This is a genomic window from Pantoea sp. X-Soil-ISGK-355 (genome assembly GCF_059730805.1).
Map to the genome: position 1 here is coordinate 3784561 of NZ_AP035971.1, position 115343 is coordinate 3899903.

The 115343-nt window shown below is 56.6% G+C and carries 97 protein-coding genes, 4 tRNA genes, 3 rRNA genes and 1 riboswitch (2 of these 105 only partly in view); of the genes, 43 read left to right on the forward strand and 61 right to left on the reverse strand.

From position 1 onward, the window contains the following. Together iolG and iolD are read right to left on the reverse strand one after the other, a co-directional pair. Nucleotides 1–786, reverse strand: partial view of a bifunctional inositol 2-dehydrogenase/D-chiro-inositol 1-dehydrogenase gene (gene iolG, locus AC6I8J_RS17485; RefSeq protein ID WP_440829898.1) — the 5' portion only. 225 nt of this gene lie to the left of the window's left edge; only the first 786 of its 1011 coding nucleotides appear in the window; it begins with the start codon at nucleotides 784–786; the stop codon falls past the left edge of the window. A gap of 62 nt (nucleotides 787–848) precedes the next feature. After that, the gene (gene iolD / locus AC6I8J_RS17490) at nucleotides 849–2789 is read right to left on the reverse strand and encodes a 3D-(3,5/4)-trihydroxycyclohexane-1,2-dione acylhydrolase (decyclizing) (RefSeq protein ID WP_161735560.1); all 1941 of its coding nucleotides are present in this window, start codon (nucleotides 2787–2789) and stop codon (nucleotides 849–851) included. Between the two features lie 543 nt (nucleotides 2790–3332). On the opposite strand from iolD, the gene AC6I8J_RS17495 reads away from it, so the two are divergent. After that, nucleotides 3333–5246 (forward strand): bifunctional 5-dehydro-2-deoxygluconokinase/5-dehydro-2-deoxyphosphogluconate aldolase, encoded by a 1914-nt coding sequence (locus AC6I8J_RS17495; protein WP_222924885.1) that lies wholly within the window; start codon nucleotides 3333–3335, stop codon nucleotides 5244–5246. Nucleotides 5247–5818: 572 nt separating this feature from the next. Then, nucleotides 5819–6661, forward strand: coding sequence for a MurR/RpiR family transcriptional regulator (locus tag AC6I8J_RS17500; protein WP_010253340.1), 843 nt, complete (start codon nucleotides 5819–5821; stop codon nucleotides 6659–6661). Nucleotides 6662–6759: 98 nt separating this feature from the next. Here the strand turns inward: AC6I8J_RS17500 and iolB are convergent, their stop codons facing one another. Together iolB and AC6I8J_RS17510 are read right to left on the reverse strand one after the other, a co-directional pair. Then, entirely contained in the window at nucleotides 6760–7578 is an 819-nt protein-coding gene (gene iolB, locus AC6I8J_RS17505; protein WP_161735564.1) for a 5-deoxy-glucuronate isomerase, read from the reverse strand. Between the two features lie 112 nt (nucleotides 7579–7690). Beyond that, nucleotides 7691–9196, reverse strand: coding sequence for a CoA-acylating methylmalonate-semialdehyde dehydrogenase (locus AC6I8J_RS17510; RefSeq protein ID WP_161735566.1), 1506 nt, complete (start codon nucleotides 9194–9196; stop codon nucleotides 7691–7693). 420 nt (nucleotides 9197–9616) lie between these two features. Here AC6I8J_RS17510 and AC6I8J_RS17515 point away from each other — a divergent pair, with 420 nt between their 5' ends. Then, nucleotides 9617–10432 (forward strand): TIM barrel protein, encoded by an 816-nt coding sequence (locus AC6I8J_RS17515; RefSeq protein WP_285087170.1) that lies wholly within the window; start codon nucleotides 9617–9619, stop codon nucleotides 10430–10432. 75 nt (nucleotides 10433–10507) lie between these two features. On the opposite strand, the gene AC6I8J_RS17520 is transcribed toward AC6I8J_RS17515, so the two are convergent. Continuing rightward, on the reverse strand, nucleotides 10508–11731 hold the full coding sequence (locus AC6I8J_RS17520; protein WP_222924882.1) for an MFS transporter: 1224 nt from the start codon (nucleotides 11729–11731) through the stop codon (nucleotides 10508–10510). Between the two features lie 276 nt (nucleotides 11732–12007). Here AC6I8J_RS17520 and AC6I8J_RS17525 point away from each other — a divergent pair, with 276 nt between their 5' ends. Next, on the forward strand, nucleotides 12008–13063 hold the full coding sequence (locus AC6I8J_RS17525) for an AI-2E family transporter (RefSeq protein WP_161734145.1): 1056 nt from the start codon (nucleotides 12008–12010) through the stop codon (nucleotides 13061–13063). Here AC6I8J_RS17525 and AC6I8J_RS17530 read toward each other — a convergent pair. Then, nucleotides 13052–13735, reverse strand: coding sequence for a FadR/GntR family transcriptional regulator (locus AC6I8J_RS17530; RefSeq protein ID WP_285087164.1), 684 nt, complete (start codon nucleotides 13733–13735; stop codon nucleotides 13052–13054). The genes AC6I8J_RS17525 and AC6I8J_RS17530 overlap by 12 nt on opposite strands. Nucleotides 13736–13883: 148 nt before the next feature. Here AC6I8J_RS17530 and uxuA point away from each other — a divergent pair, with 148 nt between their 5' ends. The 5 genes from uxuA to AC6I8J_RS17555 all read left to right on the forward strand — a co-directional run bounded on the left by uxuA (nucleotide 13884) and on the right by AC6I8J_RS17555 (nucleotide 21072). Next, complete coding sequence (gene uxuA, locus AC6I8J_RS17535; RefSeq protein ID WP_285087161.1) at nucleotides 13884–15068, forward strand: mannonate dehydratase; 1185 nt, start codon at nucleotides 13884–13886, stop codon at nucleotides 15066–15068. Between the two features lie 287 nt (nucleotides 15069–15355). Beyond that, complete coding sequence (locus tag AC6I8J_RS17540) at nucleotides 15356–16963, forward strand: EAL domain-containing protein (protein ID WP_222924880.1); 1608 nt, start codon at nucleotides 15356–15358, stop codon at nucleotides 16961–16963. Nucleotides 16964–17389: 426 nt separating this feature from the next. Then, entirely contained in the window at nucleotides 17390–18895 is a 1506-nt protein-coding gene (gene proP / locus AC6I8J_RS17545; RefSeq protein ID WP_161734137.1) for a glycine betaine/L-proline transporter ProP, read from the forward strand. Between the two features lie 127 nt (nucleotides 18896–19022). Beyond that, the gene (gene hemB, locus AC6I8J_RS17550; RefSeq protein WP_033734324.1) at nucleotides 19023–20000 is read left to right on the forward strand and encodes a porphobilinogen synthase; all 978 of its coding nucleotides are present in this window, start codon (nucleotides 19023–19025) and stop codon (nucleotides 19998–20000) included. 103 nt (nucleotides 20001–20103) lie between these two features. Continuing rightward, nucleotides 20104–21072, forward strand: a complete 969-nt coding sequence (locus tag AC6I8J_RS17555) for a sensor domain-containing diguanylate cyclase (protein WP_222924879.1) — start codon at nucleotides 20104–20106, stop codon at nucleotides 21070–21072. Nucleotides 21073–21098: 26 nt separating this feature from the next. Here the strand turns inward: AC6I8J_RS17555 and AC6I8J_RS17560 are convergent, their stop codons facing one another. Then, nucleotides 21099–22121 carry an alpha/beta fold hydrolase gene (locus tag AC6I8J_RS17560; protein ID WP_222924878.1) on the reverse strand — a complete coding sequence of 341 codons (1023 nt, stop codon included), beginning with the start codon at nucleotides 22119–22121 and terminating at the stop codon, nucleotides 21099–21101. A gap of 347 nt (nucleotides 22122–22468) precedes the next feature. On the opposite strand from AC6I8J_RS17560, the gene AC6I8J_RS17565 reads away from it, so the two are divergent. Continuing rightward, complete coding sequence (locus AC6I8J_RS17565) at nucleotides 22469–22969, forward strand: helix-turn-helix domain-containing protein (RefSeq protein ID WP_013359375.1); 501 nt, start codon at nucleotides 22469–22471, stop codon at nucleotides 22967–22969. On the opposite strand, the gene AC6I8J_RS17570 is transcribed toward AC6I8J_RS17565, so the two are convergent. Continuing rightward, entirely contained in the window at nucleotides 22970–23629 is a 660-nt protein-coding gene (locus AC6I8J_RS17570) for an epoxyqueuosine reductase QueH (protein ID WP_150011223.1), read from the reverse strand. A gap of 270 nt (nucleotides 23630–23899) precedes the next feature. Between AC6I8J_RS17570 and AC6I8J_RS17575 the strand changes: the two genes are divergently transcribed. Beyond that, nucleotides 23900–25288 (forward strand): sugar porter family MFS transporter, encoded by a 1389-nt coding sequence (locus tag AC6I8J_RS17575; protein WP_161734131.1) that lies wholly within the window; start codon nucleotides 23900–23902, stop codon nucleotides 25286–25288. 15 nt (nucleotides 25289–25303) lie between these two features. On the opposite strand, the gene AC6I8J_RS17580 is transcribed toward AC6I8J_RS17575, so the two are convergent. After that, complete coding sequence (locus AC6I8J_RS17580) at nucleotides 25304–25981, reverse strand: SDR family oxidoreductase (protein ID WP_222924877.1); 678 nt, start codon at nucleotides 25979–25981, stop codon at nucleotides 25304–25306. A 227-nt stretch (nucleotides 25982–26208) separates the two neighbouring features. Here AC6I8J_RS17580 and AC6I8J_RS17585 point away from each other — a divergent pair, with 227 nt between their 5' ends. After that, on the forward strand, nucleotides 26209–27228 hold the full coding sequence (locus AC6I8J_RS17585) for a LacI family DNA-binding transcriptional regulator (protein ID WP_161734127.1): 1020 nt from the start codon (nucleotides 26209–26211) through the stop codon (nucleotides 27226–27228). A 57-nt stretch (nucleotides 27229–27285) separates the two neighbouring features. Here AC6I8J_RS17585 and AC6I8J_RS17590 read toward each other — a convergent pair whose 3' ends face one another. Continuing rightward, nucleotides 27286–28113, reverse strand: coding sequence for a hypothetical protein (locus AC6I8J_RS17590; protein WP_161734125.1), 828 nt, complete (start codon nucleotides 28111–28113; stop codon nucleotides 27286–27288). Nucleotide 28114: 1 nt separating this feature from the next. Continuing rightward, a complete protein-coding gene (locus tag AC6I8J_RS17595; protein WP_161734151.1) occupies nucleotides 28115–28312 on the reverse strand; it encodes an anti-sigma-F factor Fin family protein in 198 nt (65 codons plus the stop codon). A gap of 292 nt (nucleotides 28313–28604) precedes the next feature. On the opposite strand from AC6I8J_RS17595, the gene AC6I8J_RS17600 reads away from it, so the two are divergent. Next, nucleotides 28605–29591, forward strand: coding sequence for an aldo/keto reductase (locus AC6I8J_RS17600; protein ID WP_260059433.1), 987 nt, complete (start codon nucleotides 28605–28607; stop codon nucleotides 29589–29591). A 7-nt stretch (nucleotides 29592–29598) separates the two neighbouring features. Here the strand turns inward: AC6I8J_RS17600 and AC6I8J_RS17605 are convergent, their stop codons facing one another. Beyond that, nucleotides 29599–30783 (reverse strand): BaiN/RdsA family NAD(P)/FAD-dependent oxidoreductase, encoded by a 1185-nt coding sequence (locus AC6I8J_RS17605; protein ID WP_222924875.1) that lies wholly within the window; start codon nucleotides 30781–30783, stop codon nucleotides 29599–29601. Nucleotides 30784–31026: 243 nt separating this feature from the next. On the opposite strand from AC6I8J_RS17605, the gene pitA reads away from it, so the two are divergent. After that, nucleotides 31027–32529: an inorganic phosphate transporter PitA gene (gene pitA / locus AC6I8J_RS17610; protein WP_150011381.1), complete on the forward strand. Its 1503-nt coding sequence runs from the start codon at nucleotides 31027–31029 to the stop codon at nucleotides 32527–32529. A gap of 36 nt (nucleotides 32530–32565) precedes the next feature. Here pitA and uspB read toward each other — a convergent pair whose 3' ends face one another. Further along, the gene (uspB, locus tag AC6I8J_RS17615; protein WP_150011237.1) at nucleotides 32566–32901 is read right to left on the reverse strand and encodes a universal stress protein UspB; all 336 of its coding nucleotides are present in this window, start codon (nucleotides 32899–32901) and stop codon (nucleotides 32566–32568) included. A 415-nt stretch (nucleotides 32902–33316) separates the two neighbouring features. On the opposite strand from uspB, the gene uspA reads away from it, so the two are divergent. Together uspA and AC6I8J_RS17625 are read left to right on the forward strand one after the other, a co-directional pair. Then, nucleotides 33317–33754, forward strand: a complete 438-nt coding sequence (uspA, locus tag AC6I8J_RS17620; protein WP_161734119.1) for a universal stress protein UspA — start codon at nucleotides 33317–33319, stop codon at nucleotides 33752–33754. A 441-nt stretch (nucleotides 33755–34195) separates the two neighbouring features. After that, nucleotides 34196–34438 carry a hypothetical protein gene (locus AC6I8J_RS17625; RefSeq protein WP_253420362.1) on the forward strand — a complete coding sequence of 81 codons (243 nt, stop codon included), beginning with the start codon at nucleotides 34196–34198 and terminating at the stop codon, nucleotides 34436–34438. A 190-nt stretch (nucleotides 34439–34628) separates the two neighbouring features. On the opposite strand, the gene rsmJ is transcribed toward AC6I8J_RS17625, so the two are convergent. Both rsmJ and prlC read right to left on the reverse strand, forming a co-directional pair. Next, entirely contained in the window at nucleotides 34629–35387 is a 759-nt protein-coding gene (gene rsmJ, locus AC6I8J_RS17630) for a 16S rRNA (guanine(1516)-N(2))-methyltransferase RsmJ (protein ID WP_222924873.1), read from the reverse strand. 8 nt (nucleotides 35388–35395) lie between these two features. Then, the gene (gene prlC / locus AC6I8J_RS17635; protein ID WP_161734112.1) at nucleotides 35396–37438 is read right to left on the reverse strand and encodes an oligopeptidase A; all 2043 of its coding nucleotides are present in this window, start codon (nucleotides 37436–37438) and stop codon (nucleotides 35396–35398) included. A gap of 407 nt (nucleotides 37439–37845) precedes the next feature. Here prlC and AC6I8J_RS17640 point away from each other — a divergent pair, with 407 nt between their 5' ends. Both AC6I8J_RS17640 and AC6I8J_RS17645 read left to right on the forward strand, forming a co-directional pair. Continuing rightward, nucleotides 37846–38688: a 23S rRNA (adenine(2030)-N(6))-methyltransferase RlmJ gene (locus AC6I8J_RS17640; protein WP_161734110.1), complete on the forward strand. Its 843-nt coding sequence runs from the start codon at nucleotides 37846–37848 to the stop codon at nucleotides 38686–38688. A 7-nt stretch (nucleotides 38689–38695) separates the two neighbouring features. Then, on the forward strand, nucleotides 38696–39514 hold the full coding sequence (locus tag AC6I8J_RS17645; RefSeq protein ID WP_497825602.1) for a CPBP family intramembrane glutamic endopeptidase: 819 nt from the start codon (nucleotides 38696–38698) through the stop codon (nucleotides 39512–39514). On the opposite strand, the gene rnz is transcribed toward AC6I8J_RS17645, so the two are convergent. Then, nucleotides 39511–40422 (reverse strand): ribonuclease Z, encoded by a 912-nt coding sequence (rnz, locus tag AC6I8J_RS17650; protein WP_161734106.1) that lies wholly within the window; start codon nucleotides 40420–40422, stop codon nucleotides 39511–39513. The genes AC6I8J_RS17645 and rnz overlap by 4 nt on opposite strands. Before the next feature lie 128 nt (nucleotides 40423–40550). Here rnz and gorA point away from each other — a divergent pair, with 128 nt between their 5' ends. Beyond that, nucleotides 40551–41903 (forward strand): glutathione-disulfide reductase, encoded by a 1353-nt coding sequence (gene gorA, locus AC6I8J_RS17655; RefSeq protein ID WP_161734104.1) that lies wholly within the window; start codon nucleotides 40551–40553, stop codon nucleotides 41901–41903. 109 nt (nucleotides 41904–42012) lie between these two features. On the opposite strand, the gene AC6I8J_RS17660 is transcribed toward gorA, so the two are convergent. The 4 genes from AC6I8J_RS17660 to AC6I8J_RS17675 all read right to left on the reverse strand — a co-directional run bounded on the left by AC6I8J_RS17660 (nucleotide 42013) and on the right by AC6I8J_RS17675 (nucleotide 46055). Next, the gene (locus tag AC6I8J_RS17660; protein WP_161734102.1) at nucleotides 42013–42909 is read right to left on the reverse strand and encodes an alpha/beta hydrolase; all 897 of its coding nucleotides are present in this window, start codon (nucleotides 42907–42909) and stop codon (nucleotides 42013–42015) included. A gap of 168 nt (nucleotides 42910–43077) precedes the next feature. Further along, a complete protein-coding gene (locus AC6I8J_RS17665) occupies nucleotides 43078–43422 on the reverse strand; it encodes a hypothetical protein (RefSeq protein WP_033784234.1) in 345 nt (114 codons plus the stop codon). A 22-nt stretch (nucleotides 43423–43444) separates the two neighbouring features. Then, nucleotides 43445–44791: a cation:proton antiporter gene (locus AC6I8J_RS17670; protein WP_161734100.1), complete on the reverse strand. Its 1347-nt coding sequence runs from the start codon at nucleotides 44789–44791 to the stop codon at nucleotides 43445–43447. A 61-nt stretch (nucleotides 44792–44852) separates the two neighbouring features. Next, on the reverse strand, nucleotides 44853–46055 hold the full coding sequence (locus AC6I8J_RS17675) for an MFS transporter (protein ID WP_497825603.1): 1203 nt from the start codon (nucleotides 46053–46055) through the stop codon (nucleotides 44853–44855). 93 nt (nucleotides 46056–46148) lie between these two features. Here AC6I8J_RS17675 and AC6I8J_RS17680 point away from each other — a divergent pair, with 93 nt between their 5' ends. Further along, on the forward strand, nucleotides 46149–47117 hold the full coding sequence (locus AC6I8J_RS17680; RefSeq protein WP_260059437.1) for a LysR family transcriptional regulator: 969 nt from the start codon (nucleotides 46149–46151) through the stop codon (nucleotides 47115–47117). Nucleotides 47118–47151: 34 nt separating this feature from the next. On the opposite strand, the gene AC6I8J_RS17685 is transcribed toward AC6I8J_RS17680, so the two are convergent. The 9 genes from AC6I8J_RS17685 to AC6I8J_RS17725 form a co-directional block, all read right to left on the reverse strand. Further along, nucleotides 47152–47655, reverse strand: coding sequence for a TIGR00645 family protein (locus tag AC6I8J_RS17685; RefSeq protein WP_010253431.1), 504 nt, complete (start codon nucleotides 47653–47655; stop codon nucleotides 47152–47154). A gap of 54 nt (nucleotides 47656–47709) precedes the next feature. Further along, a complete protein-coding gene (kdpD, locus tag AC6I8J_RS17690; RefSeq protein WP_161734094.1) occupies nucleotides 47710–50385 on the reverse strand; it encodes a two-component system sensor histidine kinase KdpD in 2676 nt (891 codons plus the stop codon). A gap of 16 nt (nucleotides 50386–50401) precedes the next feature. Next, nucleotides 50402–50968 carry a potassium-transporting ATPase subunit KdpC gene (gene kdpC, locus AC6I8J_RS17695; protein WP_285087127.1) on the reverse strand — a complete coding sequence of 189 codons (567 nt, stop codon included), beginning with the start codon at nucleotides 50966–50968 and terminating at the stop codon, nucleotides 50402–50404. A 10-nt stretch (nucleotides 50969–50978) separates the two neighbouring features. Further along, nucleotides 50979–53027, reverse strand: coding sequence for a potassium-transporting ATPase subunit KdpB (gene kdpB / locus AC6I8J_RS17700; protein WP_161734090.1), 2049 nt, complete (start codon nucleotides 53025–53027; stop codon nucleotides 50979–50981). Beyond that, nucleotides 53024–54712 (reverse strand): potassium-transporting ATPase subunit KdpA, encoded by a 1689-nt coding sequence (kdpA, locus tag AC6I8J_RS17705; RefSeq protein ID WP_285087124.1) that lies wholly within the window; start codon nucleotides 54710–54712, stop codon nucleotides 53024–53026. The genes kdpB and kdpA overlap by 4 nt, the downstream gene beginning before the upstream one ends. Continuing rightward, nucleotides 54712–54801, reverse strand: a complete 90-nt coding sequence (kdpF, locus tag AC6I8J_RS17710) for a K(+)-transporting ATPase subunit F (RefSeq protein ID WP_010253443.1) — start codon at nucleotides 54799–54801, stop codon at nucleotides 54712–54714. The genes kdpA and kdpF overlap by 1 nt, the downstream gene beginning before the upstream one ends. Nucleotides 54802–54909: 108 nt before the next feature. Next, nucleotides 54910–56076: an HD-GYP domain-containing protein gene (locus AC6I8J_RS17715; RefSeq protein WP_161734086.1), complete on the reverse strand. Its 1167-nt coding sequence runs from the start codon at nucleotides 56074–56076 to the stop codon at nucleotides 54910–54912. Between the two features lie 157 nt (nucleotides 56077–56233). Next, entirely contained in the window at nucleotides 56234–57190 is a 957-nt protein-coding gene (locus AC6I8J_RS17720) for a 2-hydroxyacid dehydrogenase (protein WP_497825604.1), read from the reverse strand. Further along, nucleotides 57171–58562, reverse strand: a complete 1392-nt coding sequence (locus AC6I8J_RS17725) for an MFS transporter (RefSeq protein WP_497825605.1) — start codon at nucleotides 58560–58562, stop codon at nucleotides 57171–57173. The genes AC6I8J_RS17720 and AC6I8J_RS17725 overlap by 20 nt, the downstream gene beginning before the upstream one ends. A 419-nt stretch (nucleotides 58563–58981) precedes the next feature. Between AC6I8J_RS17725 and AC6I8J_RS17730 the strand changes: the two genes are divergently transcribed. Next, entirely contained in the window at nucleotides 58982–59899 is a 918-nt protein-coding gene (locus AC6I8J_RS17730; RefSeq protein ID WP_161734080.1) for a sugar ABC transporter substrate-binding protein, read from the forward strand. A 35-nt stretch (nucleotides 59900–59934) separates the two neighbouring features. Here the strand turns inward: AC6I8J_RS17730 and AC6I8J_RS17735 are convergent, their stop codons facing one another. Beyond that, nucleotides 59935–60435, reverse strand: coding sequence for a GNAT family N-acetyltransferase (locus AC6I8J_RS17735; RefSeq protein ID WP_161734078.1), 501 nt, complete (start codon nucleotides 60433–60435; stop codon nucleotides 59935–59937). Nucleotides 60436–60507: 72 nt separating this feature from the next. On the opposite strand from AC6I8J_RS17735, the gene AC6I8J_RS17740 reads away from it, so the two are divergent. Then, nucleotides 60508–62340: an ABC transporter ATP-binding protein gene (locus AC6I8J_RS17740; protein WP_161734076.1), complete on the forward strand. Its 1833-nt coding sequence runs from the start codon at nucleotides 60508–60510 to the stop codon at nucleotides 62338–62340. Here AC6I8J_RS17740 and AC6I8J_RS17745 read toward each other — a convergent pair. Continuing rightward, entirely contained in the window at nucleotides 62337–63461 is a 1125-nt protein-coding gene (locus tag AC6I8J_RS17745) for a GNAT family N-acetyltransferase (protein ID WP_161734074.1), read from the reverse strand. The two genes, AC6I8J_RS17740 and AC6I8J_RS17745, sit on opposite strands and share 4 nt — an antisense overlap. A gap of 141 nt (nucleotides 63462–63602) precedes the next feature. On the opposite strand from AC6I8J_RS17745, the gene AC6I8J_RS17750 reads away from it, so the two are divergent. From AC6I8J_RS17750 to AC6I8J_RS17760, 3 genes are all read left to right on the forward strand, one after another. Further along, on the forward strand, nucleotides 63603–64502 hold the full coding sequence (locus AC6I8J_RS17750; RefSeq protein ID WP_497825606.1) for a LysR family transcriptional regulator: 900 nt from the start codon (nucleotides 63603–63605) through the stop codon (nucleotides 64500–64502). A gap of 98 nt (nucleotides 64503–64600) precedes the next feature. Beyond that, the gene (locus AC6I8J_RS17755) at nucleotides 64601–65542 is read left to right on the forward strand and encodes a glutathione S-transferase family protein (RefSeq protein ID WP_161734070.1); all 942 of its coding nucleotides are present in this window, start codon (nucleotides 64601–64603) and stop codon (nucleotides 65540–65542) included. An 11-nt stretch (nucleotides 65543–65553) separates the two neighbouring features. After that, nucleotides 65554–66159 carry an alpha/beta hydrolase gene (locus tag AC6I8J_RS17760; RefSeq protein ID WP_161734149.1) on the forward strand — a complete coding sequence of 202 codons (606 nt, stop codon included), beginning with the start codon at nucleotides 65554–65556 and terminating at the stop codon, nucleotides 66157–66159. Here AC6I8J_RS17760 and AC6I8J_RS17765 read toward each other — a convergent pair. Beyond that, nucleotides 66156–66971, reverse strand: coding sequence for a sugar phosphate isomerase/epimerase family protein (locus AC6I8J_RS17765; RefSeq protein ID WP_161734068.1), 816 nt, complete (start codon nucleotides 66969–66971; stop codon nucleotides 66156–66158). The two genes, AC6I8J_RS17760 and AC6I8J_RS17765, sit on opposite strands and share 4 nt — an antisense overlap. A 121-nt stretch (nucleotides 66972–67092) precedes the next feature. After that, the gene (gene crcB / locus AC6I8J_RS17770; protein ID WP_150011351.1) at nucleotides 67093–67470 is read right to left on the reverse strand and encodes a fluoride efflux transporter CrcB; all 378 of its coding nucleotides are present in this window, start codon (nucleotides 67468–67470) and stop codon (nucleotides 67093–67095) included. An 87-nt stretch (nucleotides 67471–67557) separates the two neighbouring features. Next, nucleotides 67558–67633: riboswitch (Fluoride riboswitch) on the reverse strand. 117 nt (nucleotides 67634–67750) lie between these two features. Here crcB and AC6I8J_RS17775 point away from each other — a divergent pair. Then, a complete protein-coding gene (locus AC6I8J_RS17775; RefSeq protein ID WP_222924863.1) occupies nucleotides 67751–68671 on the forward strand; it encodes a nucleoside hydrolase in 921 nt (306 codons plus the stop codon). A 6-nt stretch (nucleotides 68672–68677) separates the two neighbouring features. Here AC6I8J_RS17775 and AC6I8J_RS17780 read toward each other — a convergent pair whose 3' ends face one another. Next, on the reverse strand, nucleotides 68678–69706 hold the full coding sequence (locus tag AC6I8J_RS17780; RefSeq protein ID WP_161734064.1) for a zinc-binding alcohol dehydrogenase family protein: 1029 nt from the start codon (nucleotides 69704–69706) through the stop codon (nucleotides 68678–68680). A 137-nt stretch (nucleotides 69707–69843) separates the two neighbouring features. Between AC6I8J_RS17780 and AC6I8J_RS17785 the strand changes: the two genes are divergently transcribed. Next, nucleotides 69844–70746 carry a GntR family transcriptional regulator gene (locus AC6I8J_RS17785; protein WP_497825607.1) on the forward strand — a complete coding sequence of 301 codons (903 nt, stop codon included), beginning with the start codon at nucleotides 69844–69846 and terminating at the stop codon, nucleotides 70744–70746. A gap of 170 nt (nucleotides 70747–70916) precedes the next feature. Beyond that, nucleotides 70917–72269, forward strand: coding sequence for an MFS transporter (locus AC6I8J_RS17790; protein ID WP_222924860.1), 1353 nt, complete (start codon nucleotides 70917–70919; stop codon nucleotides 72267–72269). A 16-nt stretch (nucleotides 72270–72285) separates the two neighbouring features. Here AC6I8J_RS17790 and AC6I8J_RS17795 read toward each other — a convergent pair whose 3' ends face one another. Together AC6I8J_RS17795 and AC6I8J_RS17800 are read right to left on the reverse strand one after the other, a co-directional pair. Next, complete coding sequence (locus tag AC6I8J_RS17795; RefSeq protein ID WP_222924859.1) at nucleotides 72286–73677, reverse strand: hypothetical protein; 1392 nt, start codon at nucleotides 73675–73677, stop codon at nucleotides 72286–72288. Then, nucleotides 73670–74581, reverse strand: a complete 912-nt coding sequence (locus tag AC6I8J_RS17800; RefSeq protein WP_497825608.1) for an alpha/beta fold hydrolase — start codon at nucleotides 74579–74581, stop codon at nucleotides 73670–73672. Before AC6I8J_RS17800 ends, AC6I8J_RS17795 begins: the two co-directional genes overlap by 8 nt. A gap of 168 nt (nucleotides 74582–74749) precedes the next feature. Here AC6I8J_RS17800 and AC6I8J_RS17805 point away from each other — a divergent pair, with 168 nt between their 5' ends. After that, entirely contained in the window at nucleotides 74750–74935 is a 186-nt protein-coding gene (locus AC6I8J_RS17805; protein ID WP_202604949.1) for a hypothetical protein, read from the forward strand. A gap of 193 nt (nucleotides 74936–75128) precedes the next feature. Here AC6I8J_RS17805 and cspE read toward each other — a convergent pair whose 3' ends face one another. Both cspE and AC6I8J_RS17815 read right to left on the reverse strand, forming a co-directional pair. Beyond that, nucleotides 75129–75341, reverse strand: a complete 213-nt coding sequence (gene cspE, locus AC6I8J_RS17810) for a transcription antiterminator/RNA stability regulator CspE (protein WP_161734054.1) — start codon at nucleotides 75339–75341, stop codon at nucleotides 75129–75131. Between the two features lie 659 nt (nucleotides 75342–76000). Continuing rightward, a complete protein-coding gene (locus AC6I8J_RS17815; protein ID WP_497825609.1) occupies nucleotides 76001–76264 on the reverse strand; it encodes a DUF2798 domain-containing protein in 264 nt (87 codons plus the stop codon). 128 nt (nucleotides 76265–76392) lie between these two features. On the opposite strand from AC6I8J_RS17815, the gene AC6I8J_RS17820 reads away from it, so the two are divergent. Continuing rightward, complete coding sequence (locus AC6I8J_RS17820) at nucleotides 76393–77295, forward strand: LysR family transcriptional regulator (protein ID WP_480343725.1); 903 nt, start codon at nucleotides 76393–76395, stop codon at nucleotides 77293–77295. A 415-nt stretch (nucleotides 77296–77710) separates the two neighbouring features. On the opposite strand, the gene azuC is transcribed toward AC6I8J_RS17820, so the two are convergent. Both azuC and mntP read right to left on the reverse strand, forming a co-directional pair. Next, a complete protein-coding gene (azuC, locus tag AC6I8J_RS17825; protein ID WP_123809971.1) occupies nucleotides 77711–77788 on the reverse strand; it encodes a stress response protein AzuC in 78 nt (25 codons plus the stop codon). Nucleotides 77789–77904: 116 nt separating this feature from the next. Then, on the reverse strand, nucleotides 77905–78480 hold the full coding sequence (mntP, locus tag AC6I8J_RS17830) for a manganese efflux pump MntP (RefSeq protein ID WP_161736898.1): 576 nt from the start codon (nucleotides 78478–78480) through the stop codon (nucleotides 77905–77907). A gap of 316 nt (nucleotides 78481–78796) precedes the next feature. Here mntP and AC6I8J_RS17835 point away from each other — a divergent pair, with 316 nt between their 5' ends. Then, nucleotides 78797–79039, forward strand: coding sequence for a DUF1158 domain-containing protein (locus tag AC6I8J_RS17835; protein WP_161736897.1), 243 nt, complete (start codon nucleotides 78797–78799; stop codon nucleotides 79037–79039). Here the strand turns inward: AC6I8J_RS17835 and pdxR are convergent. Beyond that, nucleotides 79029–80465, reverse strand: coding sequence for a MocR-like pyridoxine biosynthesis transcription factor PdxR (gene pdxR, locus AC6I8J_RS17840; protein ID WP_161736896.1), 1437 nt, complete (start codon nucleotides 80463–80465; stop codon nucleotides 79029–79031). The two genes, AC6I8J_RS17835 and pdxR, sit on opposite strands and share 11 nt — an antisense overlap. 57 nt (nucleotides 80466–80522) lie before the next feature. On the opposite strand from pdxR, the gene AC6I8J_RS17845 reads away from it, so the two are divergent. From AC6I8J_RS17845 to AC6I8J_RS17860, 4 genes are all read left to right on the forward strand, one after another. Continuing rightward, a complete protein-coding gene (locus AC6I8J_RS17845) occupies nucleotides 80523–80978 on the forward strand; it encodes a carboxymuconolactone decarboxylase family protein (RefSeq protein ID WP_497825610.1) in 456 nt (151 codons plus the stop codon). A gap of 510 nt (nucleotides 80979–81488) precedes the next feature. Continuing rightward, on the forward strand, nucleotides 81489–83105 hold the full coding sequence (gene mqo / locus AC6I8J_RS17850) for a malate dehydrogenase (quinone) (RefSeq protein WP_161736894.1): 1617 nt from the start codon (nucleotides 81489–81491) through the stop codon (nucleotides 83103–83105). A gap of 370 nt (nucleotides 83106–83475) precedes the next feature. After that, nucleotides 83476–83817, forward strand: coding sequence for a hypothetical protein (locus AC6I8J_RS17855; protein ID WP_222924853.1), 342 nt, complete (start codon nucleotides 83476–83478; stop codon nucleotides 83815–83817). Nucleotides 83818–84295: 478 nt separating this feature from the next. Beyond that, nucleotides 84296–86680: a phosphoketolase family protein gene (locus AC6I8J_RS17860; RefSeq protein WP_497825611.1), complete on the forward strand. Its 2385-nt coding sequence runs from the start codon at nucleotides 84296–84298 to the stop codon at nucleotides 86678–86680. On the opposite strand, the gene AC6I8J_RS17865 is transcribed toward AC6I8J_RS17860, so the two are convergent. Continuing rightward, nucleotides 86677–87264 (reverse strand): LysE family translocator, encoded by a 588-nt coding sequence (locus AC6I8J_RS17865; protein ID WP_161736397.1) that lies wholly within the window; start codon nucleotides 87262–87264, stop codon nucleotides 86677–86679. The two genes, AC6I8J_RS17860 and AC6I8J_RS17865, sit on opposite strands and share 4 nt — an antisense overlap. Before the next feature lie 134 nt (nucleotides 87265–87398). On the opposite strand from AC6I8J_RS17865, the gene AC6I8J_RS17870 reads away from it, so the two are divergent. Continuing rightward, nucleotides 87399–88886 (forward strand): aminotransferase-like domain-containing protein, encoded by a 1488-nt coding sequence (locus AC6I8J_RS17870; protein ID WP_161736398.1) that lies wholly within the window; start codon nucleotides 87399–87401, stop codon nucleotides 88884–88886. Here AC6I8J_RS17870 and AC6I8J_RS17875 read toward each other — a convergent pair. Further along, on the reverse strand, nucleotides 88853–89476 hold the full coding sequence (locus AC6I8J_RS17875) for a glutathione S-transferase family protein (protein ID WP_161736399.1): 624 nt from the start codon (nucleotides 89474–89476) through the stop codon (nucleotides 88853–88855). The genes AC6I8J_RS17870 and AC6I8J_RS17875 overlap by 34 nt on opposite strands. Nucleotides 89477–89582: 106 nt before the next feature. On the opposite strand from AC6I8J_RS17875, the gene AC6I8J_RS17880 reads away from it, so the two are divergent. Continuing rightward, entirely contained in the window at nucleotides 89583–90428 is an 846-nt protein-coding gene (locus AC6I8J_RS17880) for a PhzF family phenazine biosynthesis protein (RefSeq protein ID WP_497825612.1), read from the forward strand. 39 nt (nucleotides 90429–90467) lie between these two features. On the opposite strand, the gene AC6I8J_RS17885 is transcribed toward AC6I8J_RS17880, so the two are convergent. Next, nucleotides 90468–91226, reverse strand: coding sequence for an SDR family NAD(P)-dependent oxidoreductase (locus AC6I8J_RS17885; RefSeq protein ID WP_161736401.1), 759 nt, complete (start codon nucleotides 91224–91226; stop codon nucleotides 90468–90470). Between the two features lie 115 nt (nucleotides 91227–91341). Here AC6I8J_RS17885 and AC6I8J_RS17890 point away from each other — a divergent pair, with 115 nt between their 5' ends. From AC6I8J_RS17890 to AC6I8J_RS17900, 3 genes are all read left to right on the forward strand, one after another. Next, nucleotides 91342–92241 carry a LysR family transcriptional regulator gene (locus AC6I8J_RS17890; protein WP_279771831.1) on the forward strand — a complete coding sequence of 300 codons (900 nt, stop codon included), beginning with the start codon at nucleotides 91342–91344 and terminating at the stop codon, nucleotides 92239–92241. 45 nt (nucleotides 92242–92286) lie between these two features. After that, a complete protein-coding gene (gene yhjD, locus AC6I8J_RS17895; protein ID WP_033784266.1) occupies nucleotides 92287–93306 on the forward strand; it encodes an inner membrane protein YhjD in 1020 nt (339 codons plus the stop codon). Between the two features lie 272 nt (nucleotides 93307–93578). Beyond that, complete coding sequence (locus AC6I8J_RS17900) at nucleotides 93579–94910, forward strand: MFS transporter (RefSeq protein WP_480343691.1); 1332 nt, start codon at nucleotides 93579–93581, stop codon at nucleotides 94908–94910. 587 nt (nucleotides 94911–95497) lie between these two features. Here AC6I8J_RS17900 and ilvC read toward each other — a convergent pair. Continuing rightward, nucleotides 95498–96973 (reverse strand): ketol-acid reductoisomerase, encoded by a 1476-nt coding sequence (gene ilvC / locus AC6I8J_RS17905; protein WP_161736405.1) that lies wholly within the window; start codon nucleotides 96971–96973, stop codon nucleotides 95498–95500. Between the two features lie 162 nt (nucleotides 96974–97135). Between ilvC and ilvY the strand changes: the two genes are divergently transcribed. After that, nucleotides 97136–98017: an HTH-type transcriptional activator IlvY gene (ilvY, locus tag AC6I8J_RS17910; protein ID WP_497825613.1), complete on the forward strand. Its 882-nt coding sequence runs from the start codon at nucleotides 97136–97138 to the stop codon at nucleotides 98015–98017. Here ilvY and ilvA read toward each other — a convergent pair whose 3' ends face one another. The 6 genes from ilvA to ilvL form a co-directional block, all read right to left on the reverse strand. Continuing rightward, entirely contained in the window at nucleotides 98018–99565 is a 1548-nt protein-coding gene (ilvA, locus tag AC6I8J_RS17915) for a threonine ammonia-lyase, biosynthetic (RefSeq protein ID WP_161736406.1), read from the reverse strand. It lies immediately after the preceding gene. Between the two features lie 2 nt (nucleotides 99566–99567). Beyond that, nucleotides 99568–101418, reverse strand: coding sequence for a dihydroxy-acid dehydratase (gene ilvD / locus AC6I8J_RS17920; protein WP_095706524.1), 1851 nt, complete (start codon nucleotides 101416–101418; stop codon nucleotides 99568–99570). Between the two features lie 62 nt (nucleotides 101419–101480). Continuing rightward, the gene (locus AC6I8J_RS17925; protein ID WP_161736407.1) at nucleotides 101481–102410 is read right to left on the reverse strand and encodes a branched-chain amino acid transaminase; all 930 of its coding nucleotides are present in this window, start codon (nucleotides 102408–102410) and stop codon (nucleotides 101481–101483) included. An 18-nt stretch (nucleotides 102411–102428) separates the two neighbouring features. Next, nucleotides 102429–102686 carry an acetolactate synthase 2 small subunit gene (gene ilvM / locus AC6I8J_RS17930; protein ID WP_008926359.1) on the reverse strand — a complete coding sequence of 86 codons (258 nt, stop codon included), beginning with the start codon at nucleotides 102684–102686 and terminating at the stop codon, nucleotides 102429–102431. Further along, nucleotides 102683–104329, reverse strand: coding sequence for an acetolactate synthase 2 catalytic subunit (gene ilvG, locus AC6I8J_RS17935; protein WP_161736408.1), 1647 nt, complete (start codon nucleotides 104327–104329; stop codon nucleotides 102683–102685). The genes ilvM and ilvG overlap by 4 nt, the downstream gene beginning before the upstream one ends. A gap of 150 nt (nucleotides 104330–104479) precedes the next feature. After that, nucleotides 104480–104578 carry an ilv operon leader peptide gene (gene ilvL / locus AC6I8J_RS17940; protein WP_072101316.1) on the reverse strand — a complete coding sequence of 33 codons (99 nt, stop codon included), beginning with the start codon at nucleotides 104576–104578 and terminating at the stop codon, nucleotides 104480–104482. A 330-nt stretch (nucleotides 104579–104908) separates the two neighbouring features. On the opposite strand from ilvL, the gene AC6I8J_RS17945 reads away from it, so the two are divergent. Beyond that, a complete protein-coding gene (locus tag AC6I8J_RS17945) occupies nucleotides 104909–106432 on the forward strand; it encodes a YifB family Mg chelatase-like AAA ATPase (protein ID WP_222924848.1) in 1524 nt (507 codons plus the stop codon). A 25-nt stretch (nucleotides 106433–106457) separates the two neighbouring features. On the opposite strand, the gene AC6I8J_RS17950 is transcribed toward AC6I8J_RS17945, so the two are convergent. Continuing rightward, entirely contained in the window at nucleotides 106458–106796 is a 339-nt protein-coding gene (locus tag AC6I8J_RS17950; protein ID WP_010253568.1) for a MaoP family protein, read from the reverse strand. Between the two features lie 120 nt (nucleotides 106797–106916). Between AC6I8J_RS17950 and hdfR the strand changes: the two genes are divergently transcribed. Further along, on the forward strand, nucleotides 106917–107750 hold the full coding sequence (gene hdfR, locus AC6I8J_RS17955; protein WP_161736410.1) for an HTH-type transcriptional regulator HdfR: 834 nt from the start codon (nucleotides 106917–106919) through the stop codon (nucleotides 107748–107750). Between the two features lie 120 nt (nucleotides 107751–107870). Here the strand turns inward: hdfR and AC6I8J_RS17960 are convergent. From AC6I8J_RS17960 to btuB, 9 genes are all read right to left on the reverse strand, one after another. Then, nucleotides 107871–107946 (reverse strand) — tRNA-Trp (locus tag AC6I8J_RS17960). A 7-nt stretch (nucleotides 107947–107953) separates the two neighbouring features. After that, nucleotides 107954–108030: transfer RNA gene (locus AC6I8J_RS17965), tRNA-Asp, on the reverse strand. An 87-nt stretch (nucleotides 108031–108117) separates the two neighbouring features. After that, a 5S ribosomal RNA gene (gene rrf, locus AC6I8J_RS17970) occupies nucleotides 108118–108233 on the reverse strand. Between the two features lie 197 nt (nucleotides 108234–108430). After that, nucleotides 108431–111339 (reverse strand): 23S ribosomal RNA (locus AC6I8J_RS17975). Between the two features lie 207 nt (nucleotides 111340–111546). Then, a tRNA-Ala gene (locus tag AC6I8J_RS17980) sits at nucleotides 111547–111622 on the reverse strand. Between the two features lie 141 nt (nucleotides 111623–111763). Then, a tRNA-Ile gene (locus AC6I8J_RS17985) sits at nucleotides 111764–111840 on the reverse strand. 73 nt (nucleotides 111841–111913) lie between these two features. Continuing rightward, nucleotides 111914–113453: ribosomal RNA gene (locus tag AC6I8J_RS17990) — 16S ribosomal RNA — on the reverse strand. The 16S, 23S and 5S rRNA genes sit together here with 4 tRNA genes alongside, the layout of an rRNA operon. A gap of 396 nt (nucleotides 113454–113849) precedes the next feature. Beyond that, the gene (gene murI, locus AC6I8J_RS17995; RefSeq protein WP_161733040.1) at nucleotides 113850–114701 is read right to left on the reverse strand and encodes a glutamate racemase; all 852 of its coding nucleotides are present in this window, start codon (nucleotides 114699–114701) and stop codon (nucleotides 113850–113852) included. Next, nucleotides 114646–115343, reverse strand: partial view of a TonB-dependent vitamin B12 receptor BtuB gene (btuB, locus tag AC6I8J_RS18000; RefSeq protein ID WP_161733038.1) — the 3' portion only. 1180 nt of this gene lie beyond the right edge of the window; the window shows 698 of its 1878 coding nt (coding positions 1181–1878); its start codon lies beyond the right edge, outside the window; its stop codon occupies nucleotides 114646–114648. Before btuB ends, murI begins: the two co-directional genes overlap by 56 nt.

Sequence of the window (115343 nt, forward strand, 5' to 3'; positions counted from 1 at the left end):
GGCATCTTTGCGCAGCTGCACCGAAGAAGGCTCTGGCAGGCGGGCAATGCCCTCTTCACCGACCACTTCACACTGAATGTCATAGCCGTAAGCGCAGTTAACAAAGATCTCGACGTCAATGCGGACCCCTTTGTGAGTTTCGAACAGGACGATCTGCGGGTCTTTCAGCTGACCATGGGACTTTGACGTCACGCGCGGGAAAATCACCTGCACCGTTTTATAGTCGTCACTGGTCAGCCAGCGCAGCACATCCAGCTCGTGGATCAGGGTATTCGTAATCGCCATCGGCGTGGTGTAGTTTTCTGGCACGGTCGGGTTGCGGTGCGCGCAGTGCAGCATCAGCGGTTCACCGATATCGCCATCGGTGATCACTTTTTTCAGGGCGCGATAGCCCGCATCGTAAGGGCGCATAAAGCCAACCTGCACCAGGCGTTTACCCGCCTGAATCTCTGCATCCACTACCCGGCGGCAGCCCTCGGCGCTCATCGCCAGCGGCTTCTCACAGAAGACCGGTTTACCGGCGGCAATTGCCGCTAAGGTGAACTCTTCGTGGGTCGGATCCCATGAGGTGACCAGCACCGCATCGACGTTGGATGACTGAATCACATCATGACCATTTTCAAACACCTCCGCCTCTATGTTCAGGCGTTGCAGTGCAGCCCGCGCGCCGTCAACATTGATGTCAGAGACGGCAACCACCTGAGCCCCCTGCAGCACATGGCTGCAGCGGCGAATATGTTCCTGACCAATTGCACCTGTACCGATGACGCCAAGTTTCAAAGTCATAATTACACCTGTGTAGGGTTCGTACGGAGAAGAGGAAAACGGGCCGCAGCACGGCCCGGAAATCAGTATTTGCGCGCCTGATCCAGATGGCTGTTGAGCTTGTCCGCCACCGCCTGAGCGCGTTCGGTTTTCGACGCCTGTGCTACGCCGACGTGCCACCAGCTGAAATATTTGTGGATCATGGTTTTTGGCAGCACTTTGATGTCGATAAGGGTAGAAACCGTCTGGGTGCGGGCATCTTCCAGCGCCGCTTTAAGCTGCTCCAGGCTGGTGACGCGATAAGTTTTGCAGCCATAACCGGCAGCAATGGCCGCGAAATCGACCGGGATAAAGCCACCGTCCAGCCTGCCGCTTTCCGCGTTACGGAAACGGAACTCGGTGGTGAAGCTGTCCATACCGTGTTCCATCTGCAGGTTGTTGATACAGCCGTTAGTCATGTTATCCAGCAGCACGACATTGATCTTCGCCCTTTCCTGAATCGAAGTGACCAGCTCAGAGTGCAGCATCATAAAGGAGCCGTCGCCGACCAGCGCATAGACCTCGCGTTGCGGCTGCGCCAGTTTTGCACCCAGCGCGGCATTCACTTCATAGCCCATGCAGGAGTAGCCATATTCGACGTGGTAGGCGTTGTAATCTTTGGTGCGCCAGACGCGCTGCAGGTCGCCCGGCAGGCTGCCTGCGGCGGCTACCACGACCGCATCTTTCGGCAGTTGCTCATTTAAGGTGCCGAGCACGCTGCTTTGCGTCAGCAGTGACTGAGTCAGGCGGTTAAATTCTGCGAACACCGCTTCGCGATCGAGATGGTCAGCAATCTCCGGCACAAAGTCGCCATCGTGATATTCCACCTGATAGACGCGCTGCGTCTCTTTCAGCAGCTGACTCTGCGCCTGCTCAATCTGATTGCCCCAGTCATTGCTGTAGTGCTGTGAGGCCAGCGCAGCAGTGAGCGCGGTCAGCCCTTCACGGGCATCGGCCAGCAGCTGCACACCATCGAGCTTGTAGCTGTCGAAGTTGCTGACGTTGATGTTCAGGAAGCTGACATCGGGATGCTGGAAAATCCATTTGGATGCGGTGGTGAAGTCGGTGTAGCGGGTGCCGATGCCGATGACTAAATCGGCCTCTTTCGCCAGCAGGTTAGCGGCCAGACAGCCGGTTTCGCCTACGCCGCCGACATTCAGCGGATGGTCAGAGACCAGCGTGCCCTTGCCCGCCTGCGTCTCGGCAAAGGGAATCTGATAGCGTTCGGCAAACTGGCGCAGTGCCTCGCCCGCTTCGGAATATTTTACCCCGCCGCCGCAGATAATTATCGGCTTGCGCTTACGGTTAATCAGCGTCAGGGCATCCGCCAGCTGCGCCGCGACCGGCAGGCGACGATCCAGACGGTGCACGCGTTTCTGGAAGAAGTAGTCCGGGTAATCCCAGGCTTCGCCCTGCACATCCTGCGGCAGCGACAGCGTGACCGCGCCGGTTTCGGCCGGATCGGTCAGCACGCGCATGGCATTGATACAGGCGGACATCAGCTGCTCAGGGCGGCTGACACGATCCCAGTATTTGCTGACGGCGCGGAAGGCGTCGTTAGTGCTGATGCTGAGATCGTAGCTCTGCTCAATCTGCTGCAGCACCGGATCGGGCTGGCGCGTGGCGAAGACGTCGCCGGGCAGTAGCAACAGAGGAATGCGGTTAGCGGTCGCAGTGGCGGCGGCAGTAATCATGTTAGCCGCACCCGGTCCTACAGACGAACTGCAGGCGATAATCTGACGGCGCAGCGACTGACGGGCAAAGCCAGTGGCAGCATGGGCCATGCCCTGCTCATTACGCCCCTGCCAGACCACCAGATCGCCGCTGTCCTGTTCCAGCGCCTGGCCCAGCCCCAGCACGTTGCCATGGCCGAAGATGGCGAAGATGCCTTTGACGAACTTCGTCTCAACGCCATCAACATCGATGAATTGATTATCAAGAAATTTAACCAGCGCCTGTGCCGTGGTCAGTCTGATTGTGCCCATGTTCTTCCTTACATGCTGGTGGACCCCGACTTCCGCGACAGCGCGCCAGGCGTTGTCATTGGCGGAAAAGCGGCCGGAATAACTGAAACGTGAGGCGATTATAAACAAATATATTTTTCATAAAACACGATTACAGAAGAAACATTTCATTTTGCGAGTGAGATCAAATTTAACGATGGCAGCAGGACTGGCGAGCGATCACGACGGGGAAATCTGGAACGTTTAGCAGAGAGTGGTTCATGATGAAAAAATTCATTTCAATGCAGCAGCTTGCCTGACTGGCGTGCTGATTCCTGCGATCGCCTTCACAACCCTGACATACCGCACATCGTAGCAGCAGAGATCGTGCAGGTGGGCGGCAATCAGGAGTTTTACCTGGTTCACAAAATTGCGATGGATATTTCATTTCATATTGAATATGGAATTTTTATTCCTCATACTCCCCTCATAGTCAGCCAGATACCCACAGACCCGGAAGCAGAGCCTGCCTGGATCGGTTTTTTCGCCCACCAGCTCTGCGAATCACAGAAGGAAACCACAGGTATGAGTACACAACAGAAGCCGCTTGATGTGATTTGTATCGGGCGCATCGCCGTTGATTTTTATGGCCAGCAAATCGGAGCGCGGCTGGAAGATGTCACCTCCTTTGCTAAATATCTGGGGGGATCGTCGGGCAACGTCGCTTATGGCACCGCGATTCAGGGGCTGAAATCAGCGATGCTGGCGCGGGTGGGAGATGAGCATAATGGTCGCTTTCTGCGTGAGGAATTGCAGCGCGTGGGCTGTAACACCGATGCCCTGATCACCGATGCAAAACGCCTGACTGGCATGGTGATCCTGGGGATTAAAGATGAAGAGACTTTTCCGCTGATTTTCTACCGTGATAACTGCGCTGATATGGGTCTGGTGCCGGACGATATCGACGAAGCCTTTATTACCTCGTCCCGCGCGGTGGCGGTCACCGGCACGCACTTATCCCATCCGCAGACGCGTGAAGCGGTGCTGAAAGCACTGGATATCGCCCGCCGCAATGGCCTGCGCACGGCGCTGGATATCGATTACCGCCCGGTGTTATGGGGACTGACCTCTCTGGGCGACGGTGAAACACGTTTCATTGAGTCCTCTCAGGTCACGCAGCAGTTGCAGGAAGTGGTGCACTATTTCGATTTGATCGTCGGCACCGAAGAGGAGTTTCATATTGCCGGTGGCAGCACCGATACTCTGACTGCGCTGAAAAACGTGCGTCAGGCGAGCCAGGCGACGCTGGTCTGCAAACGCGGTCCGCTGGGTTGTGTGGTGTTTGAAGGTGAAATTCCGGATAGCTGGGAACAGACTCAGCTGCACACCGGCGTGCGCGTCGACGTGCTCAACGTGCTGGGCGCGGGCGATGCCTTTATGTCTGGCCTGCTGCGCGGCTGGCTGAATGATGAAGGCTGGGAGCAGGCGTGCCGTTATGCCAATGCCTGTGGCGCGCTGGTCGTGTCGCGCCACGGCTGTGCCCCTGCCATGCCAACCAAAGCGGAGCTGGATGATTTCCTGAGCCGCGACACAGAGGTGAAGCGTCCCGATCTCGACAGTCGTCTGAACCATCTGCACCGTGTGACCACCCGTAAGCAGCAGTGGCCGGAGCTGAACGTTTTCGCCTTTGACCATCGCAAACAGCTGGCGGATATGGCGCAGGAAGCGGGCGTTGATGAGAGCCGCATTCCACAGCTTAAACTGCTGCTGCTGGAAGCCGCTCAGCAGGCGGCCAGTGAGGCGGGACTAGAGAACAAAAGTGGCATTCTGGCGGATACCACGTATGGTCAGAAAGCGCTGAATGCCATCACGGGTAAAAAGTGGTGGATTGGCCGCCCAATCGAGCTGCCCAGCTCACGTCCACTGCGTCTGGAGCATGGCAACATCGGCTCGCAGCTAATCGACTGGCCCGCCGAACATGTCGTGAAATGTCTGGTCTTCTATCATCCACATGACAGTGCTGAACTGCGCAAAGAGCAGGACGATCTGGTGCTCGACGTCTGGAAAGGCTGCAATAAAAGTGGCCATGAGCTGCTGCTGGAAGTGATTCTTCCCGAGAGTAACCCGGATAAGAATGAAGCCTATTACCTCGATATACTGAGCCATTTTTACAGTCTGGGCATCCAGCCGGACTGGTGGAAACTGCCCCCGCTATCCGCAGAGAGCTGGCAGGCGATCAGCGGTCTGATTGAGCAGCAGGATCCTCACTGTCGCGGCATTCTGTTACTCGGTCTGGATGCGCCCGAAGAGAAGCTTAAAGCGGGCTTCGCCGCGGCGGCCAAAGCGCCCTGGGTGAAAGGTTTTGCGGTAGGCCGCACTATCTTTGGTCAGCCTTCCCGCCAGTGGTTACAGGGGGAGCTGGACGATCAGGCGCTGATTGAGACGGTTAAAGGCAACTATCTGCGACTGATTGAGTACTGGCGCGCTGCCCGCGCCTGATTTCCTGCTCTGCCAGAGGCTGTCTCAACCGGGATAGCCTCAGACTGCTGACTCATTCAAAGCAGGGTGAATGTTGCCGCAACGAATAAGCTCAATGCGCAGGTAACACGGTCAGAGGAGGAAAGCGTCCCGCCGCCCGGATAAAAACGCCAGGCGTTTTTGAACAACGCAACGCGTTGGCCCGGCTACGGGCGCACCTCAGGGATGAGGTGCGTAATTGCGCGGGCCGAGCGGCCAGGGATGGCTTTAGCGACTTTCCGATCTGACCGTGTTACCTGAGCCTGCACAGTCTTACAGCGGGAAGGGGCACACTTTTCAACAATCTCACGCCATCCCAGCCGGGATGGCGTTTTTACTCGCATCCCTCTTCCCCTCACTGACTTTCCACGCCGGTTTTCATCCTGTTATGACCTGTGCAGAGGCGCGCCTCGGGCGCTGAGGCTAATCTGTGAACCATTTCATAAAGCCATGAAATAAACCGCATCGTTGACGCAAAGAAATGAAATTTTCCATCCATCTGATACTATAGCGCTCATTATGCAGCCATTATTCTAAAGATACGGGCAGAAGTGATGAACAATAATCCCACCCAACTTTCTCTCTTGCAGGACGATATTCGTCGCCGCTACGAAACGCTGAGCAAGCGTCTTAAACAGGTTGCGCGCTACATCCTTGATAACAGTAACAGTATTGCTTTTGATACCGTCGCCTCAATTGCTCAGCAGGCCGATGTGCCGCCGTCGACGCTGATCCGTTTTGCGAATGCATTTGGCTTCAGCGGCTTCAACGAAATGAAACAGGTTTTTCGTCAGCACCTGATGGAAGAGACGGTCAATTATACCGAGCGCGCGCGTCTGTTTCGTCAGACCTCAACGGACGACAGCGCCAGTGCGCCTGAAAGTCCGGCGGAGATCCTTAACGTCTTTACCATGGTGAACAGCCAGGCGCTGCAGCAGCTGGCGATGCAGGTAAACCCTGAGCAGCTGAACAAAGCAGTGAAGCTGCTGAATGAGGCTGAGAACATCTATGTAATTGGCCTGCGTCGCTCGTTCAGCGTCGCCTCCTATCTGGTCTACGCGCTGCGTCATCTGGAGCGTCGTGCTTTTCTGATTGATGGTCTGGGCGGGATGTTCACCGAGCAGCTCAGCCTGGTTAACCCGAAAGATGTGGTGATTGCGATCAGCTACTCGCCCTATGCGCGTGAAGCGGTCGAGGTAGTCGAAATGGGAGCCAAGCGTGGCGCGCATCAGATTGCCATTACCGACAGTCAGGTCAGCCCACTGGCTGCCTTTAGCGATGTCTGTTTTGTGGTGCGAGAAGCACAGGTCGATGGCTTCCGTTCGCAGGTCGCCTCACTCTGCCTGGCACAGACGCTGGCGGTTTCGCTGGCGCTGAACAACGCAAAGACCAGCTGAGTTTCACACACAAAAAAGGGCAGCGCGACAGGCTGCCCTTTTTACTGATATGAACGCGGGTTATAAACGGTGATTGCTGTTTATTTTTCAGCGAAGACTTACGCTTTCCGTGGATAGCTGTCGCTGTTCACCCAGGCGTGATCTTTCTCCCAGGTAAATTTCCACAGCCGCACCGGCCCCGCCATCACGTTCAGATAGTAGTTGTTGTATCCCGCCAGCGTCGCTACCGGATGATAGCCGCGCGGTACCATCACAACGTCGCGATTATAGGGTGCCATACAGACATCCAGGGAACGGTCGTCGGTGTAAACGCGCTGCATGGCAAAGCCAGGTTCCGGATCGAAACGGTGATAGTAGGTCTCTTCCAGGTAGGTTTCGTTTTCACTCTCCTCCTGGTCGTGCTTGTGGCTGGGATAAGAGCTGGTATCGCCCTCGTTGGTATAGACTTCCACCACCAGCAGGCTATCAGCCGGTTCATTGTCAGGCAGGATATTGTGAACCAGGCGCTGATTGCGCCCTTTTCCGCGATGCTCAACACCGACATCGGCTGGCGCAATCAGTCTTGCAGGCAGATTGCCCTGACCGGGTGCGTTACAGACAGCCAGCTCAAGATCGCTGTCAGCATAGACTTCCACTTCATCATCATGCGGCACATACACAGAATATGGCGGCACACGTTCGAAAGGCGACATGCGCTTACCGATGCCGGGAAATTCAGCATGGCGGGTTTTCACCGAGGCCAGCCCGGCCACCAGCACCAGACACAGCTCTTTATCACCGCTGGTCAGACGCAGGGTTTCCCCTTTTTTCAGCAGATAAGCATCAAAGCCAACATAACGCCAGCCAGCGCGCTCAGGCGTCACATGCTGGATACGACCCTGTGCGTCAGGGGCCTGTGCTTTCGACAGTAAAGACATCCTGATCCTCCTCTCTGTCACGATTGACGCTGCGGTAGGCTCACGGGCGAGGTGCCAGCGAACAAAGCGACCGGCAGACTCTCCTGCCGGTCGCGATCAGCGTTGAAATAGATCAGCCTAAGGTTGGCATACTGAATTCAGACACGGTCTGCTGACCGGACGGCCAGCGCACGGTGGCGGTTTTCATACGGGTATAGAAGCGCACGCCATCCGGCCCGTGAACATTGAGCGCGCCAAACACCGAACGTTTCCAGCCACCGAAGCTGTGAAACGCCATCGGTACCGGAACCGGCACGTTAACACCGACCATGCCCGCTTCAACGTTCTGCACAAACTCACGCGCGGTGTGACCGTTGCTGGTGAAAATGGCGCTGCCGTTACCAAACTCATGGCTGTTGACCAGTTGCAGCGCGCTGTCGTAGTCCGGTGCGCGCATGATGCTCAGCACCGGCCCAAAAATCTCTTCACGCCAGATCACCATCTCAGAGGTGACGTTATCAAACAGCGTGCCACCAACGTAGTAACCTTCGGCGTGGCCTGCAACCTGAACGTTACGGCCATCGACCACCAGCTTCGCGCCTTCCTGCTCGCCTTTATCGATGTAACCCAGCACCTTCTTCTGGTGTGCAGCTGAGACAACTGGCCCCATCTCATTTTCTTCGGCACCCTGATTGATCCCAGGGCCGATCCGCAGCGCTTTCACCAGCGGCGTCAGACGGGCAATCAGTTTGTCGGCAGTATCATCGCCCACCGCGACCACCACTGGCAGCGCCATGCAGCGTTCACCGGCCGAGCCAAATGCGCCGCCCATAATCGCGTTAACGGTGGCATCCAGATCGGCGTCCGGCATAACGATAGCGTGGTTTTTCGCCGCGCCAAACGCCTGCACCCGCTTGCCGTGGGCGCTGGCGGTTTTATAGATATGTTCAGCCACGCCCGATGACCCGACGAAGCTCACCGCAGCAATGCGCGGATCTTTATAGAGCTGTTCAGCATCTTCGTTAGAGCTGTGCACCACGTTGAATACGCCATCCGGCAGACCCGCTTCGGTCAGCAGTTCAGCCATACGCACGGCCGCAGACGGATCCAGCGCTGGTGGCTTCAGAACAAAGGTATTACCGCAGGCCAGGGCGATCGGGAACATCCACAGCGGCACCATTGCGGGGAAGTTAAACGGCGTAATACCCGCCACGACACCCACCGGCTGCATCAGCGAGAAGCTGTCAACGCCGCCGCCGACGTTCGGGGAATATTCACCTTTAAGCAGATGTGGAATCCCGCAGGCAAACTCAATCACTTCAATGCCGCGCGTCAGTTCACCTAACGCATCAGACCAGACTTTGCCATGCTCAGAGACAATCAGCGCCGCCAGCTCATCACGATGCTGCTCCATCAGGGCTTTAAAGTTAAACAGAACGCGGGCGCGACGCAGCGGCGAGGTTTTTGACCAGGCAGCAAATGCGTCATGTGCGACACCAATCGCCTGAGCCACTTCATCAGCGGTACTTTGCGTCAGTTCACGTACCACTTTGCCGGTTGCCGGATCGTAAACAGGAATGGTTTCGTTGCTGGCGCTGAACGTCGTTTGGCCGCCAATAAAGTTACCTATGATTGTCATGATGTTGCCTCTTAAGATGGTTAAGTTCCCTGCAGACGGGCCCTGTGGCCTGCCACACTGCCTGACCAGGCAAACCTGAAAGCGTGCTATGAAGCTATTACAGTGGAATAAATTTTTCAAATAATTCTTTTTGGAAAATTTGCTTTTAGCGGCACGGATCGCATTTTTGCCGCCCTTCAGCGCCTGACGATGTCCCGATGGCAGGAGGCGTTTAATAGCGCTCAGCCTTAGCCTGACAGGCGAATAGCAGAGGTGGTGAGAGCTGGTATTCCTGCGACGTTGCTCCAGCGTTTATGCATCAGACTGAAACGGAATATGAAATTAATGCGAGACCGATCTAATAATTTGCATTTCATAATTCACTATCAATGAAATAAATGTTTTCTTTAGCCCATCATTCTCCTGTCCCGGAGTCAGCGCATGGCTATCGATCCCACCCGTTTCTGTATCAACCGCAAAATTGCGCCCCGGTTCTCGCTGGAGGCCTTCTTTCAGCTGGTTCAGCGTCTGGGGCTGAGCAAGGTCGAACTGCGTAATGACATGCCGGGCGGCAGCGTCACCGATGATCTCAGTACCGTTCAGCTGCGCGCCCTTGCCGATAAGTATCACATCGATATCGTCACGATTAATGCGCTCTATCCGTTTAACCGGATTGATGACGCGCTGCTGACGCGGGCCGAGTCGCTGTTACAGACAGCACAACAGATTGGCGCAAAGGCACTGGTGATGTGTCCACTGAATGAGGGAATTACCGTGTCGCCTCAGCAGACGCAGGCGGCGATGCAGAAGCTGGCGCCGCGCTTTGCCCATTACGGTATTCAGGGTCTGGTCGAGCCGCTGGGGTTTCCGGTCAGCTCACTGCGTTCGATCGTGCAGGCGCAGGAATTGATCGCAGAGGCAGGCGTGCCCTTTAAGCTGCTGCTGGATACCTTTCATCATCATCTCTATGAGCAGGCTGAACAGGAATTTCCGACAGGTATCGATATTGACCAGATTGGGCTGGTGCATCTTTCGGGCGTGGAAGATCGGCGTCCGACTGCCGAACTGACCGACGACGAACGGATCATGCTGAGTGACAACGATGTGCTGAAGAGCGTGGTGCAGGTTAAACGGCTGGAAATGCTCGGCTACAAAGGCGTCTACGCCTTTGAGCCGTTCTCCGGTCAGCTCAACAGCTGGACCCCGGCGGAGATTGAACGCCAGATCCGCCACAGTATTGAACTGCTGCAGGCCTGAAGCCTGTTTCAGCCATAATTTATACGTTTATCTGTGTCTGAAAAGACGTTATGGCCCACTGCTGGGCCATTTTTTTTATCCTGAACTCTCGTCCGTTACTGACGCTGAAGCGTGACGCCGCTGCAGACGCAGCGTGCAGAAAAACGCGACGCAGACCAGCAATCCCGTGAGCAGATAGACGCGTGAAACATCCGCATAATTCATGATGAACCCGGCCAGTGGCCCGGTTATTCCCAGCGACAGATCCATAAAAGCGGTGTAGGTCGCCAGGGCGCTGCCCTGATTCTGCTGCGGCACTACTTTTACCGCCACCACACCCAGCGCCGGGAACACCAGTGAGAATCCGGCGCCGGTCAGAAACGCGCCCGCTTTTGCCATCCAGGGATCACCCGCTGCAGCGACCAGAAAGAGTCCGGCAGCCTCAACCGCCAGACAGACGCTGGCGACCCGCAGGCCACCATGGCGGTTAATTGCATTCGGAAACAGCAGGCGCGCCCCGACGAAAGCAGCGCTGAACAGGGAGAGCGCAAAGGCGGCCCCTTCCCAGCCTTTATCCTGATAGAACAGCGTGATAAAGGTGGCAATCACGCCGAAACCTGCCGATCCCATCGCCAGAATTGCGCCAAAGCCAGCGATTTTCCCCAGCACCGCCCGAAACGGCAGCGGTCTGGCGCGGCTGGCTTTTACCGCCGGACGCGGGACCGCGCAGACGATGCCGACCACGCAGATGGCCACAATCACCAGTGACAGCCACAGCAGCCCACCTGCCCGGAAGATCACCACGCCCAGCGGCGCGCCTATCGCCATCGCACCGTAGGTGACGATGCCGTTCCAGGAAATCACGCGGCCAATGTGCAGTGACCCCACCCGCGCCACCCCCCACAACGAGGTGCCGGTGCCAGTAAAGCTCTGGCCCACACCCAGAATCAACCGGCCCACGCAGAGCAGTATCAGGCTCCACACCGGTGATGCGATCAGCGCCGCCAGCAGAATACACAATCCGCTAATCAGACAGCCCACCAGACCGGTCACCACCACTTTCTTTGGTCCCCAGAGATCGGCATAGCGCCCGGCGTGTGGCCGGCTCAGCAGTGTTGCCACATATTGCAGGCTGATCACCACGCCCGCCCAGAATGCGCTGAAGCCCAGCTGGTCATGCACCCAGCCAGGCAGGACCGCCAGCGGCAGACCAATAGTGAGATAGCTGGCAAAGTTGTAGGCGACGATAGAGAGGATCAGCAGCGAGATATTCAGGCTTCCGGATGGAGCATTCTGTTCCGCTGCAGGCTGTTCAGGCATAGGTTCTCGCGCGTAGTTGGCTGAATGATAAGGTTTATCCTTTAACTATACCCGCTTTCGTCACTGGCGCATCCCAATGGCTCGGTTATCGGGCAGCAGAACGCGGCGTAAAAACAGGAACAGCAGGGCGTCGCGGCCCTGGCGTCATAGCTGAGTGCGATGGCGCTGATTACCTCGCTATTATGCCGCCGCGCTTTACCGTTTCTCTGATAAATCAGATTGTTAATTTTCTTTCAGCTACACTTCCAACAGCCAGATTACGTCACGGGAGAGGCAATGAGCGAGCTGCAACGGGAAAAGATTGGACAAAATATTCTGATAAAACTGGCAATGCTGGTCATCATTCTTGCCGGGGTTCGGGCCGCGTCCGATATTCTGGTCCCGCTTCTGCTGGCGGCGTTCTTTGCCATTGTGCTGAATCCGTTGGTGACAATGCTGATGCGTCGTGGCTTCCGCCGTGGACTGGCGATTGGGCTGGTCATTACTGTGATCTTCTGCGGTATTCTGCTGCTGGGTGCCATCATCGCCAGCTCGATGAGCGAGTTTTCTGATCTCTACCCGCAACTGCGCGCCACCATGGAGCAGAAAATGACGGTGTTGCAACATCTGGCGGCGGGTTTTCATCTCAATATTTCTACCGATGCGCTGGTACAGCGCTTTGACCCGAATACCATGATGAACCTGGCGAGCGTGGCGCTCAGCGGCTTTTCCGGCGCGATGACCAATACCGTGCTGCTGGTGCTTACCGTGGTCTTTATGCTGTTTGAGGTTCATCACCTGCCTTACAAAATGCGTAACGCACTGGTAAATCCCAAAATTCGCATCGCCGGGCTGCATAAGGCGCTGAAAGGTGTAACGCACTATCTGGCGCTAAAAACCCTGGTGAGTCTCATCACCGGCATCGCCGTCTGGTTGAGTCTCTATCTGCTGGATGTAAAGTTCGCGCTGCTGTGGGGCGTCGTGGCATTTATCCTCAACTATATTCCTAATATCGGCCCGATTATTGCCGGCATTCCGCCTTTTCTGCAGGCGCTGTTACTGAACAGCCTGTTTGATGCCGCGATGGTGGCAGCGCTGTTTACCGCGATTCATATGGTGTTTGGTAACATGCTGGAACCGCGTCTGATGGGTCGCGGCCTGGGTTTATCAACGCTGGTGGTATTTCTGTCACTGGTCTTCTGGGGCTGGCTGCTCGGACCGGTCGGCATGCTGCTCTCGGTGCCGCTGACCAGCATTACCAAAATCCTGATGGAGACCACGCCGGGCGGCAGCCGTCTGGCGATTATGCTGGGCACCGGACGACCTAAACGCGTTCGGGGATTAACCAAGTAGCCGCTGCTGGACGTGCTGCAGATGGCTCTCCATCGCCTGGCGGGCTACTGCTTCGTCGCCTGCCACAATCGCGTCGGCGATCTGCTGATGGTCAGCGTTCATCGCCTGCGCAAAGCTGTTATCGGCATAATGGCGTTCCAGCCGCTGCACGTGTGGGCTGTGACGCCGGTTCCAGAGCTGCTCCAGCAGGTCGCGTAACACGTCATTGCCACTCATCTCGCCGATCAGCAGATGAAAGCGTTTATCCTGCTCCAGATACGCCGCGTCGTTTTCATTGTACTGCTGCAGTTCAGCGGTCAGCGCCAGCAGTGCCTCCCGCTGCACGGCGGTTCCGTTACGGGCGGCAAATCCTGCCAGCATGCCTTCAAAGGCTTCACGCGCCTGCAAAAGGTCCTGCAGGCTGCAGGTTTCACTCTCCTGCGGGATTGCGGCCTGTGGCAGCGGCTGAGCGACGTAAACACCATTGCCGGTACGGATATCGACCCAGCCGGTCATCTCCAGCGCAATCAATGCTTCACGCACTGACGAACGGCTGACACCCAGCTGTTTTGCCAGCTCGCGCTCGGGCGGTAACAGGCCGCCCGCCACAAAATCACCGCGCGCGATACCGGCCATAATGGCGTTGGCGATCTGACGGTACAGGCGCTCCGTTTTAATGACTGGCAGGTTCATTACCTTCTCCTTTTATTCCGCATAAACCGCTCACTTGCCGGATGCAGTTTGTCATGCTGCGATCCGGATCACGGCCCTGTTTTGCCCTCTATCATACTCTTGGCCCAGCGGCCTGACCACTGGGCCGCATCACAGTTGAGGAGTAAAAATGGAACATACATGGCGATGGTACGGTCCGAACGACCCGGTCTCCCTGGATGATGCCCGTCAGGCGGGCGCAACCGGTATTGTGACGGCGCTGCACCATATCCCTAACGGCGAAGTGTGGCCGGTTGAGGAGATTAAAGCGCGTCAGGCGCTGCTGGCGGAAAAAGGTCTGGTCTGGTCGGTAGTGGAGAGCATTCCGGTTCATGAGGCGATCAAAACCCAGCGCGGTGACTACCTTCGCTATATCGCCAGCTATCAGCAGTCGATACGCAATCTGGCCGCCTGCGGCATTGATACCGTCTGCTACAACTTTATGCCGGTGCTGGACTGGACGCGCACCGATCTCGCCTGGACGCTGCCGGATGGCGCAAAAGCGCTACGCTTCGACGCCGACGCTTTCGCCGCCTTCGAACTTTATCTGCTGCAGCGTCCGGGTGCGGAGCAGGATTACAGCGCGGCTGAACAGCAGGCCGCCGCTCAGCGCTTTGCCGCCATGAGCGGTGAAGAGAAAAGCACGCTGGTGCGCAATATTATCGCCGGTCTGCCTGGAGCCGAAGAGGGTTACACGCTGGAGCAGTTCCAGGCACAGCTGGCGCAGTATGACGGCATCGACAAAGCAACACTGCGCGAGCATATGGCGACTTTCCTGCGCGCCATTGTGCCGGTTGCCGAAGAGGTGGGTATTAAACTGGCAGTACATCCGGACGATCCACCGCGCCCGATTCTGGGCCTGCCGCGCATTATCTCTACCCAGGAAGATATGCAGTGGCTGAAGGACACCGTGGACAGTCTGCACAACGGTTTCTGTTTCTGTACGGGTTCCTATGGCGTGCGTGCCGACAATGCGCTGCTTGAGATGGCGGAAACCTATGCCGACCGCATTAACTTTGTCCACCTGCGCGCCACAAAACGCGAGGATAACCCCAACAGCTTCCATGAAGCCGCGCACCTGGCGGGCGACGTCGATATGGTCGGTGTCATCAGGGTCATTCTGGCGGAAGAGCAGCGGCGTCGCCAGGCAGGCAATCAGCGAGCGATTCCGATGCGTCCCGATCACGGCCATCAGATGCTGGACGACCTGCATAAGCGCACCAATCCCGGTTATTCCGCCATTGGCCGGCTGAAAGGACTGGCTGAACTGCGCGGCGTTGAAGTGGCGCTGAAACAGATCTATTTTGCTGATTGAGAAACACGTTTACCCTGCGCCCGCTCTCAGGCGGGCCAGGGTCTCCCCGGGCTACCGCAAGTGATTCGCCCTTTTGCCGCGCCTGTCGTCCCTGCTCATCTGATTTTTTTGCTGAATACCAATAAAGGCAAAACAACCTGTCATTAAATGCAAAGTCTGGTCGATAATTGACCTGAGTCAGTTCAGTTGATGGCAAAAACGCTAATCTGCACCGCCCGGAGAAATGCTATGCTGCGCCACTGATTAGCCCCTCCGTATAATACCAATAATATCCAGAGGATTTAGCGGTGCCGCTACTAAAACGAAAACGCGACTACGCCAGGCTGGTGATTATTATCTCCGGTGTGCTGCCTCTGATTATTGGCATTTTTTTCACCGCCCTTGATGCGCGCCATACCGTTCGGCAGCAGCAGGTGAGCGCGGCAAACACCCTATTATCTCAGGCCGAGAGAATGAGCGACAGCGCGTGGGATATGATTACTGAGCTGCGCCAGTTTCAGCATCAGTCGTGCCGCCAGATTGAAAACCAGTTGCAGCGCATCGGTTCGCTGAATCCCTATTTTCGCGCCGTCGGTAAGATGGAAGAAAACAGAATTGCCTGCTCTTCAGCCTATGGTACAAAACCGGGTTCTCTGAGCGATATGATCATGCGTGACGCGCCGGTCACCGGAAAAGCCTGGTGGAGCCTGTCGATTGCAGGAACCACAGGTGTGCCGGATCGTCCCGCAGTGATTTTTATGCGCGATCTGCCCGATGGTGAGGGATTCTGGGCAGTGATTGATGGCCAGTATCTCATCGATTTTATGCGCGCTATCAGCAGCACCCATCTCTATCATTTCAGCATGGAGTTTAACGACGGCGCGCCGATCTCGTTTGGCGATCCGCAAATCGCCCTGTCCGGCTGGTTTGAACCGCTGATTTATCAGGCCGGCTCCAGTCGATATCCGCTCTCTGTCACCCTTATTGCCTCACCCTCTGAGCTGATCTCGGCATGGCGTCAGGTGATGTTGATCATCATGCCGATGGCGATAATTTTCTCTATTCTGCTGATGATGCTGATGGCGAACTGGCTGCAACGGCGTATTTCCTGGCGCGATGAGATTCGACGGGCCATCGCCAGCGGCCAGTTCAGGGCGCACTATCAGCCCGTCTATGACAACCGACAGCAGCGCTGCAGCGGCGCAGAGGCACTGCTGCGCTGGACAACACCGGACGGTAACGGGATCCGGCCCGATATTTTTATCGGTGCCGCTGAAGCGGAAGGCATGATTGTGCCGCTGACCCGTCATCTGCTCGATTTAATTGCAGCGGATGTGCAGGCGTGGCAGGTTGAGCCAGGCTTCCATCTGGCTATCAATGTAGCGGCCGATCATCTGCAGCATCCGGATTTTGTCGACGATATGCTGCACTTCGCCGGGCGGGTAAAAGAGAAGCAGTTCCTGATTACCCTGGAGCTGACCGAACGCAGCCTGATCAAAGACGGCGTTGAGGTAGCACGCAAACTGGAGCAGCTGCGCGGTTGCGGAATGAAAGTCGCGATTGATGATTTTGGTACCGGTCACTGTTCGCTGAGTTATTTACAGACCTTTACGATGGATTATCTGAAGATCGATCGCGGCTTTATCAACGCGATTGAATCCCTGGAGGGCAGAACCCCGGTACTGGATGCAATCATTCAGCTCAGTCATGAGCTTGAGCTGGAAGTCCTGGGGGAAGGCGTCGAAAACGCATTGCAGTTCAGCTATCTGCATCGGCGCGGCGTAGTCTTTATCCAGGGCTATTATTATGCCCGCCCGATGGACAACGCGGCGCTGATCGCCTGGCTCGCCAGGCAGGGCGAACAGCCGGTTAAAGCGGATCATGCCTCTGAGACTCATCAGACAGTCAGCCTCTGAACCGCCCCTGAACTTAACAGACTCGCCGCGCAATATCGGCGTCTAAGCGTCTTTGTTAAGCCGCCTGGCTTACTGCCATCCGGCTCTGTATAGCGAATAACCACCTGCGGCGTCGGTATCGCCGCGCATCACCCTCAATTTGCTGAAAAAAACGGCGGTTGTCACGCAGCGTGATAATTTTTTTCGCAGCTAATCAGCCGCATCAGTGGTAAAAATAGCCTGTATGTAGCCCAAACATGACAGATATCACACAAAAACGGTATACTCTGTCGCTGTTCGCAATAATCACAACAGTAATTATTGTGTCAGTGAGCGCGTAAACCGCGCTTATTTGAAGCTATGCTTAAATTTCTCAACGCAGCGGTCTGATGACTCACCGCGGCTCGCGCCGTTGAGGACTTTCGTGTTCCATTACAGGGTAATTCTATGAAATTGCGTAGGAAGCGTGTAAAACCAATTGGGATCGATGATGTGACTATCATCGATGATGCCCGTTTACGTAAAGCCATCACCGCGGCCTCTCTGGGGAACGCGATGGAGTGGTTCGACTTCGGTGTTTATGGCTTTGTGGCCTATGCACTGGGTAAAGTCTTCTTCCCGGATGCATCACCAGGCGTGCAGATGATCGCCGCGCTGGGTACCTTCTCTGTCCCCTTCCTGATCCGTCCGCTAGGTGGTCTGTTCTTCGGTATGCTGGGCGACAAATATGGTCGTCAGAAAATTCTCTCTATCACCATCATCATCATGTCGGTCAGTACGTTCTGTATCGGCCTGATACCCTCCTATGCCTCCATCGGCATCTGGGCACCGATTCTGCTGCTGTTAGCCAAGATGGCACAGGGCTTCTCGGTAGGCGGTGAATATACCGGTGCGTCTATCTTTGTGGCCGAATATTCGCCTGACCGTAAACGCGGCTTTATGGGAAGCTGGCTCGACTTCGGTTCGATTGCGGGCTTTGTGCTCGGCGCGGGCCTGGTCGTGCTGATTTCCTCTATTATCGGGGAAGAGCGCTTCCTTGAGTGGGGCTGGCGTCTGCCGTTCTTCGTCGCGCTGCCGCTGGGCATCATCGGTCTTTACCTGCGCCATGCGCTGGAAGAGACCCCGGCATTCCAGCAGCATGTGGACAAACTGGAACAGGGCGACCGTGAAGGCCTGCAGGATGGTCCGCAGGTTTCATTTAAAGAGATTGCGACCAAACACTGGCGCAGCCTGCTCTCCTGTATCGGTCTGGTTATCGCCACGAACGTCACCTACTACATGTTGCTGACGTACATGCCGAGCTACCTGTCGCACAACCTGCATTACAGCGAAGATCACGGCGTGATGATTATCATCGCCATCATGATTGGTATGCTGTTTGTTCAGCCGATGATCGGCATGATGAGTGACCGTTTCGGCCGCCGTCCGTTTATCATCATCGGCAGTATCGCCCTGCTGGTCTTCGCGATTCCCGCCTTCATGATGATCAACAGTGGCGTGCTGGGCCTGATTTTTGGTGGTCTGCTGCTGATGGCGGTGATCCTCAACGCCTTTACCGGTGTGATGGCCTCGTCACTGCCTGCGATGTTCCCGACGCACATCCGCTACAGTGCGCTGGCGAGTGCGTTTAACATCTCGGTACTGGTTGCCGGTCTGACGCCAACGCTGGCGGCCTGGCTGGTAGAAACCACCAACAACCTCTACATGCCAGCCTACTATCTGATGGTGGTCGCGGTGATTGGTTTGATTACCGGTCTGTTCATGAAAGAGACGGCGAACAAGCCACTGAAAGGTGCCACGCCGGCCGCCTCAGACATGGAAGAAGCGCGCGAAATCCTGCAGGAGCATCACGATAACATCGAGCACAAAATCGAAGATATCGACGAAGAGATTGCCCGCCTGGAAGCGAAACGTAAAAACCTGGTGCAGCAGCATCCGGATATCAACGAGTAATCGTTCTGCTCTCCCGCCGCCCGGCGGGAGAGTTCTTTTCCCCTCTTATTACCGCACACAAACCTTCATGCCTCGCAGACAAAGAGAGTAAACTGTAGCCACTTTTTTCACCTGCTTAAGAATGAAAATGTCTGATTATTCCCTTATCCAGCGCCCAAGACGATTGCGCGCCAGCGCTTCAATGCGTGAAATGTTCCAGGAGTCTTCTCTGAGCCTGAACGATCTGGCTCTGCCTATCTTTGTTGAAGAAGAAGTCGACGATTACAAAGCGATTCAGGCGATGCCTGGCGTGATGCGTATTCCGGAAAAACGTCTCGCCTATGAGATTGAGCGCATCGCCAAAGCGGGCATTCGCTCGGTGATGACCTTTGGTATTTCGCACCATACCGACGCGACCGGCAGCGATGCCTGGAACGAAAACGGTCTGGTGGCACGCATGTCCCGCATCTGCAAAGACACCGTGCCGGAAATGATTGTGATGTCTGACACCTGCTTCTGCGAATACACCAGCCACGGTCACTGTGGCGTGCTCTGCGATCATGGTGTCGATAACGATGCAACCCTGGCAAATCTGGGTAAACAGGCGGTGGTTGCCGCCGCAGCCGGTGCGGATTTCATTGCGCCGTCAGCGGCGATGGATGGTCAGGTTGAGGCGATTCGCCGGGCACTGGACGCGGCGGGCTTTACCCAGACCGCTATCATGTCCTACTCCACCAAATTCGCTTCATCGTTTTACGGCCCGTTCCGTGAAGCCGCCGGAACGGCGCTGAAAGGCGACCGTAAAACCTACCAGATGAACCCGATGAACCGTCGTGAAGCGATCCGTGAATCGCTGCTTGATGCGGCTCAGGGCGCGGATTCATTGATGGTGAAGCCGGCAGGTGCCTATCTGGATATCCTGCGCGACATTCGTGAACGTACCGAACTGCCGCTGGCGGCGTATCAGGTGAGTGGCGAATACGCGATGATCAAATTTGCCGCGCAGGCCGGTGCCATTGATGAGCGCAATGTGGTGCTGGAAAGCCTCGGTGCGATTAAACGCGCCGGTGCGGACCTGATTTTCAGCTATTTCGCCCTTGATCTCGCAGAACAAAAAGTGCTCTGATCCCCTCCTCATAAAGAGCGTGGTTGCTATGCCACGCTCTTCTTCTTCGCCGTAAGGCAAACACCAGAACCTGGCTTCAGCTAAAACAATAAAGGTCTCTGAGATGAAAGCACCTGAAATCCCTGCCGACGAGGCACAACGTTTATCGCAGTTGCGTGCGCTGAACATAATGAACACGCCAGCGGAGGAGCGGTTTGATCGTTTAACCCGCCTGGCGCGCCGCCTGTATGACGTTCCTATCGCGTTAGTCAGCCTGCTGGAAGCTGACCATCAGTGGTTTAAATCCGCTCAGGGCTATGAACCTAAAGGATCGCCCCGCAACATCTCATTTTGCGGCCACGCCATTCTTCAGGATGAGATCATGATCGTTGAAGATGCGCAAAAAGATGCGCGTTTTTATGATAATCCGCTGGTAACCGGTGAGCCGCACATTCGCTTTTATGCCGGCTGTCCCCTGCGTGCGCCGGGCGGTGCCAAAATGGGCACGCTCTGTATTATTGGCCGTGAACCGCGCCAGTTTAATGAAGAGGATCAGGCCACGATGCGTGACCTGGCCGCGATGGCTGAAGCGGAACTGGTCGCCTTTCAGACCGCCACCTGTGATGAGCTGACCCAGATTACCAATCGCCGCGGCTTTATGACGCTGGGGCAGATGGTGCTGAATGAGTGCCGGATGAAAAACCGGCCCGCCTGCCTGACCTTTCTCGATCTCGACAAATTTAAGCAGATTAACGACTCGCTGGGCCACCGTGAAGGCGACCGCGCGCTGATGGACTTTGCCGATGCGATGAAGGTGGTGTTTAAGCACTCCGATCTGTTTGCCCGTCTGGGCGGCGATGAGTTCGTGGTGCTGTTCAACGGCCTGCAGCAGCAGCAGAGCGAAGCATTGCTCGCGCAGTTTGACCGTTATCTGCAACAGCAGTCAGTCAGTCTGAATCGTCGTTATCGTCTGCAATTCTCGTCTGGCGTGGTGGAGTTTGACGCGGCGCATCCACAGTCGCTGGAGCAGTTGCTGCACGACAGCGATGAGCAGATGTACCTCAGGAAGAAGCAGAAACGCGTAGCGGTTTGAGATCAGGTGCCGCAGCACCTGACCCTTCAGGGCCGGCCCAGATCGTTGAGCAGCGCCTGGTTAAACTTTGCCGGTTCTTCCATTTGCGGCGCGTGTCCCATACCGGGAAATTCAATTAAGCGCGCGCCCGGAATACGTTCTGCGGTCTCTTTCCCCAGCACCGCATAATTCCCCAGCCGGGCTTTCACGTCTGCAGAAGCGATATCACTGCCGATGGCTGTGGTGTCTGAGGTGCCGATCATCAGCGTGGTGGGCACGTTCAGAGCGCCAAATTCATACAATACCGGCTGCGTGAAAATCATGTCGTAGATAAGCGCGGAGTTCCACGCCACTTTCTGATGTCCCGGCCCGCTGTTGAGCCCGGCCAGCATATCGACCCACTTGTCATAGTCAGGTTTCCAGCGCCCGACATAGTAGGTCTGCTGCTCATACTTCTTAATGCCCTCCGCGCTGAGTTTCAGTTCGCGCTGATACCACTGATCCACCGAACGCCACGGTGCGCCTTTGGCTTTCCAGTCCTCCAGCCCAATCGGGTTGACCAGCACCAGCTTCTGCGTCTGTTCCGGGTACATCAGCGCATAACGCGTTGCCAGCATTCCGCCCGTGGAGTGACCGATAATCACTGCCTTCTCTACACCCAGCCGGGCGAGCAGCTGATGGGTGTTATCTGCCAGCTGCTGAAAGCTGTACTGGTAACTGGCTGGCTTGGTCGAGCTGCAGAAGCCAATCTGGTCGGGCGCGATAACGCGATATCCCTGCTGAGTCAGCGCGCGAATGGTCTCTTCCCACGTTGCGCCACAGAAGTTTTTACCGTGCATCAGCACCACGGTTTCGCCGTTGGCACGCTGCGCCGGTTTCACATCCATATAGCCCATACTCAGCGGTTGCTGCTGGGACTGAAAATCGAAATGCTGCAGAGGATAGGGGTAATGAAATCCTTCCAGCTGTTCGCCATACACACCAGCGGCACTGGCAGGTGCATGCGCAAATAAAGCCAGCGAGGTGAGCAAAGCGGCAAGCGGTTTTTTCAACACGTATGTCGGGCTCATCCAGGGTTCTCCAGGTTAAAGGTAAGTCGTAAGCCTGGCATGTCGCGGCAGAAAATCTATTGATGGTCCGTGCTATGACGTTGATGTCATCGACGCTGGCTGCGTTAGCTGCGAGGCCGAAAGCCAAATCATATGCTCGCGTTTATTGTTATTCGCCCAGGATCGAGTATCCCTCGCCTGTAATTACCAACAAACCAATTACAATTCATGCTTTTTATTAATAACTGCTGTTCATATGAATCTCTTCAGAGATAACGATTCAAATACTGAAAGAACTTTACGCAAAGAATAAGCACATTAAGATAAATAATTCATAATTCCTCTTAATTAAACAGGGGAGAACAGCCATGAAAGAAAACAGATATAACGAAAGCGTGATCGTCTCAATTACTGAGTGGATTAATAATAATCTCGACCAGCGTTTAAGCGTGGATGATATTGCAGAAAAAGCCGGGTATTCGAAATGGTATTTACAGAAACTCTTTGCCCGTTATCATAATGAAACACTGGCGCGCTATATTCGTAAGAAAAAACTTAACGCCAGTGTGAATGATTTAAAAAACAGCCGCACGCCAATCATCAGCCTGGCACTGAAATACCATTTTGAAAGCCAGCAATCTTTTACCCGCTCGTTTAAGCAGATTATGGGCTGCACGCCAAGCGCCTGCCGTAAACGTCTGATGAGTGAAGAAGCGAAGCAGCAGATGGCCGACGTTGACGACCCCTGCGCGCTGTGCAGCTACGTACGGCCAGGAAGCATAAAGCAGAGCTGTGGCGTAACAGTCCGGCCTGTTACGCGCTCAGCGCGCGGCTATGCGCAGGCAGATGCTTTCTGCGATATCAGTTAATCAGGATTCATCCGGCTGATAATATTGCACACCAATCTTAATACGCTCACGTCCCTGGGTGACGCGATGACGATTGGTGTCGCGCAGTGAATAGACGCAGCCGCAATATTCCTGCTGATAGAAACTTTCGCGCTTACTGATTTCAATCATGCGCGCCGATCCGCCACCTTTACGCCAGTTAAAATCCCAGTACATCAGATCCGGATACGCCGCCGCTGCACGGACACCACAGCTATTAATCTGCTTCATATCTTTCCAGCGTGAAATACCCAGACAACTGGTCATTACCGGGAATCCGTTCTCATGGGCATAGAGTGCCGTGCGCTCAAAGCGCATATCGAAGCACATGGTGCAGCGTTCACCCCGTTCCGGTGACCACTCCAGCCCGCGCGCCCGCTCAAACCAGTTATCCCGGTCATAGTCAGCATCGACAAACGGCACGCCAAATTTCTCGGCAAAACGAATATTCTCCTCTTTGCGCAGCTCATACTCTTTGAGCGGATGAATATTCGGGTTGTAGAAATAGATGGTGTATTCAATGCCGGAGGCCAGCATCGCTTCCATCACTTCCCCCGAACAGGGTGCGCAGCAGGAGTGCAGTAAAACTTTTTTATGACCGCCCGGCAAGGGTAGCGGCTGACGCTGGAAAGGTTCAGACATAAGCACCTTCAATCAATAGCAGAAAGGCGGAAGTGTAATGCCGCAGGCGGTCAGTTGCAAAATCTGACCTGATGCAGGCTGCTTTGCGTATTCGTGCCCTGCTGCGGTTTCCCGTTTCTGCATCAACCTGCTGATCTCTGATGCTTTCTTTTCGCAGCCATGTTGTGCGCCCCCAGCGATAAGCTGAAGTGTGATCGGACCCACATTGATATCGACTATGTTTACATAACATTAACAATATTGACACTGAATCACTGCAAGGAGACTCGCATGGCCGCGGCTAAAAAATCAGGAAATCATCAGAACCGTTTTACCTGGTTCGTCTGTTTTATGGCGGCGCTGTCCGGCCTGCTGTTTGGTCTGGATATCGGCGTCATCGCGGGGGCCTTGCCGTTCCTGGCGAAGGATTTGCAGATTACCAACCATCAGCAGGAGTGGGTGGTGAGTTCGATGATGTTTGGTGCGGCGCTGGGTGCGCTGGCGGCGGGCTGGATGTCCTCAAAGCTGGGACGTAAGAAAAGTATGCTGGCGGGCGCGACGCTGTTCGTCATTGGTTCGCTCTGGTCCGCCTTTTCACCCGATGTAGAGTCGCTGGTCTGTGCCCGTGTGATGCTGGGGCTGGCGGTAGGCATCGCCTCTTACACCGCGCCGCTCTATCTGGCGGAGATTGCGCCGGAACGTATTCGTGGCTCAATGATTTCGATGTATCAGCTGATGCTGACTACCGGCATCGTGGTCGCTTATCTCTCCGACACCGCGTTCAGCTACAGTGGCAACTGGCGCGCAATGCTCGGCGTTATCGCTATTCCGGCAGTAATCCTGTTTATCGGCGTGCTGTTTTTGCCCAACAGTCCGCGCTGGCTGGCAGCGCACGGACGCTTTAACGAGGCACAGCGCGTGCTGGATCGGCTGCGTAACAGCAGCGAACAGGCGCGGGAGGAGCTGGAAGAGATCCGTGAAAGTCTGCAGGTGAAACAGCGCGGCTGGTCGCTGTTCCGCTCTAATGGCAATTTTCGCCGCGCGGTGTGGCTGGGGATGCTGCTACAGGTGATGCAGCAGTTTACCGGGATGAATGTGGTGATGTATTACGCCCCTAAAATCTTCAATATTGCCGGTTTCTCCAGCACCAGTGAGCAGATGTGGGGCACGGTGATTGTCGGGCTGGTCAACATGCTGGCCACGCTGATTGCCATCTTTTTTGTCGATCGCTGGGGTCGCAAGCCGATGCTGACCACCAGTTTTCTGGTGATGGCGGTGGGCATGGGCGTGCTGGGCACGCTGCTGCACATCGGCGTCGAAACGGATTTCCGCAAATACTTTGCGGTCGCGATGCTGCTGATGTTTATCGTTGGTTTTGCGATGGCGGCCGGACCGGTGATCTGGCTGCTCTGTTCAGAGATTCAGCCGCTGAAAGGGCGTGACTTCGGCATTACTGCTTCCACCACCACCAACTGGGTCGGCAACATGATTGTGGGTGCGACCTTCCTGACGATGCTGGATCAGTTGGGGAACGCCAACACCTTCTGGTTCTACGGTGCACTCAATCTGGTGTTTATCGTGCTGACCATGATGCTGGTACCTGAGACCAAACATGTGACGCTGGAGCATATTGAACGCAACCTGATGAAGGGTAAGGCACTGCGGGACATCGGGGCGTAACCGCCCCGTTTCAGCTTACCACTGCAGCTGCTGGCCGGCGTAATCGACGTAGTGATGGCCCCCGCGTCCGCCCCACTGGGTTAACTGCCGAACGATACCGGCCGCACTCTCTTCTGCCGTCAGCGGCGCACTCTCGCCGCCCATATCTGTTTTTACCCAGCCGGGATGCAGCGTCAGTAGCGTCCCGTTCTGTGCTTCAACTGCGGGGGTCAGCGTGCGGCTCAGCATATTCAGTGCAGCTTTGCTGGCCGAGTAAATCGGCATCTGCGCGTCCGGATTTTCATTCAGGCTGCCGAGCTGGGATGAGGTCAGCGCCAGTACGCCCTCCGGCTTCAGCAGCGGCAGCAGAATCTCTGCGCTGCGAACCGGTGCTATCGCATTAGTCAGGAACAGCTGCGCCAGCTCCTGATCGTTACTCTGCGACACCTTCTGGTGCGAAGGCCCGGAAATCCCGGCATTGATCAGAATCGCATCGAACGATTTGCCACTGAGCTGGCCGGCAAGCTGTTGAACCGCCGATGCGTCGGTCATATCGAGCGCCTGCCAGTCGATACCTGGCTTGTTGCCCTGCTCCGGAACGCCGCTGCGATGGGTGGCCGTGACCTGCCAGCCCTCACCGGCAAACGCCTGCACGACCGCCAGACCGATACCGCGTGATGCACCAATAATCAGAACTTCTTTTTGCTGCGCCATATTCACTCCTCGTTAATTGTCTCGCTACAAGCTTAACGGTATTTCCGTCCGGACAGCGGCCCGCTGTGCTTTTTAACCTGACGACCGCACTGAGGGTAAAAGCTCATGGCGCAATGCCATTGATGGTTTTCCATCATTAAATCGCTTTATCTTTTACTTTTAACCGGTTAGAAGAGATAAACAGTCTGGCAGGCAGCAGCTAAGCCCCGTTTACGCGTGGAGTCTGAATGAAAAAGCTCACCTTAGAGGTGGTGGCAAAAATGGCGGGCGTCGGGATTGCGACGGTCGACCGGGTGCTGAATGAGCGCGGCGGCGTCTCGCTGGAGACCAGCCGCAAAGTCCTGAAAGCCGCGCGCGAAGCGGGACTCCGGCGTCTGCTGCCAGAGGAGTATCAGCATCCCTGGCAAATCGAAGTCTTTCTCAGCAATAACGGCTCATCCTTTTTTCAGCAGCTCACCACCTGTTTCAGCGAGATCGCCAGTCAGCTTGGCTATCGCCGCCTGAAGCTGCACAAAACGCTGGTGGCCGAAGCGCAGCCTGAGCAGCTGGCGCAAAGCATTATCGCCTGCAGCAGTAACCGTGACGGCATCATTGTGTTTGCGCACGACTCGCCACCTGTCTATCGCGCCCTGGCGCTGTGCCGCAGCCGCAATGTGCCGGTGATCACCATCGTCACCGATCTGCCCGACGCTGACCGCCTGTGTCATGTTGGCATCGACCAGTATCAGGCAGGCCGCACCGCAGGCCTGCTGATGAGTAAAACCCTGAACCAGCCCGGCGATATTCTGATGGTCAGCGGCCGCTTTGATTATCGCGCCCACCGTCAGCGTATCGCTGGCTTCCGTGAAGCCATGGAGCAGCGTGCGCCACTGCGTCATCTGCGTGAGGTGCTGTCGGGTCAGGATCAGCGGGAAACCATCCGCAGTGAGCTGGCCCGCCATCTGCGTCCGTCGCAGGCAGTTGCAGGGGTCTATAACACCGGCATGGGAAATAGTGATGTCAGCGACACCCTGCGCGCCCACCAGTTGCTGGGTAAATGCACCTACATCACCCATGAGCTTTATGATGTCACCCGCCAGCTACTGCTGAACGATGAAGTGGCCTTTACCCTGGATCAGCATGCCCAGCAGCATGCCCGTTTAGCGATTGATCTGATGCTGAGTTATCTCGAAACCGGCTATCAGCCGGATGTGTATCAGGCGGGCAAAGTGGCGTTTCGGCTGTTTACGGCGGAAAATATGGTGTGAGGTGGGATTGGTTTCCCCTGATGAAGTCACATCATCAGGGGAAACCGATCGGGCTTTTTAATCCTGCGCGTCCCGGCTTTCATCATCCGGGCTGTCATCGTCATCATTCCCCTGACTCTTCTCCACTTCCTGCGGATGTCCCATCGAAAGCGCCGTGGCACTGGCCGGATCAAACAGTGACAGACTCTCAATCTGGTCCACCATGATCACTTTTCGGAACGACATCGCATCTTTGGGCTTCGAGTCGAGCGTAATCTCGTGCTCGGCGTACCATTTGCTATAGTTATGCTCTACCGCCAGCTTCAGCGTCTTACTGTCGCGATAGCCACTCAGCATCGGGATCAGCACGATGTTTTTGGTGCTTTCATATTCGAAGGTCGAGGCATGAACCATGCCGATGTAGATGCGGCGCGACTTCAGCGTAATCCACGCCAGTTCGCCCTCTTCCATGCACTGAAACAGCAGTTGCTCCACGCCATTAGAGCGTGACAGTCGCTGATAGAGGTCTTTACGACCGGAGACATTCAGTCTTGCGCTGCCTGCCCAGTTTGAGCGATAGAGACAGAGCAGAATGGCAAAGGCGAGCATGATCACCACCGGAGCCTGGATGCCCAGGAAGCTCCAGTTCATAAACTCCACCTGCCACTTCAGATGAACGCCGGGGATCATCTGGACAGCGTTGGCAATGCCGGAGATACAGAGCAGCAGTAACCAGACGATACCGGTCGCAAAGACACCCTGGAGCACAAAAATACAACCGTAAAGCGCGACCAGGAAATAGACATCCCAGCCCGACGAACGACGGATTTTAAAGCGGCTATTCAAATCACGGCTGGTGTACCAGTAACCACTGACCATCAACACCATAAATATTGCGGTACCCACCTCACACTCCCTTTAACATATTCACGTGGCGGGCGAAATCTTCCTGGACTTCCTCGCTCAGCGTGTTGACCGCGATATTGCCGTTTTCATCAATAATGATGCGCTCACCTTCTGCGATCGAGTCGTTGATATCCTGACGGGTCATGATCTGCAGGAACTTCTCGGGACTGGCGAAGACCGACTTAACAAATTTAAACATAGCGATCCCATTGTTGGCCTGAAAGTTGAAGTATGTGATGGAATCCACACTCTCGCCTGTTTAATTTCAGGTGAAATTTCTTAAAATCAATTAATTAGCGAAGCGGTATCTATCCAGCTTGAGCTGCTTTTCGCTGAAATCTTCAACGTAACCAGCAGCCTGCCGTAGCAGCATTGTATTTTTACCCGTCTGGTGTGCGACAACGTTAAAGCGCCTCTCCGCCGGAAAGCGCTAAGCTCAATGGTTAGCCCTTTTCTGTCACCCTGTCTGAAACGCATCGAGGAAGGTTTGCATGAAATTACGAAAACTGGGCCGTACCGGTCAGCGCGTCTCTGAAATTGGCTTTGGCGCATGGGCCATTGGCGGAACCTGGGGAGAAGTGAGCATAGAGGATGCCAAAGCCGCGCTGAACGCCGCGCTGGATGCGGGCATCACCTTTATTGATACCGCCGATGTCTATGGCGATGGCCGTTCCGAAAAGATTATCGCAGAGGTACTGAATCAGCGCGGCGGAGAACGCCCGTTTGTCGCCACCAAGCTGGGGCGTCGCCTTTCACCGCACGTGGCAGAAGGCTACAACGCCGAAAACCTCAACGCCTTTATCGATCGTTCACGGGAAAATCTGCAGACTGAGACGCTGGATTTGGTGCAGCTGCACTGCCCGCCGACCGAGGTCTATTACAACCCGGATGTGTTTGCGGTGATGGATGAGATGGTGGCGGCCGGTAAAATCCGTCACTACGGCGTTTCCGTTGAGAAAGTCGAAGAAGGCCTGAAGGCACTGGAATTTCCCAACGTCTCGTCGATTCAGCTGATCTACAACATTTTCCGCCAGCGTCCGGCAGAACTGTTGCTGCGTGAGGCGAAACGCCGGGATGTGGCGATTATCGCCCGCGTACCGCTGGCGTCAGGCCTGTTGACCGGCAAAATGCGTGCCGACAGCGTGTTTGCCGCTGACGACCATCGCACCTTTAACCGTAATGGTGAAGCGTTTGATAAGGGCGAGACTTTCTCCGGCGTGCCGTATGAGGTGGCGCTGGAAGCGGTTGAGGAGATTCGCCGCTTTGTGACGGGCGACACCACCATGGCGATGTTTGCGCTGCGCTGGATCCTGATGAACGAGGATGTCAGCGTGGTCATCCCTGGCGCAAAAAACCGTGAACAGGCTGAAGCCAATGCCCGCGCCAGTGATATCGATGCGCTCTCTGAGGAGACGATGGCGGCGCTGAAGCAGATCTATCAGGAGAAGATCGCGCCTCACGTGCATCAGCGCTGGTAAACGCGCGTTACAACGCCTGGGCACAGGCCCAGGCAGAACTCCACGCCCACTGGAAGTTATAGCCACCCAGCCAGCCGGTGACATCGGCTACTTCGCCAATAAAGTAAAGCCCCGGCACTGCACGCGCCTCCATCGTTTTCGAGGAGAGCTGCGTCGTATCCACGCCACCCAGCGTCACTTCGGCCGTACGATAGCCCTCTGTGCCGTTTGGCTGGATGCGCCAGGCGTGCAGCGTCTGCGCCAGTTCGGTTTGCTGTCTGCTGTTGAGCTGCTTCAGGGTGATATCCGGCACCACCTTCAGCCCCTGTAAGACTTCCACCAGACGCTTCGGCAGAATTTTCGCCAGGCTGTTCTTCAGGCTGAGATTCGGGTGTGCTTCACGCTGCGCCGTCAGAAACGCCTCAAGCGGCGTGGCGGGCGACAGATCGATAGTGACGAATTCACCCGGCTGCCAGTAGCTGGAGATTTGCAGCACCGCCGGACCGGACAGGCCGCGATGGGTAAAGAGCATCGCCTCTTTGAAGCGGGTGCCATCCTGCGCGTCAATCGTGGTTTCCAGCGCGACGCCTGACAGCGTCTGCAGCTGCTCCAGCAGCGGCTTGTGCAGGGTAAAGGGCACCAGCGCCGCGCGCGTCGGAAAGACGCTCAGGCCAAACTGCTCTGCAATTTTGTAGCCGAATGGCGAAGCGCCCAGGCCTGGCATCGACAGACCGCCGCTGGCGATGACCAGCTTCTCCGCCTGAACCGTACTGCCGTTGAGCTGCAGGGTGTAGCCGCTTTCATCGCGCGCCACGCTGAGCACTTCACTGCGCAGCCGCAGGGTGACATTGCCCTTGTCACACTCGACCAGCAGCAGATCGACAATCTGCTGAGCCGAGTCATCACAGAAGAGCTGACCCAGGGTTTTCTCATGCCAGGCAATCCCATGACGATTGACCAGATCGATAAAATCCCACTGGGTATAACGCGCCAGCGCCGATTTACAGAAGTGAGGATTGTGCGACAGATAGGCCGCTGGTTCGGTATAGAGATTGGTGAAGTTGCAGCGGCCACCGCCAGACATCAGAATCTTGCGTCCCGGCTTTTTGCCGTTATCCAGCAGTAACACCCGGCGACCTCGCTGTCCGGCCTGGGCGGCACAGAACAGCCCGGCGGCGCCGGCACCAATGATGATAACGTCAAACTGTTCCACTGCGGTTCACTCACTTAACTGGAAAGGCGCAGATTGTAGTGATCTGCTCATCGAGACGCCAGCGTCAAAAAATTGCCGTAAATGTGTCATATTGTATCTGCTTAATATCTAACCCTTTTTAGCTGAGTTACCCTTCAGCTTTACGACGAAAGGTCAAATTAACGCTATATTTTCCTTTCCCATACAGCACGTTGTCGCGGATAATGCGCCGCGTTCATGTCCTCCAAAAATGGCGTAACGTTTATGCTACATCTGTTTGCTGGTCTAGACCTCAGTACTAGCCTGTTATTGGTTCTTGCCCTGCTGTTTGTATTGTTTTACGAAGCGATCAACGGTTTCCACGACACGGCCAACGCAGTTGCGACGGTCATCTATACGCGTGCCATGCGTGCCCAGCTTGCTGTGGTGATGGCGGGTGTATTCAACTTCCTTGGCGTGCTACTCGGTGGATTGAGTGTCGCTTACGCTATTGTTCATATGCTTCCCACCGATCTGTTGTTAAATGTTGGATCGGCTCACGGTCTCGCCATGGTGTTTTCTATGCTGCTGGCGGCGATTATCTGGAACCTCGGCACCTGGTATCTCGGTCTGCCGGCCTCCAGCTCCCATACGCTGATCGGCGCCATTATCGGTATCGGTCTGACCAACGCCCTGATGAGCGGAACCTCGGTGGTTGATGCACTCAACATCCCGAAAGTCCTGAACATCTTCCTTTCTCTGATTCTGTCGCCGATCGTTGGCCTGGTGATCGCAGGCGGCTTAATCTTCATTCTGCGTCGCTACTGGAGCAATACCAAAAAGCGTGCGCGTATTCATATGACGCCTGCTGACCGCGAGAAGATCGACGGCAAGAAAAAGCCGCCGTTCTGGACCCGTATTGCCTTGATTGTTTCGGCCATTGGCGTGAGCTATTCGCACGGCGCGAATGACGGTCAGAAAGGCATCGGCCTGATCATGCTGGTCCTGATTGGTGTGGCTCCGGCCGGTTTCGTGGTGAATATGAATGCCTCCGGTTATGACATCACGCGTACCCGCGATGCGGTCAATCACCTGGAGCAGTATTACCAGCAGCATAACGCCTCGCTGACCCACATCATCCAGATGGCACCGCCTAAGCTGCCAACGCCGGAAGAAGTGCCAGCGACCAGTCCGCAGGAGTTCCACTGTGACAGCGCGCGCGCACTGCAGGCCGTTCAGCGTGCTCAGGTGTTACTGAATAATCTGCAGAGCTACGACCAGCTGACGGTTGATCAGCGCGGTCAGATGCGTCGTCTGCTGCTGTGTATCTCAGATACCGCCGATAAAGCGGCCCGTCTGGAAGAGACCTCACCAGATGACAAGCGCTTCCTCAATAAGCTGAAAAGCGATCTGCTTGGCACCATCGAGTATGCGCCGATCTGGATTATTGTGGCCGTCGCGCTGGCGCTGGGCATTGGCACCATGATTGGCTGGCGTCGTGTTGCCACCACCATTGGTGAGAAGATTGGTAAAAAAGGCATGACCTATGCACAGGGCATGTCAGCACAGGTAACAGCAGCGCTGTCGATTGGCGTCGCCAGCTATACCGGCATGCCCGTCTCCACAACGCACATCCTCTCTTCATCGGTAGCCGGTACTATGCTGGTTGACGGTGGCGGACTGCAGAGTCGGACCATCAAGAACATCGCCATGGCGTGGATCTTCACCCTGCCGGTCTGTATTCTGCTGTCAGGTTCGCTCTACTGGATTGCCTTAAAACTGGTGTGATGCCAGCTAAAAAAGGGCGACGCAAGTCGCCCTTTTTTAATGCCAGATCGCCAGCGCCACCAGACTGATCACTACCAGTCCGCACAGCGCACTGGTCAGAAGAAACTGCCCCCGCACCCGCTCGCAGCGCCGGATAAACTCATCGTCATGATGATCAAGATAGCGCTTTGCCCAGATATAGGTGACCAGCCGTACCTGCTTGCTCGGCTGACCGTGAGAGGTGAAGAATCCCGCCCCATCGACATACTGATACAGCAGCGGATCACAACCCCGTAATACCGCCAGCAGCGCACGCAGCGATGAAAAATAGCGCGCCATATTCACGATACATACCACACAAAGAGCCCAAAAAAGCGCAATAGTGCTGATCATATTCTCCCCCTCCCGGCTGGCATCGCAGCAACAGAACCAGCGTCAGACACCGTATCCGCCTGCAGAAAAAACCAGCCACTGAATCACCGGACTGCGAAAATTTTCGACCCCCTGAGCGGCTGCGAACCGGACCGCCTTTTTTCAGTGTAGGAGAGTTCTTTACATTTTTTCCAACGATGATTTTCGTTCAGCGCGAGTAAATCTGGCATAGCCTTGATCTTATTCATAAGCCAGACGGCAACAGCAGCATTTGCAGTGAGAGAAGGCTATACTCAGAACATAACAACATCATCACCTGCAACGCAGGTAGACACTTTGGTGGCGCTCATCGCCCGCTCGCGCAAAGGATTTCGCTAAGCTGTGACGCGGCAGGAACACCGGATGCCATCCTTAATCTCGTGAAAGGAGTTTTATCATGGCTTATAAACACATCCTGATTGCAGTAGACCTTTCTCCCGAAAGTCAGTTGCTGGTGGATAAGGCCGTCTCGCTGGCTCGTCCGTACGATGCCAGAATTTCCCTGATTCACGTTGATGTGAATTACTCCGACCTTTACACCGGCCTGATTGATGTCAACTTAGGGGATATGCAGAAGCGCATCTCTGAAGAGACGCATGCGGCACTGAAAGGATTATCAGATGCTGCGGGCTATCCGATCAGTGAGACACTGAGCGGCAGTGGCGACCTCGGCCAGGTGCTGGTTGATGCGATCAAAAAATATGACGTTGATTTGGTGGTGTGTGGTCATCACCAGGATTTCTGGAGCAAGCTGATGTCTTCAGCCCGTCAGTTGATCAACACCGTGCACATCGACATGCTGATTGTGCCGCTGCGCGATGAAGATGAAGAGTAACCGCTGTTATTAAAGCCGGTGTAAGCCGGCTTTTTATCGGGATGAATATATTTACGCTTTATTCTGGCCCGCGATTTAAGTTCCTGATTCCCGGGCAACGCCATCGGAATCTATTTTTATTTATAAACCTATCCTCCAGGCTGTCTTTACACAAAACTAAATATCCGCTGCTTTATCATTTCTGATCTCCGTTTATATTACTTCCTTTTAGCGCTGTAATTACCGTCCCATACATAATTTCAAAGCCATTGTTACATTGCTCATTCATCCAGTCGCTAATGATAGAAATTTTATTGATAGCAAAGGGTAATTTATCAAAATCTTACTATAGGAAAAGGTTAATTTATCCGTTATCTTTCGCTCGCTTATCTGCTGCGCAGGCAACGGATAAAGCAGAATAATGATCCCCATTATTTTAAAAAACCAATAAGGATATTAAAAATGAGAGAAATCAACCAGACAGAAATTGCTGCAGTTAGCGGCGCGGGCCTGACTGAATTTCTGGGTGAGGTTAATACCGCACTGACTGAAGTGTCCGGCTTATTTGACACCACCGTCGCATCAATCAAGGAAAGCACTGATCTGGGCCAGACTCTGGGCCTGACCTACAAGGCCATTGGCCTGAACTTCGCCAAAAGCTTCCTGAATGCATTTTCAGGCTTCCTGACTAAATTAGCCGCCTGACCGAATCAGTAGCACCGTATTAACGCGACAACGCGCATGCGGATAATTAAAGCCTGCCTGATAATAAATTTCAGACAGGCTTTTTATTGAGCGCAATATGATAAACCGTTCGCTTTCAGAGTACATATGCGTTCATAACCGGCAGAGAAATTATCATGACCTGAAGTGACTGCTTCAGCTTGATAATTACCTAACGCGTACTGACCAGCGGCGGATAAATATCAAAGCGATGGCTTTTGGTTACCACAGCCGCCTGCGTCACGACACCCGCCAGCGGCGGTGCATAGTCTGGCCGTTTGACCACGATACGTTTCTTCGCCAGCCATCGGGCCGGTTCCAGTAGCGCATCCGCATCTTCATCCGGACCGACCAGCGACTGAAAGACCCGCATCTCTTTTTTCACCAGCGCACTTTTCTGGCGATGGGGATACATCGGGTCAAGATAGACCACATCCGGCTGCGGCGTAATCTCGCCCAGCGCCTGTGCACTGGCTGCATGAATCAGCGTCAGGCGTTCGCGCAGCCAGGGGCCAATTTCCACATCCTGATAACCGCGCTGCAGGCCATCTTCCAGCAGTGCAGCCACGACCGGATGGCGCTCCAGCATCCGCACCCGGCAGCCGAGTGCGGCCAGCACAAACGCATCACGCCCTAGTCCGGCCGTCGCATCGACCACATCCGGCAGATAGCCGCCTTTAATGCCGACCGCTTTGGCGACAGCTTCGCCACGTCCACCGCCGAAGCGACGGCGATGCGCCATTGCTCCGGTGACGAAATCAACAAAAATACCACCCAGCTTTGGCTCATCACGCTTGCGCAGCTCAAGGTGCGTCGGCGTCTGCACCAGTGCCAGCAGCGCGTCTTCGTCGTGCTCCAGCTGCCAGCGCTGCGCTAAACGTGATAAGGCGCCGTCTCCGGCGCCTGATTCATCGAGCAAACAGATTTTCACGAACCGACTTATCCCTGAATGCCGTAATGTTCCAGCATCGCATCAAGCTGCGGCTCACGGCCACGGAAGCGTTTGAACAGCTCCATCGGCTCCTCAGAACCGCCACGTGTCAGGATGTTATCCAGGAACGACTGACCGGTTTCACGGTTGAAGATGCCCTCTTCTTCAAAGCGGGAGTAAGCATCTGCCGCCAGCACATCTGCCCACAGATAACTGTAGTAACCCGCCGCATAGCCACCGGCAAAGATATGGCTGAAAGCGTGTGGGAAACGGCCCCACTCCGGACTCGGAACAACCGCTACGCGGCTTTTCACTTCGCGCAGGGTTTCCAGAATCTGCGCGCCTTTCTCCGGATTAAACTCGGTATGCAGACGGAAATCGAACAGGCCGAACTCCAGCTGACGCAGGATAAACAGCGCGGCCTGGTAGTTCTTGGCGGCCAGCATTTTATCCAGCAACGCTTTCGGCAGCGGTTCACCGGTCTCAAAGTGACCCGAGATAAACGCCAGCGCATCCGGTTCCCAGCACCAGTTTTCCATGAATTGGCTTGGCAGTTCGACCGCATCCCACGGCACACCGCTGATACCGGAAACGCCAGGCGCTTCGATGCGGGTCAGCATGTGGTGCAGGCCGTGACCAAACTCATGGAACAGGGTAATCACTTCGTCATGGGTGAAGAGCGCAGGTTTGCCTTTCACCGGACGGTTAAAGTTACAGGTCAGGTAAGCAACGGGCTTCTGCAGGCTGCCATCGGCTTTACGCATCTGGCCCACGCAGTCATCCATCCAGGCACCACCACGTTTGTGCTCGCGGGCGTAGAGGTCGAGATAGAAGCTGCCGCGCAGTTCACCGGTTTCATCAAACAGATCGAAGAACTTCACGTCAGGATGATAAACCTCAACGTCGGTACGCTGCTTCGCAGTGATACCGTAAATGCGTTTCACCACTTCGAACAGACCGGCGACCGCGCGCGCTTCCGGGAAGTAAGGGCGCAACTGCTCATCGCTGATGGTGTAGAGATGCTGCTTCTGCTTTTCACCGTAATAAGTGAGATCCCAAGGATTCAGCTGCTCAACGCCATGCTCTTTCTGCGCGAAAGCGCGCAGCTGCTCCAGCTCTTTTTCACCCTGCGGACGCGCACGTTCAGCCAGGTCATTAAGGAAGTCGATGACCTGAGAGGGGCTCTGCGCCATTTTGGTCGCCAGCGATTTATCCGCGTAGGAGTCGAAGCCCAGCAGCTGAGCCAGCTCGTGACGCAGCGCCAGTTCTTCCGCCATGATGGGGCCATTATCCCATTTACCGGCGTTCGGCCCCTGATCGGAGGCGCGTGTCGCATAGGCGCGATACATCTCTTCGCGCAGCGCCGCGTTGTCGCAGTAGGTCATGACTGGCAGGTAGCTTGGAATATCCAGCGTCAGCAGCCAGCCTTCCTGCTCTTTAGCTTCAGCCTGGGCTTTTGCCGCCGCCAGTGCGCTTTCCGGCATACCGGCCAGCTCGCTTTCATCGGTGATCAGCTTGCTCCAGCCCATAGTGGCATCGAGCACGTTGTTGCTGTAAGCCGAACCCAGCTCAGAGAGGCGCGCGGCGATTTCACCATAGCGCTGCTGTTTATCTTTTGGCAGACCAATACCGGAGAGTTCGAAATCACGCAGGGCGTTATCAACCGCTTTCTTCTGCGCCAGATCCAGTGCCGCGTATTGATCGCCCTCTTTCAGGTTGCGATACGCCTGATACAGCCCTTCATGCTGACCGACCCAGGTGCTGTATTCGGAGAGCAGCGGCAGCGTCTGTTCATAGGCTTCACGCAGCTCCGGGCTGTTTTTTACCGAATTAAGATGGCTGACCGGGGAAAATATACGGCTCAGGCGATCGTCGGTTTCCGCCAGCGGCTGAACCAGATTATCCCAGGTATAGGGCGCACCCTGCGCCACAACTTTTTCGACTTCTGCGCGGCATTGGCTCAGCACTTCCGTCACGGCAGGCACCACATGTTCAGGCTGGATGGCAGAAAAAGGGGGAAGCGTAAAAGATGTCAGTAGCGGATTGGTCATAGCGCAGTCCTTTATCGATGTATGGGGCGCAGCGGGTCGCGCAACGCAATCTAAGTAACATGCGGCTTAGTGTAGTGAAAATCAATGGGGGTCGGGATGAGGCGGGGAAGAAACACGCGAATGGCTACCCGAAAGCCCGCTGCTTTTTAAACCATGACAGCAATTATGGCGGGCGCGTCGGGCAGCTTTCTGCGTTTGCATGCGTGTAACAGGATGCCGCGCCCTGTCATCCCGATTTGTTATCACGCTTCTGGCCCATCGCCAGGCCATCCCTGATATAATCGCGGATTCTCATGCTTTTCCTGCGTCGGTTGCTGTGCGTCGTTCTGTGGGTAATACGTGAGGTAATAATTGGTATAAATTGATTTTCCATCAATTAAAACCTTATACATTCAACAGGATAAACAATGCTGAGTTATCGCCATAGCTTCCATGCGGGCAACCACGCCGACGTGCTGAAGCATACCGTTCTGAGCCTGATCATCACGGCGCTGAAAGAGAAAGAGAAACCGTTTTTCTACCTGGATACCCATGCGGGTGCAGGTCGCTACCAGTTGAGCGGCGAGCACGCCGAGCGTACCGGTGAATATCTGGAAGGCATCTCGCGTATCTGGCAACAGCCCGATGCACCGGAACTGCTGCAACCCTATTTTGACGCGATCGGTGCGCTGAATCGTGGCCCCTCGCTGCGCTACTATCCGGGTTCCCCGCTGATTGCCCGTCATCTGCTGCGTGAAGATGACCGACTGCAACTCACCGAGCTGCACTCCAGCGACTATCCGCTGCTGCGCAATGAATTCAGCAAAGATAACCGCGCGCGCGTCGACCGTGCCGACGGTTATCAGCAGTTGAAATCGAAACTGCCACCGCCGTCGCGTCGCGGTCTGGTGCTGATTGACCCGCCTTATGAGATGAAAAGCGACTACCAGGCGGTGGTGAAAGGCATTCAGGAAGGCCATAAACGGTTTGGCACCGGCGTCTTTGCGCTGTGGTATCCGGTGGTGTTGCGTCAGCAGATCAAACACATGCTGCGCGACCTGGAAGCAACCGGCATCCGCAATATCCTGCAGATCGAACTGGCCGCCCGTCCGGACAGCGATCAGCGCGGCATGACCGCCTCCGGCATGATCGTGATTAACCCGCCGTGGAAGCTGGCCCAGCAGATGAATACTCTGCTGCCATGGCTGCACAAAAAACTGGTTCCGGCTGGTACCGGTCACTTCGTGGTGAACCAGATCGTTCCTGAATAAAACGATTATGTGGATTCTGCTGGCAGGCGCACTGGGTGCGCTGCAGCCCGCCCGGCGGCTGGCGCTACTGTTGTTAGCGCTCGCCGCGCTGCTGGGATTTTATCACGACGTCCTGACGTGGCCGGTGCTGCCACTGCTGGCCGGGATTGCGGCACTGGTCGCGCTGCGCCGCTTTGACCCAATCCGTTCCCGGCAGCATATTCTGAGTGAAGCGTTGCTGGTGCTGATGTCGCTGGGATTGTTCCTCCATCTTTTTCCGGGCTTTCACAATCCCCTCGTCGTCGATGAGGTAAAGGCAGGCGCACAGAGCCTGCCATTCAGTTTCTCCTTCAACTTCGATAAAGCGCTGATCCCCTTTGTACTGCTGGCCTGCCTGCCCACGCTGTTCCGCACCCGCGCCTGTCCGCCACGTTATCCGTGGATCGCTGCGCTGGCATTAATCGCCGCCGTGCCGCTGCTGCTGGGTAGCGCCGTGCTGCTGGGCGGCCTGGCCGTGGAGCCTCATTTTCCGCCCTGGCTGCCCGTGTTTATGCTGGCGAACCTGTTCTTTGTCTCACTGACCGAAGAGGCGCTGTTCCGCGGCTATCTGCAACAGCGGCTGAGGGATGCGCTGGGCGGGATGCCCGCGCTGGTAATCAGCGCGCTGATGTTCGGGCTGGCGCATGCAACCGGCGGCGTGCTGCTGGTGGTTTTCGCGACGCTGGCCGGGCTGCTTTATGGTCTGGCGTGGCACTGGAGCGGCCGCTTATGGCTGGCGACCGCCCTGCACTTCGCTCTGAATATTACCCATCTGCTGCTGTTTACCTATCCGGCTCTGCATCACTAAACCGTAAATACCGCCAGGTCCGAGGCCAGCTCGGTGCAGGGGAAAATGGTCTGGCACTCCGCCAGCAGGCGGCTCATGTCCTTTGCCAGATAGCGGGAGCTGAAATGGGTGGCGATCATCCGCTTTGCCCCGGCACGCTTTGCCACCTCCGCCGCCTGCAGGGTTGTGGAGTGCCCGCGCCCGTTGGCTTTCTCCATCATCGCCGCCTCCAGCGTGGTTTCATGCACCATCAGGTCAACATCTGCCGCCAGTTGCAGCGCGACCTCCGTGGGTGCCGTATCGCCAAAGATGGCCAGCTTTTTGCCGGGTGTCGCCGGGCCAAGGTAGTCAGCCCCGTTGACCACCCGCCCATCCTCCAGCGTCACACATTCTCCCTGCTTCAGCTGCTGGAACCACGGTCCGCGGGGCACCCCTTCGGCTTTCAGCCGCCCGGCATCCAGCAGGCCGGGTTTGTCGTGCTGTTCAATGCGATAGCCATAGCACTCCACCGGATGGCTCAGCGGCCAGGCACTGATACGAAACTCACCGTCATCCAGCGTCCAGCCCGCCTCAATTTCAACGATGTTCAGCAGATAGTCGGTATAGGAGCCGCTGATCGACAGCGCCGTCTCAACAAAGGTCTTTAATCCTCTGGGCCCATAAACCGTCATCGGTGAGGTCAGTCCGGCCATAGACCGGCTGGTGAGTAAGCCCGGCAGCCCAAAAATATGATCGCCATGCAGATGGGTAATAAAAATCTTTTCCAGCTTGCCCGGTTTCAGGCTGGAGCGCATAAACTGTAACTGTGTGCCCTCGCCGCAGTCGAACAGCCAGGTTTCACCACTCAGCGCACGGGTAAAAGCAATGGAGGTCACGTTGCGTTGCAGACTGGGAGCACCGCCGCCGGTGCCAAGAAAAGTAAGGTGCATGGTATGCTTCCCTGTAAGCGAGTGAAAAAACAGAACCCTATTACAATCATAGGCGCAAACTTTGCGTCATTTCGACCCGCAGCGTTACACTCAACCCCAATTTTTTATGCAACCGGATGGATACTTCAATGACCCGACATTTCGACTATCTCGCCATTGGCGGCGGCAGCGGCGGCATCGCCTCGATTAACCGTGCGGCTATGTATGGCCAGAAATGCGCCCTGATTGAAGCAAAAGAGCTGGGTGGCACCTGCGTGAACGTAGGTTGCGTGCCGAAAAAAATCATGTGGCACGCCGCGCAAATCGCCGAAGCTATCCATCTCTACGGGCCGGATTATGGCTTCGACACCACCGTCAATCGCTTCGACTGGGCCACGCTGGTCAAAAACCGCAGCGCCTATATCGATCGCATCCACAGCTCTTATGACAACGTGCTGGGTAAAAACAAAGTAGAAGTGATCAAAGGCTTTGCCCGCTTTGTCGATGCGCACAGCGTTGAGGTCAACGGCGAGATTATTACAGCTAACCACATTCTGATCGCCACTGGCGGTCGCCCGGTTCACCCTTCTATTCCGGGTGCGGAGTACGGCATCGATTCTGACGGCTTTTTCGAGCTGGACGCGCTGCCTAAACGCACCGCGGTTGTCGGCGCGGGCTACATCGCGGTCGAACTGGCGGGCGTGGTGAATGCGCTGGGATCGGAAACCCACCTGTTCGTGCGTAAACACGCGCCGCTGCGCAGCTTCGACCCGCTGCTCACCGAGACGCTGGTCGAAGTGATGAACACTGAAGGCCCGGCGCTGCACACCGAAGCCATTCCTAAGGCTGTGATCAAAAACAGCGATGGCAGCCTGACGCTGCAGCTGGAAAATGGCAGCGACTATACTGTGGATTGCCTTGTCTGGGCGATTGGCCGTGAGCCTGAAACGGACAACCTCAATATTCAGGCTGCGGGCGTGGCGCTGAACGATAAAGGCTATATCAGCGTCGATAAATTCCAGAACACCAATGTGTCAGGCGTCTACGCTGTGGGCGACAACACCGGTGCGGTTGAGCTGACGCCGGTTGCGGTGGCCGCGGGCCGTCGTCTCTCTGAGCGTCTGTTTAACAACAAGCCCGACGAGCATCTGGATTACAGCAACGTGCCGACCGTGGTGTTCAGCCATCCGCCGATTGGCACCGTAGGATTGACCGAGCCGCAGGCGCGCGAACAGTATGGTGATGACCAGGTGAAGGTCTATAAATCGTCGTTTACCGCGATGTACACCGCGGTCACCCAGCATCGTCAGCCGTGCCGCATGAAGCTGGTCTGTGTGGGTGCCGATGAGAAGATCGTCGGCATTCACGGCATCGGATTCGGTATGGATGAGATGCTGCAGGGCTTCGCCGTGGCGCTGAAAATGGGCGCGACCAAGAAAGACTTCGATAACACCGTGGCGATCCACCCGACCGCAGCGGAAGAGTTTGTGACGATGCGTTAACCCGCACCGGGCTTCGGAAACAAAACAGGCGACTTAAGGTCGCCTGTTTTTTTATACCGCATTCACATCCGCTTTCTGACTGTGCAGTGCAGAACCGCGTCAGTGCAACTTAGCTTACGCGATCCAGCCAGCGTACATACGCCTGATCCCACAACGCCGCAGGCGTTCCCGCTTTACCAAGACCGAATCCATGTCCGCCTTTGCTGATCTGAATCAGCTCAACCGGCACGCGGTTACGGCGACAGGTGTCGCGCATCAGTTCGGTGTTAAACGGATTGGAGGTGTGATCGTCCTCGGCCTGCGCCAGAAACGTCGGCGGATATTGCCGGGTCACGAAGTTCTGCACTGACCAGTTCGCCTCATCCTGCGGCGTGGCATTTTTGCCGACCATCATCAGATGCGTGTTGGTGTGCTGATAAGGCGCTTCCAGGGTGATGACCGGATAGATCAGGCCGACGCTATCGACTTTCGGCACCACTTCATCCAGCGGATCGATGGCCGGATAAGATTCAAAGTCTGGCCGCGCCGCCGCCAGCCCCAGCAGATGTCCGCCTGCCGAGAAGCCCAGCACATGCACCTTACGCTCAAAAGAGCGCACCAGCCGGATGGCGCGCTGCGCATCCTGCAAGGGGGCCAGCCGCCCCGCCTGCCACTTCTCATGCGGTAACCGGTAGCTGAGCACATAAGCGGTATAGCCACTGGCGTTCAGCCAGCGCGCCACCGGCCAGGCTTCACGTCCCATGCCGATCCAGCGATAACCGCCGCCAGCGGCGATTAATACCGCTTCGCCATTGGGATTTTCCGGTTTAAAGCGCTGAATCGCCGGGCTGACGATATTTGACCAGGAACCGCTGCTGTTAATATGCAACTGGCCGGATGGGCCGCCGCCGCCGGGCGGATCGTCCGGCCAGAGGGGAATAATGTCATCACGGGCAAATAATTTGCCGGTGGTCATGGAGAGCCCGAGCGCTCCCGTGCCGAGAATAAAGCGTCGACGCGTAATCATAATGCCTGTTGTGTGATGCCAGAGTAATGAGCAAGCCATTGCGGCAGGCTACCGAAGAATGAACAGATGCAAGTCTGGTGCCATGGATGGCGATTATGTACGCAATGGCCCCTGAAAAGCCATAAAAAAACGCGCCCGTCAGGCGCGTTATTATCTTATCCGGCGGGCTTAATCTTCCTGCTGGAATTGTGCCATCACGGCCTGTTCACACTGCTGTTCGTTGACGCGCAGTTTGGCCCGCTCATCGTCGCCAAGTTGCAGCCAGGCACTGGCCACTTCACGCGCAGACTCTTCATCAAATTCCGGCTGATTCATCGCCGATGGTGACTGGCCGCCCGCCACGGTCGATTTCATTTGCTCGACATAGTGATCCGCCGTGGCGACTTTTTTCTCACCGCTGACAATGTGGCACAACTGGCTGGCATAGACATTCTGTTCAGTATCAGCGTCATCCGCTGCCAGCGCGCTGCCGGAGGCAAGGAGGCTTAGCAGCACTATCTGAGTCACTTTCATTTTTAACTCCTGTTCGTTCGGGTTAAACCTTGCGCTGAAGGGCTTCGAGGCGCTTCTGACGCCAGTTCAGCAGCGGCGTCACCGTGGTGCCGTGAACCACCACGCTGCAGACCACCAGCGTTAACGCTATATTCGTCATAATTTCCATCTGCGGGCCTTGCATACCGTGCGTCCAGGCATAGGCGATGTAGTTCAGGCTACCAATCCCCCGGATGCCCAGCCAGCCGATCAGCAGGCGCTGTCCCAGCGGCAGTCCGGCGCGCAGCGTCACCAGCCAGACGGCCAGCGGTCGTACTACGGCAAACAGCACCAGGCCAATCAGCACGCCGTAGATGTTCCAGTGCTGCGCCAGTGTGACGCCCAGCACCACCATCATGCCAGCCGCCAGTAAACGTTCAATAGTATCGCCAAAAGAGAGCGCGTCGCCTACTACAAACCCAATCGACTTCACCATATTGTTGTTGCCCTGATGCGCCAGGCGTATGTTGGGATTCACCAGCGCCTCAGAGGGCAACACGCGCTCATCGTCAGAGAGATCGTCCGGCTGATGGCGACGGAACACGCCCAGCTCGGCGCGGCGTAATCCCAGTCCTGCGGCAAAGGCGGCCAGGAAACCGGAGGCGCCCAGCCCTTCTACCAGTGAATAACTGAGGGCTATCAGCGCCAGCGCCAGAAAATCATTGGGTGCGACGTCGCCATTGGCATTGCGCAGTCGGGTCGCCAGCAGGCCGATCAACTGCCCTAGCACATAACCAATAGTCAAACCGCCGCCAATCGCCCAGAGCACCTCGACCGCCCCCCAGTGGGCCAGCATCGCACCATTCAGGCTCTCGCCATTGAACAGCAGCAGCGCCAGTATCAGCAGCGGCAGCGCGGAGCCATCGTTCATGCCCGCTTCGCTGGAGATCGCCACGCGCAGCGAATCATCATCCTGCGCATCGTTGACCGAGATTAAGCTCGCCAGCACCGGATCGGTCGGCGCCACTATCGCACCAAATGCCAGCGCAATCGGCCAGTCTAATCCCACCAGGAAATGCGCCAGCAGGGTCATCGCGGCGACGGTGAACAGCATGGCAGGAAACGCCAGTTTCAGCCCGGTTTGCCAGCAGTTATTCTGCAGTGGCAGACGCAGCTTAAGTCCGGTGATAAACAGCGAGGCCGCCATGGTGATTTCGGTGATATGGGCCACCGCTTCGGAATGGGTCACGATATCGACGTGGATGAGGTCAAATCCCCAGGGGCCGCAGAGAATGCCCGCAATCAGAAACAGACCAAATGAGGTAACTGGCCCCCGGTGAATCCAACCGGCAGCCAGCGACATCAGCAGCAAGAGGCCGCCCGTCGCTGCTGTCCAGGCTAAAAAGTTCATAACACTCCAGAATATTTCGGGTTTATGAATAAGCCTGGCACATTTTTTGACGGGCGCGATGTCAGTTTTTCAGGTGACGACTGGCGAAGCGAACCGCCAGCGCGGCGGCACCGGCCAGGGTGGCGAGCGCAACCACGCCATTCCAGCCCCAGTGCGCCAGCGCCAGACTCCCCACTGCCGCACCGGTAGCCATACCGATAAACACCACGGTAAACAGCAGCGCATTCAGGCGGCTGCGCGCTTCGGGTGCCAGGCCATAGACCAGTGTCTGATGCGCCACCAGCGTGGCCTGCACCCCTAAATCAAAGCCGATGGTGCAGAGGACAATCAGCGCCAGCTGCGCGGGCATGGGCAGCAGCGGCAGCAGAAACATCAGTGCAAAAGAGATCGTCACCAGCGCGGCACCGGCCTGCGTAACCCTTGCCGGACCAATGCGGTCAGCGAAACTGCCCGCCAGCGGGGCTGCCATGGCACCTGCTGCACCGGCTAAACCAAAGGCACCGGCCACCGCACTGTCCAGATGAAAGCGGTCGCTGAGCATTAACGCCAGCGTTGACCAGAAGGCGCTGAAGGCGACAGAAAGCAGACCCTGAGCCAGCGCAGCCCGGCGCAGCGTATGATGGTGACGCCACAGATGCACCAGCGACAGCAACAGGCGCGGATAGCTCACCGAAGAGCCCGGCGCGAAGCGCGGCAACACCCGCCACAGCGTCAGCGTAATCAGCAGCACCGCCAGGGCGGCGATCATATACATGGTGCGCCAGCCGAAATACTCTGCCACCACCCCGCTGACCACCCGCGACAGTAGGATGCCCACCAGCAGCCCGGTCATCACCGTGCCGACTGTTTTACCCCGGCTGCGTTCCGGCGCCAGCGCCGCCGACGCGGGCACAATGTCCTGCGCCACGGTGGCGGTCAGCCCGGTGATAAAACTGGCAACCAGCAGCGCGCTGAGTCCGCCGGAAAAACCACACAGCAACAGCGCCGCGACCAGCAGTAAACCTTTGATAAAGATAATGGTGCGACGATCATGACGATCGCCCAGCGGGGCCAGCAGCAGAATACCCAGCGCATAGCCCGCCTGGGTCAGCATCGGCACCATGCCGACTGCGCCGATACCCGCATTAAACTGCTTACTGATGATATCCAGCATCGGCTGGCTGTAGTAAATCGATGCGACGCTGAGCCCGGCTCCGGCGGCCAGGGTAAACACCAGCGGTGTGGAGAGCGATTCATTTTGCGTCTGAGTCTGTATGGCTGACATGCTGTAATCCTCATCATTTCGTCACATCATTAAAGCGCATCACGGTTATACGCGGTAGACTGACATCAGGCAAAACCGTTATGCGTGGTACGTATGAACAACCCTAACAGCAGCGATCGCATCGACCTGATGCAGACGTTTATCCGTATTGTCGAGAGCGGCAGCTTGTCCGCCGCCGCGGCCCAGCTCGGCACGACACAGCCTACCGTCAGCCGTCGCTTGCAGACCCTGGAGCAGCGGCTGGGCCTCAAGCTGATCCTGCGCACCACCCATGCGCTGAAGCTCACCGATGATGGCGAACGCTGCTACGCCCAGGCACGGCAGCTGCTGGCGACCTGGCATGCGCTGGAAGATGAGCTGACCGGTGCCAGCGATGACCCGGTCGGTACGCTGCGGGTTCGTGCGCCGCACGCCTTTGGTCAGGATCAGCTGATCGCGCCGCTGGTGGACTATCTGCACCGCTATCCCCGTCTCAATATCGAGTGGATGCTGAATGACCGCACGCCCGACTTTATGGCGGAGAACGTGGACTGCGCCATTCAGGTCGGTGCGCCCACCGATCCTTCGGTCGTGGCGATTCTGTTAGCCGAAGTGCCACGCATTGTGGTGGCGGCCCCGCACCTGCTGGCGCAGCATCCGTCGATTGAACAGGTGGAACAGCTGCGCGATTTGCCGTGGCTGGCGCTGACCAGCTTTTACCGTAATGAAGTGGCGTTGCAGAAGATTGACGACGGCCAGCCGGTGAACCTGGCGATTACGCCCCGGCTGAGCAGCGACAGTTTATATGCGGTGCGCAAAGCGGCGCTGGCCGGGATGGGCGCGGCGATTGTCTCCTCGTGGGCGGTACAGGACGATTTAGCGGATGGCAGTCTGGTTCAGCTGATGCCCGCCTGGCAGGCCCCGCCGCTGCCGGTGTGGCTGACTTATCCCTGGGCGAGTTACTACCCGGCCAGGCTGCAACACTTTTTTGCCATGATCAAAGAGGTGATGCCGCAGCTGGCGGGCACACGTCCGGCCTCACAGCCAGCGGGTCGTTCAGGGGGAGCAGAGCGGAAAGGGTAAAGCAGGCGCCCGCCTCAGCGGGCCGCCAGAGAGGTTACTTCGGTTTTTTATCGCTGCGCGACATCTGATCCAGCCAGCCCATCACAAAGGCGGAGAGCACAAAGGTCAGGTGGATAATCACGTACCACATCAGCTTGTCGTTTTCGACGTTGCGCGCTTCCATAAACACCCGCAGCAGGTGGATCGAGGAGATGGCGACAATGGAGGCGGCGACTTTGTTTTTCAGCGAGCCGGAGTCCATCTTGCCCAGCCAGCTCAGCTTCTCTTTATCTTCGTCGATATCGAGCTTGGAGATGAAGTTCTCATAACCCGACAGCATCACCATCACCAGCAGGCCGCCAACCAGCGTCATATCCACCAGCGACAGCAGCAGCAGGATCAGATCGTTTTCCGCAATGCTGAAAATGTTGGGCAGCAGGTGGAAAATTTCCTGGAAAAATTTAATGGTCAGCGCCAGTAATCCCAGCGAAAGTCCAATGTAAACCGGGGCCAGCAACCAGCGCGATGCATACATCAGGTTTTCGGTAAAACGTTCCATACAATCCCACGAATAATCAAACAGGTCCGGGAGTATAACCGATCAACTGTGAAGTTATTTCAGCCCTTCGTCAGAAATTTCAGGGACCGGCGGCAGTGGCAGCGAGAGACGAAATGCCGCGCCCCCTTCGGGTCGGTTTTCGGCCCAGATTTGACCGCCGTGGCTCTCGATAATGGTTTTACAGATTGCCAGACCCAGCCCGACGCCCGGCACCGCCGACTCTTTGTCGCCCCGCCAGAATTTATCGAATATCCGGCTTAAGTCGTCTTCGGCAATGCCCGGTCCGCTATCCCAGACCGCAATCTCCAGTCGTGATGCGGCACGCCAGGCGCGAATGCCGCGTGGTGCGCTGTTACCGGCATACTTCAGGCTGTTCTCAATCAGGTTAGTGAAAACGCGTTCCAGCAGCGTACTATCGCCTTTGATCAGCACGATATCGTCCGGCAGATCGAGCTGAACCTCATGCCCTTTCAGCGACGGTGCCATGCTGCTCAGCGCCCCGCCGATCACCTCTTCCAGCGCCAGCCACTCCTCACGCAGGTTGAGGCCACCCGACTGAATGCGCGCCATATCCAGCATATTGCTCACCAGCCGGATAGTGCTCAGCGTCTGCTCGCGGATCTGGCTGGCCTGCGGCACATATTTTGAGTTGTCGCTGGCCAGATCGAGCATCAGCATTTCCGCCTGACCAAACAGTACGGTCAGCGGGGTGCGCAGGTCGTGCGACAGCGCCGACAGCAGCGCATTGCGCAGCTGTTCCCGCTCTGCCGAGAGACGGGAGGCTGCCTCGCTGTGCGACAGCGCCATCCGCTCCAGCGCATTGGCAATCAGTACCGTAAAGGTTTCCACCAGCCGCTGCTGTTCGGGGATCATCAACTGACGCAGATTCTGCGGCTCCACCACCAGCAAACCACGGCAGTGCGCGCCACTTTTCAGCGGCAGGATCTGATAGGGCACCGCCGGTAAGGTATCGGTGCCCGCACCCGCAGGCTGGCCTTTGCTGTAACTCCATTTCGCAATCGCACGATCCGGCTCACTGGCCGGTAACGCCTCGCCCACCGGTTGCAGCTCGCCCTGCTCATCCGGCAGCAGCAGCAGGCAGCGCGCCTGTAACGTGGCATCCAGCACACGCTGGCTGGTGGCGGCAATATCCTGCGGCGTCAGCGCGCTGCCCAGCGATTTCGCCATCTCATAGAGCTGGCGCGCCCGCTGTTCGCGGTAGCGCGCCACCCGCGCCTGATAGCGCACCCCGGCCGTGAGATTGCCGACAATGACGCCCACCGCCAGCATCACGCCAAAGGTCACCAGATATTGCAGATCGGAGACCGCCACCGTGCCGGTGGGGGCCACAAAGAAGAGGTCAAAGGCGATGATGTTCATCACCGTAGCGATCACCGACGGCCAGCGGCCATAGCGCAGCGCCACGATCACGACCGCCAGCAGGTAGATCATCACACAGTTGGCGGGATCGAAATTGATCAGCACAGACTGTCCGGCTGCGGTGACGACGATGCAGAGCACCAGCGCCATCATCACGCCACGCAGCTGAATGCGCCATTTTTCACTGGTGACGCGGCCATCCGGCAGCGGATGCGGCGCATCCTTCAGCGGCTCATCCAGTGCGACGACCAGCAGGTCGAGATCGGGGCCAAGCTGACCCAGACGTTCGGCAAAACTGTCACGCCGCCAGCGCCGCTGCGGGCGACGGCCAGTGACGATTTTACCCAGGTTGTGTTCGCGGGCGTAGCCCAGCACCGCTTCCGCTTCATCCGGTTCCGAGAGCGTGGCGGTTTCTGCGCCCAGCTCCTGCGCCAGCTGTAAGGTACGCAGAATCGCCCGTCGCCGCGCTTCCGGCAGCCGGTTAAGCCGCGGCGTTTCGACATAGACCGCGTGCCATTCACTGCCGAGCCGTGCTGCCAGCCGGGCGGCGGTGCGCACCAGCTTTTCACTGCCGCTGTCGTCACCAATACAGAGCAGAATGGCATCGCGGGTGTGCCAGACGCGATCCCGTCCCTGCTGATCGCGCCAGGCGCGCATCTGGTCATCCACCCGATCGGCGGTGCGACGCAGGGCCAGCTCACGCAGGGCGAACAGGTTACCTTTGCGGAAAAAGTTTTCGATGGCGCGTTCTGCGCGGTCACCAATGTAGACTTTGCCCTCTTTCAGCCGCTGCCGCAGATCGTCGGGCGGCAGATCGACCAGCACCACTTCATCGGCGCTGTCGAAAAAGGGATCGGGCACGGTTTCGCGCACCTGAATGCCGGTGACGCCGCCGACCACATCGTTGAGGCTCTCAAGATGCTGTACGTTGACGGTGGTCAGTACATCGATGCCCGCTTCCAGCAACTCCTCAATATCCTGCCAGCGCTTGGGATGGCGCGAGCCCTGCACGTTGGTGTGCGCCAGCTCATCCATCAGGATCACCGCCGGATGGCGGGCCAGCGCAGCATCAAGATCAAACTCCGCATGACGCGAGCGGCCGGTTGCGCGCCGCGGCAGCAGGGTTAAGCCTGTCAGCAGCTGCGCGGTTTCCGGCCGGTCGTGGGTCTCTACCACGCCGATCAGCACATCCAGACCCTGCGCACGCAGCCGCTGTGCCTCCTGCAGCATGGCGTAGGTTTTGCCCACGCCCGCACAGGCACCAAAGTAAATCTTCAGCTGTCCGCGATGACTCTCGCGGTTAGCCTGCAGCAGCGCGTCGGGATCGGGACGCTGGGGTTCGTGGTTCATCGCTTCCTTTACACCATTACAGTTCGTTGAGCGCTATATTCAGCTGCAACACATTGAGGGTCGGTGTGCCGAGGAAGGGCAGCAGCGGACGATGCGTCATCTTTTCAATCAGCGCCTCGACCTGTGCCACCGGCACCTTGCGGCTGGCAGCGACACGCGGAGCCTGCCACAGTGCAGCCTGAGGCGAAATATCCGGGTCCAGCCCGCTGGCGGAAGCAGTCGCCAGCTCAACCGGCACGGCGGCCGCTGCCTGGGGATTGGCGGCCCGCAGTACAGCGATGCGGTCGGCCACCGCTTTATCCAGCGCCGGGTTGCTGGCGGCCAGATTACTGCCGCCCGAGGCCAGCGGGTTATAGGCTTTATCACTGGTGGCTGAAGGACGCCCCCAGAAATAGCCGGGCTGGGTAAAGTTCTGCCCAATCAGCGCAGATCCGTGCGCCACGCCCTCCTCCTCCAGCAGCGAGCCATTGGCCTGGGCCGGAAAAAGCCACTGCGCCAGCCCGGTGGTGAGGAAAGGATAAACCACGCCGGTCACAAGCGTAAGCAACAACAACAGTAAAATTGCCGGACGTAACTGACTCATTTTTTTCTCCTCAGGCCATGCCTGAAAGCACTAACAGCAGATCGATCGCTTTGATGCCGACAAACGGCACCAGCAGGCCACCCAGACCGTAAATCAGCAGGTTGCGGCGCAGCAGCGCAGCAGCACTCAGCGGACGGTAGCTGACGCCTTTCAGGGCCAGCGGGATCAGGAAGATAATCACCAGGGCGTTAAAGATCACCGCCGACAGAATCGCGCTGGCGGGCGAGTGCAGCTGCATCACGTTCAGCATGTTGAGCTGCGGATAGGTGGCCGCAAACGCCGCCGGAATGATGGCGAAATATTTCGCCACGTCGTTGGCGATACTGAAGGTGGTCAGGGAACCGCGCGTCATCAGCATCTGTTTACCGATGTGCACCACTTCCAGCAGCTTGGTCGGGTTCGAGTCGAGATCGACCATGTTGCCCGCCTCTTTCGCCGCCTGCGTACCGGAGTTCATCGCCACCGCCACATCCGCCTGCGCCAGGGCAGGCGCATCGTTGGTGCCGTCGCCGGTCATCGCCACTAACCGTCCTTCTGCCTGATACTGGCGGATCAGCGCCAGTTTGGCTTCCGGCGTCGCCTCTGACAGGAAGTCATCCACGCCCGCTTCCGCCGCAATGGCCGCGGCGGTCAGCGGGTTATCGCCGGTGATCATCACCGTTTTAATGCCCATTTTGCGCAGTTCGGCAAAGCGTTCTTTGATGCCGCCCTTCACGATATCTTTCAGCGCCACCACGCCCAGCACGTTCGCGCCCTCTGACACCACCAGTGGCGTGCCGCCACTGCGTGCCACCTCTTCCACCTGCGCATTGACCTCGGCAGGGAAACGGCCATGGTTCGCTTCAATATGACGACGTACCGCATCGACCGCACCCTTGCGGATCAACCGGTCCTGCACGTTTACGCCACTCATGCGGGTCTGGGCTGAGAACGGAATAAAGCTGGCGCCCATGCTGCTGAGATCGCGTTCACGCAGATTAAAGCGCTGCTTCGCCAGCACCACGATGCTGCGGCCTTCAGGTGTCTCATCGGCCAGCGAGGCGAGCTGCGCGGCGTCGGCCAGTTGCTCTTCGCTGACGCCCGGCGCGGGCAGGAACTGGGTCGCCTGACGGTTACCCAGCGTGATGGTGCCGGTTTTGTCCAGCATCAGCACATCCACATCGCCTGCGGCTTCCACCGCACGTCCGCTGGTCGCAATGACGTTCGCACCCAGCATACGGCTCATCCCCGCCACCCCAATCGCCGACAACAGCCCGCCGATAGTGGTGGGGATCAGACAGACCAGCAGCGCCACCAGTACGGTGATGCTGACCGGCTTGCCGCCCCAGGCCGAGAACGGCCAGAGCGTGACGGTCGCCAGCAGGAACACGATAGTCAGCGACACCAGCAGGATGGTCAGGGCAATCTCATTCGGGGTTTTGCGACGTTTCGCACCTTCCACCATGGCGATCATCCGGTCAAGGAAGGTTTCACCCGGGTTGGCGCTACAGGTAATGACCAGCCAGTCAGAGAGAATACGCGTACCGCCCGTGACGGAGGCGAAGTCACCGCCTGACTCACGGATCACCGGTGCAGATTCACCGGTAATGGCGCTCTCATCCACGGAGGCACCACCCTCTATCACTTCACCGTCGCAGGGAATAATGTCGCCCGCTTCGACCAGCACCGCGTCGCCTTTGCGCAGCGCATCGGCACTGACCTGCTGCCACTCCGCGCCATAACGCGCCGCTGACAGTTTTTTGGCAAAGCTGGTCTTTTTCACCCCTTTCAGGCTGCTCGCCTGGGCTTTACTGCGCCCTTCTGCCAGCGCCTCCGCCAGGTTGGCGAACAGTACGGTGAACCAGAGCCAGAGCGCAATCGCGCCGGTAAAGCTGGCGCTGCCGCTGATGCGGCCAGACAGCATGGCCAGCGCCAGTAGCGTAGTCAGTACGCTGCCGAGCCAGACCACAAACATCACCGGATTACGGAACTGTACCCGGGGATCGAGCTTTTTCACCGCATCCCAGGCCGAGGTACGCAGCAGCGCTGCGTCAAATAATGCCTGTTGTTGACGACTCATGAGGATTGTCCCTGAACAAGTTGCAGATGCTCAGCCACCGGGCCCAGCGCCAGAGCAGGAATAAAGGTCAGTGCACCCACCAGCAGCACCGTGCCGATCAGCAGGGCAATAAACAGCGGGCCGTGGGTTGGCAGCGTGCCGTTACCTACCGGCTGTACTTTTTTCACCGCCATCGCACCGGCTATCGCCATCACCGGAATGATGATGCCGAAGCGGCCCAGCAGCATGCAGACCGCCAGTAACAGGTTCCAGAACGGCGTGTTAGCACTCAGCCCGGCGAAGGCGCTGCCGTTGTTGTTGGCCGCCGAGGAGACGGCGTAGAGCACTTCGCTGAAGCCATGAATGCCGGGGTTCGCCATTGCACTGCGGCCAGCGTCGGTCATCATCGCCAGCGCGGTGCCGATCAGCACCAGCGCCGGGGTGACCAGAATCGCCAGCGCGGTCATCTTCATCTCCCAGACGTCGATTTTTTTGCCCAGGAATTCCGGGGTACGACCGATCATCAGCCCGGCGATAAACACCGCCAGCAGCACAAACAGCAGCATGCCGTAGAGACCGGCACCGACGCCGCCAAACACCACTTCGCCCAGCTGCATCAGCCACATCGGCACCATGCCACCCAGCGCAGTAAAGGAGTCGTGCATGGCATTCACCGCACCGCAGGAGGCCGCGGTGGTAATGACCGCGAACAGGCTGCTGTTAAGAATGCCAAAGCGCGTCTCTTTGCCTTCCATGTTGACGGCGCTGTCGGCCCCCAGCTGGAGGAAATGCGGGTTGCCCTGCAGTTCGGCCCACATGACGACCGATACCGCCGCGACAAACATCAGCGTCATCGCCCACAGCAGCATGTGGCCCTGACGACGATCGCGTACGCTTTCGCCAAACGCGAAGCAGAGCGCCGCCGGGATCAGAAAGATGCTCAGCATCTGCACCAGGTTGGTCAGCACCGTCGGGTTTTCAAATGGATGGGAGGAGTTGGCGTTAAAGAAGCCGCCACCGTTGGTGCCCAGCATTTTGATCGCTTCCTGCGACGCCACCGGTCCCATCGACAGCGTCTGCTGCACGCCTTCCAGCGTGGTGAAGCTGTGATAAGGTGCGAAGTTCTGGATGCTGCCCTGACTGACAAAGAACAGCGCCACCAGCAGGCTGATCGGCAGTAAGACATAGAGCGTGATGCGCGTCAGGTCGCGCCAGGCGTTACCCAGGGTCGCAGCGCTGCGATTAGCGAAGCCACGGATCAGCGCAAATGCCACGGCGATCCCGGTTGCGGCAGAGAGAAAATTCTGCACCGTCAGGCCCACCATCTGACTGAAATAGCTCAGGGTGCTTTCGCCGCTGTAGGACTGCCAGTTGGTGTTGGTGACGAAGCTCACGGCGGTGTTCAGCGCCAGATGCCAGCTCAGGCCAGGCAGCTGCTGCGGATTCAGCGGCAGCGCGCCCTGCATCAGCAATATTGCCAGCAGCACCACGAAACCCAGCGCATTAAACAGCAGAATCGCCAGCAGGTAGTGCGGCCAGCGCATCTCCGATTGCTGCGCGCCCAGCAGTCGCCACAGCGGCGCTTCCAGCCGGGCAAACACCGGCTTGTCGGCCACTAACGCGGCCAGGCCCCGGCCAAGCGGCTGCGCCAGCACCATCAGCAGCACCAGATAAAATGCGATGAGTAAAAAAGCATTGGCCGCCATCAGAAAGCCTCCGCATTTAACAGGGCATAGATCAGATAGCCCAGTAACAACACCACCAGCACAATGCCGGTTATTACGCCCACGCTCACAGGAACCTCCAGAGGATTGGATTTATGGCGTAGCTTGCGCGGAGGCGTATAAAGAAGGGGTTAAAATGCAGCGGGCGGGCGTAAAAATAGTGTAAAAATGGCGAAAAATCAGGCGACTTCCAGCGCCCAGATACGATTGAGATCGACGTTACCCCATAGTGCACTGTCCTCTGCGCCCACAATACTGTCGGTGCAGAAACTGTCGCCGAGGTCGAGCTCCTCCGGTTTCACTTCGCGCTGGGCGTGCAGCGACCAGAAGACATGCACACAGGGGCGCATCAGCGATTTTTCGCCTGCCTTTACCACCAGCGCCACCCGGCCGGAAGCCAGACGCACCAGCGAACCTACCGGATAGATGCCGATGGTTCGCACGAAGGTGTGCAGCAGGCCCGGATCGAAATGGCCGCGCCAGCTCAGCATCTGGTGCATCGCCTCTGCCGGTGTCCAGCCGTTGCGATAGGAGCGGGTTGAGGTGACAGCATCGTAGACATCACACACCGCTGCCATCCGGGCGTAGAACGAAATCGCTTCCCCTTTCAGACGGTGCGGGTAGCCACTGCCATCATATTTTTCATGATGATGCAGGGCGATATCGAGCAAATCGTCATCGGCGTCGGCTTCAATCAGCATCTGCGTGCCCACCACCGGATGCTCGCGCATCACCCTGAACTCCTCTTCCGTCAGCTTGCCCGCTTTGTTCAGGATCGCCAGCGGCACAGCGGCTTTGCCGACATCATGCAGTAAACCGCCCATGCCCACCCGACGCAGCTGCTGCTCATCCAGCCCGAGTTTTTTACCCAGTGCAATCATCAGCCCGCAGACCGCCATGGAGTGCAGATAGGTGTAGTCATCATGATTTTTCAGCCGCGCCACGCTGAGCATCGCTGAGGGTTCACGCGTGATCGAGCCGGCGATGTCATCCACCAGATCCATCATATAATCAAGCTTCAGGCCGTTACCCAGCCGCGCTTCGTTGAACATCGCCAGTACTTTCGGTTTGCCCTGCTGAAAGATCAGCTGTGCCTGGTCCAGTTCCTGAAAAAATGGGGTACGCCCAATGGTTCTTTTCGCGATCGAGGTGGCGATCGGCGCCTGCACAGATCGATCGAGGTCGATCCAGAGCTGGCGGATCCCTTCACTGCGTAACGTGGCGATTTGTCGTGGATCGGTGATCAGCATCTGATTATGAATGCGCTCGTCCTTTATCCACCAGACCTCCAGCTTGTGGATAAACATCCCAGGGCGCAGTTCATCAATGGTAATCAGCTTTATCACGCTATCACTCCTTACGATCAGCGGGTGGTAAGGTGATATCGGCAGCTGGACAAATATTCTTCAGGCTGTTTTGTGCGGAGGCGGCGCGCGGGCGAGTGGTCAGAGGAGAAGCATCCTGTCTCACGCTCTGCCCATCATGGTTAAGTCATTGTTGCCGTTAGACTACGCGGGTCAGCACCGGCTCGCCACGGGCAAACGCCAGCATGTTCTCAAAGACCAGGTCAGCCATCGCCGCCATGGTTTCGCGGGTGCTGCTGGCGATATGTGGCGTAATCACCACATTGTCGCGCGGGCGCAGGGCGTCAGGGACATGCGGCTCCTGTTCAAACACATCCAGTCCGGCACCGGCGATCTGCCCGGTTTCCAGCGCCGCCACCAGCGCCTGCTGATCCACCACGCTGCCGCGCGCGATGTTAATCAGATAACCCTGCGGGCCCAGCGCCTGCAGCACGTCTGCGTTAATGATATGGCGCGTTGCGGCACCGCCTGGCAGCGTGAGCACCAGAAAATCGGCCTGCTGCGCCAGCGCCACCAGGCTCTCATGCCGGGTATAGGGCACGTCAGGACGTGAACGCGGGTTGTAGTAGTGAATCTGCATACCAAACGCCTGCGCGCGCCTGGCTACCGCCTGGCCGATATTGCCCAGCCCGACGATACCGCACACCTTGCCGCCGATTTTGCTGCTCAGCGGAAAGCGGCCCTGCGTCCAGTGCCCGGCGCGTGTGAAGCGATCGGCCTCACTGATGCGGCGCGCCACATCCAGCAGCAGCGCCATGCCCAGATCCGCGACGCAATCATTGAGCACCTCCGGCGTGTTGGTCACCACAATGCCGCGCGATCGGGCGGCTTCCGTATCAATGCTGTCATACCCGACGCCGTTACTGCAGATCGCTTTGAGGTTGGGCAATGCCGCGATCAGTGCGGCGGATGCCCCCATTACCGCGTTGCCGCTGGTGACCAGTATGTCGATGGCAGCACCCTGTTCAGCCAGAAAAGCGCTCTCATCGTCCGCCTCCCACAGCCGGAACGCGGTGAACGTCTTTTCAATGTTCTCTATCAGCTGCGGCGGCAGGAATTTCCCTCTGATCAGCACCTTACATTGCTTTAATGCCATCTTCTTTCTCCTGATTGTTATAGAATGCCGGGCGTTCGGTCTCTTCGCCCACGCGTTCAATCGGTCCCATCACCAGCAGGAACAGCAGCGCCGCAACCACGCAGTGTGCCGCCACAAACGCCAGACCGATGCTGTAGCTGCCGGTCAGCCCGACGATGATGCCGAACAGTAGCGGCGTGGTGAAACCGGCAATGTTGCCAATGCCGTTAAAAATGGCACCCGCCAGACCCACTGCCTCTTTCGGTGCGGTGTCGCTGATCACTGTCCAGGTGCCTGCGCCCGCCGCGATGCCTTTGCCGAAAAAGGCGAAGGACATAATGGCGATGATGCCGCCGTTACCGGGAATAATCGCCGCCAGCACCAGGCTCGACGCCATCAGCATGCCGACGATATAGGGGGTTTTACGCGCCCAGGAGACGCTCCAGCCCCGGGCGATTAATTTATCTGACAGGTAACCGCCGCTGATCCCGCCGAGAAAACCAAACAGCGCCGGAGCAACGGTGGCGAAGCCCGCCTCCATAATGTTCATGCCGCGCGCCTGCACCAGATAGATCGGGAACCAGGTAATGAAGAAGTAGCTGAGCGCGATGATGCAGTACTGGCCAAGATAGGCGCACCAGAGCATGCGATTAGTGAGCAGCTTTCTGAACATCGCTTTGCTGACCGGTGGTCGGGCCTTCAGGGTCTGCGCCGCGTCGATATCCACCATCGCGCCGCCATTAATGATGTGGCGCAGTTCACTTTCCGACACGCCGGGATGGTTGCGCGGCTCGCGCATCCAGGCTGCCCAGACAAACACCGCCAGCAGGCCGATGCCGCCCAGCACAAAGAACGGCCACTCCCAGCCGAAGCGCGACACCAGCCAGCCTGACAGCGGTGAGAAGATGGCGACGGCAAAATATTGCGCCGAACTGAACAGCGATGATGCCCGGCCCCGCTCAGCGCCAGGGAACCACATAATCACCACGCGCGCATTGGCGGGAAAGCTGGGTGCCTCAATGAGTCCCAGCATAAAGCGCAGACCAAACATCAGCATCAGCGCGCCGGTCATACCGCTGGAGAACTCACCCACAAATCCCATCGCCAGCGTCGAGACCGACCAGAGCGCCAGCGTGACGCCATACACTTTTTTGGCTCCGAAGCGGTCAAGGAACAGTCCGCCGGGGATCTGACCGATGACATAGGCCCAGCTGAAGGCAGAGAGGATCAGTCCCAGCTGGATCGCTGACAGGCCGAACTCCTCTTTGATCGCCGATCCGGAGATCGAGAGGATCGAACGGTCGGCATAAGCCACGACCGACAGAAACAGGATCAGGCAGAGGATCCCGATGCGGACATGGGTGGTCCGTTGAGGCGTTACATCTTTAGGCATGAGCTGAATTCCTTAAAAAGCGGCAGGTTGTGCCACAAGGTTTTTTTCAGGAATAACGCTGAGATTTCCCGCTTCTGGAAATATAGATAGGAGGCTAACTAAGGGTCATTGTGCGGATGTTGAGATCGACGGGTCCGATTCAGCGATTTTCTGGCAACCGCCACAACCGCCCGTGCGGCGCTGCACAAAAGCGCAAAAAGCTGCGGCGCTTTGCCGCAGAGTGTGCACCCGATCGGGGTTTTAACCGGCGCTGACAGCTATGACGCGACGAATTTTCAGCAAAGTGTGGCGACACCAGCAAGAGTGAAAAAGGCGGCTTGTCAAACCTGACGGCAATTTCTAAGCTGCAGATGATCCTCTTTATCCATTTTTATAATAAATGAAATATCCATTCCAAACAGCAACCTCTGGAGTCCGCAATGAAAACACGCGCATGGGCATTACTCTGTCTGCTCTCTCTTTCTACGTCGGCGCTGGCAGAGAAGATTGGCGTCTCGATGGCTTTTTTCGACCAGAACTTCCTGACCATTATTCGCCAGTCGATTGAAAAAGAGGCGAAAGCGCGTCAGCTGGATGCGCAGTTCGAAGATGCGCGCGGCGACGTCGGTCGTCAGACCGATCAGGTGCAGAGCTTTATCAGCGCCGGCGTAGACGCGATTATCGTCGATCCTGTCGACTCCGCCAGCACCCCTGCCCTGACCAGGCTGGCGCAGCAGGCTCACATTCCGCTGGTCTACGTTAACCGCACACCGGGCGATAAAACCCTGCCGCCAGGCGTGGTATTTGTCGGCTCTGACGAACGCGAGTCGGGTACGTTGCAGATGGAAGCGCTGGCGAAGCAGGCGGGTTATCGTGGCAAGGTCGCCATTATCATCGGTAACCTCAGCGATGCGGGTGCGCTGCAGCGCACCAAAGATGTGGAGCAGGTGGTGGCAAAGTATCCCGACATGAAAGTGGTGCTGAAGCAGACCGCCAACTATTCGCGTAATGAGGGCATGGATTTAATGCTCAGCTGGCTGTCGAACGGCGAAGAGATCGATATTGTCGCCGCCAACAATGACGAAATGGCGATTGGCGCGACAATGGCGATTGCGCAGGCGAAGCCGAAGAAGACCATTTTGGTGGGCGGCATTGATGCCACGCCGGATGGCCTGAAAGCCCTGGCAAGCGGCAAACTGGCCGTCACCGTGTTCCAGGATGCCGTGGGTCAGGGCAAAAAATCGGTCGAGGTGGCGCAGCAGATGATCAAAGGGGAAAAAGTCGATTCCCACCAGTGGATTCCGTTTGAACTGGTAACGCAGCAGAACATGCAGCACTACAGCAATAAAAATCCGTAATGAAAAGCGGAGCGGCAGCGCTGCCGCTCCGGTTATCACTTCTCGTGCAGCAGCTTCGCCATCATCACCACATCGCGCAGCTGACCGTCGCGCAGGGCGGCCTGGCGCATCACCCCTTCACGCTCAAAGCCCAGCCGCTCATAGAGCCGCAACGCCCGTTCATTGTCGTGAAACACCTCCAGCGCCATACGCGTAATCCCCAGCCAGTTACGGGAATAGTCGAGCGCGGTGCGGATCAGGCGCTCACCGACGCCGCGACCGGCGTAATCGGGATGCACGCCCAGCCCAAAGCTGATGCAGTGGCGGGTGCGCGGCTTGTTATCCACAAACAGCGTCAGCTCACCGGCCAGCACGCCCTCGATCTCCGCGACAAAGGCGATAAATCCCTCGGCATCCATTCTGGCGATTTTTTTCTCCCAGGTGGCGACGCTGGGAAACGGTAGCTGCAGCGTCCAGGGATAGACATCGGGATGACTGTAGAGTCGCTGATAGGCGGCGGCATCCTGCGGTTCCCGTGCCCGAATAATGATTTCCATATTTTCTCCTTTTAGCCGAACGGGGTTCATGCACTAAGCTGTAGCTCTTTACCGGACGGAAAGAGTATCGCTATGTTGTATCGCCGTTTTGAGCGTTTTATCAATATATTTCATGACGCGCCCACCGACTCGCCCCCCTCAACGGTCTGGTCGTTTTACCTCTATTATCTGCGGCAGGTCTGGCCGAGTTTCGCGGCACTGCTGGTAGTGGGACTGGCGTCAGCCCTGATTGAAGTGTCGCTGTTCAGCTATCTGAGCCGCATTATCGACATGGTCAATCACTCCACGCCCGCAAGCCTGTTTCGGGATAACTGGCCGATACTGCTGTGGATGGTGGCGGTGGCGCTGATCCTGCGGCCGATTTTTATCGCCCTGCACGACATGCTGGTGCATCAGAGCATCAGCCCGAGCATGACCAGCATGATCCGCTGGCAGAATCACAACTACGTGCTGCGCCAGAGCCTCAATTTCTTCCAGAACGATTTCGCGGGTCGCATCGCCCAGCGCATTATGCTGACCGGCAGTTCTCTGCGCGATTCCGCGGTGCAGTTGGTGGATGCCATCTGGCACGTACTGATCTACGCGGTAACCTCGCTGGTGCTGTTTGCCGGTGCCGACTGGCGGCTGATGATCCCGCTGATTATCTGGATGGTGGCCTACAGCGCCTCGCTGCGTTTCTTTGTGCCGCGCGTCAAAGCACGTTCGGTGGTCTCCTCGGAAGCACGCTCAAAGCTGATGGGCACCATTGTTGACGGCTACACCAACATCGCCACCATCAAGCTGTTCGCCCACAGCGATCTGGAACGGCAGTATGCGCGTGAGGCGATTCAGGAGCAGACCGAAAAAACCCAGAACGCCGGCCGCATGGTCACCAGCATGGATCTGACCCTGTCGGCGCTGAATGGCCTGCTGATTGTCTCGACCTCCGGGCTGGCGCTGTGGTTATGGAGCCAGTCGCTGATTAGCGTCGGGGCGATTGCGCTGGCGACAGGTCTGGTCATCCGCCTGGTGAATATGTCCGGCTGGATCATGTGGGTGGTCAACGGCATCTTCGAAAATATTGGTACGGTACAGGATGGCCTGAAAACCATCGCGCAGCCGCTGAGCGTGCAGGATGCGCCGCAGGCGAAGCAGCTTAAGGTGACGCGCGGCAACATCCGTTTTGAGGATGTGCGCTTCGATTATGGCGGTGGCCGTCAGGTGATTAACGGCTTTAACCTCGACATCAAACCTGGCGAGAAGATTGGGCTGATTGGTCCCTCGGGCGCCGGTAAATCGACGCTGGTGAACCTGCTGCTGCGCCTCTATGACCTGAACGCGGGGCGGATTGTGATCGACGATCAGGATATCGCCGCCGTGACGCAGGAGAGCCTGCGCAGCCAGATTGGCATGATCACCCAGGACACCTCGCTGCTGCACCGCTCAATCCGTGAAAACCTGCTCTATGGTCGTCCCGACGCCAGCGAAGAGGAGCTGCAGCTTGCGATTCACCGCGCCCGCGCCGATGAGTTTATCCCGCTGCTCTCTGACTCACTGGGCCGCACCGGGCTGGACGCGCATGTGGGCGAGCGCGGCGTGAAACTGTCGGGCGGTCAGCGTCAGCGTGTGGCGATAGCCCGCGTGCTGCTGAAGGATGCGCCGATTCTGATCATGGATGAGGCCACCTCGGCGCTCGACTCTGAAGTGGAAGCGGCGATTCAGGAGAGCCTGGAGTCACTGATGCAGGGTAAAACCGTTATCGCCATCGCGCACCGCCTGTCGACCATCGCGAAGATGGATCGGCTGGTGGTGCTGGATAAAGGCGGCATTGCCGAGATGGGCAGCCATCACGAGCTGCTGGCGCAAAACGGTCTCTATGCCCGGCTCTGGCAGCATCAGACCGGGGGTTTTGTCGGCGTCGATTAATCGCCGCGTCGATAGGGTAAGGCGTCGCGTGCTTCTTCCGCCCAGCCGCGCACGCCTTCCCGCTCCTGCACCAGAAAATCTGCCACGGCATCGCGCAGGCCGGGATGCAGCAGATAGTGCCAGGAGTGGGTAATCTGCGGCTCAAAGCCGCGCACCAGCTTGTGCTCGCCCTGCGCGCCTGCATCAAACCGCGTCAGCCCTTCATCAATCGCTAAATCCATCCCCTGATAGAAACAGGTTTCGAAGTGCAGCCGGTCAAACTCCGCCAGACAACCCCAGTAGCGGCCATAGAGCGTGTTGCTGTCACGCAGATAAAAGGCCATCGCCGCCGGTTGCTGCTGTAAGCGGGCGATCACCACCACAATATTCTGCGGCATCCGCTCCGCCAGCAGGCTGAAGAAGTTGCGCGTCAGGTAGGGCCGCTGGCCGCGCACCGCGTAGGTGTTGGCGTAACAGGTATAGACAAAATCCCACTGATCTTCGCGCAGCTGGTAGCCCAGGTAGCGGTCAAACTCAAAGCCGCTTTGCGCCACCTGCTCACGCTCTTTACGCAGCTGTTTGCGCTTGCGCGACATCAGCGTATCCAGGAAATCCTGAAAATCGCGGTAGCCACAGTTATGCCAGTGATACTGACAGCCGAGCCGGGAGAGCCAGTCGGGCTGATCGGCCAGCAGCTGGTTAGCCTGCGCATCGGTAAAGTTGATGTGTGCACCGCTTAAGCCGTGCTGCAACAGGCTCTCCGGCAGAGCCGACAGCAGCTGCGTCGCAGCGGATGTGTCACCCAGCAGGCGCGCGCCGCTGACCGGGCTGAAGGGAATCGCCCCCAGCCATTTCGGGTAATAGCGGATCCCGGCGCGCTGGCTGGCATCCGCCCAGGCGTGATCAAAGACATACTCGCCCTGTGAATGATATTTCTGGTAGCCCGGCAGCGCGGCGCGGGTCACGCCCTTTTCCCGCCACAGCATGTGATCAGGCTGCCAGCCCGCCTCAAACCGCACGCTGCCACTCTCTTCTAAAGTGAGCAGAAAAGCGTGGCGCAAAAACGGCTGGTCATCAGGCAACAGCGCATCCCACTCGGCGGCCGGGATCGCCGCCAGTGACGTCAGGTGAATCAGCGACATGAATTACTCCAGAGAACGTCGGGCAGAGCGTCAGTCAAGCAGGTTTTCCCCGCCAGCGAAAGGGTTAAGGCACGCAATGTGAAGGCTGCAACGCCTGGCCGCAGCTTCTATACTGCGACTTTACCCTTTCAGGACTTCGCCATGGATCGACTCGATTGTGACCGGATGTTTGTCACGGTGCTGGAAACCGGCAGCTTTTCGGCAGCGGCGTTGCGCCTCGGTACCAGCAGCAGTCAGGCTTCTAAACTGGTTTCAAAGCTGGAGCATCAGCTCGGCGTCCAGCTGTTTAAGCGCAGTACGCGCGCCCTCTCGCCCACCGACGTTGGCCGCAGCTATTACGAGCGGGTTAAAAACCTGCTCGATGCATTTGAGACGCTGGATGCCAGCGTGCGGGAAAGCGCCACCACCCCTACCGGCCGGCTGAAAATCAGCGCGCCGGGCTCCTTTGGCACGGCGGTGCTCTCTCAGGTACTGGTGGCGTTTGCCCGGCGCTATCCGCTGATTGAACTGGATGTCAGTTTTTCAGACCGGGCCGTTAACATCGTCGATGAGGGATTTGATATGGCGATCCGCATCGGTAACCTCAGCGACAGCAGTCTGGTCGCGCGTAAGCTGGGCGAAGTGCATGTTCGCATTGCTGCGTCACCGATCTATCTTGAGCAGTTCGGTACGCCACAGCACTGGCGGGAAATGGCGCAGCACCAGTGCATTATCGACACCAATTTCCGCGATCCCTGGCACTGGCCGTTTGCCGGCGATGATGGTGAGATCGTCACCGTGCCGGTCCGTGGCCGTCTGCGCTTTGCCAACACCGAAGCCTGTCTGCAGGCGGCCGTCGCCGGATTAGGTATTGCGCGTCTGCCCGGTTTCATCGCCGCTCCCGCGCTGCAACTGGGCGATGTTGTCCGGCTGCTGGATAACTTCGACACGCCGCCGCTGGGCCTGTTTGCGGTTTATCCGCCCGCCCGTCATCTGGCGCATCGCGCGCGCCTGCTCATCGACTTCCTGGTCACTCACTTTACCCGCTTCCCGCCCGCCTGATTCCGTCCATAATGGAAGAAATGATTGTCTTTACAACCGGATTATCACCTGTTTAGTCATCAGTTAAGCTGCTTCTCAAAACAGAGAGGAGTCGCGCAATGTTAGTAGAAGGTAAATGGAGTAGTGACTGGCATCCGGTGCAGGCTACCGATAAACAGGGCGGGTTTGTCCGTCAGACGTCGGGTTTCCGGGGCTTTATCAGCAGCGATGGCTCCACGGCATTCGCCGCCGAACCCGATCGCTACCACCTCTATGTGGCGCTGATCTGTCCGTGGGCGTCGCGCGCGTTAATTGCCCGCAAGCTCAAAGGGCTGGAGTCGCTGATTAGCGTGACGGTGGTTGAACCGCAGCTCGGTGCTCAGGGCTGGCGCTTTGGCAATTTACCCGGCGCACAGCAGGACCCGCTGAATAACGCGCAGTATCTGCATGAAATCTATACCCGCGTCGCGCCCGACTACACGGGCCGGGCCACCGTGCCGGTGTTGTGGGACAAAAAAACCGCTACCATCGTCAGCAACGAGTCTGCGGACATTGTGCGTATGTTTAACAGCGGCTTCGGCGATCTGGCCGATAACCGCATCGACCTTTATCCCGCTGCGCTGCGTGCGGAGATTGATGCGCTGAATGAGAGCCTCTATCCGCGTCTGAATAACGGTGTTTATCGCGCGGGTTTCGCCACCACCTCCGTCAGCTATCAGCAGGCGTTTAATGACATTTTCAGCCAGCTCGATGAACTGGAGGCGCTGCTCAGCGATGGTCGTACTTTCCTGCTGGGTGAACGGCTGACGGAAACCGACATCCGGCTGTTTGTGACCCTGATTCGCTTTGACGTCGCCTACCATGGCCTGTTCAAATGCAACCTGCGCCGGATCCGCGACTATACGCTGCTGAATCGCTATCTTAAGAGCATGTTGTCGGTCTCTGGCATACGTGAAACGGTCAACATTGACCATATCAAACAGGGTTACTACTCGATCAAGGCGCTGAACCCGAATGGCATTGTTCCGGCCGGGCCTGATCTGAGTGAATACGGTTTATAAAAGGAGCAATGATGGCAAAAGCACTGGTGATTTTTCTGCATGGCGTGGGCAGTAACGGCGACGATCTGGCACCGATTGGCCGTCACTGGGCGACGCTGTTGCCGGATGTGGTTTTTGCCTCGCCCAATGCGCCTGAACGTTTTCCCGCCGGTTTTGGCTGGCAGTGGTTCAGCCTGGCAGACGTGACGCCAGAGAACCGGCCTGGTCGGGTTCGGGCGGCACGGGCCGCGTTTGATACGACCCTCAGCGACATCGTCGCGCAGCACGGCTTTGCCGACCGCTGGCAGGATGTGGTGCTGGTGGGCTTCTCTCAGGGGTCGATCATGGCGCTGGATGCGCTGGCGTCTGGCCGTTATCCGCTGGCGGGCGTGGTCGCCTTTTCTGGTCGTCTGGCGGTTGACGGTGAACTAACCCCGCAGGCTCATGTGCCCGCGTTGCTGATCCATGGTCAGGCCGATGAAGTCATCCCATGGCAGGAGAGCGAATCTGCGGCGGCCCGGCTGCGAGCCGCGGCAGTGCCGGTCGACGCGCGCTTTGAACCCGCCACCGGCCACACCATTTCCGCTCAGGGTGCCATGCACGCCGCCGCGTTTATTGGGCAGTGCTTACAGGATTAACCCCAGCAGCGCGTTAACGCCTGCCAGGCATGGCGGGCAGCCACGTCGGGCGGCAGGCGTTTCAGCGCATCATTAAAGACTTCGATTCCCACCGGCCCCTGATAGCCCGCGCTTTTGAGCTTATCGACAAAGCGTTCAACATCGATAATGCCATCGCCGGGCAGCAGACGCTGATGCTTTGCCATCGCCATCAGGCTCTGCTTATCCTGTGCGGGAACGGCGGCCATATCACACAGCTGTACTTCATAGATGCGATCGGCAGGAATGCCGTCCAGATGGGAGGCGTCACCGCCCAGCGCGCAGATGTGGAACAGATCGATCACCAGCCCGATATTGGGCTGATCGAGTCGCTGCAATCGCTGCCACGCCAGCGGCAGCGTGTTATCTACGCTGCACCAGGCCATCGGCTCATACATAATGCGCATGTTGTAGCGCGCAGCTTCCGAGGCCATCCAGCGCAGGTCATCATCAATCTGATCGGCACAGCAATCCTCACGGGTGCTGGCCGGTGCCTGGAGGGTGTCACAGCCCAGCGCCTGGGCAATCTGTATAAACTGACGCAGCTCTTCGCGCTTCTGAGATCGCAACGCACTGGGTGCGCCGGTGAAATCACGCAGCACCTGCAGATTGGTAAAGCCAGGTCCCTGTCGTGCACTGATTTCAGCCAGTGCTGCCGCACCGCCTTCATATGCGTCGACATCCTCGCGCCAGATCTCCACCTGATCGAAACCGGCGTCACGCGCCGCCTGCAGCTTCTGGCCGGGTTCACCGTTTAACAACACCAGGTTAAGGAATGTGGGGTTGGTTCGCATTGCTCGGCTCCTTAATCGTCCGGAATAATCGGTGAGGTTCAGCGTCAGCGCCGCGCATTATCCAATCCACGGCGCACACGCCCGAAATCAGTATCCCTTAAGCGGTATGACGCGCACCGGGTCAGCCCAGCAGCGTGACCAGTGCGAAACCGGCAAACGCCATCAGCAGCGAGCCAATCACATGCACCAGCGCGCTGGCCATCGCCCAGAAATACTTCCCTGATTGTAGCAACCCCATTAACTCCGCGGTGAAAGAGGAGAAGGTCGTCAGCCCGCCGCAGAGTCCGGTGACGATCAGCAGTTTCCAGATCGGGTCAATGTCGGGATGGCGAACAAACCAGGCCATCGCCCCGCCGATTACCAGACCGCCGATCAGATTCACCAGCAGCGTGCCGGGCGGCAGGTTGGGAAAGAGTGCATTAAAACGCATCGCGAACAGCCAGCGCAGTACGCAGCCGGCAGAGCCGCCGATCATCACAGCCAGTAACGGTTTAAACATGTCTTGCTCCTGGTTACAGAGTAATGCGGGGCTGGGGAGAGAGGCAGAGATAAACTGCGCCTGACACCTCAGCTCCCGCGAAAGGATTGAGTGTCAGGCGTCATCAGCCGGTGTTAAGCCCACCGGCGGTTGGGAAAGGTGGCACGCCATCACCTTGAGCCGGTGATAATACGACGCCCGTTTCAGGCTGGCAATAGTGCGCGCAGGGCGGCTGAATCACTTGACGATGTTGCTATTGCCGGGGTAATGCTGAAGGTTTACAGCCTGTTGCGGAGAGCCTATGCGTACCCTGATTTTTGATACTGATATCGGCGTGGATGACGCCTTTGCGCTGGCTTATGCGGCGCGGACGCAGCATTTACTGGGGATTACCACCGTATCTGGCAACGTGGCGGTGGGTCAGGCGGTGAAAAATGCCCGTCTATTCTGCGACAAAATGGCGATCAGCGCGGCGGTCTATCGCGGCTGTTCACGGCCGCTGGCGCTGGCCGCCTCTGCGCCCGCCAGGCTGCACGGTGAAGATGGGCTGGGCGATGCGTTTGATAATGCTTTTAGCGATCAGGCACCGGGCGCGGTGCAGTTTATTATCGACAGCGTGCGGGCGCAGCCGCATCAGATCACCCTGGTGGCGATTGGCCCACTGACCAATATCGCCACGGCCATTAATCAGGCACCGGATATTATTCCGCTGGTGAAAGAGCTGGTGATTATGGGCGGTGCGTTTGGCACCGACGGCCACAGCGGCAACGTGACGCCCTTCAGTGAATTCAATATCTGGAAAGATCCGCACGCCGCCGATCAGGTACTCGCCTCTGCGCTGAACGTGGTGGTGATCCCGCTGGATGTCACGCACAAAGTGCTGATCAGCGGCGATGAGGTGCAGCGTCTGAATCAGCCGGTGCTGAGCGCTATCTGTCGCCCTTACCTGGCTTACAGTCTGGAGAAAGAGGGATTCGAGGGTATGGCGCTGCACGACACTCTGGCGGTGGCGTGGCTGACGCTGCCACAGGCCTTTACGCTCACTGAAAGCCCGCTGCGGGTGATCACTGAGGGCATCGCCTGCGGTCAGACGGTGCGTAAACTGAGCGCGCTCGCATCACGAGCCGATCCGTTTGCCGGTCTGCCCGCCCAGCGTATTGCGCTCGGCGTGGATGCCGACGCGGTGCGGGCGCACTTCTTTGAGACCCTCACCGCGCCCTGAATCCGGTTACCGATCGAAGTGAATGACGCCTTTGATCAGTTCGCGGTTGTTGATGACCTGCGCCTCAAAGGTTTCATCCAGCGTGGAGAAAGCCAGATGGTGATTCAGCATCATGTCGGCGCGCAGCTGGCCGCTGGCCATTAACGCACGCACCCGATCAAAATCTTCGCGGGTGGCGTTGCGGCTGCCCATCAGCGTGGCCTCTTTTTTATGGAATTCACTGTCCGGGATGACCAGATCGCCTTTGTGCAGACCGACATAGACAATCGTGCCGCCGTGCCGCATCAGGTTGACCGCATTGTTCATCGCCGCCGGGCTGCCGGTGGCGTCGATCACTTTCAGCGCCAGACGGCTACCAAACTGCTCGCGCAACGCACTATCGAAGGCCTCATCAGCCGGATTCAGTGTCGCCAGCCCGAGCTGGTCCGCAACATGCTGGCGACGGAATTCGCTGGTATCCGCCACCACCACCTGCGCGCCGCTGGCGGCGGCAATGGCGGCAACACCCAGCCCAATCGGTCCGGCGCCCACCACCAGCACCTGCTCATCCGCCACAATACCGGCACGCCGCACCGCATGGGCACTGATGGCAAACGGCTCAATCAGCGCGGCCGCTTCCGGTGCCACCTCATCCACCGCCAGCAGGGTGCTGACCGGCACGCTCAGGTAGTCACAGAAACCGCCATCCTGATGCACACCAATGACTGAGATCTGCTCACAGCAGTTGGTCTTGCCGCTCTGGCAGGCGTCGCACTGCAGGCAGGAGATGTAGGGCATGAGCGCCACCCGCTGGCCGGGCTGAAAGCCTTCCGCGCCACTGCCCAGCGCCATTACTTCAGCACAGATTTCATGGCCCAGCACCCGTGGATAACTGAAGAACGGCTGATTGCCGGACCAGGCGTGAATGTCAGTGCCGCAGATCCCGGCAGTCAGTATTTTTATCAGCGCCTCGCCAGCGGCAGGCGTTGGGGTGTCGCGAGTGGCCCAAACCATCTTACGTGGTTCAGCGATGACCAGTGCTTTCATTGTTGTCATGGTGATTCTCCGGTTGTCCTGCTGGCAGTTATGGCGAATCCTGCTTGCGGCGCGGCGTTCGTTTGCGGGAAGTGTGAAGTACGGCGATTTTTTTGGGCTTTGAATGGTTTTTAATGCATAAAAAACCGGAGAGTGAGATGAGTCGCAGCCAGAATTTGCGTCAGAATGTGATCAACCAGATGCTGGAGAGCATTGCTCAGCGTCATATCTGTTCACCATTGCCGCCACAGGCCGCGCTGGCGGAGATGTTCAACATCAGCCGCACCACGGTGCGCCATACCCTGCACTATCTGCACCAGTGCGGCGTGCTGGATAAAGTCGATCAGACTTACGTTATCGTACGCGAACCTCGCGATGATGACGGCTTTAGCGCATTAACGCCGCCGATTGAGCAGCAGGCCAGCCACTTCGAGCAGGTGTTTTTTAATATGATTAATCAGCGGCAGCTGGTGCCGGGCGACACCTTCAGCGAGCTGCAACTGGCGCAGCAGGTGAAGGTCAGTCCGGTAGTGGTACGCGAGTTTCTGCTGCGCTTTATGCGCTATGACCTGCTGGAGCCGGTGAAACGCGGTCAGTGGCGGATGAAGAAGTTCACGCAGGATTACGCCGAGAAGCTGTTTGAACTGCGCGAGATGCTGGAAACCCACGCCCTGAGCCGCTTCCTTAATCTGCCCGCCAGCGATGAACGCTGGGTGCAGGCGCGGGATCTGCTGGGTCGTCACCGATCAATGCGCGACACCATTGCCAGCAACTATCGTCATTTTGCTGCGCTGGACCGCCAGATGCATTCGCTGATTTTATCCGCCGCTAACAACCCGTTTTTCAATCAGTCGCTGGAGATTATCTCGGTGATCTTTCACTCGCATTATCAGTGGGATGAGAGCGATCTCAAGCAGCGAAATATTGTGGCGCTGGAGGAGCATATGGCGATTCTCACCGCGCTGATTGGCCGTCAGGATATCGATGCGCTCTGTGCCTTGCATAACCATCTGGCGACCGCCAAAACCTCAATGGTGCGCTCAATCAGTCAGTACAATTAAAAACCGATTAAAAACCACAAAGCATTATCTCCCGCACGCTTCAGAAACATCTTTGCAACATCCTTAACCCTTTGCTCTTAGTCTCGACTGCAACGTCACGGCGGCCTTTTGCCGCTGCGCGCAGACCCCTTCTCACCATAACGATAAGTACCCAGTTTCGGGAGAGTGCAATGGAAAAGACTTCAGTAACCGGCCGCGACAGCGTGACCGGCGACACGCCACCAGGCCAGGACTTTGTGCCGATGCGCAGCGATGTGGTGCGTTCACCGCGCATCCGTAAGGTGCAGATCACGGCGATGCTGCTGCTGCTGTTCGCCGCCATCATCAACTATCTGGATCGCAGCTCGCTGTCGGTAGCGAATATGACCATACGCGAGGAGATGGGGCTGAGCGCCACCGAAATCGGCCTCCTGCTCTCTGCATTTTCACTGGCGTATGGTCTGGCGCAGCTGCCGTGCGGTGCGCTGCTGGATCGTAAAGGCCCGCGCATTATGCTCGGTATCGGCATGTTCATCTGGTCGCTGTTCCAGGCGGCTTCTGGTCTGGTGCATAACTTCACCCAGTTTGTACTGGTGCGCATCGGCCTCGGCATTGGCGAAGCGCCGATGAACCCGTGCGGCGTAAAAGTGATCAACGACTGGTTCAACATTAAAGATCGCGGCATGCCGATGGGGATGTTCAATGCGGCGTCGATGATTGGGCTGTCAGTGGCCCCGCCGATTCTGGCGGCGATGATGCTGGTGATGGGCTGGCGTGGCATGTTTGTCACCATCGGTATCCTCGGCATGTTCCTCGCGATCGGCTGGTATATGATTTATCGCGACCGCGATAACAACACCCTGAGCGCCGAAGAGATCCACTATCTGCAGGCGGGCAGCGTCGCCTCGCGTAAAGAGCCAATCAGCTTCAGAGAGTGGCGCGGCCTGTTTAAGCAGCGCACCATGTGGGGCATGATGATTGGCTTCAGCGGCATCAACTACACTGCGTGGCTCTACATCGCCTGGCTGCCGGGCTACCTGCAGTCGACCTATCATCTCGACCTGAAAAGTACCGGCCTGCTGGCGGCGATTCCGTTCCTGTTTGGTGCGGCGGGCATGCTGCTGAATGGCTACGTGGTTGATTCACTGGTGCGTCGCGGCTTTAACGCGGTAAAAACCCGCAAAGTCTGCATCGTCAGCGGGATGCTGCTGTCCGCCGGGTTTACCGCGGTGGTGACCCGCGCGACCGACACGACCAGCGCTGTGACGCTGATCGGGATGGCGCTGTTCTGCATTCACTTTGCCGGAACGTCGTGCTGGGGGCTTATCCACGCCAACGTCACCGCCCGCATGACCGCCTCGGTCGGCAGCATCCAGAACTTCGCCAGCTTTATCTTCGCCTCGTTCGCGCCCGTCATCACCGGCTGGGTGCTCGACACCACCAAATCGTTCAGCCTGGCGCTGATGATTTGCGCCTGTGTGACGCTGGTTGGCGCACTCGCCTACCTGCTGCTGGTGCGCCAGCCAATTACCGACGGCGAATAATCACAACTGACGGCGGCTACGTCAGCGCCGTCAGGGTGACGCCATATTTCGCACCGTAACGTTTAATGCCCGTCATCACCTTCTCTGTACTCAGAGGAGGTGGCGGTGGCAACAGCGGTGCCCGTTCACGCAGTGCCGAGTCGAAGCGGGCAAACGTCGCAAAGTCACGCGGGAAACGCGCTTCATCCACCCCGATCAATACCCCCTCATCACGCGCATAAGAGAGCAGCGCCCGCCAGCGATCAATCTCCGCCAGCCCGATACTGTCGGTGCCGTGAGAAAAGAGCATCATGTCAATGTTGCGGAACGGCGGCTGTTTTTCCAGGAAGCGCTGCAGCGCTGCCGCGGACGGTTCGGTGCAGAATACCAGCCAGAACGGTATTGCCTGCTGCTGCTGGGTACACCAGGGATCCATTAACAGGAAGCTGTCCACCGTCAGCCGGGTCGGTAAAATGCCCGCTGCCAGATACCAGTCGCGATAAATCTCCGCCACCACATAACTCATCGCTTCCGGGTCTTCGTAACGAATCTCCATCAGTTTCCAGTTCTGCGCCGCCGCCAGTTTTTTCAGCGGGGAAATCAGATAACCATCCAGGCCCCACTCCGCTTCCGGTACGTGGTCGGTGATGTCAGGCGGCGTCCAGCGCTCACGATCAATGCCGTAACTCGCCAGATATTCCGCTACCCGCGGGCCACCCTGTAAATACTCTTTTTCGGTTGCGCCACCAAGTGCGCCAAACTGGAAAAACGAGCGATCGCTGGTGCGAGTCACCGGCCACTGGCGGGTGCAGTGGTTGATAAACAGCGTTGAACCCGCGGGCAGGCTCCCCATCAGAAACTCATTAAAAGCCAGCGGCAATTCGCGCAGTTTCAGCCGGAAATAGCGCATCTGGTCGAGCATCAGGCGATCCTGATTCGGGTCATGCATATGGTGCACCGCCAGCCTCGGCCAGGCGGCCAGCAGGGCTGCGGCTATCTCTTTGCCCTGCTCAAAGCTCGCCATCGCATCATCGGGATCGCTGTTAGTCGCCCGCACCGGACAGAGAAAGGTCTGCGGCAGCCAGGGCACGCCCATCGCCGATGCCAGGTGCACCAGCGCACCGTTTGACGAGCCAATAAACGCCGCCGGATAGTCCTGCTGCGGGTACTCGCTGACCATCCATTCTGCGATGCCTTCCACATCCAGCTCGCCCGCCTGACGCAGGCTGATGCCCTCTGCCATGCCGCCCAGCGCATAGCCCCACTCGCGCAGCCCGGTCGGCAGACGGTTCAGTGAGGGTAGCAGCCGGTCGAGCGTCGGAGACTGGCTCGGGCTGGCAAAGGGTCGATCGTGGAGCGCATTGGCCAGCGCCAGCAGCATGGCAGCTGCCGAGTCAAAACGGGCGATGCCCTTGGGCGGTTTATTCATGCTGATTCTCCTGCTGAATACGCGCCAGGAAGGGGCGAATGGCGTTGCAGAAACTCCACGGATAGACGTAGTGCAGCGTATGGGTGCCGTCGCGCAGCGTCAGGCGTTCGCTGTGTGGCATCAGGGCAGCAAGCTCATCCAGCCAGCGCGCCCGACAGATGGGATCGCGCGAGCCGCGCAGCAGCAGCGTCGGCGCAGTGATGTAAGTCAGACGATGTTCGATGCGATCGCGCATCATGGCGCGCATCGTGCCAAAGGCGCGCCATAGCCCCGCTTTAGCGTAATCGATACGGGCCAGCGGCCCCGGCGGACGACGCGACTCCAGTCGGCCATTACACCAGCTGCGCCACAACTGACGCGGCAGGCTGCGGGCATGACGATCGACCGTCGGCCCCTGCAACACCAGCCCCGCCACTGCCTGCGGGTATTTCACCGCCAGTGCCGCCAGAATCTGACACCCAAACGAGTTCGCGACCCAGATAGCACGCTGAAACCCGTTGTGCTGTAGCCAGAGCCAGAGCGCCTCAGCCTGCTCATCCACGGACATGATCGGCGCAGAAGCAGGCAGCGCACTGGCCCCAAAACCGGGCAGATCCGGCACCAGCACGTTATAGTCGCGGCCCAGCGCCAGCGCCAGCGGTTCCATCGCCCGGCCCGACATTACCAGACCGTGAACCAGTACCACCGGCAGCCCCCTATCTTCATTGGGCGTGACGCGGGTAAACATACGCCAGTCGCCTACCTGCTGAAAATAACCCGCCAGCCCGGCGTGATGACTGCGCGGCGACACTGGCGGTGTCTGCTTCAGCTGCTGCCAGCGTTTCATACCCCAAAGCGTAGCCGCCACACCTAATCCCACGCCTGCCACAATCGCTGCCTGTTTTCGTTGATGCTTCTGGATCATCCGCTGCTCCTGATTGGGGGAGAATAATTCAGTGTAGGACGGGATCGGGCAGCAGGCGGGTTATCCGCGTGATGGTGTGAAATAAGTATGGGGTTTCGCATAAGAAGAAGCTGGCATTGCGGGTGATGAACTCTGGCGGGAGATCTGTCTGGTGTAAGCGGGAAGGCAATGACTGAAACACCCGAGGAGTATCGCTTTACATTCGATGCCCGATATCCAGCGTTAGCAAAAGAAATGGATTACTTGCTGGCAATCAGTAATACGCCTCAGTGGAACATCGCTGATTTCAAAAGGCGCGTGATGGCTTTTGCCCGATGGTTTAACCTGACATTTCATAACGGGCAGGGCTTATGAAGAGAGGATTAACATCGAGGTGGACGAATAAATACGTAGCAGGTCAGCAGACCAGAATTAATGCGAAAGATAATACGAATTTCAGGCAATAAAAAACCCGCACTGAGCGGGTTTATTTTATTATCAGCAGAGCTTATCTGCTCAGACTTATGTCTTCATCGCTATTGTAAGCGTCGCTGATAATGAGCGCGGCTTACTGCGCTGTGACGTTGCCGGCTGCAGGGCCTTTGGCGCCATTTTCAATGGTGAAGGAGACTTTCTGACCTTCATCAAGCGTTTTGTAGTTATCACCCTGGATAGCAGAGAAATGCACGAATACATCTTTGCTGCCATCATCGGGAGTGATAAAGCCAAAACCTTTATCTGAATTAAACCATTTTACTAAACCAGTCATTTTGTCAGACATAGATATTTCCTTAATCGATTAGCCACTAAGAGCGGCGAAGATGGCCTGTAGTTAGAGATTTACTTATTGGGCACTTAGGAGGAGGCTCTCGAAGAAGGATATCTGTGGATAACACTTGAACTGAGGACTACTTTACTAAAACTGCTTTCATAAGGTCTGTGTTCCAAACCGATGACGCATTAAGACATAGCGATAATAATTTAGCAATGTATAAGTTTATTTATTTTAACCATTTAAACGCTCAGATGGCTGAATGGCCGTTATATTTTGACTACTCAGGAAGTGCTTCAGGCCCCGCTGTGTGCGAAGAGGAGCAGGCAAATCCTGTCATAATGACGGTGCCGATTTAACGTTGATGCTTAACAATAAAACAGAGCCAGTAATGTTACATCGCCTAAAAATTTCCGCACGGCCAGCGAAAGGGTTTTCTCGCCCTGCTTATCTGTGAGCGTTACCTGCTGCATGTCGTACGCCCGGCTCTTCGGTATCTTTCATCCTGATACCGGTCAGTATCCGGACGGCCCGCCCGCCCTCACCCTGCATCTGAAATGCTGGAGGTTTGTCACCCGCCTCCATTCTGGTGCAGAAGCAGCCTGCAGCGATGAGCGAGAAGCGGGCTAAACCCTATCTGTCCGCCCATTTTGAGCATGCTGACTGTCTCAGTGACCGTGAACGGTCAATCCTGCAAGCCGGATAACAACAGGACGGACAACCAGTATGCAAAAGAAAGCGGCTGGCATGGCGACCTGGTAAGCATTCATCACATTTGTCATGTAATGAGGTCCCATTCCGAATTCGGCTAACGTGATAACCAGACTCATCAGGAACGCCATGATGATCGCCATGTAAAACGCAAATATGTAAGGTGCCGTGCGCACCGGCAAACGGGTTCGTAAGGTTTTTTTTGTTGCAGCATCAGTCATCTGAATATCCTGTTTAACAAAAGTAGAGAAGACTGCGGCTAACTTAACAAGCTTATGCGGGGGGGTGTAGAGCGGTTATGCTTTAATCGTTATTAAGTAAAATTGACGAATTAACCGTTGAGGATATGATGGACATTTTAGGGCTGATTAGCACTTTTATCCGCGTGGTGGAAAACGGCAGTATTGCAGCGGCGGCACGCGCTAAAGGTATGAGTCCGGCAGCAGTCAGCCAGAGTCTTTCCCGTCTTGAAGCGCATCTGGGCGTGCGACTGCTATCGCGTACCACCCGCAGCATGACCTTAACGGAAAACGGTAAACGCTATTTCGAGAAAGTCCGTCACATCCCACATGATATCGAACTCGCCTCTCAGGCTGCAGCGAATGAAACCAAACCGCAGGGGCCACTTTGTATCGCTACGACAGCCGCGTTTGGTCGGTACGTTCTGGCTCCCCTTATGCCCGCTTTCAAAGCGTCTTTCCCCGATATAGATATTGAACTGATCAGTACCGATCGCAACGTCGATCATCGCCTGGAAGGCGTCGATGTCAGTATCCGCATCGAAGCACAGCTGAATGATCAACTCATCGCCAGAAAAATCGCATCGTTACCCTTTATATTCTGTGCGGCTCCCGCTTACCTTGATCGCGCTGGCACGCCTCAGACGCCTGGAGAACTTAGCCAGCACGCCTGCCTGGTTTTCCGCTATCCCACCGACAGACGGTTTCTGCCATGGACGTTTATGGTCAACGGACAGCCTGTTAATGCAAAACCTAACCCCAGTTTTATCAGCGATGATATTGATATTATTGCCAAAATAGCCATAAACGGCGGCGGCATTGCCCGTCTGGCAAGCTTTGTTGCTCAGCCACTGATAGACAGCGGTCTGCTAAGGCCTTTGGCCTGGTCAGGTCACAGTGGCGAGAGCACCATTGAGTCCCTGCCCATGAATATCTATGCCTGTGTCACCGAACGTTCGGCACTCAATTCGAAAGTACGGACATTTATTGAATTTGTGGCCGATGCGATTTAAGACAGGCGCGTTTTTGCCGGGCGAAAATTGACGCATTTTTCTGCTTATCCACCCGCAAAAGTCACTCACCGCTGCCGGATAGCGCACTGGGTTTGTGGTTAGCAGACCGTTTCAGGCGGGCATTCAGCTTCATTCCGGGGGCTTCTGATTCCATTGAACGTGAAGGCTTTCCCATTGCGCGCAGATTGATGGGGATTTCAGCAGGTACGTCACCGCCAGTTACAGAAGCAGTTTCGTCGCCATAAAGCGGCATATAACGGGGGAATCAGAAGGAGAGTGTTAGCAGCCAGTCAGATGCACCCGAAGTGCAAAAACGCGGGTTTAAATCAGCAGAAGCAAAGGCAGAAAAAGCAGAAAAGGTGATAATCACAGGTCGATCCCTGACCGCGATTATCGAGGGTTTCTTACAGGGTACTTAGTACATGGCACCCGGCGGTACGTGTTTGAACGTCTCAACGTAAGCACGGAATACGTGTTTAATGATGCGTTTCATGAAATACCTGTTCAAATTTAGTTGAAGATATACTGAAAAAGTATAGCGTCTGTGCGTTTTAACAGCAAATAAATTTGAACCAGATCACAAAAATGTCGCTTTTATGTGCAAAAGCACTAGGCGGTGTAGCCGAGATGCTGCAACAGAATGGTGGAGCCTACGGCGATTAAGACCACGCCACCCAGCACTTCCGCCCATTTTCCCAGCACCGGACCGATAAAGCGACCGACTAATACGCCTGTGGTCGCCATCACCGTGGTGGCGGCACCAATGGTCAGCGCGGTGGTAATGATATTCACCTGCAGGAAAGCCAGTCCGACACCGACAGCCAGCGCATCGAGGCTGGTCGCGACGGCGGTAGTTGCCAGTACCATAAAGCCGTGGCTTTGCGGGGCTTCGCAGGGTTCGGTGACGGCCGTCTTACGGAAACCTTCCATCATCATACGGCCACCGAGAAACGCCAGCAGGCTGAAGGCAACCCAGTGATCCCATGCCATGATATAACGGCTGGCGGCCAGGCCAAGCGCCCAGCCAATCAGTGGAGTCAGCGCTTCAATGGAGCCAAAGATCAGACCGGTACGCAGCGCTTCTTTAAAACCAGGACGATGCAGTGTGGCACCTTTGCCCAGCGCAGCGGCAAACGCGTCCATCGACATACCCAGCGCAAGAATTAAAGTGGCAATAAAGGTCATGATTTATTCACCTGGGGCGAAAAAGCGGCAATTCACGCTGAATTCACCACACAAAGTGTTCAGTTATGAAAAAGTGGGCGCAGTCTACCATGCAAACCTGAAGATAAAAAGACAGTAAAATCAGGGATTTAAGTATAGCAAAGGCTATAACTCTTATCATTCGCTATGAATGCCGCTAAGTCGATGGTGGCAAAGCATTTTCTTCGGCCTGACCTGGCCGGTTCGGGCTGCGGGATGGCGCTTTGGCGCACGCCACCATTGAACCCTGTCGCCGATTACCTGAAAATGCCGGGCTGATAAATATGGGAAACCGGTTATGAATAACCCTTTTGAGACGTTGATCGTGCCAGGTGGCATTTTGCTGCTGGGCTTTCTCTCGGCGCTGCTGCTGCCCGCACCCGCCTTTAGCGTGACGGTGGCGCAGCACCTGTTGCAGATGTTTCATCTGCAGGATCTGAATCAGCTCTACACGGTGGTGTTTTGCGTCTGGTTTTTGCTGCTGGGCGCACTGGAGTTTTTTGTGATCCGCTTTGTCTGGCGTCGCTGGTTCAGGAGCTGACCGCCTGCGCATCGACCAGCGCTTTTAGCCGTTCGGCACTGCGCGCATAACCTTCACGTGGCAGATGTGCCGCCCCCAGCAGCAGGCCCGCCCCGCGCTGATCCGCCTGCTGATACCAGATCGACAGCGGCGACGGCGCCATGCCCCACTCTGCTGCCTGCTGGGCAATCACCTCATCCGGCGTACCGGCGGGTAAGCGGACAATCACCGCCAGCCCGGCACGTTGCAGATCGGGAAAGTGAGGATGGAGCGCCGCGATCATCTGCTCCAGCCGCTCCTGATAGACGCGCTTCATGCGCCGCAGATGCCGCATAAAGTGACCTTCCCGCAGAAACTCCGCTACCGCATTGTGCAGCAATCCCGAAGAGGCTGGCGCAAGTAATGCGCACACCTCGCCGAAGCGGGCCGTCAGCGCCGTCGGAACCACGATAAAACCGAGCCGCAGTTGCGGCGTCAGCGTCTTACTGAAGGTACCGATGTGCAATACGCGTCCCTCGCTGTCGAGCGCGGCCAGTGCCGGAGCCGCGCGATTACCAGGCTGAAGCTCGCCGAGATAGTCATCTTCGATAATCCAGCGCTGCTCGCGACTGGCCCAGCTCAGCAATGCATGGCGGCGTGCCAGACTCATGGTCATGCCAAGCGGTGCCTGCTGTCCTGGTGTCACCAGCGCAAAAGCGGCATCCGGCGCGCGGGCCATCCCGGCCTCCACCTGCAACCCTTCGGCATCAACCGGCACGGCAACCGGCGTAACGCGCAGCGCGTCAACCGCGCGACGCGCCACCCAGAATCCGGGATCTTCCAGCCAGGCCGTTTTGCCCTGAAAATCCATCGCAAGGCCAATCAGGCCCATCGCGCCCGCATAGCCGCTGGTAATAATAATCTGGTCCGTCTGACAGCGCAGGCCGCGTGCCACCGCAAGGTAGGCCACCAGCGCCTGCCGCAACGCTAAGCTGCCGCGTGGATCGGGATAGCTGGCCGGTCTGCTGACCTGCATGCGCGTCTGACGCTGCAGAATGCGCAGCCAGACTTTGGCCGGGAATGCATCGCTGGCAGGAATGCCCATCTGGAAGATCAGCGGTGGCGCTTCATACCCCTCTGCACCCTCCAGCAGCTGGCGTTCAGCATCGACGCTGACCGGTTTCAACGGCGGTAATGGGCTGACGAAGGTACCCGCCGCACCTCTGGCCTGCAGAAACTGACCATCGACCAGCATGTCATAGCTGGCACGTACCGTGCCGCGCGCCACGCCGAGCTGCACCGCCAGATCGCGACAGGAGGGCAGACGCGCACCGGGCTGTAAGCGCCCTTCTCCAATCGCCTGTTCAATCAGCTGGCGTAGCTGTTCGCTGAGGCCACGTGACGTACCGCGCTGGAGTGTCAGCGTGGAAAGCAGCGATGGACCAGTCAGACTCTCATTTTTTGGCACTTTATCTGCTCCGTTGAAAGGCCGAAAATCGCCTCATCAATCCCAGGAGGCAACAAGATGAGCGAACGTATCGATTTCCACAGTGCAGCACCGGCAGGCATGAAAGCGCTGGGCGGCGTATACAGTTATCTGGCGCAAACCGATCTGCCGCTCACTTTACTGGAACTGCTGTTCCTGCGCATATCGCAGATTAACGGCTGCGCCTACTGCATTGATTTACATACCAAAGCGCTGAATAAAGCGGGCATGAGTTGGGATAAGATTGTATTGACCTCGGTCTGGCAGGAATCCGGCACGCTGTTCAGTGATAAAGAGAAGGCGGCCCTGCACTGGGCTGAATGCCTGACGCTGATTGCTCAGCAGGGCGCGCCGGATGCCTGCTATGCCACATTAAAAGAGCAATTTAGCGAGAAAAGTATTGTCGATCTGAACATCGCAATTGGCCTGATGAACACCTATAACCGCATGGCGATAAGTCTGAAAAAGCTGCCAGCCAGCGCGAATCAGTCATAAGTGAATCCGATGCGTGCGCCGGCGCGCGTGCATTTTCAGACTCACAAAAATGTAACATTATTTTTACACGAGCAGCTTTTCAGGCTCTCATCACCCGATTCCCGTTATTCCTTGCTGCATAATAAATCGCTAAATTTCAGCGAATTAAATAATTCCGCACGGTTCATATCCATTCCGGCCCTGCACCAGCATGGGGCTTTCTCGCAACATACACTTTCAGTTAACTCACTGACTTATCTCTAAAAAACCGCTAATACGCCACCGCCCCTGATGATTAATTCTTATGCTGAATCATTTCTGCATTTAAAAAATAAACAAATGTTTAATTCAGATGCGAGAATGTTATATTCGGATGACTAAGCATAACGTTCAGTTAACGCGTTATCACCGCTTAACCCTATACCTGAGACTTAACCTTAGAGAAATAGCGCAACGCGCTCGAAAGAAGCGTGACTATTTCGCCTGCGAAACTGTTGGGCTTCAGGTCAACAGAAGAGGAGATGTCGCCTCATGAGCAATTCAGCTGTAAACCTTGCGCTCGCGATGAGTGCCATGGCAAAGGACACCACTACTACCGCGCAGGAGCGCAAAGACGTTGACGTGCTGCTGATTGGCGCAGGTGTGATGAGCGCCACCCTCGGCGCGTGGCTGCAGGATTTAGAGCCGGACTGGTCCATCGAAATGGTGGAGCGGCTGGATAGCGTGGCCGAAGAGTCGTCCAACGGCTGGAATAACGCGGGCACCGGTCATGCGGCGCTGGCAGAGCTGAACTATACGCCTCAGCAGGCGGATGGCAGCATCGACATCTCCAAAGCGGTGACGATCAACGAATCGTTCCAGATTTCCCGCCAGTTCTGGGCTTATCAGGTCCAGAAAGGCAACCTGCGCAACCCTGAAAGCTTTATTCACAGCACGCCGCACATGAGCTTTGTCTGGGGTGACGACAATGTCGACTTCCTGCGCAAGCGCTTTAAGGCGCTGCAGAAGAGCACCCTGTTCCGTGGCATGGCCTACTCCGAAGATCCGCAGCAGATTGCCCGCTGGATCCCGCTGGTGATGAATGGCCGTGACCGCAGTCAGAAAGTGGCCGCGACCTGGACGGAGATGGGCACCGACGTGAACTTCGGTGAAATCACCCGTCAGCTGATTGCCTCGTTAGAGAAGAAAGCGAATTTCCAGCTGCGTCTGCGTCAGGAAGTGCGTGAGCTGAAGCAGCTCGCCGACGGTCGCTGGCAGGTGACGCTGCAGTGTCTGAACAGCGGCACGCGTCGCACACTGACGGCAGGTAAAATCTTTATCGGTGCGGGCGGCGCGGCGTTACCGCTTCTCCAGAAGGCGGGTATCCCGGAAGCCAACGGCTATGCCGGTTTCCCGGTGGGCGGTTCGTTCCTGGTCACAGAAAATCCGCAGGTCGTCGCGCAGCACATGGCCAAGGTCTACGGTAAAGCCAGCGTCGGCGCGCCGCCGATGTCTGTGCCGCATGTCGACACCCGCGTGCTGGATGGCAAGCAGGTGCTGCTGTTTGGCCCATTCGCCACCTTCTCGACTAAGTTCCTGAAGCAGGGTTCGCTGATGGATATGTTCACTTCGCTGAACAGCAGCAATATGCTGCCAATGGTGAAAGTGGGGCTGAAAAGTTTTGATCTGGTGAAATACCTGATGGATCAGGTGCTGCAAAGCGATCGCGACCGGATGGACGCGCTGCGCGCCTATGTGCCGCAGGCGAAGCAGGAGGACTGGCAGTTAGTCACTGCCGGTCAGCGTGTGCAGATCATCAAGAAAGATGAAAAAGAGGGCGCCGTGTTGCGTCTGGGCACCGAAGTGGTCGCTTCACAGGATGGCACGATTTCAGCGCTGCTGGGTGCCTCGCCAGGTGCGTCTACGGCGGCACCGATCATGCTGGAGCTGCTGCACAAGGTCTGTCCTGAGCAGATGGCTTCGCCGGAATGGCAGAACAAAATCCGCGCGGTGATCCCTTCCTGGGGTCGCAAACTGAACGGCGACGTGGCGCTGACAGAGAAAGTGTTAGCTGAAACCAGCCGCATTCTGCATCTCGATTACTCGCCGGTCACCCCGATGGCGGCCAACGATGAAGGACGGGAAACCGCCTTCGTCGTCGGCAAGTAATGTGCCACTGAAGAACAGAAGGCTTTGCATCTGAATTGCCCCAGCAAACCGGGCAGTTTATATTAAGCCGCTTTCAGGGCCTGGGTCCGGTACCTAACCGGACCCAGGCCTTTCCGTTTCAGGCTTATCCGCGCGTTATTTCATCATGAACCTATTCGCAGATCGCCCGCTTCACCTTATCAATTCAGTTAAACTGCTCGCAATATAAACACGCCGAGTCCAGCGTGCAGATGCTGTGTCCCTGCATAATAATTTCCGTGCAGTCTCAGATCCGCGATATACTTTGCATCACTCCATGTGCTTTAAATTTGGCTATCTGTTAATCGTAAAATTACGATAAAAATATGAGCTCTGCGTCACATTAAGGAATATGTCATTTTGTTATTTTCTCCAGGCTCATTATTTAAAAAGGATTTTCATAAAAGGATTAAATATTTTAGAAGTAAAATATGTCTCTGGTGTCGGAGCCGAATCTTACAGATTCGATGTTAATCTGGAGATTGCTCAGGTTATGACTGCGAAGTTTAACCAATGTAATGTAAAAGATTTAACTACAGATATGTTTCAATTTGCAATAGCCTCCGGCGTGCCGGGCTCAATGAGCGGTGCCGTAATCGTTCCTGGCATCGGACTCGTGCCAGGATGGATTGTCGGAGCAGCTACGGATGCGACAGGCGCGGCTTTCACTTACGGACTAACCTGCTGGTGGTAATGAAACCGGTACAGAGAGTTTTTTTAGATACGCTGCTCATCATTTTAGCATTATTTTTAATGGTCTATTTTATTGATGGTTTACCAACGATAAAAGACTTAATCAAAATAGTGATAACCGGAGTATTAACAGGACTGATAAATTACAAGCTATATGGTAAATAAAATCGCTGTTTGCAGAATTAAAATATCACCTTTTAAAAATCTTACTTAATCGATTAACGCTTTAAAGCTGGACAGCTTATATTAAGGCGCTTTCAGGGCCTGGGTTCGATATTCAACCGGACTCAGGCCTTTCATTTTCAGGCTTGTCGGTTCGCTATTTTAAGAGATAGGTTCAAAGATGACTCTGCTGGGTGAGCAGCTTTAAGGGTCAATCCGGTTGCGGGGCCTTTTTTATTGGCCGGTTACCTGGTCGATTCGGGCATTCTCTATTAGGGTTAAGGCATCTTTTAGCTGCACGATCAGGAGGAACCCGCATGTCTTACTCCCCTGCGTCACCCGAATTTACCCTGCTCGACCGCTACTGGCGGGCAGCGAACTACCTCTCCGTCGGACAGATTTACCTGATGGATAACCCACTGTTACGCGAACCGCTCAAACCGGAGCACATCAAACCGCGTCTGCTGGGCCACTGGGGCACCACGCCAGGGCTGAATTTTATCTACGCTCATCTCAACCGTGTTATCCGCAAACAGAACCTGAATATGATCTACATCTGCGGGCCAGGACACGGCGGCCCTGGCATGGTGGCAAATACCTGGCTGGAGGGCAGCTACAGCGAGATTTATCCGCACATCTCTCAGGATGCGGCGGGCATGCAGCGCCTGTTTAAGCAGTTTTCTTTTCCGGGCGGCATTCCCAGCCACGCCGCGCCAGAAACGCCCGGCTCGATTAATGAAGGCGGTGAGCTGGGCTATTCGCTCTCCCATGCCTTTGGTGCCGCTTTCGATAATCCCGATCTGGTGGTGCCATGCGTGATTGGCGACGGTGAAGCCGAGACCGGGCCGCTGGCCTCAAGCTGGCACGGCATCAAATTCCTCAACCCTGAACGTGACGGTGCGGTGCTGCCGATTCTGCATCTGAATGGCTATAAGATTGCCAACCCGACGCTGCTGGGTCGCAGCAGCGACGAAGACCTGCACCAGCTGTTCAGTGGCTACGGCTATGAGCCGATATTTGTCTGCGGACATGAACCGGAAAAAATGCATCCGCTGATGGCGGAGGCACTGGATAACGCCTTCAGTAAGATTGCTCAGTATCAGCGAGAGGCGCGCAGCGGCAACGCCAGCACTGACGTGCCGCGCTGGCCGATGATTATTCTGCGCAGCCCCAAAGGCTGGACCGGCCCAAAAACGGTCGACGGCAAGAAAGTGGAGGATTTCTGGCGGGCGCATCAGGTGCCGGTCGCGGCCTGTCGTGAAGATGACGGTCATCGCCAGATCCTTGAGACGTGGATGCGCAGCTATCAGCCTGACGACCTGTTTGATGAGCAGGGTCGCCTGAAGCCGGAACTGCAGGCGCTGGCACCAGAGGGCGATAAGCGCATGGGCGCTTCACCGTATGCCAATGGCGGCCTGCTGCGTCGTGAGCTGGATACGCCCGGGATCGCAGAGTTTGCCTGCGATGTCAGCGAGCCAGGTGCGGAGATGGCGCAGGCCACCGAGCATCTGGGCCGCTATCTCAGCGTGCTGTTCCAGCGTAACCGCGATAATTTCCGCCTGTTTGGCCCGGATGAAACCGCCTCTAACCGCCTGACACCCGTCTTCGACGTGACCAGCCGCACCTGGCTGGAACGAACCGAGCCTTATGATGAGCAGCTGGCGCGGGATGGCCGGGTGATGGAAATTCTCAGTGAGCATCAGTGTCAGGGCTGGCTGGAAGGCTATCTGCTGACCGGCCGCCACGGACTGTTCAACTGCTATGAGGCTTTTATTCACATCGTCGATTCGATGTTTAACCAGCACGCCAAGTGGCTGAAAGTCTCGCGCAAACTGGGCTGGCGTAAACCGATCTCGTCGCTGAACTATCTGCTCTCGTCCCATGTCTGGCGGCAGGACCACAATGGCTACAGCCATCAGGATCCGGGCTTTATCGATCACGTCGCTAACAAGAAAGCGGACATCGTGCGCATCTACCTGCCGCCCGATGCCAATACGCTGCTGTGGGTTGGCGATCACTGCCTGCGCACCTGGGACCGGATCAATGTGATTGTGGCGGGTAAACAGCCTGCGCCGCAGTGGCTGGATATGGCCAGCGCCGTGACACATTGTGAAGCGGGTATGGGTGAGTGGCGCTGGGCGGGCACTACGCCGGAGAATGAACAGCCGGATGTGGTGATGGCCTGTGCCGGTGATGTCCCAACTATGGAAACGATGGCGGCGGTCGATCTGCTGCGCGAGATGCTGCCCGGACTGCGCATCCGCGTGGTGAATGTAGTCGACCTGCTGGCGCTACAGCCGGAAGAGCAGCATCCGCATGGCAAATCTGATGCGGAGTTCGATGCGCTGTTTACCCAGGACAAACCGGTGATCTTTGCCTTCCACGGCTATCCGACGCTGATCCATCGCCTGACCTATTCCCGTACCAATCACCGCAACTTCCATGTGCGCGGCTTCAATGAAGAGGGAACTACCACCACGCCATTTGATATGACGGTGCTGAACGAGCTTGACCGCTATCATCTCGCGCAGGAGGCGATTCTGCGCGTGCCGGGACTGGCCGATACACATCCGGAACTGCTGGAGGATTTACAGCAGCGTCTGGCGGAGCATCATCGCTATGTCCGTGAACATGGCGAAGATTTGCCGGAGGTGCAGAACTGGAAATGGCCGTCGGCCACCGCACCCGGTGCACCTGATTAAGCGGCCAGCAGCGCGTCGGTCAGCATCCAGACGGTCGTCGCCACCAGTGACAGCGCCATCAGGCTGTTAAACAGCTGACGCTTCCAGGCAATCTGCAGATGGCTGCGCAGGCGATCGCCCAGCGCAGCCCAGATCAGGATGCAGGGCAGATTGAGCAGCATAAAGGCGATCATCACCGTCAGCACACCGCTACTGCCGCTGTAAAGCAGCGCGACGTTGGTGGCCATCAGCCAGGCTTTGGGGTTGATGGCCTGGAAGCAGGCACCGCCCACCAGCGTCATCGGCTGTGCCCGGGTTCGCGCTTCCGGTGCACCGGCGCGAAAAATTTTCCAGGATAACCACATCAGATAGGTACAGCCTGCCAGCGTCAGCGGCAGGCGAATCGCCGCCATCCAGTGCAGCAACACCTCCAATGCCATCCCGGCAATCACTGTCTGTACCGCGCAGCCCACCAGAATGCCAAACACCATCGGCAGGGTCCGCCGCATGCCAAAATTGACCCCGGATGTCGCCAGCAACAGATTGTTCGGGCCTGGCGTAATCGACATCACGGTAACGTAACTGAAGAAAGAGGGATCGAGCATCGTGGCTCTCCTGAAAGTGGACAGCGTTCTATGCTACGGCGGAGAAAGAGATGGTAACAGTGACACAAAATCACTATTGTAATGGTTACAGTTCCCGTTAACAGCAATTGTACCCATCCACGCCGGAGGCTTCTGTGTCCCTTACTCCTGCTTCCAATCAGCCGCTCTATCAGCAGCTCGCAGACAGCTTCGCTGAGGCCATCCATCAGGGCACGCTGAAACCCGGTAAACGCCTGCCGGCGATCCGCCGTGTCGCGCAGTCACACCAGGTCAGCGTCAATACGGTGCTGAATGCCTGGCAGATGCTGGAAGATCGCGGGCTGATTGAGGCGCGGCCGCAGTCGGGCTACTACGTGCGCGGCGTGTTGCCGGCTGTAACCCGTCACGGTCAGCATAAAGCCCGGGTACGCGACCCCAGCAGCGGTAAGCTCGACCTGATCGATAAGGTGTTTGCAGCGCAGAATCATCCCGACTACACCAATATTTCCCTGGCCTGCCCGCAGGACAGCGAGCTGTTTCCGGCGGCGCGCATCGCCCGGATTACCGCCTCACTGCTGCGCCGTCATCCCAACATCATCGGGCGCTATGCACTTCCACCCGGTAGTGAGCGCTTACGGGAGGAGATTGCGCGACGGGCGCTGCACGCCGGGCAAACGCTCACCGCCGATGAGATCACCCTGACCCATGGTTGCATGGAGGCTTTACAACTGGCGCTGCGGGCGGTGACGCAGCCCGGCGACTGCGTTGGGCTGGAGTCGCCGACCTACTTTTTCCTCTTCCCCCTGCTGGCGTCGCTGGGCCTGAAGGCGCTGGAAATCCCTACCGATCCGCAGCATGGCCTGTCGCTGGATGCGCTGGAGATGCTGCTTCAGGAGCAGCGTATTAAGGCACTGATTGCGATGCCCAGCGTGCAGAACCCGCTGGGCTGCGGCATGTCGCTGGAGAATAAGAAGCGGCTGGCTAAGTTAGTGAATACTTACCACGTTCCGCTGATTGAAGATGGGCTTTATGACGAGTTGCAGTTCGACTGGCCGCTCTCACCCGCCGTGAAAGCCTTTGATCGCGATGGCTGGGTGATCTACTGCACCAGCTTCACCAAAACCGTGGCACCCGATTTCCGACTTGGCTGGACCGCCGCAGGTCGTTTTCATGATGCGATTGCCCGACTGAAAGCAGTGTCGTCGATGGCCGAATCCGCCCTGCTCTCGGAAACGCTGGCGGAGTTTCTTGCGTCCGGCGGTTATGACCATCATCTGCGCACGCTACGCCGTCGCTACGCGGCCAATCTGGATGAGGCGCGCGGTCTGATCGCCCGTTACTTCCCGGTGGGAACCCGCGCGACGCTGCCACGCGGTGGATTTGTTTTCTGGGTTGAGTTACCGGGCGGCGTGAATACCACAGAGATGTTTGATCGACTGCTGCAGGAGCAGATTTGCGTCACGCCTGGCGCGCTCTATTCGCTGAGTGAGCGCTACAACCATGCGCTGCGTCTCTCCTGCTGCTATCCGTTTGATGCGCGCTATACCCGGGCGATTCAGCGCGCAGGTGAACTCGCCTGTGAACTGGCAGGCGTGTCGTGCGGCCAGGCTCAGGGTGTACCGTTGCGGCCCCAGACGGTATAGCCGCGACGTTCAGTCAGGCGCTCGTAATAGGTGCGCACCGCCGGATAGTCGGGATGATCGAGCGGGGTTTCAAACCAGCGGTTTACCGCCAGGCCAATCGGAATGTCTGCCAGGGTAAAATTGCGTCCGGCGACGTAGCGCCCGGTTTTTTCCAGCTGCTGATTGAGAATGCTCATAGTGTGCGCCCAGCCTTTGCTGGCCGCAGCCAACAGTCGCGGGTCCTGGTGGGCCGGTGAGTTTCGCACCAGCGACATAAAGGCGTAACGCCATGAGGTGTTGAGTTCGGTGGATTGCCAGTCCATCCACTGATCGACAGGTGCACGCGTCTGCGGATGCAGAGGATAAAGCCATTCACCGCCATAGGCGTTCGACAGATAGCGCAGAATGGCGTTGGATTCCCACATCACAAAGTCACCATCTTTCAGCACCGGCACCATCGCATTCGGGTTGAGTGCCATGAATTCGGGCAGGTGCGTTGAACGGAAGCCATCGCCCCACTCTTCGCGCTGGTAATCGAGTTCCAGCTCGTCACACAGCCATAATACTTTGCGCACGTTGATTGAGGAGGCGCGTCCCAGGATCGTCAGCATTCACAGTCTCCGATAAAATCTTTAACTTATTGATAACGCTGTTAGCTGTTATAAGCAATCATCCGGCAGAGAAAAGGCCACACTAAAGCCACAGTAAGGAGTCACAATGAAGGTCGCGTTTAAGCAAATCGATGTGTTTACCTCATCAGCCTTTAACGGCAATCCGCTGGCGGTGATCATGGATGCTCAGGGGTTAAGCGACAGCCAGCTGGCGGCGATTGCCCGCTGGACAAACCTGTCGGAAACCACCTTTGTCCTTCCGCCACAGCACGAAGAGGCGGACTATCGGGTGCGTATTTTTACCGTTGAAGGGGAACTGCCGTTTGCCGGTCATCCGACGCTGGGCACCGCCCATGCGCTGCTGGAGGCGGGCTGGCCAACCCGCACACCGGGTGAAATCGTGCAGGAGTGCGGCGTCGGTAACGTGACGGTGAAGATAGGTGACGCGGACCTGGCCTTTGCCGCGCCGGCTGCCACGCTGATGCCCTGGCAGGATGCGCGGATGAGTAACGCCTTAAACTGCGATGCGTTCGATCTGACGCAAAGTCCGACGATAGTGGACATGGGGATTCGCTGGCTGCTCATTCCGATGATTAGCGCTGAAGCGGTACTGGCGCTGCAGCCCGATGTCAGTGAATTGCAGCGACTGATTCAGCATGCGGGTGTCTCGGGCATCATGCCCTTTGGTCGTCTGCCTGCGGACGAGCCTGAGCAGTATGAAGTGCGCGGCCTGCTGGTAGAGAATGGCAGTCTGACCGAAGATCCGGTCACCGGCAGTGCCAACGCCTGTCTGGCGCGCTACTTTGCCGCGGCGGGGCAAACCACCCCCTATCGCGTTCGCCAGGGCACGGCCCTGCAGCGTGCTGGTCGGGTGAATGTGACCTTTGCCGGTGAGACCATCTGGATTAGCGGCAATACCGTGACCGTCATCGACGGCACCATTACGCTGTAAAATGCGGCGGCGTCGTGTTTTTCGCGACGCCGCCCGGGGTTAAATCCCCTGCCCGCCTGACGCTTCAATGCGCTGCGCGGTGATCCAGCCCGTTTCATCGCTAAGGATCGCGCTGATAGCGTCGCCGATATCATCCGGCAGTCCGACCCGACCCAGCGCCGTCAGCCCGGCAATCTGGTCGTTAATCTCGCGGGTATCGCGTACCCGTCCTCCGCCAAAGTCAGTCTCTATTGCGCCTGGTGCCAGAATATTGACGCGAATGCGGCGTTCACCCAGCTCTTTCGCCTGATAGCGCGTCAGGACTTCCATCGCCCCTTTCATCGACGCATAGGTTGCGGAGCCCGGATAAACCAGACGGGTCAGACCGCTGGAGATATTCAGGATGCGCCCCCCGTCGTTAATCAGCGGCAATAGCTTCTGGGTCAGGAAGTAAGGCCCTTTGAAATGCACATTCACCAGCGCATCAAATTCCGCTTCGGTGGTGTCGGTAAACGGCTTGTAATGTCCGTGCCCGGCGTTGTTCACTAAATAGTCAAAGCGCTCTCGTTGCCACTGCAGCTGCAATACCTCTTTCACTTCGCCAACAAAGCGATCAAACTGCCCGGTGTCGCCGACATCCAGCGCCAGCGCCACGGCGCGTCGTCCCAGTGCTTCAATTTCCTTTACAACCGCCTGCGCCTCATCGGCATGGCTGCGGTACGTCAGAATGATATCTGTGCCTCTCGCAGCCAGTTTTAAGGCTCCATTCCGGCCTAAACCACGGTTTCCACCGGTAATTAACGCTACTTTCTGATTCATCGCTCACACCTGTTGAAAAATTGAACACGGTTTAAGGATATTCGCGAATTATTGATCTATAAACAGGGTTAAATGCGCATCACTGTTTCAATAAAAACAACAATCGGTGAACAACATGGACAAAATTCACGCAATGCAGGTGTTTGTGCGGGTGGCCGAAATGGGCAGTTTTACCCGCGCGGCAGAGAGTTTAGGCGTCCCCAAAGGCAGCGTATCGCGGCAGATTCAGGCGCTGGAGAATCAAATGGCAACACGTTTGCTGCATCGCACCACGCGCCGGGTGCAACTAACCCAGGATGGCCTGGTCTATTACGACCGCTGTCTGGATCTGTTGTCGATGATTGACGATATGGACAGCCTGTTTCAGCACGAGCCCGCCTCGCTCAGCGGTAAACTCCGGGTCGACATGTCAGTGGCGATGGCCACCGGTTTTATCCTGCCAAGGCTGCCGGAATTTCTGCAACACTACCCGGGCGTGGAAATTGAGCTGAGCAGCAGCGACCGTCAGGTGGATGTGATCCGTGAAGGATTTGACTGCGTCATCCGGGTCGGTGAGCTGAAGGATTCAGGTCTGATTGCGCGAAAAATTGGTACTCATACCTTGATCAACTGCGCCAGCCCTGGCTACCTTTCGCGTTTCGGCATGCCAATCCGGCTGGAAGAGCTGTCGCAGCATGCGATGGTGCATTATAGCCAGCAGCTCGGCCAGGCCTCACCCGGCTTTGAATATTTCGATGGCAGGCAGTGCCATTACGTTCATACCGGTGGCGTGGTGACGGTGAACAGTACGGAAACTTATCGCGCCGCCTGCCTGGCAGGGCTGGGGATTATTCAGGTGCCCGCCGCCGGGATTCAGACATTACTGGAAAGGGGCGAGCTGGTGGAAGTGCTGCATCGCTTTCCCGCCAGACCGATGCCGATCCATCTGCTCTATCCGCACCGGCGCAATGTGGCACGCCGCGTAAGGGTATTTATGGAGTGGCTGAGTCAGGTGTTACAGGAGTACGTCACCTGAGCGGCTATACTTTGATTTTAATGATAAACAGGACAGTGAAGGTCTATGACAGACAAGCAGGAAAACCCGCAGGATATGCAGCCAGAAAAGCCGCTTATCGATATTAAAACCGGCAATCACACCGTGGATGAGTCGATTGTTCGCGTGTCACGCTTCGCCACCTGGTTCCAGTCTATTCCGGCGGTGGCGCATTTTATTCGCGCTCTGGACCGCTTTAATGACCGGCTCGGCAGCCAGTTTGGCGCGGCTATTACTTATTTCTCGTTTTTATCACTGATCCCCATTCTGATGGTCTCGTTCGCCGCCGTGGGTTTTGTGCTGGCATCGAATCAGGATCTGCTGACCGATATCATCAACAAAATCGTCAGCAGCATCAGTGACCCGACGCTGGCTACCACGCTGAAGAATACGGTGAACACCGCCATTCAGCAGCGTGCCACCGTGGGTATCACTGGTTTACTGCTGGCGCTCTACTCCGGCCTTAACTGGATGGGTAATCTGCGTGAAGCGATCCGCGCCCAGTCGCGCGACGTCTGGGAACGCAAACCGGATGACAAAGAGAAGATCTGGAAACGTTATATTCGCGACTTCCTGTCATTGACGGGTCTGATGCTGGCGCTGGTGATTACGCTGTCGCTGACCTCGGTAGCCGGTTCTGCTCAGGCGACCATCGTGAGTGCGCTGGGGCTGGATGGCATTGAGTGGTTACGCCCTGCCCTGACCATTATCGCCACGTCCATTTCCGTTCTGGCAAACTACCTGTTGTTCCTCTGGATTTTCTGGATTTTGCCGCGTCATAAGCCGCGCAAGAAAGCGCTGTTCCGCGGCACCCTTCTGGCGGCAATCGGCTTTGAGGTGATTAAGTTTGTGATGACGCTGACGCTGCCGAAGCTGGCAACCTCACCTTCCGGTGCAGCCTTTGGTTCTGTGCTTGGCCTGATGGCGTTTTTCTACTTCTTCGCCCGCCTGACGCTGTTCTGTGCAGCGTGGATCGCCACAGCCAAATATAAAGATGACCCGCAGATGCCGGAAGCGGGCAGCGCATCCCGCCGCAAAGCATCGTAATTCGTTAACAACAGCGGAAAATGTCACCCCCCGGCTATTTTTTCACCCGATAACAGGATGAATAGCTGAGGGGTCACTTTTATTTAGCCCTTTCTTAGAGTATCCCGCCAGATATCGTCCGGTTTACCCCGGTATCACCCGGCATTCGTCACACCACAGAAATTATCCTCTTTTTGCCCTCTGAAGCCAGACGCGGCGCGGGTTTTCATCATTGAATGCGCTCTGGCAGATGCGTAAGATTCTTTGTCTGTATTTACAAATAAGAAACAGTTATGCAAGCCTCCCTCACAGACACACTCGACAAACAGCAGGATCCCACACCGGTTAACTCACGCAGTAAAGTGGTGATTGCCTCGCTGGTCGGTACCGCCATCGAGTTCTTCGACTTTTATATTTATGCCACTGCGGCAGTGATTGTTTTTCCGCACATTTTCTTCCCGCAGGGTGATGCCACGGTCGCCACGCTACAGTCGCTGGCCACTTTTGCTATCGCCTTTATCGCACGTCCGATTGGCTCCGCCGTATTTGGTCACTTTGGCGATCGCGTCGGGCGTAAAGCCACGCTGGTTGCCTCGCTGCTGACTATGGGGATCTCTACGGTGGTCATTGGGCTGCTGCCAGGCTATGAGACGATTGGCGTGATGGCACCGCTGCTGCTGGCGCTGGCGCGTTTTGGTCAGGGGCTGGGACTGGGCGGTGAATGGGGCGGCGCGGCGCTGCTGGCGACGGAAAATGCCCCGGCGAAGAAGCGTGCGCTCTATGGTTCATTCCCTCAGCTGGGTGCACCGATTGGCTTTTTCTTCGCTAACGGGACTTTTCTGCTGCTCTCCTGGCTGCTGACCGACGAGCAGTTTATGCAGTGGGGCTGGCGCGTGCCGTTTATTCTCTCCGCCGTGCTGGTGCTGATTGGCCTGTATGTGCGCGTGTCGCTGCATGAGAGTCCGGTGTTTGCCAAAGTGCAGAAAGAGAAGAAGCAGGTTCGGGTGCCGATTGCGGCGCTGCTGAGCAAGCATCTGACCGCCACGATTCTCGGCACTTTTATCATGCTGGCGACCTATACGCTGTTCTATATCATGACCGTCTATTCGATGAGCTATGGCACCACACCATCACCAGCAGGTCTGGGCATTCCGCGTAACAGTATGTTGTGGATGCTGATGCTGGCGGTGATTGGTTTTGGTGTGATGGTGCCGATTGCCGGTTTGCTGGCCGACCGTTTTGGTCGTCGCAAGACGATGATTATCATTACGCTGATGATTATCGCGTTTTCGTTCCTGTTCCCAACGATGCTGGGTTCCGGTTCACAGGCGCTGGTGATGGCGTTTCTGCTGCTGGGTCTGAGCATTATGGGGCTGACGTTTGGCCCGATGGGCGCGCTGCTGCCGGAGCTGTTCCCGACCGAAGTGCGTTATACCGGCGCCTCGTTCTCCTATAATCTCTCCTCGATTCTGGGAGCCTCTGTTGCGCCTTACATCGCGACCTGGCTGAATGCCAATTATGGTCTGCAGGCGGTGGGGCTGTATCTGGCATCGATGGCGGTGCTGACGCTGATCGCGTTGCTGGCCTGTAAAGAGACGCGTCACCAGACGTTGTATGACGTTTAATCCTGTTAGATGAAGATCAGTGAAACCCGGCAGCCGCCGGGTTTTTTTATGGGCTGGGTTCAATAAATCTAAGGCAGCTTAGGGAACATACTTCGACACTGAGGAGTTTAAAAGCATAGCCTTGTGGTCATGCAATAGGCTCAGGGAGCATACGCCTTTCGCAAAGACGCAAAAGACGCCATCCATGGCGGGCTCAGCGCGGGCCGTCCCTGGCCCGCTATGCTTTGCTACAGGCGTATGCTCCCATCGCTTTAACCATGTTGGCTGTCTGTTTAGAAAATCTGAATTGTGCTCAAAGTTACAAACGTGGGCTGTGATAACTCTTCCAACAATAAAATAGCTCAGGGCGCTGGCAATATGGTCAGAGGAGGAAAGCGTCCCGCGCCATGGATGGCGCGGGCAGAGCATGCCAGGGATGGCGGGTTTTGCGTCTTTCCGATCTGACCGTATTGCCCGTGCAGGCTCGGTCTTACAGCGAAGCAGGCAGTGCAGGCACCGTTCCACCAGCGAACTTCTCAGGTAGTGTTCCCAAACAAAAAACCCCGACAAGCCGGGGTTTGTTTTGCTGAAAACTGTGATGACGGTTATTAGCCCGCGACAGCGATACGCTTCATGTCGGTCATGTAGCCACGCAGTTTGCGGCCAACGGTTTCAATCGGGTGCTGGCGAACGGCTTCGTTAACGTCACGCAGCTGTGCGTTGTCGACCTGCGTACCTTCCACCGCTTTACCCAGATCGCCCGGCTGCAGTGTGGTCATGAACTCTTTCAGCAACGGCACCGCAGCGAAGGAGAACAGGTAGTTACCATATTCAGCGGTATCAGAGATCACCACGTTCATTTCATACAGACGCTTACGGGCGATGGTGTTCGCGATCAACGGCAGCTCATGCAGGGATTCGTAGTAAGCAGACTCTTCGATGATGCCGGCATCTACCATGGTTTCAAACGCCAGCTCAACGCCCGCTTTCACCATCGCAACCATTACAACACCTTTATCGTAGTACTCCTGCTCTTCGATTTTGCCTTCATACTGTGAGGCAGTTTCGAATGCGGTCTGGCCGGTCTCTTCACGCCAGGTCAGCAGGTTTTTATCATCGTTCGCCCAGTCAGCCATCATGCCGGAAGAGAATTCGCCGGAGATGATGTCATCCATATGCTTCTGGAACAGCGGCGCCATGATGGTTTTCAACTGCTCTGACAGCGCATAAGCGCGCAGTTTCGCCGGGTTAGAGAGACGATCCATCATCAGGGTGATGCCACCAAACTTCAGTGACTCGGTGATGGTTTCCCAGCCGAACTGAATCAGTTTTTCTGCGTAAGCCGGATCCGTACCTTCAGCCACCAGCTTATCGAAGCAGAGCAGTGAACCGGCCTGCAGCATGCCACACAGGATGGTCTGCTCACCCATCAGGTCAGATTTCACTTCTGCAACGAAGGAAGATTCCAGCACGCCAGCACGATCGCCGCCGGTCGCTGCTGCCCAGGCTTTGGCAATCGCCATGCCTTCACCTTTTGGATCGTTTTCCGGGTGAACCGCGATCAGCGTCGGAACACCAAAGCCGCGTTTATACTCTTCACGGACTTCTGTACCCGGGCACTTCGGTGCCACCATCACAACAGTGATGTCTTTACGGATGCTTTCGCCCACTTCAACGATGTTGAAACCGTGCGAGTAACCCAGCGCAGCGCCATCTTTCATCAGCGGCTGAACAGCCTGAACTACTGCGGAGTGCTGCTTGTCTGGCGTCAGGTTAACGACCAGGTCCGCCTGCGGGATCAGATCTTCGTAAGTACCCACTTTAAAACCGTTATCGGTCGCTTTACGCCATGAAGGGCGTTTCTCAGCAATCGCTTCGGCACGCAGTGCATAGGCGACATCCAGACCTGAATCACGCATGTTCAGACCCTGGTTCAGGCCCTGCGCACCACAGCCAACGATAACGACTTTTTTGCCTTTCAGGAAACTGGCACCATCCGCGAATTCTTCACGCGCCATGAAACGACATTTGCCTAATTGCGCCAACTGGTTGCGCAGGTTCAATGTGTTGAAATAGTTAGCCATGGGTACTCCGGTAAGGTTGTGTTTGCTTTTTTTGTTCAGGAACGGCGTGTCATGCAACGCCGCGAATGACCCCATCATATGACAGGAATTCTGTTGCTTAAATTGATATATTAACAACGTCACATTGCAATAAATGCAACACCACCCAGAGGCGACGCGCACATGGATTTACGGGATCTGAAACTGTTTCTTCATCTGGCAGAAAGCTGCCACTTCGGGCGCACGGCGCGTGCGATGCACGTCAGCCCTTCCACGCTGTCACGCCAGATCCAGCGGCTTGAAGACGATGTCGGCCATGCGCTGTTTCTGCGCGATAACCGCACCGTGACGCTGACGGAAGCGGGTGAACGCCTGCGTCAGTTTGCCCAGCAGACCCTGTTGCAATATCAGCAACTGCGTCATGTGATGGATCTTAACGGTCCGTCACTCAGCGGCGAACTGCGCCTGTTCTGTTCGGTAACGGCGGCCTACAGCCATCTGCCGCCGATCCTCGACCGCTTTCGTGCCGAACATCCGCAGGTCGAAATTAAACTGGATACCGGTGATGCTGCGGATGCGGTAGAAAAAGTGCACTCCGGCGATGCCGATCTGGCTATTGCCGGCCGTCCTGAAACTTTGCCCGCCAGCATTGATTTTATGCCACTGGGGCTGATTCCGCTGGTGCTGATTGCGCCTGCATTACCCTGTGCCGTCCGCACACAGGCCACCCAGCCGCAGCCCGACTGGTCAAAAATTCCGTTTATCCTGCCGGTGCAGGGACCCGCACGACGGCGTATCGATCTCTGGTTCCGCCGCCATCGCATCCCGAATCCGGTGATTTACGCCACGGTATCGGGGCATGAGGCGATAGTCTCAATGGTAGCGCTGGGTTGCGGTATTGCGCTGTTGCCGGATGTCGTGCTGGAGAACAGCCCGGACCCGGTGCGGAACCGCGTGCTGATGCTGGAGAATGTGGAGTCTGTTGCGCCGTTCGAACTCGGTATCTGCGTGCAAAAAAAGCGGCTCGGAGAGCCGCTGATCAGTGCTTTCTGGAGCCAGCTGTAATCAGTGGCCTGACAGGAAGAAGCGGAACGCCGGGTTCTGGCTTTCGTCGTGAAAGTCGTAACCCAGATCGGTGAGATGCTCCTCAAAACGCGGTTCATCGCTGCCGAGCTCAAAAGCCGCCAGCACACGACCATAATCGGTGCCGTGGCTACGGTAGTGAAACAGCGAGATATTCCAGTGGGTGCCCAGCGTTTGCAGGAACTTCAGCAACGCGCCAGGTGCCTCCGGGAATTCGAAGCTGAAGAGCCGTTCACGCAGCGGCTTGGAGGGACGTCCGCCCACCATGTAACGCACATGCAATTTCGCCATTTCATCATCTGAGAGATCGACCACCTGATAACCGCCGCGCGTAAGTTCGCTGATGATTTCGCTGCGCTCTTCCACGCCACGGGTCAGACGTACACCAACAAAGATGCAGGCTTTGTCCGCATCGGCGTAACGATAGTTGAACTCGGTGATGGAACGTCCGCCCAGCGTCTGACAGAAACGCAGGAAGCTGCCCTGCTGTTCCGGGATCGTTACAGCCAGCAGCGCTTCACGCTGTTCGCCCAGCTCGCAACGCTCGGAGACGTAACGCAGGCCGTGGAAGTTGACGTTGGCACCGGACAAGACATGCGCCAGCCGCTCGCCTTTGATCTCGTGCTGCTGGATATACTTCTTCATGCCCGCCAGCGCCAGCGCACCAGACGGTTCCGCCACGGCACGAACATCTTCGAACAGATCTTTCATCGCAGCGCAAATGGCATCGCTGTCGACGGTGATGATGTCATCGATGTAGGCCTGACAGAGCCGGAAGGTTTCGCTGCCAATCCGCTTCACCGCCACCCCTTCGGCAAACAGCCCGACGCGTGGCAGATCGACCGGATGACCGGCGTCCAGCGCCGCTTTCAGGCAGGCTGAATCTTCTGACTCCACCGCAATCACTTTGATCTGCGGCATCAACTGCTTGATCAATACAGCGACGCCCGCTGCCAGACCGCCACCACCAACCGGCACAAAGACCCGGTCGAGGTGCGCATCCTGCTGCAACAGCTCCATCGCCAGCGTGCCCTGTCCGGCAATCACAGCCGGATGGTCAAACGGCGGAACGAAGGTGTAGCCGCGCTGTTCAGCGAGCTCTATCGCTTTGGCTTTCGCCTCGTCAAAGTTGGCCCCAAACAGAAAAGCCTCACCGCCAAATGCGCGCACTGCATCAACCTTGATGTCTGCGGTCGCCAGCGGCATCACAATCAGTGACTTAATGCCCAGCTTCGTCGCGGAGAGCGCCACGCCCTGCGCATGGTTACCGGCCGAAGCCGTCACTACGCCGCGCGCTTTCTGCTCTTCGCTCAGACCGGCAATCATTGCGTAGGCACCGCGCACCTTGAAACTGTGCACCGGCTGACGATCTTCCCGCTTTACCAGAATGGTGTTGCCGAGACGCGATGAAATTTTTTCCATAACCTGCAGCGGCGTCACCTGTGCCACTTCATACACCGGTGAACGCAGCACTGCACGCAAATACTCGGCGCCGCAAGGCGCGTCGGGTAGCGGTTGAGACTCGGCCATGTTTAGCCTCCCAGCTTGCTCTTATCGCGAACGGCGCCTTTGTCAGCACTGGTCGCGAGTAATGCGTAAGCACGCAGCGCAAAGGAGACTTCACGCTGACGATTGACCGGCGTATATGCCGCATCGCCACGTGCCTGCTGCTCTTCACGGCGGGCATGCAGTTCGTTATCCGGCACAGCGAGTTTGATGCCGCGGTTCGGGATATCGATCTCAATGGTGTCGCCATCTTTGACCAGCGCAATGGTGCCGCCGTTGGCCGCTTCAGGCGAAGCGTGACCGATAGAGAGGCCCGATGTGCCACCAGAGAAACGACCGTCGGTGATCAGAGCGCAACTTTTACCCAGACCCATCGATTTCAGATAGGTGGTCGGATAGAGCATTTCCTGCATGCCCGGCCCGCCTTTTGGCCCTTCGTAGCGGATGACAACTACGTCGCCTGCCACGACTTTGCCGCCCAGAATCGCTTCTACCGCGTCATCCTGGCTTTCATAGACTTTGGCCGGGCCGGTGAAGGTCAGGATCTCTTTGTCTACGCCCGCTGTTTTAACGATACAGCCATCTTCGGCGATGTTGCCGTACAGCACGGCCAGACCGCCATCCTGCGAGTACGCGTTTTCGCGGGTGCGGATGCAGCCTTCGGCACGGTCATCATCCAGCGTGTCCCAGCGGCAGTTCTGCGAGAATGCCTGGGTGGTACGGATGCCCGCCGGACCGGCGCGGAACATATCTTTTACCGCCTGATCTTTGGTCAGCATGATGTCGTACTGATCCAGCGTTTCACGCATGGTCTGCTGCAGGATATTACGGGCGCTGCTGTCGAACAGGCCGGCACGATCCAGCTCGCCGAGAATGGCGAAAACACCACCTGCGCGATGCACATCTTCCATGTGGTATTTCGGGGTACTTGGCGCGACTTTACAAAGCTGAGGCACTTTACGTGACAGGCGATCGATGTCGGAGATATTGAAGTCGATGTCGCCTTCCTGGGCCGCCGCCAGCAGGTGCAGCACGGTGTTGGTGGAGCCGCCCATGGCGATATCCAGCATCATGGCGTTCTCGAAGGCGGCCTTGTTCGCGATGTTGCGCGGCAGCATGTTGACGTCATCCTGCTCGTAGTAGCGCTTGGTGAGACTGACGATGCGCTTACCGGCATTGATGAACAGCTCTTTGCGATCAGCGTGCGTGGCCAGCAGTGAACCGTTGCCAGGCTGCGACAGGCCGAGTGCTTCGGTCAGGCAGTTCATCGAGTTGGCGGTGAACATGCCGGAGCAGGAGCCGCAGGTCGGACAGGCAGAGCGTTCGATCTGATCGCTGTCGGCATCGCTGACGTTCGGGTTCGCACCCTGAATCATCGCATCGACCAGGTCCAGCTTGATGATCTGATCAGAAAGCTTGGTTTTACCCGCTTCCATCGGGCCGCCTGAAACGAAGATCACCGGAATATTAAGGCGCAGAGACGCCATCAGCATGCCTGGGGTGATTTTGTCACAGTTGGAGATGCAGACCATGGCGTCGGCGCAGTGCGCATTAACCATGTACTCGACCGAGTCAGCAATCAGCTCACGCGAAGGCAGTGAATACAGCATGCCGCCATGACCCATGGCAATACCGTCATCCACCGCGATGGTGTTGAACTCTTTAGCCACACCACCCGCCGCTTCAATCTGCTCAGCGACGAGTTTACCCAGGTCGCGGAGGTGAACGTGGCCAGGGACAAATTGGGTGAATGAGTTAACCACAGCGATAATCGGCTTGCCGAAATCGTCGTCGGTCATTCCTGTCGCGCGCCATAAGGCACGGGCACCCGCCATGTTGCGGCCGTGGGTGGTAGTGGCGGAACGGTACTTAGGCATGCTCTATTTACTCCAGTAAGAATAAGCTCGCGGACGTCAGATGACGCCCGCGCTGTATCTGATTATGGGTTAACCGGATCTAACCAGCCCCATTTGTCTTCGGTTTCGCCGGTGAAGAGACCAAAGAAGGCCTCCTGAATGCGTTTAGTCACCGGACCACGCTTGCCTTCACCCACCTGAATGCGGTCGACGCTGCGCACCGGTGTGATTTCTGCGGCGGTGCCCGACATAAAGACTTCGTCAGCCAGGTAGAGAGATTCACGCGACAGAGTCTGCTCACGCACTTCAATGCCCATATCACGCGCCAGCGTGATGATGGCATCGCGGGTGATGCCCGGCAGTGCCGAAGAGGTAAATGGCGGGGTATAGAGCACACCATCTTTAACTTCAAACAGGTTTTCGCCTGCCCCTTCTGAGATCAGGCCATTGGTATCCAGCGCAATGCCTTCCTGATAGCCATGACGACGGGCTTCGCTACCCACCAGCAGTGAGGAGAGGTAGTTACCACCCGCTTTAGCAGCAGTTGGCAGAGTGTTTGGCGCCACGCGGTTCCATGAAGAGACCATCGCGTCAATGCCATTCTCCAGCGCTTCAGCGCCCAGGTACGCGCCCCACGGGAAGGCGGCAATGATCACGTCAGTTGTGAAGCCGTCTGGCGGGTTCACGCCCAGGCCCACATCGCCGACAAAGGCCAGCGGACGGATATAAGCACTTTTCAGTTTGTTCACGCGGATGACTTCGCGGCACGCTTCCATCAGCTCATCAACGCTGCTTTTAATCGGGAAACGATAGATTTTGGCGGAGTCATGCAGACGTTGCATGTGTTCACGATGACGGAACACAACCGGTCCTTTGTGAGAGTCGTAGCAGCGCACGCCTTCAAATACCGACGTACCATAGTGCAAGGCGTGGGACATGACGCTGACCTTCGCCTCTTCCCACTTAACCATCTCGCCATTGAACCAAATAAAGTCTGCTTTCTTCGTGCTCATTGTTATTCCCTCTCGCGGCTACGCGCGGATTTGTTGTGTTGTCTGTTGTTGAATCTGAACGCATGCAACGTCGATCAATTTACTTAACTGCGAAGACAGTAAATCGACGGAGCGCTGGCTGGCAACGGTCATTTCAATATTAATGTTTTCTGCGTTGGCGACTGAGGCCATGTTCATAGAACAGACCTGAAAACCGCGGTGACGCACGACGCGTAAAATGCGCTCTAATATTTCAGGGCGGAAACGGGCTTCGATAGACAATTGATGCTGGTTCATACGGTTTTCTCCATCATGTTTGCATTGCTGGCACCCGGCGGTACCAGTGGCCAGACGTTTTCATGCTCATCAATTGCAACATGCAGGAAGTAAGGACCTTCGCTGTTCAGCAGAGCATCAAGGGCGGCGTCGACCTGATCTTTACGGGTAATGCGCTGGCCGGGGATGTTGAACGCGCTGGCCAGCGTGAGGAAATCGGGATTATCGGACAGGTTGGTTTCGCTGTAGCGACCGTCAAAAAAGAGCTGTTGCCACTGGCGTACCATACCCAGACGCTGGTTATCCATCAGTACGATTTTGACCGGCAGCCTGCCGCGCTTGATGGTGCCCAGCTCCTGAATGTTCATCATGATGGAGCCATCACCGGAGACACAGATAACCGTATCGTCCGGGCGTGCAACCTGCGCACCAATGGCAGCAGGCAAACCAAAGCCCATGGTGCCTAAGCCGCTGGAGGTGATGAAATTCTCCGGTGCGTTAAATGCCATGTGCTGCGCCGTCCACATCTGATGCTGACCGACGTCGGTGGTGACCACGGTATTCGCCGGTTTGCGATCGGAAAGTTGCTTCAGCAGCAGCGGCGCATAGATCGCTTCGCCCGGATGGTCGTAGCGCCATGCGTGGCTGGCTTTCAGTGCCTGCACCTCATCGCGCCAGGCGTTGATAGACAAAGGCTGACTCAGTGCGGACAGCAGTTCGTTGAGATCGCCCTGCAGGGAGACATGAGCGCGGCGTAATTTGTTTAACTCAGCGGGATCGATATCGAGATGAATCACGCTGGCGTGCGGTGCAAAGGTATCCAGCTTGCCGGTCACGCGATCATCGAAACGGGCACCGACCGCGATCAGCAGGTCACACGCCTGTACGGCCAGGTTAGCGGCTTTGGTACCGTGCATCCCCAGCATACCGAGATAGACGTCACTTTGCGGGTCCACGCTGCCCAGTCCTTTCAGAGTAGCAACCGCCGGAATGCCGGTCTCGTCTGCCAGCTTGCGCAGTGCCGGAACCGCCTGAGCCAGACCGACACCGCCGCCAACGTAGAGCATTGGCTTTCTGGCCTGCGCCATCAGTGCACGTGCGTGGTCAATCGCCTGATGTGGCAGCGCATTTCCTTCTTCAACCGGAACCAGATGCGGTGCGGGTTCACCCTGTGCAATCTGAATATCTTTCGGGATATCAACCAGTACCGGACCCGGACGGCCCGACTGCGCCAGCGCAAAAGCTTCCGCCATGATAGCGGGTAATTCATCCAGCGATTCAACCAGGAAGCTGTGCTTGGTGCAGGCTAGTGAGAGTCCCAGTACGTCGATCTCCTGGAAAGCATCGGTGCCGATGAAGGCCGAGGTGACCTGACCCGTTACCGCCACGACCGGTACCGAATCCATCATCGCATCCGCCAGACCGGTGATCAGGTTAGTTGCGCCGGGGCCGGAAGTGGCGATACAGACGCCGGTTTTGCCGGTTGAACGGGCATATCCGATTGCCGCCATTACAGCGCCCTGCTCGTGACGACACAACAGGTGTTCCACGCCGCCGTCATAGAGCGCGTCGTATACCGGCATGATGGCGCCGCCAGGGTAACCAAATACGGTATCAACACCCTGCGCGCGTAAAGCCTGAACTACCCACTGTGCACCTGTCATCGCTATTCTCCTGTGTCCTGACCGGAACAACAGAATTTTATGCTACTGTTCATTGTTTGTTCCTTGTGGATTTACTGATATTTCCTCGGGTCGAAAAAAAACCCCCGGACCTTTCGGTGCGGGGGTTTTTTCGGATTCGAGGCTTGATTTTTAAGCCTTTCTTTCTCCAAGCGTTGCCCCGCACGGTAGGTTAATAACCACCACCACGCTAATCACGACCAGGCTAATCACTTGTAGAAGGGCTTTCATGTGTTGTTCAATTCTTTTTCGTGTTCGAAGTAATGCCTACAGAGTTATCATAGTCAGGGGTCATCGCACAACTTTTTTTACAGATTTATTTTCGTGCGTGACGCGGAATCGTAACCTATCGATCTGTAATACAAGAAATAATTACATGATGATAATTATTCATCACTTTAGTGACGTAATAATATTTTGATGGATTTGCGTACTGTCGCACAGCATTTTAAAACGCCATGAAACAACTTTCGATGGGGTGTGCGATGGTCCGAACCATACTGATGATGTCATGGCTTTTCTTTGATGCAGTCACCAGACTGACGGTAACAAGGAGCGAGTATGTCATTGTCAAAAGTTCTGACCCGGGCAGCACTGGGGGTGGACGCCCCGCTGGTGACCATTGAGGCACATATCAGTAATGGCCTGCCTGCCTTAACCCTGGTAGGTCTGCCGGAAACGACGGTCAAAGAAGCGCGTGAGCGGGTACGCAGCGCTATTATCAACAGCGGTTTCACTTTTCCGGCAAAGCGGGTCACCATTAATCTGGCACCCGCGGATCTTCCTAAAGAGGGCGGACGGTATGACTTACCTATGGCGATCGCCATTCTGGTCGCCTCTGAGCAGCTTCCTGCCGACAAGCTGACGCACTACGAGTTTCTGGGTGAACTGGCACTCGACGGCGCGCTGTGCGGTGTACAGGGCGCGATTCCGGCGGCCATGGTGGCAATTCAGGCTGGACGGCAGATGGTTCTCTCTGCTGAGAATCAGGCGGATGCCGGACTTATCCGTCAGGGGTCTTCACTGGTTGCATCTCATCTCAGCAACGTGTGTGCCTTTCTGCGTAATGAACTCACATTACCGACAGCTCAGTCCCCTGATCATCAGGGCGAGCCGCCTGCTGACGATCTCGCAGATATCATTGGTCAGGAACAGGGACGCAGAGCACTGGAGATCACGGCGGCTGGCGGGCATAACCTGTTGCTGATTGGCCCGCCTGGCACCGGTAAAACAATGCTTGCCACCCGGCTGCCCGGCATCATGCCTTCTTTAACCGATCAGGAAGCACTGGAATGCGCAGCAATCGCCAGTCTCGTGAACACTAGCAGTACTCTGCACCGACAATGGCGCAGTCGGCCTTTCAGGTCACCTCATCACAGTGCATCTCTCTATGCTTTGATTGGTGGCGGATCACTACCACGGCCGGGCGAGATCTCACTGGCGCATAACGGCGTGCTGTTTCTGGATGAGTTGCCGGAATTTGATCGTAAGGTGCTGGACTCTCTGCGCGAGCCATTAGAGTCGGGGGTCATCGCTATTTCACGTGCGCGCGCAAAAGTCACCTATCCGGCACGATTTCAGCTGATTGCTGCAATGAATCCAAGTCCAACCGGACATTATCAGGGACAGCATAACCGTACCTCACCTCAGCAGGTGCTGCGTTATCTCAGCAAGCTGTCCGGCCCTTTTCTCGATCGTTTTGATCTTTCGCTGGAGGTGCCCCTACTTCCGGGTGGAATGCTTAGCGGTCAACGCCCTGTAGCAGAAACGTCTGAACGGGTTCGTCATCGGGTGGTCGCAGCGCGGGAGATTCAGCTGACCCGTGCAGGCAAAATTAATGCGCATTTAAACAATGCGGAGATTATGCGCTGGTGTCAGCCAGCTAAAGAGGATGCGGAGTGGCTGGAGTCAGTACTGGAGAAACTGGGTTTATCTGTACGGGCATGGCAGCGGATTTTGAAGGTGGCGCGTACCGTGGCCGATCTGGCGGGAGAAGCAGACGTCAGTCGGCATCATCTGCAGGAGGCTGTCAGTTATCGCACGATTGATCGTTTAATGATTCATCTGCATAACAGCCTGCAATAAAAAAGGGGCTTTCGCCCCTTCTCTGTTAATCGTCGCTGTCGGTAAAGTCTTCGACGGTGTCCATCTGCGGTTTACCGCCGGACAGCGTATGAAAACGCTTAGGACGCTTAATGCGGGTCATATATTTAGACCATACACGTTCAGCTTCCGTTTGCGGCTCACGCACGCCACGACACACTTCAATAAACAGACGTTCTTCTTCTGTTGCAGGCTCACGCTTTGATAAATCCAGCTCATTAAAGGCGAAACCGTGGCGTTCAAGAAGCTGAGCTTCTTTAATAGTAAAGTCACCGTGGCGTGAGAAACCACGCGGGTAATGTTTGTTATCAAAGAAACGATTCTCTGTTGAGAAGCTTTCCGCCATGTTACACGCTCCTGATTTTCTAATGCCGTGCTGTTAATGGCGCGGAGTATTAGATAGGCTTGACAGAGTGTAAAACAAAACATTTAAATCTATACGACAAACATTTTTTGGGAGAACGCTGTGGATACGGAATTACTGAAAACTTTCCTGGAAGTGAGCAGAACACGCCATTTCGGGCGTGCTGCAGAAGCACTTTACCTTACGCAATCTGCTGTCAGTTTTCGCATCCGCCAGTTAGAGAATCAGCTTGGCGTTAACCTTTTTACACGGCATCGCAATAACATACGTCTGACGGCGGCTGGAGAACGCCTGCTTCCCTATGCTGAAAGCCTGATGAGCACATGGATGATGGCAAAGAAGGAGGTTTCCCACACTCAACAGCACCATGAGCTTTCGATCGGTGCCAGTGCATCGCTATGGGAGGCTTATCTGACGCCGTGGCTACAGACGCTTTACGAGAATCGTGAAAGCCTGCATTTAGAAGCGCGCGTGGCACAACGACACCTGCTGGTTAAGCAGCTCCATGAACGCCAGCTGGATCTGTTGATCACCACTGAAGCGCCTAAGATGGATGAGTTAACCAGTCAGCAGATTGGTCATATCTCACTGGCGCTGTTCTGCGCCCGGCAGAGCGAGAAACGCGAAAAATATGATTACATTAAACTGGAATGGGGAGCAGATTTTCATCAGCATCAGAGTTATCTTTCCGGCGCTGATGATGTGCCAGTACTGACCACAACGTCGGCGCATGTTACCCGTGAACTGCTGCATACCACCGGAGCGTGCGCGTTCCTGCCTGACTTCTGGCAAAGTGTTTACAATGAGTTGATGGTGATCCCGGATACGCCCGTCGCCGTTCGTCCGCTCTATGCTGTCTGGTTGCAGAACAGCGATCAGCAGGCGCATATCCGGCAGCTGCTTAAATTCCCGATTCTGGTCAGGCAAAACAGCTAAAGATTGGCAGGTAGAGAAGCAAGCAGGGAAGAGATGAGACCAGTTAGATTTAACTGGTTCTTCTTTTTTGCCTTTATGAAGGCAAAAAAAAATCCTTTGCCGAAGCAAAGGATCGTTTTCTGGCAGGGGCGGAGGGACTCGAACCCCCAACACCCGGTTTTGGAGACCGGTGCTCTACCAATTGAACTACGCCCCTAATAGGGTGGCGGAACGGACGGGGCTCGAACCCGCGACCCCCTGCGTGACAGGCAGGTATTCTAACCAACTGAACTACCGCTCCACCGATTCTTTCACGCTTATCAGCAACCGGCTGATAAGCGCCTGTTCCCGCTATTTTCCCTGTCAGAGGAAAAGGAACAAATTTGATGCCTGGCAGTTCCCTACTCTCGCATGGGGAGACCCCACACTACCATCGGCGCTACGGCGTTTCACTTCTGAGTTCGGCATGGGGTCAGGTGGGACCACCGCGCTACAGCCGCCAGGCAAATCTTGGTGCACGAAACGAATCTTTTACGCCATGACCGCGTTGCCATCGCTCAGCCACACCGGTCACATACCTCAGTATGCTCCCGCTGATGTCTTCGCTCTGCGCCTTGTCACGCCGCAAAATCTTTCGTTTCCGCTAATTTTATCCGGAATAAGCTGAAAATCGTGTCTCTCAAAAACGCCTCTGGCGTTGTAAGGTTAAGCCTCACGGGTCATTAGTACCGGTTAGCTCAACGCATCGCTGCGCTTACACACCCGGCCTATCAACGTCGTAGTCTTCAACGTCCCTTCAGGACCCTCAAGGGGTCAGGGAGAACTCATCTCGGGGCAAGTTTCGTGCTTAGATGCTTTCAGCACTTATCTTTTCCGCACTTAGCTACCGGGCAGTGCCATTGGCATGACAACCCGAACACCAGTGGTGCGTTCACTCCGGTCCTCTCGTACTAGGAGCAACCCCCCTCAATTCTCCAGCGCCCACGGCAGATAGGGACCGAACTGTCTCACGACGTTCTAAACCCAGCTCGCGTACCACTTTAAACGGCGAACAGCCGTACCCTTGGGACCTACTTCAGCCCCAGGATGTGATGAGCCGACATCGAGGTGCCAAACACCGCCGTCGATATGAACTCTTGGGCGGTATCAGCCTGTTATCCCCGGAGTACCTTTTATCCGTTGAGCGATGGCCCTTCCATTCAGAACCACCGGATCACTATGACCTGCTTTCGCACCTGCTCGAGCCGTCACTCTCGCAGTCAAGCCAGCTTATGCCATTGCACTAACCTCACGATGTCCGACCGTGATTAGCTGACCTTCGTGCTCCTCCGTTACTCTTTAGGAGGAGACCGCCCCAGTCAAACTACCCACCAGACACTGTCCGCAGCCCGGATCACGGGCCTACGTTAGAACATCAAACATTAAAGGGTGGTATTTCAAGGTTGGCTCCACGCAGACTGGCGTCCGCGCTTCAAAGCCTCCCACCTATCCTACACATCAAGGCTCAATGTTCAGTGTCAAGCTGTAGTAAAGGTTCACGGGGTCTTTCCGTCTTGCCGCGGGTACACTGCATCTTCACAGCGAGTTCAATTTCACTGAGTCTCGGGTGGAGACAGCCTGGCCATCATTACGCCATTCGTGCAGGTCGGAACTTACCCGACAAGGAATTTCGCTACCTTAGGACCGTTATAGTTACGGCCGCCGTTTACCGGGGCTTCGATCAAGAGCTTCTCCTTGCGGATAACCCCATCAATTAACCTTCCGGCACCGGGCAGGCGTCACACCGTATACGTCCACTTTCGTGTTTGCACAGTGCTGTGTTTTTAATAAACAGTTGCAGCCAGCTGGTATCTTCGACTGGCTTCGGCTCGGGGAGTAAATCCCTCCACCTACGCGCCAGCGTGCCTTCTCCCGAAGTTACGGCACCATTTTGCCTAGTTCCTTCACCCGAGTTCTCTCAAGCGCCTTGGTATTCTCTACCTGACCACCTGTGTCGGTTTGGGGTACGATTCTGTGTTACCTGATGCTTAGAGGCTTTTCCTGGAAGCTGGGCATTTATCACTTCAGCACCGTAGTGCCTCGTCGTCACGCCTCAGCGTTGATAAGGGACCGGATTTACCTGGACCCTCCGCCTACACGCTTAAACCGGGACAACCGTCGCCCGGCTGATATAGCCTTCTCCGTCCCCCCTTCGCAGTAACACCGAGTACAGGAATATTAACCTGTTTCCCATCGACTACGCCTTTCGGCCTCGCCTTAGGGGTCGACTCACCCTGCTCCGATTAACGTTGAACAGGAACCCTTGGTCTTCCGGCGAGCGGGCTTTTCACCCGCTTTATCGTTACTTATGTCAGCATTCGCACTTCTGATACCTCCAGCATGCCTCACAGCACACCTTCGACGGCTTACAGAACGCTCCCCTACCCAACAACACATAAGTGTCGCTGCCGCAGCTTCGGTGCATGGTTTAGCCCCGTTACATCTTCCGCGCAGGCCGACTCGACCAGTGAGCTATTACGCTTTCTTTAAATGATGGCTGCTTCTAAGCCAACATCCTGGCTGTCTGTGCCTTCCCACATCGTTTCCCACTTAACCATGACTTTGGGACCTTAGCTGGCGGTCTGGGTTGTTTCCCTCTTCACGACGGACGTTAGCACCCGCCGTGTGTCTCCCGTGATAACATTCTCCGGTATTCGCAGTTTGCATCGGGTTGGTAAGCCGGGATGGCCCCCTAGCCGAAACAGTGCTCTACCCCCGGAGATGAGTTCACGAGGCGCTACCTAAATAGCTTTCGGGGAGAACCAGCTATCTCCCGGTTTGATTGGCCTTTCACCCCCAGCCACAGGTCATCCGCTAATTTTTCAACATTAGTCGGTTCGGTCCTCCAGTTAGTGTTACCCAACCTTCAACCTGCCCATGGCTAGATCACCGGGTTTCGGGTCTATACCCTGCAACTTAACGCCCAGTTAAGACTCGGTTTCCCTGCGGCTCCCCTATACGGTTAACCTTGCTACAGAATATAAGTCGCTGACCCATTATACAAAAGGTACGCAGTCACCCCCGTAAAGAGGGCTCCCACTGCTTGTACGTACACGGTTTCAGGTTCTGTTTCACTCCCCTCGCCGGGGTTCTTTTCGCCTTTCCCTCACGGTACTGGTTCACTATCGGTCAGTCAGGAGTATTTAGCCTTGGAGGATGGTCCCCCCATATTCAGACAGGATACCACGTGTCCCGCCTTACTCATCGAGCTCACAGCGCGTGTGCTTTTGTGTACGGGAGTATCACCCTGTACCCTGCGACTTTCCAGACGCTTCCACTAACACACATGCTGATTCAGGCTCTGGGCTGCTCCCCGTTCGCTCGCCGCTACTGGGGGAATCTCGGTTGATTTCTTTTCCTCGGGGTACTTAGATGTTTCAGTTCCCCCGGTTCGCCTTGCAGCACTATGTATTCATGCTGCAATGATGCACAGAGTGCACCGGGTTTCCCCATTCGGACATCGACGGCTGTAGCGGTTCATATCACCTTACCGTCGCTTTACGCAGATTAGCACGTCCTTCATCGCCTCTGACTGCCTGGGCATCCACCGTGTACGCTTAGTCGCTTAACCTCACAACCCACAGGCGTTTTGCAACGCTGCAGACTGCAAGCATTTGAGAGACTCGAACGTGCCGCGTTTTTCATTCTTGTTACGGAGAATGAAAGCGACACGTCGTTTCAATTTTCAGCTTGTTCCGGGTTGTTAAAGAGCATAATACTTCGCAGCACACCGTTGCCGGTACGCTCTGAAGTATTCAGAAAAAACAGATAAACGGTATGGTGGAGCTAAGCGGGATCGAACCGCTGACCTCCTGCGTGCAAGGCAGGCGCTCTCCCAGCTGAGCTATAGCCCCATACAGTTACTGCAGAGACCACTACTACCAGGAGTAACATTCTTCATGTAAAGAATGCGATTTTTTCTCAGGCAAGGCGTGTCGATGCGAAGCATAGTGAACTATGCGAGCCGTCGACACAACGCAGCATGAGGACAAATCTGGTAGGCCTGAGTGGACTTGAACCACCGACCTCACCCTTATCAGGGGTGCGCTCTAACCACCTGAGCTACAAGCCTGTAGAGGTTTTTTCTGCTCGTTACTTTTTATCAGACAATCTGTGTGGACACTGCGCCGGAAGGTATCTTCAGGTAAGGAGGTGATCCAACCGCAGGTTCCCCTACGGTTACCTTGTTACGACTTCACCCCAGTCATGAATCACAAAGTGGTAAGCGCCCTCCCGAAGGTTAAGCTACCTACTTCTTTTGCAACCCACTCCCATGGTGTGACGGGCGGTGTGTACAAGGCCCGGGAACGTATTCACCGTGGCATTCTGATCCACGATTACTAGCGATTCCGACTTCACGGAGTCGAGTTGCAGACTCCGATCCGGACTACGACGCACTTTGTGAGGTCCGCTTGCTCTCGCGAGGTCGCTTCTCTTTGTATGCGCCATTGTAGCACGTGTGTAGCCCTACTCGTAAGGGCCATGATGACTTGACGTCATCCCCACCTTCCTCCGGTTTATCACCGGCAGTCTCCTTTGAGTTCCCGACCGAATCGCTGGCAACAAAGGATAAGGGTTGCGCTCGTTGCGGGACTTAACCCAACATTTCACAACACGAGCTGACGACAGCCATGCAGCACCTGTCTCACGGTTCCCGAAGGCACTAAGGCATCTCTGCCAGATTCCGTGGATGTCAAGAGTAGGTAAGGTTCTTCGCGTTGCATCGAATTAAACCACATGCTCCACCGCTTGTGCGGGCCCCCGTCAATTCATTTGAGTTTTAACCTTGCGGCCGTACTCCCCAGGCGGTCGACTTAACGCGTTAGCTCCGGAAGCCACTCCTCAAGGGAACAACCTCCAAGTCGACATCGTTTACGGCGTGGACTACCAGGGTATCTAATCCTGTTTGCTCCCCACGCTTTCGCACCTGAGCGTCAGTCTTTGTCCAGGGGGCCGCCTTCGCCACCGGTATTCCTCCAGATCTCTACGCATTTCACCGCTACACCTGGAATTCTACCCCCCTCTACAAGACTCAAGCCTGCCAGTTTCAAATGCAGTTCCCAGGTTAAGCCCGGGGATTTCACATCTGACTTAACAGACCGCCTGCGTGCGCTTTACGCCCAGTAATTCCGATTAACGCTTGCACCCTCCGTATTACCGCGGCTGCTGGCACGGAGTTAGCCGGTGCTTCTTCTGCGGGTAACGTCAATCGGCGCGGTTATTAACCGCACCGCCTTCCTCCCCGCTGAAAGTACTTTACAACCCGAAGGCCTTCTTCATACACGCGGCATGGCTGCATCAGGCTTGCGCCCATTGTGCAATATTCCCCACTGCTGCCTCCCGTAGGAGTCTGGACCGTGTCTCAGTTCCAGTGTGGCTGGTCATCCTCTCAGACCAGCTAGGGATCGTCGCCTAGGTGGGCCATTACCCCGCCTACTAGCTAATCCCATCTGGGTTCATCCGATAGTGAGAGGCCCGAAGGTCCCCCTCTTTGGTCTTGCGACGTTATGCGGTATTAGCCACCGTTTCCAGTGGTTATCCCCCTCTATCGGGCAGATCCCCAGACATTACTCACCCGTCCGCCACTCGTCACCCGAGAGCAAGCTCTCTGTGCTACCGTCCGACTTGCATGTGTTAGGCCTGCCGCCAGCGTTCAATCTGAGCCATGATCAAACTCTTCAATTTAAGTTTGATTTGCTTAAACAAATTAAGCGGTGCTCATCTGTAAAACGTCATAATGAATTTCATTATGTGTTCACTCGTGAGGCTTTGATATTTTTGTGCGTCCAAAGACGCTGATATCAATCCTGCGAGTGCCCACACAGATTGTCTGATAAATTGTTAAAGAGCATGCCGCGATTTACTGCGGCGCGGGCTGCGTATATTACGCTTTCCGCATTGTCAGTCAAGCATTTATTTTCGCTTAACTCACTGGTTCGTATGATTTCGAACCTACTCAACCCGGCGCTTCGTAAGCCGTTGTGCCGTGTCAGTGGAGGCGCATTATAGGGAGTTCTCGGAGGCTGACAAGTGCTAATTTCAAATAAAATTCCGAGTGCTGATTTTTTCAGCTAAAAGCCGCTAAAGCGCCAGTTTTTCGAGCAACGGGAAGCCATAACGCTGCAAAACGGGTGATAATTGTACTGCTTCGCCATCCAGCGCCGTACAGAATGCAACATTCTGCTGCGAGGAGTGCACCTCAGGCGCTTCATGCTCAAGCAGCCAGACGGTACGTCGGGCAATTGCCGCACCGGAATCAATCAGACGCGTCCCTTCAGGCAACACCTGCTGCAGCTCTTCGCGCAGTAAAGGAAAGTGTGTACAGCCTAAAACGACTGTATCCGGTGGCTCAGCCATCCTCAGCCACGGCTGAACAATCCGGCGTACCTCATCCAGTGACACTTCCTCACCGTGGAGCTTCGCTTCTGCCAGCTCTACGAGCTCGGCCGATCCCAGCATCTCGATATTGCAGGAACCCGCAAACTGCGCCACCAGCTCATGCGTATAAGGACGGCGCACCGTAGCCCGCGTAGCCAGTAATCCCACAACGCCATTACGCGTCAGGCGCGCGGCCGGTTTAATTGCCGGCACCACTCCTACGACAGGAAATGCAAAGCGTTCACGTAAAGCGGGTAATGAAACCGTGCTGGCCGTATTACAGGCGATGATGACCAATGAGAGAGGATAGCGCTGCGTAATAGCCTCAACGATAGCGACCACCCGCTCCACGATGAAGGTTTCGCTTTTCTCACCGTAAGGGAAGCCTGCGTTATCGAAGGCATAGAGATAATGCAGGTCCGGCAACAGCTGACGGACCTCATCATAGACAGAAAGCCCACCGACGCCGGAATCAAACACCAGCACGGTAGGGCGCAAATCAGAAGTTGTAGCTGCCGCTGAGGTAATACTCTCGTCCTGGAGTCTGATAGCCATACACTGTCTCGTAATCTTTATCGAACAGGTTGGCAATTCTACCACGAACCGTGAGTTGTGAAGTGACCGGATATGAGACAGCGAGATCCCACAGGCTCACTCCCCCTAGCTTCACGCGTCGGCTGGGCGAACTGTTAAAGTCGGTATCATAACGGTCCCCCAGATAATGGTAGGTGATTGACCAGTCAAACTCATACAGCGTCCAGTCGAGCTGATACTTCACCTGCTGCTTAGCCCGGCGAACAAGCGGCTGATCGGTGCTGCCATCCCGCGCATCAACATAATCATAGGAGAGCAGATGCGCCAGCGGCCCGGTATCAAATCCGGCGGTGGCTTCAACGCCTTTAATGCGGGCCTGCTTAATGTTGTAGTAACGGAAAGTCGCCGGATCACTATCAATCAGATTATCGATGTCGTTGCGATAGCCCGACACACGCCAGTTCACCGGTCCGCTCAGCCCTTCAAAGCCGCCTTCCCACTGCTTACTTTTTTCCGGATCGAGGTCACGATTACCATAAAACGGACTGTAAACCTGCGACAGATTCGGTGCTTTAAAAGCAGTGCCATAAGAGGCGAACGCGCGATAGCCGGAGATAAACTCCCATGACACTGCCGTCTGCCAGGTGTTATGCCAGCCGAACT

Coding starts and splice junctions, on each gene's coding strand:
- uxuA (WP_285087161.1), top strand. CDS start 13,884: ATGGAACATACATGGCGATGGTACGGTCCGAACGACCCGGTCTCCCTG.
- AC6I8J_RS17790 (WP_222924860.1), top strand. CDS start 70,917: ATGGAAAAGACTTCAGTAACCGGCCGCGACAGCGTGACCGGCGACACG.
- gorA (WP_161734104.1), top strand. CDS start 40,551: ATGACCCGACATTTCGACTATCTCGCCATTGGCGGCGGCAGCGGCGGC.
- AC6I8J_RS17945 (WP_222924848.1), top strand. CDS start 104,909: ATGTCATTGTCAAAAGTTCTGACCCGGGCAGCACTGGGGGTGGACGCC.
- AC6I8J_RS17570 (WP_150011223.1), bottom strand. CDS start 23,629: ATGTCTGAACCTTTCCAGCGTCAGCCGCTACCCTTGCCGGGCGGTCAT.
- proP (WP_161734137.1), top strand. CDS start 17,390: ATGAAATTGCGTAGGAAGCGTGTAAAACCAATTGGGATCGATGATGTG.
- AC6I8J_RS17900 (WP_480343691.1), top strand. CDS start 93,579: ATGCAAGCCTCCCTCACAGACACACTCGACAAACAGCAGGATCCCACA.
- pitA (WP_150011381.1), top strand. CDS start 31,027: ATGCTACATCTGTTTGCTGGTCTAGACCTCAGTACTAGCCTGTTATTG.
- AC6I8J_RS17670 (WP_161734100.1), bottom strand. CDS start 44,791: ATGAACTTTTTAGCCTGGACAGCAGCGACGGGCGGCCTCTTGCTGCTG.
- kdpC (WP_285087127.1), bottom strand. CDS start 50,968: ATGAGTCAGTTACGTCCGGCAATTTTACTGTTGTTGTTGCTTACGCTT.
- AC6I8J_RS17745 (WP_161734074.1), bottom strand. CDS start 63,461: ATGTCGCTGATTCACCTGACGTCACTGGCGGCGATCCCGGCCGCCGAG.
- AC6I8J_RS17820 (WP_480343725.1), top strand. CDS start 76,393: ATGGACATTTTAGGGCTGATTAGCACTTTTATCCGCGTGGTGGAAAAC.
- iolB (WP_161735564.1), bottom strand. CDS start 7,578: ATGTCTTTACTGTCGAAAGCACAGGCCCCTGACGCACAGGGTCGTATC.
- AC6I8J_RS17775 (WP_222924863.1), top strand. CDS start 67,751: ATGCGTACCCTGATTTTTGATACTGATATCGGCGTGGATGACGCCTTT.
- hemB (WP_033734324.1), top strand. CDS start 19,023: ATGTCTGATTATTCCCTTATCCAGCGCCCAAGACGATTGCGCGCCAGC.
- AC6I8J_RS17730 (WP_161734080.1), top strand. CDS start 58,982: ATGAAAACACGCGCATGGGCATTACTCTGTCTGCTCTCTCTTTCTACG.
- AC6I8J_RS17755 (WP_161734070.1), top strand. CDS start 64,601: ATGTTAGTAGAAGGTAAATGGAGTAGTGACTGGCATCCGGTGCAGGCT.
- ilvY (WP_497825613.1), top strand. CDS start 97,136: ATGGATTTACGGGATCTGAAACTGTTTCTTCATCTGGCAGAAAGCTGC.
- kdpA (WP_285087124.1), bottom strand. CDS start 54,712: ATGGCGGCCAATGCTTTTTTACTCATCGCATTTTATCTGGTGCTGCTG.
- AC6I8J_RS17740 (WP_161734076.1), top strand. CDS start 60,508: ATGTTGTATCGCCGTTTTGAGCGTTTTATCAATATATTTCATGACGCG.
- AC6I8J_RS17665 (WP_033784234.1), bottom strand. CDS start 43,422: ATGAAAGTGACTCAGATAGTGCTGCTAAGCCTCCTTGCCTCCGGCAGC.
- ilvM (WP_008926359.1), bottom strand. CDS start 102,686: ATGAACCAGCATCAATTGTCTATCGAAGCCCGTTTCCGCCCTGAAATA.
- AC6I8J_RS17950 (WP_010253568.1), bottom strand. CDS start 106,796: ATGGCGGAAAGCTTCTCAACAGAGAATCGTTTCTTTGATAACAAACAT.
- AC6I8J_RS17565 (WP_013359375.1), top strand. CDS start 22,469: ATGAAAGAAAACAGATATAACGAAAGCGTGATCGTCTCAATTACTGAG.
- AC6I8J_RS17880 (WP_497825612.1), top strand. CDS start 89,583: ATGAAGGTCGCGTTTAAGCAAATCGATGTGTTTACCTCATCAGCCTTT.
- AC6I8J_RS17685 (WP_010253431.1), bottom strand. CDS start 47,655: ATGGAACGTTTTACCGAAAACCTGATGTATGCATCGCGCTGGTTGCTG.
- AC6I8J_RS17530 (WP_285087164.1), bottom strand. CDS start 13,735: ATGAACCTGCCAGTCATTAAAACGGAGCGCCTGTACCGTCAGATCGCC.
- AC6I8J_RS17795 (WP_222924859.1), bottom strand. CDS start 73,677: ATGAATAAACCGCCCAAGGGCATCGCCCGTTTTGACTCGGCAGCTGCC.
- ilvC (WP_161736405.1), bottom strand. CDS start 96,973: ATGGCTAACTATTTCAACACATTGAACCTGCGCAACCAGTTGGCGCAA.
- AC6I8J_RS17785 (WP_497825607.1), top strand. CDS start 69,844: ATGAGTCGCAGCCAGAATTTGCGTCAGAATGTGATCAACCAGATGCTG.
- AC6I8J_RS17640 (WP_161734110.1), top strand. CDS start 37,846: ATGCTGAGTTATCGCCATAGCTTCCATGCGGGCAACCACGCCGACGTG.
- AC6I8J_RS17500 (WP_010253340.1), top strand. CDS start 5,819: ATGAACAATAATCCCACCCAACTTTCTCTCTTGCAGGACGATATTCGT.
- AC6I8J_RS17750 (WP_497825606.1), top strand. CDS start 63,603: ATGGATCGACTCGATTGTGACCGGATGTTTGTCACGGTGCTGGAAACC.
- kdpD (WP_161734094.1), bottom strand. CDS start 50,385: ATGAACCACGAACCCCAGCGTCCCGATCCCGACGCGCTGCTGCAGGCT.
- ilvG (WP_161736408.1), bottom strand. CDS start 104,329: ATGACAGGTGCACAGTGGGTAGTTCAGGCTTTACGCGCGCAGGGTGTT.
- AC6I8J_RS17595 (WP_161734151.1), bottom strand. CDS start 28,312: ATGTTTAAATTTGTTAAGTCGGTCTTCGCCAGTCCCGAGAAGTTCCTG.
- cspE (WP_161734054.1), bottom strand. CDS start 75,341: ATGTCTGACAAAATGACTGGTTTAGTAAAATGGTTTAATTCAGATAAA.
- AC6I8J_RS17765 (WP_161734068.1), bottom strand. CDS start 66,971: ATGCGAACCAACCCCACATTCCTTAACCTGGTGTTGTTAAACGGTGAA.
- mntP (WP_161736898.1), bottom strand. CDS start 78,480: ATGACCTTTATTGCCACTTTAATTCTTGCGCTGGGTATGTCGATGGAC.
- AC6I8J_RS17675 (WP_497825603.1), bottom strand. CDS start 46,055: ATGTCAGCCATACAGACTCAGACGCAAAATGAATCGCTCTCCACACCG.
- rnz (WP_161734106.1), bottom strand. CDS start 40,422: ATGCACCTTACTTTTCTTGGCACCGGCGGCGGTGCTCCCAGTCTGCAA.
- AC6I8J_RS17580 (WP_222924877.1), bottom strand. CDS start 25,981: ATGGCGCAGCAAAAAGAAGTTCTGATTATTGGTGCATCACGCGGTATC.
- crcB (WP_150011351.1), bottom strand. CDS start 67,470: ATGTTTAAACCGTTACTGGCTGTGATGATCGGCGGCTCTGCCGGCTGC.
- AC6I8J_RS17660 (WP_161734102.1), bottom strand. CDS start 42,909: ATGATTACGCGTCGACGCTTTATTCTCGGCACGGGAGCGCTCGGGCTC.
- AC6I8J_RS17515 (WP_285087170.1), top strand. CDS start 9,617: ATGGCTATCGATCCCACCCGTTTCTGTATCAACCGCAAAATTGCGCCC.
- iolD (WP_161735560.1), bottom strand. CDS start 2,789: ATGGGCACAATCAGACTGACCACGGCACAGGCGCTGGTTAAATTTCTT.
- AC6I8J_RS17860 (WP_497825611.1), top strand. CDS start 84,296: ATGTCTTACTCCCCTGCGTCACCCGAATTTACCCTGCTCGACCGCTAC.
- AC6I8J_RS17560 (WP_222924878.1), bottom strand. CDS start 22,121: ATGAGCCCGACATACGTGTTGAAAAAACCGCTTGCCGCTTTGCTCACC.
- AC6I8J_RS17925 (WP_161736407.1), bottom strand. CDS start 102,410: ATGAGCACGAAGAAAGCAGACTTTATTTGGTTCAATGGCGAGATGGTT.
- AC6I8J_RS17725 (WP_497825605.1), bottom strand. CDS start 58,562: ATGCCTAAAGATGTAACGCCTCAACGGACCACCCATGTCCGCATCGGG.
- AC6I8J_RS17680 (WP_260059437.1), top strand. CDS start 46,149: ATGAACAACCCTAACAGCAGCGATCGCATCGACCTGATGCAGACGTTT.
- AC6I8J_RS17780 (WP_161734064.1), bottom strand. CDS start 69,706: ATGACAACAATGAAAGCACTGGTCATCGCTGAACCACGTAAGATGGTT.
- AC6I8J_RS17600 (WP_260059433.1), top strand. CDS start 28,605: ATGAAATTACGAAAACTGGGCCGTACCGGTCAGCGCGTCTCTGAAATT.
- AC6I8J_RS17845 (WP_497825610.1), top strand. CDS start 80,523: ATGAGCGAACGTATCGATTTCCACAGTGCAGCACCGGCAGGCATGAAA.
- AC6I8J_RS17585 (WP_161734127.1), top strand. CDS start 26,209: ATGAAAAAGCTCACCTTAGAGGTGGTGGCAAAAATGGCGGGCGTCGGG.
- AC6I8J_RS17525 (WP_161734145.1), top strand. CDS start 12,008: ATGAGCGAGCTGCAACGGGAAAAGATTGGACAAAATATTCTGATAAAA.
- AC6I8J_RS17760 (WP_161734149.1), top strand. CDS start 65,554: ATGGCAAAAGCACTGGTGATTTTTCTGCATGGCGTGGGCAGTAACGGC.
- AC6I8J_RS17855 (WP_222924853.1), top strand. CDS start 83,476: ATGTCATTTTGTTATTTTCTCCAGGCTCATTATTTAAAAAGGATTTTC.
- AC6I8J_RS17805 (WP_202604949.1), top strand. CDS start 74,750: ATGACTGAAACACCCGAGGAGTATCGCTTTACATTCGATGCCCGATAT.
- AC6I8J_RS17800 (WP_497825608.1), bottom strand. CDS start 74,581: ATGATCCAGAAGCATCAACGAAAACAGGCAGCGATTGTGGCAGGCGTG.
- AC6I8J_RS17720 (WP_497825604.1), bottom strand. CDS start 57,190: ATGGCATTAAAGCAATGTAAGGTGCTGATCAGAGGGAAATTCCTGCCG.
- AC6I8J_RS17885 (WP_161736401.1), bottom strand. CDS start 91,226: ATGAATCAGAAAGTAGCGTTAATTACCGGTGGAAACCGTGGTTTAGGC.
- mqo (WP_161736894.1), top strand. CDS start 81,489: ATGAGCAATTCAGCTGTAAACCTTGCGCTCGCGATGAGTGCCATGGCA.
- AC6I8J_RS17645 (WP_497825602.1), top strand. CDS start 38,696: ATGTGGATTCTGCTGGCAGGCGCACTGGGTGCGCTGCAGCCCGCCCGG.
- AC6I8J_RS17890 (WP_279771831.1), top strand. CDS start 91,342: ATGGACAAAATTCACGCAATGCAGGTGTTTGTGCGGGTGGCCGAAATG.
- prlC (WP_161734112.1), bottom strand. CDS start 37,438: ATGACCAATCCGCTACTGACATCTTTTACGCTTCCCCCTTTTTCTGCC.
- AC6I8J_RS17835 (WP_161736897.1), top strand. CDS start 78,797: ATGAATAACCCTTTTGAGACGTTGATCGTGCCAGGTGGCATTTTGCTG.
- AC6I8J_RS17495 (WP_222924885.1), top strand. CDS start 3,333: ATGAGTACACAACAGAAGCCGCTTGATGTGATTTGTATCGGGCGCATC.
- AC6I8J_RS17510 (WP_161735566.1), bottom strand. CDS start 9,196: ATGACAATCATAGGTAACTTTATTGGCGGCCAAACGACGTTCAGCGCC.
- kdpB (WP_161734090.1), bottom strand. CDS start 53,027: ATGAGTCGTCAACAACAGGCATTATTTGACGCAGCGCTGCTGCGTACC.
- AC6I8J_RS17555 (WP_222924879.1), top strand. CDS start 20,104: ATGAAAGCACCTGAAATCCCTGCCGACGAGGCACAACGTTTATCGCAG.
- AC6I8J_RS17865 (WP_161736397.1), bottom strand. CDS start 87,264: ATGCTCGATCCCTCTTTCTTCAGTTACGTTACCGTGATGTCGATTACG.
- ilvL (WP_072101316.1), bottom strand. CDS start 104,578: ATGAAAGCCCTTCTACAAGTGATTAGCCTGGTCGTGATTAGCGTGGTG.
- ilvD (WP_095706524.1), bottom strand. CDS start 101,418: ATGCCTAAGTACCGTTCCGCCACTACCACCCACGGCCGCAACATGGCG.
- uspB (WP_150011237.1), bottom strand. CDS start 32,901: ATGATCAGCACTATTGCGCTTTTTTGGGCTCTTTGTGTGGTATGTATC.
- uspA (WP_161734119.1), top strand. CDS start 33,317: ATGGCTTATAAACACATCCTGATTGCAGTAGACCTTTCTCCCGAAAGT.
- murI (WP_161733040.1), bottom strand. CDS start 114,701: ATGGCTATCAGACTCCAGGACGAGAGTATTACCTCAGCGGCAGCTACA.
- ilvA (WP_161736406.1), bottom strand. CDS start 99,565: ATGGCCGAGTCTCAACCGCTACCCGACGCGCCTTGCGGCGCCGAGTAT.
- AC6I8J_RS17735 (WP_161734078.1), bottom strand. CDS start 60,435: ATGGAAATCATTATTCGGGCACGGGAACCGCAGGATGCCGCCGCCTAT.
- AC6I8J_RS17875 (WP_161736399.1), bottom strand. CDS start 89,476: ATGCTGACGATCCTGGGACGCGCCTCCTCAATCAACGTGCGCAAAGTA.
- AC6I8J_RS17575 (WP_161734131.1), top strand. CDS start 23,900: ATGGCCGCGGCTAAAAAATCAGGAAATCATCAGAACCGTTTTACCTGG.
- azuC (WP_123809971.1), bottom strand. CDS start 77,788: ATGAAACGCATCATTAAACACGTATTCCGTGCTTACGTTGAGACGTTC.
- AC6I8J_RS17520 (WP_222924882.1), bottom strand. CDS start 11,731: ATGCCTGAACAGCCTGCAGCGGAACAGAATGCTCCATCCGGAAGCCTG.
- yhjD (WP_033784266.1), top strand. CDS start 92,287: ATGACAGACAAGCAGGAAAACCCGCAGGATATGCAGCCAGAAAAGCCG.
- AC6I8J_RS17815 (WP_497825609.1), bottom strand. CDS start 76,264: ATGACTGATGCTGCAACAAAAAAAACCTTACGAACCCGTTTGCCGGTG.
- AC6I8J_RS17625 (WP_253420362.1), top strand. CDS start 34,196: ATGAGAGAAATCAACCAGACAGAAATTGCTGCAGTTAGCGGCGCGGGC.